Annotated in this window: 95 protein-coding genes and 11 pseudogenes (2 of these 106 cut by a window edge); 57 read left to right on the forward strand and 49 right to left on the reverse strand. The window is 69.0% G+C overall.

Annotated features, from left to right (window positions below; genetic code table 11):
• Both OG413_RS28180 and OG413_RS28185 read right to left on the reverse strand, forming a co-directional pair.
• Positions 1–477, reverse strand: the start of a protein-coding gene (locus OG413_RS28180) for a sensor histidine kinase KdpD (RefSeq protein WP_266810587.1). 630 nt of this gene lie to the left of the window's left edge; only the first 477 of its 1,107 coding nucleotides appear in the window; the start codon lies at positions 475–477; its stop codon lies off the left edge, out of view.
• Positions 474–1,250: a response regulator transcription factor gene (locus OG413_RS28185; RefSeq protein ID WP_266810588.1), complete on the reverse strand. Its 777-nt coding sequence runs from the start codon at positions 1,248–1,250 to the stop codon at positions 474–476. Before OG413_RS28185 ends, OG413_RS28180 begins: the two co-directional genes overlap by 4 nt.
• A 274-nt stretch (positions 1,251–1,524) precedes the next feature.
• Between OG413_RS28185 and OG413_RS28190 the strand changes: the two genes are divergently transcribed.
• From OG413_RS28190 to OG413_RS28200, 3 genes are read left to right on the forward strand one after another with little or no spacing between them, the layout of a single operon-like run.
• Positions 1,525–2,229 (forward strand): glycosyltransferase family 2 protein, encoded by a 705-nt coding sequence (locus OG413_RS28190; RefSeq protein ID WP_266810589.1) that lies wholly within the window; start codon positions 1,525–1,527, stop codon positions 2,227–2,229.
• Complete coding sequence (locus tag OG413_RS28195; protein ID WP_266810590.1) at positions 2,226–2,903, forward strand: DUF2064 domain-containing protein; 678 nt, start codon at positions 2,226–2,228, stop codon at positions 2,901–2,903. The genes OG413_RS28190 and OG413_RS28195 overlap by 4 nt, the downstream gene beginning before the upstream one ends.
• Positions 2,900–3,709, forward strand: a complete 810-nt coding sequence (locus OG413_RS28200) for a bifunctional 2-polyprenyl-6-hydroxyphenol methylase/3-demethylubiquinol 3-O-methyltransferase UbiG (RefSeq protein ID WP_266810591.1) — start codon at positions 2,900–2,902, stop codon at positions 3,707–3,709. Before OG413_RS28195 ends, OG413_RS28200 begins: the two co-directional genes overlap by 4 nt.
• Positions 3,710–4,034: 325 nt before the next feature.
• Here OG413_RS28200 and OG413_RS28205 read toward each other — a convergent pair whose 3' ends face one another.
• Positions 4,035–5,345, reverse strand: coding sequence for a molybdopterin-dependent oxidoreductase (locus tag OG413_RS28205; protein WP_266810592.1), 1,311 nt, complete (start codon positions 5,343–5,345; stop codon positions 4,035–4,037).
• 191 nt (positions 5,346–5,536) lie between these two features.
• Here OG413_RS28205 and OG413_RS28210 point away from each other — a divergent pair, with 191 nt between their 5' ends.
• A complete protein-coding gene (locus tag OG413_RS28210) occupies positions 5,537–6,931 on the forward strand; it encodes a hypothetical protein (protein ID WP_266810593.1) in 1,395 nt (464 codons plus the stop codon).
• 263 nt (positions 6,932–7,194) lie between these two features.
• Here OG413_RS28210 and OG413_RS28215 read toward each other — a convergent pair whose 3' ends face one another.
• Positions 7,195–7,995: an aminoglycoside phosphotransferase gene (locus OG413_RS28215; RefSeq protein WP_266810594.1), complete on the reverse strand. Its 801-nt coding sequence runs from the start codon at positions 7,993–7,995 to the stop codon at positions 7,195–7,197.
• A 368-nt stretch (positions 7,996–8,363) separates the two neighbouring features.
• Between OG413_RS28215 and OG413_RS28220 the strand changes: the two genes are divergently transcribed.
• On the forward strand, positions 8,364–9,419 hold the full coding sequence (locus OG413_RS28220) for an RICIN domain-containing protein (protein WP_266810595.1): 1,056 nt from the start codon (positions 8,364–8,366) through the stop codon (positions 9,417–9,419).
• Between the two features lie 220 nt (positions 9,420–9,639).
• On the forward strand, positions 9,640–9,855 hold the full coding sequence (locus OG413_RS28225) for a hypothetical protein (protein ID WP_266810596.1): 216 nt from the start codon (positions 9,640–9,642) through the stop codon (positions 9,853–9,855).
• A gap of 919 nt (positions 9,856–10,774) precedes the next feature.
• Here OG413_RS28225 and OG413_RS28230 read toward each other — a convergent pair.
• From OG413_RS28230 to OG413_RS28265, 8 genes are all read right to left on the reverse strand, one after another.
• Entirely contained in the window at positions 10,775–11,014 is a 240-nt protein-coding gene (locus tag OG413_RS28230; protein ID WP_266810597.1) for a hypothetical protein, read from the reverse strand.
• A gap of 11 nt (positions 11,015–11,025) precedes the next feature.
• Positions 11,026–12,375, reverse strand: a complete 1,350-nt coding sequence (locus tag OG413_RS28235) for a TRAP transporter large permease subunit (RefSeq protein ID WP_266810598.1) — start codon at positions 12,373–12,375, stop codon at positions 11,026–11,028.
• A 75-nt stretch (positions 12,376–12,450) separates the two neighbouring features.
• Positions 12,451–13,164 (reverse strand): substrate-binding domain-containing protein, encoded by a 714-nt coding sequence (locus OG413_RS28240; protein ID WP_266810599.1) that lies wholly within the window; start codon positions 13,162–13,164, stop codon positions 12,451–12,453.
• A gap of 90 nt (positions 13,165–13,254) precedes the next feature.
• Complete coding sequence (locus tag OG413_RS28245; RefSeq protein ID WP_266810600.1) at positions 13,255–13,893, reverse strand: aldolase; 639 nt, start codon at positions 13,891–13,893, stop codon at positions 13,255–13,257.
• Complete coding sequence (gene otnK, locus OG413_RS28250; RefSeq protein WP_266810602.1) at positions 13,890–15,287, reverse strand: 3-oxo-tetronate kinase; 1,398 nt, start codon at positions 15,285–15,287, stop codon at positions 13,890–13,892. The genes OG413_RS28245 and otnK overlap by 4 nt, the downstream gene beginning before the upstream one ends.
• Complete coding sequence (locus OG413_RS28255; protein WP_266810604.1) at positions 15,284–15,982, reverse strand: aspartate/glutamate racemase family protein; 699 nt, start codon at positions 15,980–15,982, stop codon at positions 15,284–15,286. The genes otnK and OG413_RS28255 overlap by 4 nt, the downstream gene beginning before the upstream one ends.
• Positions 15,979–16,806: a hydroxypyruvate isomerase family protein gene (locus tag OG413_RS28260; RefSeq protein WP_266810606.1), complete on the reverse strand. Its 828-nt coding sequence runs from the start codon at positions 16,804–16,806 to the stop codon at positions 15,979–15,981. The genes OG413_RS28255 and OG413_RS28260 overlap by 4 nt, the downstream gene beginning before the upstream one ends.
• The gene (locus OG413_RS28265) at positions 16,806–17,816 is read right to left on the reverse strand and encodes a phosphoglycerate dehydrogenase (RefSeq protein WP_266810607.1); all 1,011 of its coding nucleotides are present in this window, start codon (positions 17,814–17,816) and stop codon (positions 16,806–16,808) included. Before OG413_RS28265 ends, OG413_RS28260 begins: the two co-directional genes overlap by 1 nt.
• A gap of 140 nt (positions 17,817–17,956) precedes the next feature.
• Between OG413_RS28265 and OG413_RS28270 the strand changes: the two genes are divergently transcribed.
• The gene (locus OG413_RS28270; RefSeq protein ID WP_266810608.1) at positions 17,957–18,640 is read left to right on the forward strand and encodes a GntR family transcriptional regulator; all 684 of its coding nucleotides are present in this window, start codon (positions 17,957–17,959) and stop codon (positions 18,638–18,640) included.
• 183 nt (positions 18,641–18,823) lie between these two features.
• On the opposite strand, the gene OG413_RS28275 is transcribed toward OG413_RS28270, so the two are convergent.
• Both OG413_RS28275 and OG413_RS28280 read right to left on the reverse strand, forming a co-directional pair.
• Positions 18,824–19,000, reverse strand: a complete 177-nt coding sequence (locus tag OG413_RS28275) for a hypothetical protein (protein ID WP_266813320.1) — start codon at positions 18,998–19,000, stop codon at positions 18,824–18,826.
• Positions 19,001–19,646: 646 nt separating this feature from the next.
• The gene (locus OG413_RS28280; protein WP_266810610.1) at positions 19,647–21,047 is read right to left on the reverse strand and encodes an NPCBM/NEW2 domain-containing protein; all 1,401 of its coding nucleotides are present in this window, start codon (positions 21,045–21,047) and stop codon (positions 19,647–19,649) included.
• Positions 21,048–21,308: 261 nt separating this feature from the next.
• On the opposite strand from OG413_RS28280, the gene OG413_RS28285 reads away from it, so the two are divergent.
• Together OG413_RS28285 and OG413_RS28290 are read left to right on the forward strand one after the other, a co-directional pair.
• A complete protein-coding gene (locus OG413_RS28285; RefSeq protein WP_266810611.1) occupies positions 21,309–21,518 on the forward strand; it encodes a hypothetical protein in 210 nt (69 codons plus the stop codon).
• Between the two features lie 925 nt (positions 21,519–22,443).
• A complete protein-coding gene (locus OG413_RS28290; RefSeq protein ID WP_266810613.1) occupies positions 22,444–22,755 on the forward strand; it encodes a hypothetical protein in 312 nt (103 codons plus the stop codon).
• Positions 22,756–23,076: 321 nt separating this feature from the next.
• Here the strand turns inward: OG413_RS28290 and OG413_RS28295 are convergent, their stop codons facing one another.
• Positions 23,077–23,556, reverse strand: a complete 480-nt coding sequence (locus tag OG413_RS28295) for a DUF2000 domain-containing protein (protein ID WP_266810614.1) — start codon at positions 23,554–23,556, stop codon at positions 23,077–23,079.
• Between OG413_RS28295 and OG413_RS28300 the strand changes: the two are divergent.
• A pseudogene (locus tag OG413_RS28300) lies at positions 23,555–24,408 on the forward strand (AraC family transcriptional regulator). The gene OG413_RS28295 and the pseudogene OG413_RS28300 sit on opposite strands and share 2 nt — an antisense overlap.
• Positions 24,409–24,635: 227 nt before the next feature.
• Here OG413_RS28300 and OG413_RS28305 read toward each other — a convergent pair.
• A complete protein-coding gene (locus tag OG413_RS28305; protein WP_266810615.1) occupies positions 24,636–26,729 on the reverse strand; it encodes a glycogen debranching N-terminal domain-containing protein in 2,094 nt (697 codons plus the stop codon).
• Between the two features lie 155 nt (positions 26,730–26,884).
• On the opposite strand from OG413_RS28305, the gene OG413_RS28310 reads away from it, so the two are divergent.
• The 4 genes from OG413_RS28310 to OG413_RS28325 all read left to right on the forward strand — a co-directional run bounded on the left by OG413_RS28310 (position 26,885) and on the right by OG413_RS28325 (position 31,390).
• Positions 26,885–27,931 (forward strand): LacI family DNA-binding transcriptional regulator, encoded by a 1,047-nt coding sequence (locus tag OG413_RS28310; protein WP_266810617.1) that lies wholly within the window; start codon positions 26,885–26,887, stop codon positions 27,929–27,931.
• A gap of 107 nt (positions 27,932–28,038) precedes the next feature.
• On the forward strand, positions 28,039–29,283 hold the full coding sequence (locus OG413_RS28315) for an extracellular solute-binding protein (RefSeq protein WP_266810619.1): 1,245 nt from the start codon (positions 28,039–28,041) through the stop codon (positions 29,281–29,283).
• 80 nt (positions 29,284–29,363) lie between these two features.
• Positions 29,364–30,452 carry a carbohydrate ABC transporter permease gene (locus tag OG413_RS28320; protein WP_266810621.1) on the forward strand — a complete coding sequence of 363 codons (1,089 nt, stop codon included), beginning with the start codon at positions 29,364–29,366 and terminating at the stop codon, positions 30,450–30,452.
• On the forward strand, positions 30,449–31,390 hold the full coding sequence (locus OG413_RS28325; RefSeq protein WP_266810622.1) for a carbohydrate ABC transporter permease: 942 nt from the start codon (positions 30,449–30,451) through the stop codon (positions 31,388–31,390). Before OG413_RS28320 ends, OG413_RS28325 begins: the two co-directional genes overlap by 4 nt.
• A 426-nt stretch (positions 31,391–31,816) precedes the next feature.
• On the opposite strand, the gene OG413_RS28330 is transcribed toward OG413_RS28325, so the two are convergent.
• A complete protein-coding gene (locus OG413_RS28330; protein ID WP_266810624.1) occupies positions 31,817–32,698 on the reverse strand; it encodes a helix-turn-helix transcriptional regulator in 882 nt (293 codons plus the stop codon).
• A 103-nt stretch (positions 32,699–32,801) separates the two neighbouring features.
• On the opposite strand from OG413_RS28330, the gene OG413_RS28335 reads away from it, so the two are divergent.
• A complete protein-coding gene (locus OG413_RS28335) occupies positions 32,802–34,355 on the forward strand; it encodes an MFS transporter (protein ID WP_266810625.1) in 1,554 nt (517 codons plus the stop codon).
• A gap of 110 nt (positions 34,356–34,465) precedes the next feature.
• On the opposite strand, the gene OG413_RS28340 is transcribed toward OG413_RS28335, so the two are convergent.
• Entirely contained in the window at positions 34,466–34,657 is a 192-nt protein-coding gene (locus tag OG413_RS28340) for a hypothetical protein (RefSeq protein WP_266810627.1), read from the reverse strand.
• On the opposite strand from OG413_RS28340, the gene OG413_RS28345 reads away from it, so the two are divergent.
• The 5 genes and pseudogenes from OG413_RS28345 to OG413_RS28360 all read left to right on the forward strand — a co-directional run.
• On the forward strand, positions 34,656–34,907 hold the full coding sequence (locus OG413_RS28345; protein WP_266810628.1) for a hypothetical protein: 252 nt from the start codon (positions 34,656–34,658) through the stop codon (positions 34,905–34,907). The two genes, OG413_RS28340 and OG413_RS28345, sit on opposite strands and share 2 nt — an antisense overlap.
• A gap of 208 nt (positions 34,908–35,115) precedes the next feature.
• Positions 35,116–35,430: a hypothetical protein gene (locus OG413_RS28350; RefSeq protein ID WP_266810629.1), complete on the forward strand. Its 315-nt coding sequence runs from the start codon at positions 35,116–35,118 to the stop codon at positions 35,428–35,430.
• Positions 35,431–35,546: 116 nt separating this feature from the next.
• Positions 35,547–35,927, forward strand: coding sequence for a tail fiber domain-containing protein (locus OG413_RS46950; RefSeq protein ID WP_323137975.1), 381 nt, complete (start codon positions 35,547–35,549; stop codon positions 35,925–35,927).
• A gap of 77 nt (positions 35,928–36,004) precedes the next feature.
• A pseudogene (locus OG413_RS28355) lies at positions 36,005–36,115 on the forward strand (IS630 family transposase); the annotation flags it as partial.
• A gap of 353 nt (positions 36,116–36,468) precedes the next feature.
• Positions 36,469–36,745 (forward strand): annotated as a pseudogene (locus OG413_RS28360) (transposase); the annotation flags it as partial.
• Between the two features lie 64 nt (positions 36,746–36,809).
• Here the strand turns inward: OG413_RS28360 and OG413_RS28365 are convergent.
• Positions 36,810–37,499, reverse strand: coding sequence for a nitroreductase (locus OG413_RS28365; RefSeq protein ID WP_266810631.1), 690 nt, complete (start codon positions 37,497–37,499; stop codon positions 36,810–36,812).
• 106 nt (positions 37,500–37,605) lie between these two features.
• Between OG413_RS28365 and OG413_RS28370 the strand changes: the two genes are divergently transcribed.
• On the forward strand, positions 37,606–38,211 hold the full coding sequence (locus OG413_RS28370; RefSeq protein ID WP_266810632.1) for a TetR/AcrR family transcriptional regulator: 606 nt from the start codon (positions 37,606–37,608) through the stop codon (positions 38,209–38,211).
• A 315-nt stretch (positions 38,212–38,526) separates the two neighbouring features.
• Complete coding sequence (locus OG413_RS28375) at positions 38,527–39,429, forward strand: NADP-dependent oxidoreductase (RefSeq protein WP_266810634.1); 903 nt, start codon at positions 38,527–38,529, stop codon at positions 39,427–39,429.
• A 563-nt stretch (positions 39,430–39,992) separates the two neighbouring features.
• On the opposite strand, the gene OG413_RS28380 is transcribed toward OG413_RS28375, so the two are convergent.
• Both OG413_RS28380 and OG413_RS28385 read right to left on the reverse strand, forming a co-directional pair.
• Positions 39,993–42,782: a molybdopterin-dependent oxidoreductase gene (locus tag OG413_RS28380; RefSeq protein ID WP_266810636.1), complete on the reverse strand. Its 2,790-nt coding sequence runs from the start codon at positions 42,780–42,782 to the stop codon at positions 39,993–39,995.
• Positions 42,779–43,603, reverse strand: a complete 825-nt coding sequence (locus OG413_RS28385) for a xanthine dehydrogenase family protein subunit M (protein WP_266813128.1) — start codon at positions 43,601–43,603, stop codon at positions 42,779–42,781. The genes OG413_RS28380 and OG413_RS28385 overlap by 4 nt, the downstream gene beginning before the upstream one ends.
• A gap of 347 nt (positions 43,604–43,950) precedes the next feature.
• On the opposite strand from OG413_RS28385, the gene OG413_RS28390 reads away from it, so the two are divergent.
• On the forward strand, positions 43,951–45,714 hold the full coding sequence (locus tag OG413_RS28390) for a hypothetical protein (protein WP_266810638.1): 1,764 nt from the start codon (positions 43,951–43,953) through the stop codon (positions 45,712–45,714).
• Between the two features lie 11 nt (positions 45,715–45,725).
• Here the strand turns inward: OG413_RS28390 and OG413_RS28395 are convergent, their stop codons facing one another.
• On the reverse strand, positions 45,726–46,043 hold the full coding sequence (locus OG413_RS28395) for a transposase (protein ID WP_266810640.1): 318 nt from the start codon (positions 46,041–46,043) through the stop codon (positions 45,726–45,728).
• A gap of 107 nt (positions 46,044–46,150) precedes the next feature.
• A complete protein-coding gene (locus OG413_RS28400; protein ID WP_266813130.1) occupies positions 46,151–47,014 on the reverse strand; it encodes an immunity 49 family protein in 864 nt (287 codons plus the stop codon).
• Positions 47,015–47,800: 786 nt separating this feature from the next.
• Here OG413_RS28400 and OG413_RS28405 point away from each other — a divergent pair.
• A complete protein-coding gene (locus OG413_RS28405) occupies positions 47,801–48,175 on the forward strand; it encodes a hypothetical protein (protein ID WP_266810641.1) in 375 nt (124 codons plus the stop codon).
• Between the two features lie 335 nt (positions 48,176–48,510).
• Here OG413_RS28405 and OG413_RS28410 read toward each other — a convergent pair whose 3' ends face one another.
• The 3 genes and pseudogenes from OG413_RS28410 to OG413_RS28420 all read right to left on the reverse strand — a co-directional run bounded on the left by OG413_RS28410 (position 48,511) and on the right by OG413_RS28420 (position 51,827).
• Complete coding sequence (locus OG413_RS28410; protein ID WP_266810643.1) at positions 48,511–49,323, reverse strand: phytanoyl-CoA dioxygenase family protein; 813 nt, start codon at positions 49,321–49,323, stop codon at positions 48,511–48,513.
• A gap of 356 nt (positions 49,324–49,679) precedes the next feature.
• Positions 49,680–50,158 (reverse strand): annotated as a pseudogene (locus tag OG413_RS28415) (hypothetical protein).
• A 511-nt stretch (positions 50,159–50,669) separates the two neighbouring features.
• Entirely contained in the window at positions 50,670–51,827 is a 1,158-nt protein-coding gene (locus OG413_RS28420) for a serine hydrolase (RefSeq protein ID WP_266810645.1), read from the reverse strand.
• A 194-nt stretch (positions 51,828–52,021) separates the two neighbouring features.
• Here OG413_RS28420 and OG413_RS28425 point away from each other — a divergent pair, with 194 nt between their 5' ends.
• Together OG413_RS28425 and OG413_RS28430 are read left to right on the forward strand one after the other, a co-directional pair.
• Positions 52,022–52,684: a TetR/AcrR family transcriptional regulator gene (locus OG413_RS28425; RefSeq protein ID WP_266810647.1), complete on the forward strand. Its 663-nt coding sequence runs from the start codon at positions 52,022–52,024 to the stop codon at positions 52,682–52,684.
• Entirely contained in the window at positions 52,668–52,973 is a 306-nt protein-coding gene (locus OG413_RS28430; protein WP_266810649.1) for a hypothetical protein, read from the forward strand. The genes OG413_RS28425 and OG413_RS28430 overlap by 17 nt, the downstream gene beginning before the upstream one ends.
• 184 nt (positions 52,974–53,157) lie before the next feature.
• On the opposite strand, the gene OG413_RS28435 is transcribed toward OG413_RS28430, so the two are convergent.
• The 3 genes from OG413_RS28435 to ispG form a co-directional block, all read right to left on the reverse strand.
• Positions 53,158–54,255, reverse strand: coding sequence for a hypothetical protein (locus tag OG413_RS28435; protein ID WP_266810651.1), 1,098 nt, complete (start codon positions 54,253–54,255; stop codon positions 53,158–53,160).
• A 280-nt stretch (positions 54,256–54,535) separates the two neighbouring features.
• Positions 54,536–55,618 carry a polyprenyl synthetase family protein gene (locus OG413_RS28440; protein WP_266810653.1) on the reverse strand — a complete coding sequence of 361 codons (1,083 nt, stop codon included), beginning with the start codon at positions 55,616–55,618 and terminating at the stop codon, positions 54,536–54,538.
• The gene (ispG, locus tag OG413_RS28445) at positions 55,615–56,754 is read right to left on the reverse strand and encodes a flavodoxin-dependent (E)-4-hydroxy-3-methylbut-2-enyl-diphosphate synthase (protein WP_266810655.1); all 1,140 of its coding nucleotides are present in this window, start codon (positions 56,752–56,754) and stop codon (positions 55,615–55,617) included. Before ispG ends, OG413_RS28440 begins: the two co-directional genes overlap by 4 nt.
• A gap of 678 nt (positions 56,755–57,432) precedes the next feature.
• Here ispG and OG413_RS28450 point away from each other — a divergent pair.
• The 3 genes from OG413_RS28450 (at position 57,433) to OG413_RS28460 (ending at position 59,715) form a co-directional block, all read left to right on the forward strand.
• Positions 57,433–57,774 carry a hypothetical protein gene (locus tag OG413_RS28450; RefSeq protein ID WP_266810657.1) on the forward strand — a complete coding sequence of 114 codons (342 nt, stop codon included), beginning with the start codon at positions 57,433–57,435 and terminating at the stop codon, positions 57,772–57,774.
• A 67-nt stretch (positions 57,775–57,841) separates the two neighbouring features.
• Complete coding sequence (locus tag OG413_RS28455) at positions 57,842–58,096, forward strand: polyhydroxyalkanoate synthesis regulator DNA-binding domain-containing protein (RefSeq protein WP_266810659.1); 255 nt, start codon at positions 57,842–57,844, stop codon at positions 58,094–58,096.
• A gap of 113 nt (positions 58,097–58,209) precedes the next feature.
• On the forward strand, positions 58,210–59,715 hold the full coding sequence (locus OG413_RS28460) for an AarF/ABC1/UbiB kinase family protein (protein WP_266810660.1): 1,506 nt from the start codon (positions 58,210–58,212) through the stop codon (positions 59,713–59,715).
• Positions 59,716–59,941: 226 nt separating this feature from the next.
• Here OG413_RS28460 and OG413_RS28465 read toward each other — a convergent pair whose 3' ends face one another.
• The gene (locus OG413_RS28465; protein WP_266810662.1) at positions 59,942–60,190 is read right to left on the reverse strand and encodes a hypothetical protein; all 249 of its coding nucleotides are present in this window, start codon (positions 60,188–60,190) and stop codon (positions 59,942–59,944) included.
• Positions 60,191–61,065: 875 nt separating this feature from the next.
• Between OG413_RS28465 and lanKC the strand changes: the two are divergent.
• From lanKC to OG413_RS28485, 4 genes and pseudogenes are all read left to right on the forward strand, one after another.
• Positions 61,066–63,673, forward strand: a pseudogene (gene lanKC, locus OG413_RS28470) (class III lanthionine synthetase LanKC); the annotation flags it as partial.
• Positions 63,674–63,717: 44 nt separating this feature from the next.
• A complete protein-coding gene (locus tag OG413_RS28475; RefSeq protein ID WP_266810664.1) occupies positions 63,718–63,849 on the forward strand; it encodes a SapB/AmfS family lanthipeptide in 132 nt (43 codons plus the stop codon).
• Between the two features lie 300 nt (positions 63,850–64,149).
• Positions 64,150–65,886, forward strand: a complete 1,737-nt coding sequence (locus OG413_RS28480) for an ABC transporter ATP-binding protein (protein ID WP_266813131.1) — start codon at positions 64,150–64,152, stop codon at positions 65,884–65,886.
• Complete coding sequence (locus OG413_RS28485) at positions 65,883–67,763, forward strand: ATP-binding cassette domain-containing protein (RefSeq protein WP_266810666.1); 1,881 nt, start codon at positions 65,883–65,885, stop codon at positions 67,761–67,763. Before OG413_RS28480 ends, OG413_RS28485 begins: the two co-directional genes overlap by 4 nt.
• A gap of 10 nt (positions 67,764–67,773) precedes the next feature.
• Here OG413_RS28485 and OG413_RS28490 read toward each other — a convergent pair whose 3' ends face one another.
• Both OG413_RS28490 and OG413_RS28495 read right to left on the reverse strand, forming a co-directional pair.
• Positions 67,774–68,379 (reverse strand): response regulator transcription factor, encoded by a 606-nt coding sequence (locus OG413_RS28490; RefSeq protein ID WP_266810667.1) that lies wholly within the window; start codon positions 68,377–68,379, stop codon positions 67,774–67,776.
• A gap of 616 nt (positions 68,380–68,995) precedes the next feature.
• The gene (locus tag OG413_RS28495; RefSeq protein ID WP_266810668.1) at positions 68,996–69,199 is read right to left on the reverse strand and encodes a hypothetical protein; all 204 of its coding nucleotides are present in this window, start codon (positions 69,197–69,199) and stop codon (positions 68,996–68,998) included.
• Between the two features lie 273 nt (positions 69,200–69,472).
• On the opposite strand from OG413_RS28495, the gene OG413_RS47150 reads away from it, so the two are divergent.
• From OG413_RS47150 to OG413_RS28505, 3 genes and pseudogenes are all read left to right on the forward strand, one after another.
• Positions 69,473–69,550, forward strand: a complete 78-nt coding sequence (locus OG413_RS47150) for a tryptorubin family RiPP precursor (protein ID WP_353962296.1) — start codon at positions 69,473–69,475, stop codon at positions 69,548–69,550.
• Positions 69,551–69,627: 77 nt separating this feature from the next.
• The gene (locus OG413_RS28500; RefSeq protein ID WP_266810669.1) at positions 69,628–70,674 is read left to right on the forward strand and encodes a cytochrome P450; all 1,047 of its coding nucleotides are present in this window, start codon (positions 69,628–69,630) and stop codon (positions 70,672–70,674) included.
• Between the two features lie 388 nt (positions 70,675–71,062).
• Positions 71,063–71,994: pseudogene (locus OG413_RS28505) on the forward strand (IS5 family transposase).
• Positions 71,995–72,008: 14 nt separating this feature from the next.
• Here OG413_RS28505 and OG413_RS28510 read toward each other — a convergent pair.
• Positions 72,009–72,272, reverse strand: coding sequence for a hypothetical protein (locus OG413_RS28510; RefSeq protein ID WP_266804290.1), 264 nt, complete (start codon positions 72,270–72,272; stop codon positions 72,009–72,011).
• A gap of 40 nt (positions 72,273–72,312) precedes the next feature.
• Complete coding sequence (locus tag OG413_RS28515) at positions 72,313–72,837, reverse strand: SMI1/KNR4 family protein (RefSeq protein ID WP_266810670.1); 525 nt, start codon at positions 72,835–72,837, stop codon at positions 72,313–72,315.
• 384 nt (positions 72,838–73,221) lie between these two features.
• On the opposite strand from OG413_RS28515, the gene OG413_RS28520 reads away from it, so the two are divergent.
• The 3 genes from OG413_RS28520 to OG413_RS28530 all read left to right on the forward strand — a co-directional run bounded on the left by OG413_RS28520 (position 73,222) and on the right by OG413_RS28530 (position 75,722).
• Positions 73,222–74,508, forward strand: coding sequence for a low temperature requirement protein A (locus OG413_RS28520; RefSeq protein WP_266810672.1), 1,287 nt, complete (start codon positions 73,222–73,224; stop codon positions 74,506–74,508).
• Between the two features lie 707 nt (positions 74,509–75,215).
• Complete coding sequence (locus OG413_RS28525; protein WP_266810674.1) at positions 75,216–75,476, forward strand: hypothetical protein; 261 nt, start codon at positions 75,216–75,218, stop codon at positions 75,474–75,476.
• Positions 75,477–75,572: 96 nt separating this feature from the next.
• On the forward strand, positions 75,573–75,722 hold the full coding sequence (locus tag OG413_RS28530; protein WP_266810676.1) for a hypothetical protein: 150 nt from the start codon (positions 75,573–75,575) through the stop codon (positions 75,720–75,722).
• A gap of 526 nt (positions 75,723–76,248) precedes the next feature.
• On the opposite strand, the gene OG413_RS28535 is transcribed toward OG413_RS28530, so the two are convergent.
• Positions 76,249–79,635, reverse strand: coding sequence for a WD40 repeat domain-containing protein (locus OG413_RS28535; RefSeq protein WP_266810678.1), 3,387 nt, complete (start codon positions 79,633–79,635; stop codon positions 76,249–76,251).
• A 1,150-nt stretch (positions 79,636–80,785) separates the two neighbouring features.
• Between OG413_RS28535 and OG413_RS28540 the strand changes: the two genes are divergently transcribed.
• From OG413_RS28540 to OG413_RS28560, 5 genes are all read left to right on the forward strand, one after another.
• On the forward strand, positions 80,786–81,193 hold the full coding sequence (locus OG413_RS28540) for a YciI family protein (protein ID WP_266810679.1): 408 nt from the start codon (positions 80,786–80,788) through the stop codon (positions 81,191–81,193).
• 8 nt (positions 81,194–81,201) lie between these two features.
• Entirely contained in the window at positions 81,202–82,347 is a 1,146-nt protein-coding gene (locus tag OG413_RS28545; protein WP_266813133.1) for an RNA polymerase sigma factor, read from the forward strand.
• Between the two features lie 1,036 nt (positions 82,348–83,383).
• On the forward strand, positions 83,384–86,038 hold the full coding sequence (locus OG413_RS28550) for a DNRLRE domain-containing protein (protein ID WP_266810681.1): 2,655 nt from the start codon (positions 83,384–83,386) through the stop codon (positions 86,036–86,038).
• A 12-nt stretch (positions 86,039–86,050) separates the two neighbouring features.
• Positions 86,051–86,380, forward strand: a complete 330-nt coding sequence (locus OG413_RS28555; RefSeq protein WP_266810683.1) for a hypothetical protein — start codon at positions 86,051–86,053, stop codon at positions 86,378–86,380.
• Positions 86,381–86,686: 306 nt separating this feature from the next.
• Positions 86,687–87,199, forward strand: a complete 513-nt coding sequence (locus OG413_RS28560) for a DUF402 domain-containing protein (protein WP_266810685.1) — start codon at positions 86,687–86,689, stop codon at positions 87,197–87,199.
• Between the two features lie 910 nt (positions 87,200–88,109).
• On the opposite strand, the gene OG413_RS28565 is transcribed toward OG413_RS28560, so the two are convergent.
• Together OG413_RS28565 and OG413_RS28570 are read right to left on the reverse strand one after the other, a co-directional pair.
• On the reverse strand, positions 88,110–88,943 hold the full coding sequence (locus OG413_RS28565) for a M55 family metallopeptidase (RefSeq protein WP_266810687.1): 834 nt from the start codon (positions 88,941–88,943) through the stop codon (positions 88,110–88,112).
• Positions 88,944–89,670: 727 nt separating this feature from the next.
• On the reverse strand, positions 89,671–89,976 hold the full coding sequence (locus OG413_RS28570) for a hypothetical protein (protein WP_266810689.1): 306 nt from the start codon (positions 89,974–89,976) through the stop codon (positions 89,671–89,673).
• Positions 89,977–90,556: 580 nt separating this feature from the next.
• Between OG413_RS28570 and OG413_RS28575 the strand changes: the two are divergent.
• The 3 genes and pseudogenes from OG413_RS28575 to OG413_RS28585 all read left to right on the forward strand — a co-directional run.
• A pseudogene (locus tag OG413_RS28575) lies at positions 90,557–90,649 on the forward strand (IS5/IS1182 family transposase); the annotation flags it as partial.
• Between the two features lie 19 nt (positions 90,650–90,668).
• The gene (locus OG413_RS28580; RefSeq protein ID WP_266813322.1) at positions 90,669–90,995 is read left to right on the forward strand and encodes a hypothetical protein; all 327 of its coding nucleotides are present in this window, start codon (positions 90,669–90,671) and stop codon (positions 90,993–90,995) included.
• Positions 90,996–91,512: 517 nt separating this feature from the next.
• The gene (locus tag OG413_RS28585) at positions 91,513–92,712 is read left to right on the forward strand and encodes a hypothetical protein (RefSeq protein WP_266810690.1); all 1,200 of its coding nucleotides are present in this window, start codon (positions 91,513–91,515) and stop codon (positions 92,710–92,712) included.
• A 62-nt stretch (positions 92,713–92,774) separates the two neighbouring features.
• Here the strand turns inward: OG413_RS28585 and OG413_RS28590 are convergent.
• The 3 genes and pseudogenes from OG413_RS28590 to OG413_RS28600 form a co-directional block, all read right to left on the reverse strand.
• Positions 92,775–92,956, reverse strand: a pseudogene (locus tag OG413_RS28590) (transposase); the annotation flags it as partial.
• 316 nt (positions 92,957–93,272) lie between these two features.
• Entirely contained in the window at positions 93,273–93,896 is a 624-nt protein-coding gene (locus OG413_RS28595; RefSeq protein WP_266810691.1) for a DUF1629 domain-containing protein, read from the reverse strand.
• Between the two features lie 113 nt (positions 93,897–94,009).
• Complete coding sequence (locus OG413_RS28600; RefSeq protein WP_266810693.1) at positions 94,010–94,324, reverse strand: hypothetical protein; 315 nt, start codon at positions 94,322–94,324, stop codon at positions 94,010–94,012.
• Between the two features lie 134 nt (positions 94,325–94,458).
• Between OG413_RS28600 and OG413_RS28605 the strand changes: the two genes are divergently transcribed.
• Positions 94,459–94,920, forward strand: a complete 462-nt coding sequence (locus OG413_RS28605) for a pyridoxamine 5'-phosphate oxidase family protein (protein ID WP_266810695.1) — start codon at positions 94,459–94,461, stop codon at positions 94,918–94,920.
• Between the two features lie 293 nt (positions 94,921–95,213).
• Here OG413_RS28605 and OG413_RS28610 read toward each other — a convergent pair whose 3' ends face one another.
• The 5 genes from OG413_RS28610 to OG413_RS28630 form a co-directional block, all read right to left on the reverse strand.
• Complete coding sequence (locus OG413_RS28610; RefSeq protein ID WP_266810697.1) at positions 95,214–96,326, reverse strand: DUF6183 family protein; 1,113 nt, start codon at positions 96,324–96,326, stop codon at positions 95,214–95,216.
• A 356-nt stretch (positions 96,327–96,682) separates the two neighbouring features.
• Complete coding sequence (locus OG413_RS28615; protein ID WP_266810699.1) at positions 96,683–97,579, reverse strand: aminoglycoside phosphotransferase family protein; 897 nt, start codon at positions 97,577–97,579, stop codon at positions 96,683–96,685.
• Positions 97,580–98,154: 575 nt separating this feature from the next.
• A complete protein-coding gene (locus OG413_RS28620; RefSeq protein ID WP_266810701.1) occupies positions 98,155–98,853 on the reverse strand; it encodes a DUF1326 domain-containing protein in 699 nt (232 codons plus the stop codon).
• A gap of 613 nt (positions 98,854–99,466) precedes the next feature.
• Positions 99,467–99,748 (reverse strand): metal-sensitive transcriptional regulator, encoded by a 282-nt coding sequence (locus OG413_RS28625; protein WP_073719957.1) that lies wholly within the window; start codon positions 99,746–99,748, stop codon positions 99,467–99,469.
• 584 nt (positions 99,749–100,332) lie between these two features.
• The gene (locus OG413_RS28630; protein WP_266810703.1) at positions 100,333–101,277 is read right to left on the reverse strand and encodes a hypothetical protein; all 945 of its coding nucleotides are present in this window, start codon (positions 101,275–101,277) and stop codon (positions 100,333–100,335) included.
• 182 nt (positions 101,278–101,459) lie between these two features.
• On the opposite strand from OG413_RS28630, the gene OG413_RS28635 reads away from it, so the two are divergent.
• From OG413_RS28635 to OG413_RS28655, 5 genes and pseudogenes are all read left to right on the forward strand, one after another.
• Positions 101,460–101,732 (forward strand): heavy-metal-associated domain-containing protein, encoded by a 273-nt coding sequence (locus OG413_RS28635; protein WP_266810705.1) that lies wholly within the window; start codon positions 101,460–101,462, stop codon positions 101,730–101,732.
• 114 nt (positions 101,733–101,846) lie between these two features.
• Positions 101,847–103,047: pseudogene (locus OG413_RS28640) on the forward strand (HAD-IC family P-type ATPase); the annotation flags it as partial.
• 811 nt (positions 103,048–103,858) lie between these two features.
• On the forward strand, positions 103,859–104,689 hold the full coding sequence (locus tag OG413_RS28645) for a hypothetical protein (protein WP_266810707.1): 831 nt from the start codon (positions 103,859–103,861) through the stop codon (positions 104,687–104,689).
• 109 nt (positions 104,690–104,798) lie between these two features.
• Complete coding sequence (locus OG413_RS28650; RefSeq protein ID WP_266810709.1) at positions 104,799–105,329, forward strand: carboxymuconolactone decarboxylase family protein; 531 nt, start codon at positions 104,799–104,801, stop codon at positions 105,327–105,329.
• Between the two features lie 81 nt (positions 105,330–105,410).
• Positions 105,411–106,688 (forward strand): MFS transporter, encoded by a 1,278-nt coding sequence (locus OG413_RS28655; protein ID WP_266810711.1) that lies wholly within the window; start codon positions 105,411–105,413, stop codon positions 106,686–106,688.
• 261 nt (positions 106,689–106,949) lie between these two features.
• Here OG413_RS28655 and OG413_RS28660 read toward each other — a convergent pair whose 3' ends face one another.
• Both OG413_RS28660 and OG413_RS28665 read right to left on the reverse strand, forming a co-directional pair.
• The gene (locus tag OG413_RS28660; protein ID WP_323137928.1) at positions 106,950–108,350 is read right to left on the reverse strand and encodes an MFS transporter; all 1,401 of its coding nucleotides are present in this window, start codon (positions 108,348–108,350) and stop codon (positions 106,950–106,952) included.
• Positions 108,351–109,257: 907 nt separating this feature from the next.
• Positions 109,258–110,237 (reverse strand): annotated as a pseudogene (locus OG413_RS28665) (sensor histidine kinase); the annotation flags it as partial.
• Positions 110,238–110,639: 402 nt separating this feature from the next.
• Between OG413_RS28665 and OG413_RS28670 the strand changes: the two are divergent.
• Positions 110,640–110,723: pseudogene (locus OG413_RS28670) on the forward strand (AAA family ATPase); the annotation flags it as partial.
• Here OG413_RS28670 and OG413_RS28675 read toward each other — a convergent pair.
• Complete coding sequence (locus tag OG413_RS28675; protein WP_266810714.1) at positions 110,711–111,853, reverse strand: serine hydrolase; 1,143 nt, start codon at positions 111,851–111,853, stop codon at positions 110,711–110,713. The pseudogene OG413_RS28670 and the gene OG413_RS28675 overlap by 13 nt on opposite strands.
• Before the next feature lie 207 nt (positions 111,854–112,060).
• Here OG413_RS28675 and OG413_RS28680 point away from each other — a divergent pair, with 207 nt between their 5' ends.
• Entirely contained in the window at positions 112,061–112,198 is a 138-nt protein-coding gene (locus tag OG413_RS28680) for a hypothetical protein (protein WP_266810715.1), read from the forward strand.
• A gap of 381 nt (positions 112,199–112,579) precedes the next feature.
• On the opposite strand, the gene OG413_RS28685 is transcribed toward OG413_RS28680, so the two are convergent.
• Complete coding sequence (locus OG413_RS28685; RefSeq protein WP_266810717.1) at positions 112,580–113,815, reverse strand: alpha/beta hydrolase; 1,236 nt, start codon at positions 113,813–113,815, stop codon at positions 112,580–112,582.
• A gap of 359 nt (positions 113,816–114,174) precedes the next feature.
• On the opposite strand from OG413_RS28685, the gene OG413_RS28690 reads away from it, so the two are divergent.
• Entirely contained in the window at positions 114,175–115,119 is a 945-nt protein-coding gene (locus tag OG413_RS28690) for an ATP-binding cassette domain-containing protein (protein ID WP_266810719.1), read from the forward strand.
• Positions 115,116–115,343: the start of an ABC transporter permease subunit gene (locus tag OG413_RS28695; protein WP_266810721.1), read on the forward strand. 597 nt of this gene lie beyond the right edge of the window; 228 of the gene's 825 nt are visible here — the first part of the coding sequence; it begins with the start codon at positions 115,116–115,118; its stop codon lies off the right edge, out of view. Before OG413_RS28690 ends, OG413_RS28695 begins: the two co-directional genes overlap by 4 nt.

Raw genomic sequence — 115,343 nt, forward strand, 5'->3', positions numbered from 1 at the left:
CGAGATCCAGGCGACGAGCTCGCGCCGCGAGGTCTCCAGGGCGCGCTCCCGCTCTCGTGAACTGTCGAGCTTGGCACTGGTGGAGGCCAGTTCGCGGGTGAGGGCGTCGAGTTCGGCGGTGGCCGGGGCTCCGGGGGCGGCGAAGGTGCCGCCGTCGCCGAAGGAGCGTGCGGCGAGGGTCAGGTCGCGGCTTCTCGCCGCCACCCAGCGGCCGAGCAGCATCGCGGTGACGAGCGAGACGACGGCGGCCATGGCGACGACGGTCGTGACGACCGTCAGGTCGTGCGGTGACAGGAACATCGCCCGGGCGACGGCCAGTGTTCCGGCGAGCATCGCGGTCACTGCCACAGCGGCGACGACGGTCAGCGAGACGACGAGTGAACGATGCCGGGAGAACCGCAGCACGAGTGCGCCGAGCAGTCCGGCCGCGGCAGCGCCCAGGAAGGCGAGGAGCGCGATGAGGAGGATGTCGGTCATGACGGCGTTCCGGAGCGGGAATCGATGGTGGCGGCGTCCGCCGCCGGGCCCGTGGGAAGGTCGAGGCGGTAGCCGACGCCCCAGACCGTGCGGATCAGGTTCGGGCGGGCCGGGTCGGCCTCCACCTTTCCGCGCAGACGGCGGACATGGACGGTCACCGTCGAGAGGTCGCCGAAGTCCCAGCCCCAGACCTCGCGCATCAGCTCCTCCCGGGTGAACACCCGTCCAGGATGGTGCAGGAGAAAGGCGAGCAGGTCGAACTCCCTCAGGGTGAGGGCCAGTACACGGCCCTCCCGCGTCGCGCGTCTGGCCGCGGGGTCGAGGACGAGCCCTGCGCCTTCGAGCGTTGCCGAGCGGCGGGGCAGTGTTGCGTCCGCCTTGGCGCGGCGCAGCACGGAGTTGACGCGCAGGACGAGTTCGCGGGGGCTGAAGGGCTTGGTGACGTAGTCGTCCGCTCCTGTCTCCAGACCGAGGATGCGATCGTCCTCGTCGCCGCGCGCGGTCAGCATGATGACCGGCACCGGTCCGTGCGCCCGCATGCGGCGGCACACCTCAAGTCCGTCCATCCCGGGCAGCATCAGGTCCAGGACGGCCAGGTCAGGTGGGCGCGCGGCGTGCAGTTCGAGCGCGGCCGGGCCGTCCGCTGCTCGTGCTACGTCGTATCCGGCCCTGGTCAGGTATTGGGTGACCACCTCCGCGACAGTGGGGTCGTCGTCCACGACGAGTACGTGGCCGCGTGCGGGGGCACCGGGGTTCGTCCCGGGCTCCGGCATCTCCCTCTCCTGTGCCGGAGGCTTCCCGGACGGCAGGGCACTGAGGCCCGTGCGGTCGCCTCCACGCACCGGGCGGGTCGGCATTTCAGGGTGAGCCGGAGGCGCCCCGTCGGCAGGGCAGGGGTGCGGAGCGTCCGGGGTCGTCTGCATGTCACCCACCTTGGCACCCGCAGCGGCGCACCGCTGGCAGTCCCGCGCCGCAGTCTGGCGGCGTCCATATTTCGTAAGAATACGGAACCCGAAATGTCGGTTTTCGCTCCGTAGGGTGAGCCCCGTGATTTCTTCCTCCGATTTTTCCGACCTCCGTGCCGACATCGTCCTGCCCTGTCTGGACGAAGCCGCCGCACTGCCCGGGGTGCTGGCCTCGGTACCTCGTGGCTGGCGTGCGATTGTCGTGGACAACGGCTCCACCGACGGTTCGGCGGATCTGGCCCGCTCCCTCGGTGCGACCGTGGTGCATGAACCGCGGCGCGGCTTCGGCTCGGCCTGCCAGGCCGGGCTTCTCGCCTCCGAGGCAGAGTTCGTCTGCTTCTGCGACTGTGACGGCTCCCTGGATCCCGGGCTGTTGCCCGGCTTCGTCCGCCGGATCGCCGACGGTGAGAGCGACTTGCTGCTCGGCCGTCGTCGCCCCGAGGAGCGTGGCGCCTGGCCGCTGCACGCGCGGGCGGGAAATGCGGCGTTGGCCCGGATACTGCGCCGCCGCACGGGGCTGCGACTGCATGACCTCGGGCCGATGCGAGCCGCGCGACGAGCCGATCTGCTGGCGCTGGATCTCACCGATCGGCGCAGTGGATACCCACTGCAGATGGTGGTGCGCGCGGCCGACGCGGGCCTGCGAGTCACCGAGACGGACGTCCCCTACCTCGCGCGAACGGGAAAGTCGAAGGTCACCGGCACGTGGCTGGGCACCTGGCACGCGGTACGCGACATGCGGGCCGTGCTGAGTGGGCCGCCGGTCCGGGCGGGGGCCTCGCGATGAAGCCACCCGAGCGCGGCGTTGCCCGCCCGGCCTCGACCGGGACGACGACCCTCTTGGTCATCGCCAAGGAGCCGCTTCCCGGCCGGGTCAAGACTCGGCTCACTCCGTCCTTCTCACCCGGCGAGGCCGCGCGACTGGCCGAGGCGGCGCTCGGCGACACCTTGCGTACCGTTCGCGCGCTGCCCGCCGCGCGGCGCGTGGTCGTCCTGGACGGGGCGCCCGGACCGTGGCTGCCGCCCGGTATCGAGGTGATGGAGCAGGGCACAGGAGGTCTCGACGAACGGCTCGCCGCCGCGTTCGGCGCCTTCTCGGGGCCGACGCTCCTGATCGGCATGGACACCCCACAGATCACTGCGGCCGATCTGGCCCCTGCGCTCTCCCCCCTCGCGTGGGATGGCTGCGACGCCTGGTTCGGCCCTGCGGAGGACGGCGGATTCTGGGCGCTGGGCCTGGCCGAACCGGATCCCGAACTCCTGCGCGGTGTGCCTATGTCCGTGCCCGAGACCGGTGCCGTACAGCGGCGTCGGCTGACCGATGCCGGACTGACGGTTCGTGATCTTCCCCTGCTGCGGGACGTGGACACGGCGGCCGACGCCGCGCACGTCGCCGCTATCGCGCCGCACGGGCTGTTCGCCGCCGCTCTGGCCCGGCTGACTGGGGCGGCGATCCGATGAGCCGCACGATTTCGGAACCCGGGCTGACCGGCCCGGCGCTCAGGGACGCCATCTCGTGGACCACCGACCCGTACGCCAATGCCCTGCGCAAGGAGCGCGGTCCGCTGTTCCTCCGCCGTACGGACGGCTGGCTTCTACCGCTGGACATCGAGCGCTGGTGCGCCGACGCCGACGCCACGGACCTGTCGGCACTGCGCCGCTGCGAGGGCCCCGTCCTGGACATCGGCTGCGGCCCGGGGCGGCTGGTCGCCGCGCTGACGGCCCGCGGCCACCGCGCGCTCGGCATCGACGTCAGCGAGGCGGCGGTCGCCCGCACGCTGCGGCTCGGCGGTTCCGCGCTGCACCGCTCCGTCTTCGAACCGCTCCCGGGCGAAGGACGGTGGGGCACCGTCCTTCTCATCGACGGCAACGTCGGCATCGGCGGCGACCCGCATCATCTCCTCCACCGCACAGCCGCCCTGGTCGCCCCCGGCGGGCTGCTCATCGCCGAGACCGCGCCCCAGGACATCGACGAGCGGTCAGAAGTGCGGCTGGACGATGGGAGGACCGCTCACTCCGGGACGGCATCGGCGCCGCAGTTCTCCTGGGCGCGGCTCGGCACTCCGGCACTGCTCCGATACGCGCAGCCTCTCGGATGGCATCCGGTGGATCAGTGGGAGTCGGACGGCCGCCCGTTCGTGTCCCTGCGACGCAGCCGGGTCATCCTGACCACCAGCCAGAGCCCCGACACCGTGAACAGTGCGGCAGTGACCAGCAGCCAGTTCCCGAGGAACACATCAGGTGACAGTCCGCTCGCCGGCTCGTAATGGTCCGCCTGCCGAGTGATCAGCGGAAACCACACGAGCAGCAGCAGTACGGAGAGGAATCCCGGCACCCGGACAAAGTTGACCAGACCGGAACGCCGGCCGATCGACCGGCAGAGCAGCCGGTCCACCGACGCGTACACCGGAACCAGCACCAGGTCGTGCACGAGGGCCGCTCCGACGAACCACAGGATCACACCGAAGGTGTCTCCTGCCAGAAGCCGCACACCCGCGTAGCCCGCCAGGGCGAAAGAAGCGACCATCAGGAGGAGGTGCAACGGGCCCTCCCCGTACCAACGCCGAATGACGGTGCGCGGGTCCACTCTGCTCACAACTCTCCGAAGGTCAGCCGGGACACCCATTTGGTGTTGAGTACACCGGGGGCGGCCGGGACGATGATGCGTGCCGGGTATCCATGGTCGGGTGACAGGTCCTCGCCGTTGACCTGCATCGCCAGCAGCGAACGCGGGTCGCGCACCTGGTTGTCGCGCAGCGCCGCCCGGCGGAACGGCCCGCTGCGCTGAACCGACTCCACCAGCACCCCGGGCGGATGGTCCGGGTATCCGGCGAGCGCCGCGAGATCGCTCAGCCGTACACCACGCCACCACTGGTCCGAGGTCGACCAGCCCTCGACGCACGCGATCGGCAGCGCCGCGCTGTACTGATCCATGGCCAGCAGTTGTTCCCGGGTGAACCGCAGGTCCCCGTCCGGCCCGCTGACCGTGAGCCACCAGCCCTCCCCGGTTTCGGCGGCGGTCACACCGACCGAGGCGGCGGTCTTGTTGATCTGGAAGCCGTTGGGACCGGAACCGGGCTCGGCACCGCCGTGCGGGGTGAGCACCGCGAGACGCCGCAACGGCCCGTCGAAGCTCCGACCGGCCGAGGTGATCAGCAGGACCAGCGAACCGGCACCCACCATGGCAAGCGCCCCGCGGCGGGACAGCGTGGGCGCGGCCGGTGCGGGGGTCTCCAGCGGGTCACCCTGAACGGTCCCGCTCAGCCCGCCCGATCTCAGGACCCGTACGGCCTGAGGCGCCCGCAGACCCACATGTGCGAGGAACGCGGCGAAGAACACCCACGCCCCGTAGAAATGCAGCGGGTAGAACGACCCGGGGAAGAGGTACTCCAGCTGGATGTTGAGCAACCCGGTGATGAACTCGAACAGCGCCCCGCCCACCAGGAGCAGCAGCGAGAGCCTCTCCAGCGCATGCCCGAGGGACCGAGCGGGCGGCAGCGCGAAGAGCTTCGGCACCACCGACCAGAGCTTCGCCAGCAGGACGGGGACGAGCACGATGCCGAGGGTGACGTGGACACCCTGAGTCAGCCGGTACAGCCAGTGCGGACCGGTCGGCCAGGCGAAGAGGTAGAAGCCGAGCAGTCCTTTGCCCGGCGTCTTGTCATTGACCGGGTTCAGGTCCGGGTTGTAAGCGGCGTACGACAAGAGGCCGGTCACGAAGAGCAGAGTGATCCCGACGAGCAGGACGAGTCCGAGCACGGCGGTGAACCGCACACCACGCACCGGGCTTCGCCAGAACCCCGGTGCCGATGGCAGGCGGTCGAGGATCGTCGTGGCACGTCCGGAGAAGTAGCGGGAAAGGGAAGCGGGAAGGGTCGGACTTTTCCGACGGCTGTCGCCCATGCCCCGACGCTATGCCTGGAGTACTGGAGTGGGAGGGTTGCGACTCCTGACGAAACGGTGACGTCACCCCTCGGGACGCACAAGCCCGGCACCCCGGCCTGTCCCCCTTGCAGGTGGTCTGAAATCTGACGGTTCGATGACGCGCCCGCCGCAACCCCACCACGGCGCCCCGTCGTGCGTACGGTGCCTGCGTGAAGACCGAGGAGCGCACCGAACACATCACCGAACCGATGCCCCCGCACAGCTCCGGGCACCGCCGCGATCTGGCAGCCGTCGGCGCGGGCGTCATACTGGTCGCCGTCGCCGCGCTGGTGGGCTGGGCCATCGAGCGTGCCGACCACACCCTGTACGTGCACTGGCCACCGCTGTTGGCAACCTGGTATCCGCACGTCGGCCCCGGCACGGCGGCCGCGCCCGCCGTGGCCGTGGCTGTGGTCGCCTACGGCCCCGTGCTCGCCGACCGGCTCCGCTGGCGGACGCTGCTCCTCAGCGTGTACGCCGCGTCCCTCGCCTGGATCCTCTCGCTCGCGCTGATCGACGGCTGGGGACGCGGGATCGCCGGACGGCTCACCACCAAGAACGAGTACCTGAGGGTCATCGGCCGCTTCGACGACATCGGCGCCGCTCTGCGCGGCTTCAACGAGCACATCCTGATCGGACCACCGGGCAACTGGCCCGCGCACGTCGCCGGACACCCGCCGGGCGCCACCCTCACCTTCGTGCTGCTGGACCGCATCGGCCTCGGCGGCGGTGCCTGGGCCGGGATCTGGTGCATCGTGATCGGAGCCAGTGCGGCGGTAGCGGCGCTGATCGCTGTCCGCACCCTGGCCGACGAGCGCACAGCCCGCCGCGCCGCACCGTTCCTTGCCCTCGCACCGGTCGCGATCTGGGCCGGCACCTCGGCCGACGGCTACTTCACCGCCGTCGCCGCCTGGTCCATCACTCTGCTGGCCCTGGCCGCGACCCGCACGGTCCGCAACCCCTCAACAGCCGCGCTGAGCGCCGGCCTCCTGTTCGGCCTGGTCTGCTACCTCAGCTACGGCCTGACACTCATCGCCCTGCCGCTTCTCGCCGTCCTCGTACTCGCCCGCACCGTCCGGCCGATCCCCGTCTTCGCGCTGGGGGCCCTGGTGGTGCCGGTCGCCTTCACCCTGGCGGGCTTCAACTGGTGGGACGCCTACCACCTGCTCGTCGAACGCTACTACCAGGGGGCGGGAGGACTCCGGCCGTACTCCTACTGGGTCTGGGCCAACCTCGCCTGCACCGCGATCGCCGTCGGACCGGCCACCCTCGCCGGCCTGCGCCGGGTCGTCGCGGGCGCCCCACCAGCCGTACGAACCCTGCGAACCGGGACAGCGAATGCGCCGCAGAAACTGATCCTGTTCGTATCTGCGGCGCTCCTCGCGCTGCTGATCGCCGACCTGTCCGGGATGAGCAAGGCAGAGACAGAACGGATCTGGCAGCCCTTCATCCTCTGGTTGCTCCCCGCTACCGCACTCCTGCCCGCATGGCGCCGACGTGGCTGGCTGGCCGCCCAGGCAGCCGTGGCCCTAGCGGTCAACCACCTCCTCTGGACCGGATGGTAGGAGCCGTGTCGGCCCGCATGCGGCTCGTCCACACGTGTATGCCGGATCAGTATCAGATCCAGTGCCGTACTCGGTGTGGAACTTCTTGACACCCAAAAATGAGACACGATGCACCCCCCGACCGAGACGCCGGGCAAAGACGCGGCCCCCGCGTAAAGCAGGACATCGCAGTGGGAGGCACGGCCTTGCCGCGACTCCGAGGGTTACTCAGTCAAGTGACCTCTCAAGCGCGGTGTGGAGACCAATCGGCTCTAGTCGCAGAACTACCGCGCCCAGTGGTCGGCCCATTGGCGTGCTCCCCGGGTGACGCCCTCGATGCCGGGAGTGCCCTCGGCATCGAGGGCGGCCCAGCGGTCGGCCTCGGCGCGGCTGAGCGCGGCGACGGCCCTGGGGTTGGCCATATGGAAGGCGGGCACCTCCCGGGCCCGACGGGTGGCCTCGGCAGGGGTGTGGCCGCCGTCGGAGATGAGGCGGATGCCCCACAGTGCCGGGTCGATCCAGGCGGGTCCCCGGGCGGCCCAGGACCAGTCGACGACGTGTGCGCGGCCGTCGTTCATGAGGATGTTGGTGGCGGCGAGGTCGGTGTGCAGCAGAGAGTCGCCATCGAACAGGGGTTTGTCGTCGTCGGCGCAGTAGTAGCCCCAGCGGTCCCAGGCGTTCAGCAGTGCCACGGGCGGGGCGGGGGTGCCGGAGAGTGCGGTGAGCGTGGTGATGACGGCCTCAAGGTCCGCGGAGCCCGGGGCGTAGTCGGCGTGCTCTCCGGTGACGGCGTCGAAGGCCAGCAGCACCCACCCGGCTGTTTCCGTTTGCCAGAGGACGCGCGGACAGAGGTCGGGCAGGTACGAGTTGACCCGGTGTTCGAGGGCGAGTTCGTCGGCCTGCCCGTCGTCGGCCCGTATCCCCTTGACGAACACGGAGCCGGTGGCGGTGGTGAGCACGACGGCCACGGCGGAGTTCCCGCCCCCCACGGTGTCGGCGGCGCTGTATGTGCCGCCCACGTGCCGGGCGACGGTCTGGTGCACCGTGTCGGGCAGCTGGTCCCAGGGGCAGCGGTCGAGAGGCATGCCGGCTCAGGGATGCCGGGGTGGCATCGGCGGGTTCTTGTCAGGTGTGGTGGGCCCGGGCGGCCGGCCGGGGGGTGTGGGAGTGGTCGGTCCCGACGGCGGCCTCTTCTCGGCTGTGATCACGGCGCTCAGGGTAGTGGCGCAGTCGGTGACCGCACCAGAAGGCGCATTTCGCCCCGGCCGCGTCCGCGCCCTGACGGGCGTGGCCCCCGGCTGGGGAGCCCGCGTCGGCGAACAGCAGCCAGAGCGGCTCAGTTCAGGCCCTCGTGGACCACATTCCGCGCCTGAAGGCAGCGTTCGCTTCCGCGTGGGGGCGCTCTCCTTCCTCCTACCACTCAGTCCTGAGGCGATCGTCTCCCTGTCTGCGCGTGATCGCCGCCCTGGTGACCTTCTGTATCGCCCTGGGCATCGCGGCGTCCCCGCCCCAGACGGCCGAGGCCCAGGCCGAAACGGCCGGGGCCCGCGCCGCGGGGAACTGCGGATCCCCGCTCCAGTGCCTGGACTTCACCTCCCTCAGCAATGGCCGCGTGCTCGACGTGCAGAACGGCTCACTCGCCGACGGGGCTGTCATCGTCACCAACACAGCACCCGGGCATCACCAGTCCTGGCGTCTGAACGTCGATTCGTCCGACTCCTCCTTCAGCATCGTGAACAACACGACAGGCAAGTGCATCGACATCGGCTGGCCCGCCCTGCGCCAGCAGACCTGCAAGGGCCAGGAGAGCCAGCAGTGGTACTTCCAGCCGCTGCGGGGAGCCTCCAACGCGTTCATGATCCGCAACGAGGACAACAACGCGTGTCTCGACCTCATCGCCGATGCCCAGTACGACGACGCCTGGACGGGACAGTCCAGCTGCCACGGCCGGACCAACCAGCAGTGGTCCACCGTGCCCGAAGCACGGAAACTGGCGGTGGAGTACGCCGCCAAACAGTGCCAGAAGGACACGTCCACCTGCTCCTGGGCGGCGCGGAGTGAAACCCCTGCAGCTCCTCTGCCGACGGTCTGCGCGTCGTCGGTCTGGCTCAACAACACCAGCGGACCCATCACCCATACCTTCGCGGTGACCAAGACCGCCGGCTGGCAGAACACCGTCTCGACCAAGATGTCGGCCGGCTTCACCACCGGCGACCTCCCCAACCTGGCGTTGAAGGTCAGCGCGACGCTCGAAAACCAGTTGTCCCATGTCTGGAGCGGCTCGGAGAGCGTCAACAATCAGGTCGCGGTGCCCGTCCCCGCCGCACAGTACGGCTGGGTGACCCTGTCCGTGCTGGCCACGACGGTGACCGGCACCTGGACGTTCGACGCGCGCGGACTGCCCTGGACCGCCGATGACACCGTCACCGTCCCCCTCGACGACTCCCCCGCCGGCGGTGCGACCTACTACATCGCGAACACCGACCCGGTCTTCACCTCCTGCGCCTGAGCCCGCCCGTCCTTGTGCCGCCCTCACGATCGACGGGGCGACACAAGGGCGGCCCGGCGCGAAGCGGTCCACCGATCCCGGCATCCGGGCGGAGCCGTGACCGACACCACGCCCGCCCCGCGACTCTCACAGGAAATGAGCGCACGATCCGCGCAATCCGAGCCCGGAGGACTACCGGAGCTACTGCACCTGCACCCTCACCGCGGTCGGCCGCGACATCGTGGGCAACCTGGTCGGCCTGCCCAACGCCCACCGCATCATCGACGACCAGGGCAACGGACTCGTCGGCGCGAAGGTCCACCGGGACAGCTCACCCGCCGGAACGGCCTTCGCCGCGGCGCCGGTCGCCGACTCCCGTCCCGACCTGGTGACGCTCGCCATCGGCGAGGTGACCACCCACGGAGGCGTCGGCACCGGCTCCCATCCGACCACCTGAAAGCCCGCCCTCAAACCGGTCGCCCCGCACGGCACCAGACCCGTGTCGTTAGCAGCCTGGCATGCGTGGCGCCGCCCCGGACGGCACACCGCAGGCGCCGCATCCCCTTTGCCCACGCCCACTTCGAAACCCGGACCACCGGATCGGTCACGCGAACGAAGTCACACTGCCCTTGCGTGGCGGCGAGAACGGCGAACTGCGCACTACGGAAACGCAGTTGTGAGGTCGGGAAGAGATGTCCGGACGGCCTCAGACCGGCTGAGCCGGCCCCACTGCACCGCGCCGGAGGCGCCCTCGACGGCACTGTCCACAGACCACACGTCGCACTGTCCCACTGACGTTCCCGCACATGGAGCCGAACATGAACGATGACTCAGAGACCGCCAGCCGCCCGGGGCTGCGGACCTGGGCAGTGGCGGCGCCGCCGCTGCCACCGCCACTCACGGCCGGCCGGGCCCGAGCAGCACGCCGGACATTCCGTCAGCACGGGTGTCTCCTCAGGGCCGTGCGGCACTCTCCCGCCCGTCACTCCTTGCGACCCGGGCGAAGCGGCGGTGGCTGTTCTGCCTCGTCATCGTGCTCTGTTTCGGGTTGGCCGGCCTCGGATGGCGGGTCTGGCCGCGCCACTCAACGACCCTCGTCCTGCAGGTGGCCACCGGAACGGTGCAGGCTGACCTGCTCTCGCTCCGGACGAGGTCAGCCGACTGGACGGGACCGCGTTGGTCTCCGGTCCGAGGGCAGTGAGCCACCCGACGCGATCACCGTCGATCCGTCGAGCTGCGCGGTGGCGACAGGGCAGGCGACCAAGGCGGTCCACGGGAAGGGGTGGGCGGCGTTCCTGTCGGTCACCTACCAGGACGCCGCAGGCTTGTCGGCCCGCCCCGCCCTTCCGGTCGGACAGCGGGCACACCGTGCCGCATCACTCCTCCCACTCCCCCGCCTTCGCCTTCCCCTCCGCCGTGTAGAGCAGCAGGAAGGCGAAGATGCCCGCCAGACCGGCCAGGACACAGACGACCTCGGCGACGTCGGTGCCGAAGCTCGTCATCAACCCGGCGGAGCCGACGGCGATGGCCACCGTCTGGCCCAGGACCACCGTGATTCCGCCGATCAGGAAAAGCACGACGAGAACACGGGAGGCGTTCAGGCAGATCGTGTACATCTTCGTACTCCTCATCCGGGAATCCATATCGCGCCCAGCACCATCAGTACGCCCATGACGTAGGAGGGCACGAGGTAGTAGAGCGTCACCGGGACGAAGATCCGCACCGGATTGATGGAGGCGATGCCCGCGGCCACGTACAACGGTGCGGCGCCCGGTGGCGAGCAGCCCTCGGACGAGGCCCACACGATGATGGCGGCGAAGGCGATGTACGGCGGAATATCGGCCGCCGTCAGTGCGGCGAAGGCGACGGGCCCGACGGCCGCGAGCGTGGAGGTCGTGTTGAGGGGGCCCGCGACGATCACCACGATCAGTCCGACGACAAGCGCCGCGACGATCTGCGGCACGCCCTCCAGGCGCTCCAGATAGGGGGCAAGCTGTTCGCCGATCCCCAGGGTGCTCAGCACATTGGAGGCGGCGAAGGCCGAGATCATCGTGACGCCGATCAGCCCGAGTTTGGGGCTGATCTCCGACAGCAGGGTCCGCCATTCCCCGCTGCCGCGCGGCAGCGAGCTCCGCTCGACCACCAGCCCCGCGAGCAGCATCACCACCGGCAGCCAGACCAGCAGCGGCACGGCGTCGGAGACGTCCAATCCCCCCAGCCGGTCGCCGATGAGATCGCTGGTCGGCGACGCCGTCAGCACGATCGGCACCGCGATGGCGGCCAGGACGATCAGCGAGGTCCAGCCGGCCGCGAAGGACCGACGCAGCGGATGGACGTCCTCCGGCGCCATCGCGCCCACGCCCCGCCGTTTGACGATGACGTAGGCGATGGCCAGCCGCAGCGCGACCATCCAGGCGCCCACAACGAAGATCGTGCCGACCACGTCCTCCGCCTTGAGGACCGGCAGTACGGTCGGCGCCGCCAGCAGGATGAAGAAGGCACCGCTGAACGGGAAGGTGGCACCGACGCCCGCGTTTCCGGCGAGGATCAATGCCGCGGTCTCACCGCTTGCCCTGGAGCGCTTCATCCAGGGAATGGTGATGGACCCGATGGTGGCCACGATCGCCGCGCCGTTGTGCGCGACGGCGCCGAAGAGACCGGCCGAGACCGTCGCGGCGTAGGCGGAGCCGCCCTCGCGGCGACCGAGCATCGAGCTGAGGATGTCGATCATCCGTTGCACGAGCCCCGTTCTCGTCAGCAGTTCGCTGACGACGACGAAGGCCAGGGCGGCGAAGGTGATTTCCGACTTCAGCCCCTCCAGGAGGCTCTCCCAGGCGACGCGCGGCGCGTCCGTGCCGGCGAACGCGGCGCTGACCAGGAAGCCGATGGCCATGGCTTCGCCGATATTGCGCTTGACCCCTACGTTCCACACGATGATGGTCCCGATGAAGGCGACCAGCGCGAGTATCGCGTTCACCGGCATCGCCCCCCTCGGGCGCGCCCCCGTTGTGCGGGACAGGGGAGGGAGGGTATGCCTTCAGCCGCGTACGGCTCAGTCCAGTGGCAGCACTTCCAGTCCGGCTTTCCGGTACGCATCCCCCGCCTCCTTCCCGGTGAGGAAGGCGTGCAGCGCCCGGGCCCCGGCCCGTTCGGTGGCCGCGGTGCCCAGCGCCGCCGAGAGTTCGGTGAAGTGCTGGGCCCCGTCCGGGAGTGGCCCCACCACCCGGGCCTCAGGTACGAAAAGCAGTTCACTCATCTGCTGTACGGCCAGATCGGCCCTGCCGTCGACGACGGCCAGCGCGGTGAAGCCCTTCTCCACGACGGTGGCCCGGGCGTTCACCTCGTCCGCTATGCCGAGCCGCTCCAGCAGCGCGGCGAAGTGGACCCCGCTGGCCCCGGTGCGGGAGTAAGCGACCGAACGGGCCGAGCGAAGCGCGTCGACCAGTGCGTCGACCGTGTCGATGGCGGGCGGCTCGGCGCCGGGCGGCACGGCCAGGCCGACCCCGACCCGGGCGATGCTCCGCACCGATGGCCGGTCGATCACCCCCGCCTCGCACAATGCCGGGAACGCGCCGGTCACTCCGACCATGACCTCCGGCCGGGCGCCTTCCTCGATCCTCCGCAACAGCACGTTCGTCGGGTCGTAGACGGTGTCGACGGCGGTTCCGGTCTTCTCGGTGAACGTCGTGAGAATGACGTCGTCGAGGGCTTTTTTCACCGCCAGAGCGCTGAAGAGCGACACCGTGTGCGGTATTTCCGCGGACATCTTTGTCCTTTCACCAGGGTGGGGGAACGGAGGCTCCGGGGAGAACGTCCCGCGGTGTCCGTTCGGGTTCCCCAGGGTTTCGGAGGGGGGTCAGTGGGAGGCGGGGCGCAGCGCACCGCGCTGGGCCTCCGTCAGCGGACGGATGCGCGCGCCGCGCAGCAGCAGGAAGAGCTTCGCCGTCTCCTCGATCTCCTCGGCCATCTCCAGCGCCCGGTCCAGGTCGGCCGCGGCGGCGACCGGTCCGTGGTTGCTCAGGAGGAGCGCGGCGTGCTCTCGGGCCGACGCTTCGACGGCGGCGGCCATCCGGCTGTCGCCGGGGGCGAAGTACGGCAGCATCGGGAGGGTTCCGACGCGCATCGCGTAGTAGGCGGTCAGCGGCGGCAGAATGTCCTCTCGATCGATGCGGGCCAGGCACGAGACGGCCGCCGCGTGCGTGGAGTGGGTGTGCACCACGGCGCCGGCGCCCGGCCTGGCGCGGAGCATCGCGGCGTGCAGGAACGCCTCCTTGGAGGGCTTGGGACCGGAGACATGGGCTCCGTCGGCGTCGATGACCGACAGTTCCTCGGCACGCACGGTGGCCAGACGCGACCCCGTGGGCGTCACCAGGATGTGCTCACCCGCGCGCACCGAGACATTGCCCGTGCTCCCGTGCGTCAGCGAACGGGCGGCGATGGCCCGCGCGATGGTGATGAGGCGGCCCCGCTCGGCGTCATCGCCTCGCCCGCTCATGTGGAATCCGCCCGCTCGGCGAGGGACGCGGAGGCTTCGAGGAGCAGGCCGGGGCCGCCGAAGTTGCCGGACTTGAGCAGCAGCGCCGGGGAGCCGCCGCCCAGGGGATGGATCCATGGCACCCCTCGCGCGGCCTCCGCGCCGACGTGTGCGCCGGTGACCCCGAGCGCGGCGACGACGGCGCCCGAGGTCTCGCCCCCGGCGGCGACCAGTCGGCCCACCCCGCGCTCGGCCAGCCCGGCGGCGACGAGCCCTGTCGCCTTCTCCAGCACGGCGGCCGAACGCTCCACGCCCAGTACCCGCTGCACCTCACGCAGCTTCTCGGGGGCAGCCGAGGAGTACAGGACGGGTGCGCCACCACCTGCGGGGAGTGTGTCGTACCAGGCGAGAGCGGCATCGGCGAGCGCCATGGGATCCGGTGCCGCCACCGCATCCAGGTAGTACCCGGGCCTGCCCGCGTCAGTGAGCGCCGCGAGCTGTTCCAGGGTGCGGCGGGAGCAGCTCCCGCTCAGTACGGCGGCGGGCCCGCCCAGTGCCTTCCGGGTGTCCGCGGCAGTCTGCTCGTCACCGGCCTCGTCCCACCCGGCGCCCGGCGTGTGACCGGCGCGCTCCTCCGCATACGCGTGGGCCAGGCCAGCGGCCAGTCCGGCAGCGCCCGCGACGAGCGGGAAGCCGAGGGCGGCCCGGCCGAGCGTGCGCAGATCGCTCTCGTCGATGCCGTCGGCCAGCACATAGCGAGCGCCACGCGCTCCGGCACCCGCCAGCGCGACGCGCACCGCCTCCCCTCCCTCCCGCACTGTTCGGAGCCCGATGAGGGCCACCTGCTCACGGGTCTGCGCCCGCAGCAGCCTGGGCAGATACGAGTCCGTCATGGGGGTCACCGGGTGGTCGCGCATGTGCGACTCGCCGAGCAGGACGTCGTCCACGAAGAGATGGCCCTGGTACTGGGTCCGCAGATGCTCCGGCGAACTCGGTGTCAGCGGCACGGTATCGGCGCCCGTCGCCTCGGCCAGCCCGTCCAGGACCGGGCCGATGTTGCCGCGCGGGGTCGAGTCGAAGGTCGAGCAGAACTTGAAGTAGATCTGCCCCGCGCCCTGTTCGCGCAGCCACTCCAGCGCGCCCAGCGACGAAGCGACCGCGTCGGCCGCGAGCACCATGCGGCTCTTCAAGGCGACGACCAGTGCCTCGTGCTCGGGCAGCCGAGCCGAGCCGGACCCGTCCGTCCCCGCACCCGTACGGTCCGGCACGCCGAAGAACAACAGGGTCCGCAGTCCGGCGCGGCGCAGCGCCGCAGCGACGTCCGTCGCGCCGGTGAAGTCGTCGGCGATGACCCCGAGCGGGGCGGTACGGCGGGTCCGATCCGCTGGGTGGTGACTGTGCAGATGCTGGGTCACAGAGTTCTCCCGGTGAGGGCGGAGCGCAGGGCGGCTGCCGCGGCCCGCGGACCGGAGACGACGGGCACGTTCAGCGTGGTGGAGAGCGGCGCGGCGGCGGATGCCAGCGAGTACTGGGCGAGCAGTACAGCGTCGGCTTCGGCGATGTGCGGCAGGCAGGCGTCCCGCAGCGCGTCGGAGAGCGCGGAGAGATCGCCCTCGCGGGCCGCGTCGAAGGCGTCGGGCGCGACCACGCCGACGGGTTCCGTCGCCGAGCCGGCCGCTGCGGCGGCGGCCGAGAAGCGAGTTACCGAGTCCCGCATCGCGGCCTCGAAGGAGGCGAGCACCAGCACCCGGCCGTTCCCCGAGGAGAGCGTGAGCGCACGCTCGAAAGCCGCGGTATCGGGCGCCAGCAGCGGGACCGGTGTCTCGACCGCTTCGGTGACCGAGCCGTACAGCGAGCAGGTCAGCAGCACCCCGTCGGCCCCGCCGGCCAGGGCGTAGCCGATCAGCCGGCCCATCCGGTCCACGAGGGCGGGCGGCAGCGGGCCGTCCTCCGGCGCGTCGGCCAGCAGCCGGTCGTCCAGCAGGTTCCAGGGCTCGGCCGACGGGAACTCCTCGGCCAGTCCGGCGACCGCTGGGGCGATGGCGGTGGGAGTGCCACTGATCAGTGCGATCCTCGGAGTGCGGACGCGGTCCGCCGTTCCCCCGCTCATCGGGCCCCCTCCGCCGGGGGCACCGCTGTTCCGGCGTGCTCGGCGAGCCAGGAGAGACCGTTCACCGTGCCGTTCGCGGGGCGGTATTCGCAGCCGATCCAGCCCGGGTACGAGGCGTCCAGCAGCGTGCCGAAGACCCGCGGCCAGGCGATCTCGCCGCTGCCCGGCTCCGTTCGTTCCGGCGGGTCGGCGATTTGGATGTGCCGGACCCGGGGCAGTTGCTCGCGCAGCGTCGAGACGAGGCTGCCCTCCTGGACCTGTACGTGGTAGAGGTCCAGGAGCAGTCCGATCCCGTTCCCGCCGAGCGCTTCCACGGCCGCGGCGGCCCGCGCCTGGGTGTCCAGCAGGAAGCCGGGCGCATCACGACCGTTCTGTGCCTCCAGGACCAGGCAGACCCCCGTGCCCCGTGCCCGCTCGACGGCCCAGGCCAGGTTGGTGACGAACGTGGCGAAGGCGCGGTCGTGGCTGACGCCGGACGGCCGTACACCGCCCAGCACGTGCAGGAACTCGCTGCCCAGCTCGACCGCGTAGTCAAGGCCGCGCTCCAGGTCGGTGCGGAACCGGTCGGTGCGGCCGGGCAGACAGGCCACGCCCGCCCGCTCCGGTGAACCGGGCTCGCCCATTGGCGCGTTGATCAGTACCTGGTGCAGTCCCGCGTCGTCGAGGCGCCGGCGCAGGCGTGCGGCCGGGTACGGGTAGGGGTCGGCGTACTCGACGGCGGTGAAGCCGGAGGCTGCCGCGGCGTCGAACCGTTCCTCGAAGGGGACTTCCGTGAACAGCCACTTGAGGTTGGCGTCGAAGCGCAGTCCGTTCGGCGCCCGCATCAGCGTGCTCCGGCAACGGCGCTCGCGCAGCCTGGATTGACCACGTGATCCGGGGTGCGGCCGGCGAGCAGTTCGATCACCTGGCGGGCGGCCATGGCACCGGACCTGGCACGGGCCTCGACCGTGGCGGCGCCGATGTGCGCGGTCACCATGACGCTGTCGAGCGCGCGCAGCCTGCTGTCGGCGGGCAGTGGTTCGTCCTCGACGACGTCCAGCGCGGCGCCCGCCAGCCGGCCGGCCTCGACCGCGTCGGCGAGCGCGTCCTCGTCCACGACTCCGCCCCGGGCGGTGTTGATCAGATACGCGTCGGGCTTCATCCGGCGCAGTGCGACGGCGTCGATCAGATGCCGGGTGGTCTCGTCCAGGGAGATGTGCAGGGTGAGGAAGTCAGCCGCCGCCAGTACGTCATCGAGAGGCCGCGCTTCGACGCCGGTCTCCTTCAGGAAATCCTCGTCCAGCCAGGGGTCGTGGGCGACGACCCGCATGCCGAGAGCGAGTGCCGCGCGGGCGACGGTCTTGCCGATGGAGCCGAGGCCGACGACGCCGAGCGTTGTGCCGTGCAGTTCCCGACCGCTCTCCTGCGTCCAGCCGCCACCGCGCACGGCGGTGAGGTTCTGCGGGATGCGCCGGGCGCAGTTCAGCATCAGGGCCAGGACGTGCTCGGCGACGGATATGCGGTTGGTTCCCGGGGTGATGGTGACCGCGACTCCCCGCCGGGTCGCCGCCACGACGTCGATGTTGTCGTAGCCGACGCCGCAGCGGCTGAGGATCCTCAGTCCGGGGGCCGCTTCGATGACCTCGGCCGAGAAGGGGTCGGTGCCGGCGACGACGCCCACCGCATCCGCGACGCACTCCGCCAGCGTGGTCCCGGCGGCCTCCCGGTCGGCGCGCCGGGCGAAGACCGTCTCCAGGCCGGCATCCCGGAGGATTCGGTCGACCGCGCCACCGGGTTCCAGATACGGCGTCGTCACGAGTACACGGAGCGCACGTTCCGTGGGGGGCTGTGTCATAAGGGTCCTCTGCGTTCTGCGGCGGCACGGCCAGTAGGTTCGGACTATAGTATAGGATTCGATAAAAGACTATAGCGTTGATGTGCGGGTGATCGAGAAGGAGAGGGCCGCGCTACCATCGAGCGACAAAGGAGACTCGCATGGCTAGGCGACCGTCCGATCGGCAACCTTTGGCCGATCAGATGTACGAAGTGCTGCTCGGGCAGTTCATGGACGGACTGTGGTCACCGGGTCGGCCGCTCAACATCGGCGCGCTCTCCCGCGAGCTGAACGTCAGCCAGACCCCTCTGCGTGAGGCACTCGCCCGGCTTGAACACACCGGCCTGGTACGCCGCGAGGCACTCAAGGGCTACCGTGTGGCCCCGCTCTTCAGCGAAACCGAGCTGATCAAGCTGATGGACGCGCGGCTGGTGCTGGAACCGACCCTCACGTACGAGGCGGGCCGCCGGACCACACCCGAGTTCCTCCAGGACGTCGCCGACAGCATCGAGGAGTTGCGGCGCTGCGCGACAGGCACCGGCGGCTCTACATCGGTACGCGCCTATCTGTCGGCCGATGAACGCTTTCACTTCCTGATCGCCAAGCAGTCGGCCAATCCCTTCCTGGAGTCGGCGTACCGCTCGCTCAGCGGCCATGTGCAGCGCTTCCGGCTCTTCACCGAACTCGGCTCCTCGGACGCGGAGTCGCCCGCGCGCGATCACGCGGCCGTCTACGACGCACTGGCCGCGGGCGATGCCGAGGTTGCCGCCGACCGGATGCGGGAGCACATCGAGAACGCGAAGGTGCGTGCGTTGAAGGACCGTCAGGCCGTGGCGAGCGACTGACGTCGGCCTTCCCGCGCCGGGCGTCGGCATTCGCGCAACGCCCCATCGCTCGGCGAGGTACCGCGCGACCGCGTCGACGCCACGCGCCGTGTCAACGGCCTCGTAGTGCTGGTTCTTCGGTACTTTCCGTGAAGTGGAAGCGTTCTTGAGGTAGCCCCTTTGTGCCGGGGGGGCGCCGCCGCGTCAACTGCGCGGATCCGAGTAGGCATCAATCCCGGCGAAGCCCATCGCGGCGATCCTCTTGTGGACTACGTCCGCGCGGATACGGCCCTGCGAGCGGACCACCAGTTCTGCGTGGTGGTCGCACCCGGCCAGCTCGGCCGCGGCACGGTAACTGCCCTGCGCGGTAAGCGACCGCATGCGGGAAGCTTCTCCCGGAGACCGCCGTCAGAACCGGCGGAGCGCCGGGCCACCACTTCGGCGAAGGTCCCTGCGGTGGGCCTGGTTCAGTGGCAATCGGTCCGGGTTCAGTGTCAGAGGACACCGCCGAACGGTCCGGTGCCGGCCGCACCAGCACGTCCCCGGTGCAACGCCGACCAGATGACGAGTTGCACTGCGGCTGCTGACGGCCCCAGTACTGGCCTGTAGAGGCAGAACCCCCGCCCAGGAATCGGGCGTTGCAGCCCTCGGGGCGCGGCCCGGGTCGACATCCTGCATCTGGTCCTCATCGCTGTACGTCGTCCCGGTGCCGGACAGCGCCGGACGGAGACGTACACGGCGGCCCCGGCCGGGCGGGGGGTCCCTGCGAGAAGCACCGTTTCCATGACAGTGAGGAACCCGGCGGTGCACCGCGCCATGACAACAGAACCGAACCGGACACCACTTCCGTGTCAGCAGCGATCGCACCCGCCCACCACCCGAACAGCACAAGCATGCGTGACTGATGGCCCATCACTGCCAACACCCCACTGACACCGAACCGCTGCATCGCAGCCGGCTTCTTAGTCCCCCGTACGCCGCAGGCCCGTCCACGTGAACGGGCCTGCGGTGGTGAAGGCGGGTGTCTCTACTTGGTGATGACTGGGTCGAGCCACGCGCCGATGCCGCCCCCATTGCAGCTGTTGATGGTCAGGGTGACGCGGTACGCCCCGTCGAGTTTCACGGTCACCTTCTCGGCGGTCTCTCCCACTCCCATGGTGCGCTGGAATTGCGTACGGCTGTCCACTCGGATGGTGAAATCGGCACTGGCTGAGGTGGGGCTGTCGTCGGAGACGCCGACACGAGTGACCAGTGACTTGTCGGTGCGGTCCAGCTGCCATGTCGCGGTGGTCTCGCAGCCCGGGGAGGCGAGGGCATGCAGGGCGATGGGGTACTCGCGCAGGTTCACCCGCATGGGCCCGGTGAGGTAGCCGTCGTCCTCGAATGCCATCAGGTCCTTGACGAGCGACCCAGTACCGGAGCTCGGAGGTGGGGACGGGGACGATGGCGCACCGGTGGTACTCGGCGCCGCCGTGTTCGGTGTCTCGCTGGGAGGTGCCGGGGTGGTGGGGCTGGGTGTGGGGGGTGTCGGTGAGGCGGACGTCGGCGGGGCGGCCCGGTCGGTCGTGTCGTGTGTGCCGGCCGCCCAGAGGCCGACCGCGACACCCCCGCCGGCCAGCAGCACGGCGGCCACCGCACCGCCGATCAGCACAACAGCGCGCCGGCGGCCGGACTTCTTCGGGGCCGCCCCCGGGGAAAGCGTGGGCGGACCGGGCGGCATGGGAGGCGTGGTCGTGCGGTGCAGACCGGCATCGCTCCCGGATGACGCCGGGACCAGGTCGCCAGGCCCGTCGGCTTCTTCGAGTACGGCCAGGCGCGCACGACAGCCGTCCAGTTCGGCGATCAGGTCTCCGCGGCGGTGAACGAGCTCGTCGCGGCGTTCCGCCAGAAGCCGGCTCTCCTCTTCAAGTTGGTGCCTCCTGTCGTCACCGCCCGGGGCCAGCCGCCCCGAGCGGCGCGTCTCTTCCTCCTGGTCCGTGCGGAGCCGGTTCTCCCGCGCACGGACCTCGGCCAGCTCCTCCCCGAGCCGGCGCAGCGCCTCCTCGCCGTCCAGGAGGCGCAGCAGGAGAGAGTTCTGGTCGCTGCCCCGGACATCGGCGCCGATGTCCACCAGGACCTGCCGATAGGCGGTGAAGAGCTCGGTCCTGCGCTGCGGCCCGGCGGGGTCATCGGTACGGCGGGTGACTTCGGTGAGCAGGTCATGGAGGAAATCCCAGGGAGGCAGGCTCTTGCCCGGGAGGTACTTGAAACGGATCACGGAGTCCTTGTAAGCGGGATAGCGCTGAGCGAACTCACGCGAGCTCAGACCCGCCAGGTCGAGCAGCGTCCGGAGCCTGCTGCCGAACTCGGCCTTCAGCCGGTCCCTCCTCTCCTGCGCCTCCCGACGCGCGAGAACACCGTCCCCGTTGCCATCCTGGCCATGCGCCACTGATGCTCCCCCTTCACGGGATGCGGAACCGGACAGCCACTGGTGCGCATCCCCACCACCGTGGTGCCCTCGGCCACCACGATCCAGACCAAAAAGACGCCCCACCGGCGCAGTCGCCCACCAGCGGAAAACCCCGCCACTTTAGAGCCAACCGCCACACGTAGCAGGGAAGTTGACCAACTCGTGCTGCTGTCCAGCATGTCCTGGCAAAAAAAACGCACCGCTGACCGGGAACCCGGCGCCCACCGATGGAGGCTCAACGTGACCGATTACCTCTTCACCGTCCTGGCCCTGCTCACCCTGACCGGGATCTACCCGGGCGGAGTCCCCGGTGATGACGCCGGGGGCCCGGCCGGCACCGGGTACCGCATCGACCGCGGCTACCTCGGCCCCGAACTCGCCCCCGCTCTGACCGGATACACCGTCTGCGACACCGATGATCTACGGAGCCTCTCAGACCGTCTCCCCTGACTGCCACCTTCAACCGCGCGAAGAGGAGAGAACCGTGCCGCACCGCTCCCTCACGATGCACCAGCCGCACAACGACAGCCCCGTGCCCACCGATGCCCTGAGCCCGGATGTCCTCCACCCAGAGGTGTGCGCGGAGCAACGTCGTACCTGACGGGCGCACCGCACAAGCCGAAGCCGGTCCTCCTCAGCACGGAAGGCGACGTCTCTCCGACGACATCACCGGACTGCCGGAAGCGGGATACGCGGCTATCACCTGCCGCCTGGTCCATCGGTGCCGTCCTGAACAGCCTGGCCGATCCGAAGCTGATCGAGACCGTAGGGCAGGAGCAGGGCTGTTTCGGCCACACCCGCATCGCGCCAACTCCGCGCGGCGCACGGGTGGATGCATCCCGCACGCTCGTTCGGGCCCTGTGTCATGGGGTTCGGAGTCCGACCGAAACACATGTGTTCGAGTTCTTGAGGAGGTCGTTAAGCCTCATGACCCAGACGCGAGCGACAGCATAGGGGCCACTGTGACCTCGGCCGGCACGCCCGAACATCTGGATACGAGTACATCGGCAGGAAAAGCCTCGACGGAGGAGGCCGCGAGCACGGCGCAGAGCGAGGAGTTTCTGTACCGGGACGAGTCCCGGCTCCAGGCCGACACGCAGTCGACGACCGGCGCAATGGCACGGCGCCTGCCCGCGTTGGTGGTCCGGTCCCTGAAGTTGGCCTGGCGGGTGGACCGGGCGGCGACGGCCGGGCTGCTGGTCCGTCAGGCCGACACAGGGGTGGTGGCCGCACTCGGGCTGCTCGCGGTGACCAGGTCCATCACCCCACTGGTCTCCCCCGGCGACATCACCGACCGGCTGCGGGACGCGGCTCCGCAGCTCGCGGTCATCGCTGCGGCCGCCGGTGCACGCGCGCTGCTCGGGCTCGTGGTGACGTGGCTGACCGGCCGGTTGCGGCCGGTGCCGGCCCGGGCGGCGGAGCTGACGGTGATCGAAGCCGCGAGCTCGGCGCCGAGCTCGCGGCGAGCAACCAGCCCGGCTACAACAACACCTACGACATCGCCGTCCGCGGCACCCAGGTCACCCCCGACCTCGTTGCCGAGTCCCAGGACGTGCTGGCCGCCACCGCCGCCCTCGCCACGGGAGCGACCGCCCCGGCCGTCCTGTATCCGGCGCTTCTCCCTCTGCTGCTCCTGGCGTGCCTGTCGCAGGCCACCGCGTACGCACGGGCCGCGCGCGTCCTGTAATGCCTCACAGCAGCAGTCGGACAGGAACGGGCAAAGGACGGTGCCGTGCAGGGCCCGGTGGTCGCCGGACAGCGCGCAGCAGCGGGCGGCGAGGCCCCATGCTTGAGTTCTTCGCCGATTGCGCCGCACAGTGGCGCCAGGGCGTCGGCGGCTTCGGTGCCGGAATGGTAGGCCGGGGCGACTTCGAGCTCTGGCCGCGAGAGCGTCGCACGGTGATCCTCATGCCGGCCGTGCCGTCTCGTGGAGGGCTGTTCATCCCTTCTCGGAAGGCGCTCAGCCGCCCGAGTACCGATGATCGGAATCGGCGGGATGTGAAGTCGCTCAGGGGTGCATTCGCGCGCCCTTGAAGACCTTGTCCACCGCGTTGCGCGGCCCGTAGACGGCCATCCCCACAAGTTCGAGCCCGCCCTTTGCCACAGCCCGTACGGCCGCCCGGTTGTCCCGGTCATTGCCCGTGCTGAACAGGTCTGCCGTGAACACGGCCCTCGGCAGCGAGCGGGACAGCGCACGACCGTGCGCGACGGTCAGTGTTTCCCTCGTCCCCTCGAAGACCAGCACGGGCTGGCGGAACATCGGCAGATACGCGGTGTCGTCGGCGTCCGCGTACGGCTCGCCGATCACCTCGGGTGACGTCGTGCCGAGCCCGCTGACCAGAAAGGCGGTCACGTTCAGCCGCTGCCAGGACTCAAGGTCGTCGCGCAACAGGACGGCGATCTTGGTGTCGAAGCGGACGGGCACGTTCTCACAGTCTGCACCAGTCTCGACCCCGGCCCCGGCGCTGGTCTCATCCTCGGTTCTCATGCTTCGAGACTCCCGGATGCGCGCCTTCTTCGTCTTGTACGTTCTTTGCGTGACGCCCCGGCAGGAGATCTCCGCGTGGCGCCCGCCGGTCGCGGGTGTCGTTGAGGTCTTCCACGCCCATTTCACCGAGCACGTGTACCCATGCACGTCCACGATGCCTGGACTTTGCTGATCGTCGACGACGGCGCGGTCCGCTACGACCTGGACCGCTACGAGCGTGGTACCCCGAGCGACACCGTGAGCCTGCTCCCGCCGCAGGTCCCGCACAACGGCTCACCTGCCACCCCTCACGGCTTTCGCAAGCGTGTGCTCTACCTCGACATGACACAGCTCGACGAGCGCTTCATCGGACCGGCGGTGGACGGCCCGGACCTCACCGATCCCGTCCTGCGCAGACGCGTCGGACAGCTGCACACAGCCCTCGGGAACTGGGGTGACCGGTTCGAGGCGGAGAGCCGTCTGGCCCTCATCAGCGAGCGGCTGCGTGAGCACCTGCGCCCCGGGCCGGCCTTCGGCAGTGCGGGGCCCGACCGCGGCATCGCCCAGAGCCTGCGTGACCTCCTCGACGAGCGGCTGCGTGAAGGCATCGCCCTGAAAGAGGCCGCGCGCCTGGTCCACGCCCACCCCGCGCATCTCGTACGTGCCTTCAGCGGCGCCTTCGGGATCGCCCCGCACCAGTACATGACGTCCCGCCGCGTCGACCTGGCCCGCCGCCTACTGCTCGACGGACAGCCGCCGGGCGAGGTGGCGACCGCCGTCGGCTTCTACGACCAGTCCCACCTCGCCCGGCACTTCAAGCGGGTCGTGGGCATCAGCCCGGGCCAGTACGCCCGTACCGGAGCCGTCAGCTGAGCATGCCGCGCACGGGCCTCGTCCAGGCCCGCGCACGGCGTCATCGGCGCATCCAGGACGCATACAGGTCAGGGTCGAAGAAGTTCCCGACGTCGTCCCACAGCAGATCCGGCATCCCGCCAGCCCGTCCGAGCGTAGCCCGATTTCCTTGACGAGCCCCGCGGAGGAACCCCAAGACGGGTGAGTCCGTCTCGCCGGGGCCCCATCCTCACACCGCGCCCATGACCTCAACGGGGCGTCACGGACTCCCTCTTCACCTCCAGGCCCGCCGGCGCCTCGATGTGCGCCGTGCCGTCGGCGGCCACGGTGATGTCCAGACGCCCGCCCGCGACATCGAGACCCTCCACCTTCAGCGGCCGGTACGCCTCGGCGAACGTGGGCGCGACGGTCAGGGTGCCGCCGGGGACGTCGGCCGAGAGCCCCAGCGCGGACTGGAGGACCGCGACGGACGAGGCGGCCGCCCATGCCTGCGGCCGACAGGACGCCGGATAGGGAGAGGGCACCGAGTCGGTCGCCGAGCCATGGCCGGCGAACAGCTCGGGCAGCCGGGCGTCGAAGCCCGCGGAGGCGGTCAGCAGCCCTGCGGCGAGCCCCGCCGCGGCGTCCGGGAACCCGGCCCTGGTCAGCCCCTGCACCGCGATCGCGGTGTCGTGCGGCCAGATGGAACCGATGTGGTAGCCATACGGGTTGTAGCCCACGGAGTCGCTGCTCAGGGTGCGCAGCCCATGGCCCGAGTCGAGGTCGGGCGCGCTGAGCCGGGCGGCCAGCAGTGCGCTCTCCTCGTGGTTGAGCAGGCCCGTGCCCAGCAGATGACCGAAGCCCGAAGTGACCGAGTCCACCGGCCGCTTGTCCCGGTCGAGGGCGACGGCGGGGTAGGCGCCGCGCTCGTCCTCCACCCAGAAGTGGCTGCGGAACCGGTCGGAGAGCCGCTCGGCCCACTCCTCCCACTCATCGGCACCGGGCCGGCCGAAGGCGCGCAGCAGCGCGGCGCCGCCGCGGGCCGCCTCGTACGCGTACGCCTGGACCTCGCACAGCGCGATCGGAGAGGTGGCGAGACGTCCGTCGCGGTGCCGGATGGAGTCGCCGGAGTCCTTCCAGCCCTGGTTGGCCAGACCACGTCCGGTGTGGTCGATGTACTTCAGAAAGCCGTCGCCGTCGGCGTCGCCATGGTCGCGTATCCACGCGAGGGCGGACTCGGCGTGCGGCAGCAGCTGTTCGACCTGTTCGGGGGCGAGCCCCCAGCGCCAGGAGTCGTGCAGCAGCGTGATCCACAGCGGGGTGGCGTCGACCGTACCGTAGTAGGACGGCGGCAGCGAGAAGTTGTCGTGGAAGTCCTGGGTCCCGCGGCGCACTTCGTGCAGAATCTTGCCGGGCTGCTCCTCGGTGTCCTGGTCGGACTTCACGCCCTGGCGGCGCGCCAGCGTACGCAGCGTACCGGCGGCGAGTTCGGTGCCCAGCGGCAGCAGCATCCGGGCCGCCCACAGGGAGTCGCGGCCGAAGAGCGTGAGGAACCAGGGGGCACCGGCGGCCAGGAACTGATCGGCGGGCGCTTCGGAGTCGGTCAGCCGCAGCCTGTCGAGGTCGGCGGCCGACTGGCCGATCCAGTGGTCGAACCGCCGGTCGGCACTGCGCAGCACCGGCGTGCGCCACGGCACGCTGTCCGCCGCGGGGGCGGGGAACTGGTCGCCGTCCTCGTGCGCGGCGTCGCAGTGCAGTACGGCGGTCCAGACCGCTCCGGGCGCCAGCTCGATGTCGTACTCCAGCCGCCCGGATGCCGGGTCGATGGCGGTGGGCCCCGGGGTGGAGGTGAGGCGTACGGCGAACGCCTCCTTGGACCAGCCGAGTCCGTCCGGCGTGGCGGTCGCGGCGACCGGGCTCTGCGCGTGCCCGGACTTGACGCGCTCCATCGCGGCGAGGTCGGTGGCGGCGGTGACGATCAGCCGGACGGAGACGTTCCGTCGTCCCGCGTTGGAGACCTCAAGGGTCTCCTCCAGCCGGCCGGGGGTGACGCGCCGCCTGCGGTGGAGGGTGACGGCCGGGTCCGGGGTCTCCTCGCCGAGGCCTCGCAGCACTCCGCGGAAGGACGCCCGGTCCGCACCGTCAAGGGCTCCGCGTACCGGCGCGATCGCGATCCCGTCGGCCTCGACGGTCAGCCTGGCCAGCGCTCTGCTGTCGCCGTGGTAGAAGCCTTCGGCGCCGCCGTCGATCTGTCCGTCCGCGTGGGATATCGCGAAGCTCGGCGCGTACAGCGTCACACAGGCGTCGTGCAGGAACGGCTGGAGGCCCTCGGCCGAGGGGACCGCGGCTGCGACGGAGTTCATAGTGTCGTGGGTCTTGACAGTAGTGGACAACAGAGCAGAACCTCTCAGTCATTGGAGCGTTCCAAGAACCCTAACGACGACTTCAGCTCGTTGACAATGGCATTGGAACGCTCCAATCAACTCGTCGATTCGTACAAACCGTTCCGGAGACCGTCATGCCCCGCTCCCCCAACACCCCCTCGCCCAAGGCCGGTCCAGTGACCCTGGCCATGGTCGCGCGGCGCGCCGGAGTCTCTCCACAGACGGTGTCGAATGCCCTCAACTCGCCCGAACTGCTCCGCTCCGAGACGCTGGAGCGGGTCCGGCGCACCATCGACGAGATGGGGTACCGCCCGCACCGGGCGGCTCAGACGCTGCGTACGCGCTCCAGCAAGCTCATCGGCTACGGCATACGTCCCACGCCGGGGAACTCGGCGCCGGTCATGGACCGCTTCCTGCACGCGCTGTCCCAAGCGGCCGACGAGGCCGGCTACCGGATCCTGCTGTTCGCCTCGCCGCCCGGCAATGCCAGCCTGAACGGGCACGAGGAGCTGATCGGTCTGCACAGCGTCGACGGGTTCGTGCTCAGCGGCACCGACCGCGGCGACCCCCGTCAGGCCTGGCTGACCAAACGCGGCATACCGTTCGTGGGCTTCGGCCGGATGTGGTCGGGCCGGCAGATAGGCGACTGGGCGGATGTCGACGGCGCGTCGGGCACGGACACCGCGGTCGAGCATCTGGTGGCACTGGGGCATCGCAGAATCGCGTTCCTCGGCTGGCCGCGCGGCTCCGGTGTCGGCGACGACCGGGCCGAGGGCTGGCAGCGCGCCATGCACCGGCACGGTCTGCCGGTACGCGGCCGACGCGCGCAGAGCCTCGACGACACCTCCTCGGCGCAGGCCGCCGTGGCACCGCTGCTCGACGCGGGGGCGACGGCCGTGATCGCAGCCAGCGACATGCTCGCGATGGGCTGCTACCAGGCGCTGCGCGAGCGGAAGGCCGCGCCGGGCAAGGATGTCGCCGTCATCGGCTTCGACGACTCCCCCACCGCGGCCCTGCTCTCCCCCGGTCTGTCCACCGTCGCCCAGCCGCTGGAGGCGGTCGGCCGCGAGTGCGTACGTCTGCTGCTCGCCCGGATGTCGGAGCCCGGTGCCCCGCCCGAGCGTGTCCTGCTCGAACCGTCCCTGGTCGTCCGCGACAGCACACCCGCCCCGGGAAGCTGACCGCGCCCACCAGCGCCCGGGGTGAGGAACCCTCCCCGGGGCACCGACTCCCAGCACCCCCTTCCCGGGCTACTGAGCCGCACGTTTCATCTCTACTGGAGGAATTCATGGTCACCCGCACGGCCGCCGCCGCACTCGTCGCCTGCGCGGCGCTCCTGGCCGCCACCGGCTGCTCGTCAGACTTCGACAGTGGCAAGGACAAAGAACAGGACAAGGCCGAGAAGCAGAAGCTGACCGTCCTGATCGCCACCTCGGGTGACGCCGAGACCCGGGCGGTGAAGGCCGCCGCCGCCTCATACGCGAAGAAGTCCGGCAACACGGTGACCGTCGAGGTCGCCAAGGACATGAACCAGCAGCTGGCGCAGTCCTTCGCCGGGCACAAGCCGCCGGACGTCTTCTACGTCAACTCCGACCAGTTCGCGAACTACTCCAAGGGCGGCTCGCTCTACGCGTACGGCGACCAGATACCCGACGCCTCGGACTTCTCCGAGCAGCTGCTCTCGTCCTTCTCGTACGACGGGAAGCGGATGTGCCTGCCCAAGGACACCTCCACCCTCGGTCTCGCCATCAACTCCGACCTGTGGAAGAAGGCCGGGCTGACGGAGAAGGACTACCCGAAGAGCTGGAAGGAGCTCCGGAGCGTCGCGGACAAGCTCACCGCCAATGGCGTCACCGGCCTGGTGACCAGCGACGAGTACCAGCGCCTCGGTGTCTTCATGAAGCAGGCGGGCGGCTGGCTCACCGACGCGGACCAGAAGAAGATGACCGCCGACACCCCGGAGAACGCCGAGGGTCTCGCCTTCGTCCAGTCGATGCTGAAGTCGGGCTCGATGAAGTTCGCCAAGCAGGTGGACACCAGCTGGGGCGGTGAGGCGCTCGGCAAGGGCAAGGCCGCGATGACCATCGAGGGCAACTGGATCGACGGCGGCATGAAGCTCGACTACCCGGATGTGAAGTACGCCGTCGCCCCGCTGCCGGCGGGTCCGAAGGGCGAGGGCACACTCGCCTTCAGCACCTGCTGGGGCGTCGCCGCCGACAGCACCCACCGGGCCGCGAGCGTCGACCTCGTCAAGCACCTGACCTCCGCCGACCAGCAGCTGGCCTTCGCCGACGCGTTCGGTGTCATGCCGTCGCGGACGAGCGCCCTCAAGACGTACGCCGAGCGGACTCCGCAGGCCAAGGCGTGGGTGGACGGCAGCGCCTACGCGCAGGGCCCGGTCACGATCGCCGGCTTCGACAAGGTCCTGAGCCAGTTCAACACCGACCTCCAGTCGCTGCGTACGGCCGACCCGAAGAAGATCCTCGCCGACCTCCAGCGCAACGGCGAACAGGCGATCGCGAAGGGCAACTGAGCACCATGCCCCTCCGTACTGTGCGCGCGCGCCGCGCACACCGATCGACCGGCACGCCGGACGAACCTGACGCGCCCGGCGTGACCGGTACGACCGCGACGGCCCGCGCCCGCGCCCCGCGCGCGGGCCGTCGCGGGGACCAGCGCCGGGAAGGCGCCTGGGGATGGCTGTTCGTCAGCCCCATGGTGCTGATCCTCGGACTCTTCCTGGTGCTGCCCATCCTCATGGCGCTGTGGGTGAGCCTGCTGCACTGGGACGGGCAGTCCAACCCGTTCAGCGGCGACGCCGACTTCGTGGGCCTGGACAACTACCGGACGCTGTTCACACAGGACGGTCTCGACCGCACCCTCTTCGCGACCGCCCTGCGCAACAACGCCTACTACGTCCTGCTGACCGTGCCCCTGCAGACCGGACTGGCGCTGGGCCTGGCCCTGATCGTCAACCAGAAGTTGCTGCGGGCAAGGGGGGCGCTGCGTACGACCTTCTTCTTCCCGTCGGTCACCAGCTCCATCGCCGTCTCCACGGTCTTCCTCTTCCTCTTCCAGGGCAGCGGTGCCGTCAACTCCCTCCTGTCGTGGATCGGGGTGAAGGGACCGAACTGGTTCGCGGACCCGCGCGGGGTGCTCTCCCTGATCCTGGGCGGCCTCGGGATCATCGATCCCGAACGGCCCGCCGGGATGCTGGCGGACCACTCCTTCATGGGGCTCTCGTGGTTCGAGTGGCTGTCCGGCCCCTCGATCGCGATGTGCACGATCATCCTGCTGGCCGTGTGGACGACGTCAGGCACCTTCATGCTGATCTTCCTCGCGGCGCTCCAGGACATCCCCCGGGAGCTGGAGGAGTCAGCCGCGCTGGAAGGGGTCAACCGCCGTCAGCTGCTGCGGTACGTGACGCTTCCCGCGCTGCGTCCCGTGCTGTTCCTGGTGCTCACGCTGGGGCTGATCTCCACCTGGCAGGTCTTCGACCAGGTGTATGTGATGGGCCAGGGCGCCCCGGGCAATACGACGCTCACCCCCGCGTTCCTGTCGTACTCCGCGGGCTTCGACAACTCGGACTTCGGCCAGGGCGCGGCGATCGCGTTCGTGCTGCTCGCCCTGATCCTCTGTCTGACCGCGTTCCAGCGCTGGGCCCTGCGGGAGCGCGGCGCACGTGAAGGGAGCAGGCGATGAGCGCCGGTGGTACGGCCGTACGCGACCGGGTCGAGCGGGCCCGGCTCCGGCGCGCCGCGCGCGATCCCGCACGTCCGCCGGTGCTGGGACGGTTCTCCTTCCCGCTGCGGGTGGTGGGGTACTCCCTGGTGGTGGGGATGGCGCTGCTCTATCTGCTGCCGTTCCTCCTCCAGTTGGTGACCGGCTTCAAGACTGACCCCGACGCGGCGGCGAATCCGCTCTCGCTGCTGCCGACCACTCCGACGACGGCGGCCTACGAGCGGCTGTTCGGGCTGAGCAAGTCGGCGGACGGTGTGCCTTTCCTGCGCTGGCTCTCCAACTCGGCGCTGGTCGCGGTGATCGTGACCGCGGGCCGGGTGCTGTTCGACTCGATGGCCGGGTACGCGCTGGCGCGGCTGCGCTTCCGGGGCCGCTCGGTGGTTTTCGGCTTCGTGCTCGCGGTGATGGCGGTTCCCGGGGTGGCCCTGCTCATCCCGAAGTTCCTGGTGCTCAACACCTTCGGGATCTTCGACACGTACACCGGCATGATCCTGCCGCTGCTGGTGGACGCGGCGGGCATCTTCATCATGAAGCAGTTCTTCGAGTCGGTGCCGCGTGAGGTCGAGGAGGCCGCGCGGGTCGACGGGGCAGGGGTGTTCCGGATCTTCTGGTCGGTGGTCCTGCCGATGGCCAGACCCGCGCTGATCACGCTGACGATCCTGTCGTTCCAGGGATCGTGGAACGAGTTCACGCACTTCCTGGTCGCCACCCAGTCCGGTCAGTACGAGACGCTCACCACGGGTCTGGCCCGCTTCGTCTCGGGCGGTCTCGGCGGCGGCACGCAATATCCGCTGAAACTGGCGGCGGCGCTGCTCTCCACCCTGCCGGTGGCCGCGCTGTTCTTCTTCTTCCAGCGCTACTTCGTCAACGGCGCCAACTCGGGCGCGGTCAAGGAGTAGAGGAAGGACGGCCGGAGTCCGGCCCCCGACACTGCCCCGTCGCCGGGTACGGCGACGGGGCAGTCACATACTCCGCCAAAGGATGAAACACACAGAACCGCCGAAGACGGCCCATCATTCGGCGGCGCCCGCGTCGCGAATGTGTCGTGGCAGAGAGAGCACCTGCGGTGGTGCGGGCGCTATGGGGCACCTCGGAGATCGAGAGGACGGCGACGATGGCGTCCGTCGCGCGGTCACGGACGCGGATACGGGGCTGCCACCGCTTGCCTCTCGGTGCGCTGGCTGCCGCGCGAGGAGCAGAACGCGACGACCGGGCTCCCACACTCGCAGGAACACATCGTGTCATCAGCGCGTCGGCGCGCTCGTCCCGTACGGACCGGCCCCCTCCCCTTCGCGGCCGTCGTACGGGAGCGACCACACGTGGATTCAGCGCTGCCCGGCCCGCGCGGTCGTCCCCGGCTCGCAGGCCCGGCCGCTTTGCTGGTTCAGGACGTGCAACGCGTCCGCGGAGGTCGAGTCGTTGGGGGTGTAGATCTCGACCCGATGGTCGGGGCTGTCGGGCTGGAGCCACACCTGGTAGTCCACGTCCACTGCGCCGACAGTGGGGTGCCGCAGGTGCATGGCCCCGACGGTGCAGTCGGCAACGTCACCGGTGGCCCACATCCTGGCGAAGTCGTCGCTACGCATGGCGAGTTCGCCGATGAGTGCCGCAAGCCGGGCGTCGGTGGGATACCGGCCCGCGGTGAGTCGCAGGTAGGCGACGTGGACGCGGGCGAGCTCGGCCCAGTTGCGGTACATGTCGCGGGTGTGGGGATCGAGGAAGAACAACCGTGGGATCGACGGACGCCGCTCCGGATCCTGTGGCGCCTCGTAGGGGAGGTGCTCGGCGACGAGTGCCTGTCCGGTGCGGTTCCATGCAAGTACGTCTCCACGCCTGCCGAGAACAACTGCGGGTGTGGCCTCACCGAGTGACTCCAGGAGTGTGAGGACGCGCGGGTGAGCCTCCTCGTGGGGCGGTTCGCATGGACCGGGTTTCACGGACTGCCTGGCGAGATTGTGCAGGTGGACGGTCTCTACCTGGTCGAGCCGGAGTACCCGGGCGAGCGCGTCGAGCACCTGCTCGGAAGCGGTCTCGGCCTGCCCCTGCTCCAGGCGCGTGTAGTACCCAGCACTCACTCCGGCGAGCTGGGCGAGTTCTTCACGCCTGAGACCGGGGACTCGACGGGAGCTGCCGTAGGTACGCAGATCGATCTCAGCCGGAGTGACCCGGTCACGGCGGCTCTTCAGGAACGTTCCGAGGCTCTCCATGAACCCGATCCTAGGATGTCGGCCGGAGCCATGGGTGTACCTGCTGGGTGCACCCACGGCGCGGGGATGGTTGTCGACCGCACTGTGCCGGACCGTCGACAACATGACTCAACAACACGCACACACCGCGTCCCGCCTGCGACCATGGCTCGGGCTCGCGGTGATCCTCGGCCCGGTACTCCTCGTCTCCATGGACGGATCGATCCTGTTCCTGGCGATGCCGCAAATCAGCCGAGCCCTCTCACCGACCGCCGACCAAGCGTTGTGGATCCTGGACATCTACGGCTTCGCCGTCGGCTCCCTGCTGGTCGTCTTCGGCAGCATCGGTGACCGCCACGGCCGGCTGAAGCTCCTGATGATCGGCGCGACCGTGTTCGGACTCGGTTCCGCCGGGGCGGCGTTCGCGCCGAACCCGGAACTCCTCATCGCCTGCCGGGCACTCACAGGGGTGGCCGGCGCGACCCTGCTGCCCTCGGCGCTGGCCGTGCTGAGCGAACTGTTCCCCGACGCCCGGCGCCGGGCGCAGGCCATCGGAATCTTCGCCGCCGCCTTCGCCGCCGGGTTCGCCATCGGCCCGATCGTCGGCGGCACCCTGTTGGGGCAGTTCTGGTGGGGCTCGGTCTTCCTCGTCAGCCTCCCCGTCATCGTCGTGTTTCTGCTGTTCGCGCCGGTCCTTCTCCGCGAGGTCCGGGCGACCGGGGCAGGCCGCATCGACCCGCTCAGCGTCGCGACCTCCGCCGGAGGCCTGCTGCTCACGATCTACGGAATCAAGCACCTGACCGCGGACGGGATGTCGGCCCTGCCGATCGCGACGACGCTCCTCGGCGTCACAGTGCTGACGTTCTTCACTCTGCGCCAACGGCACCTGGAACACCCGCTGATCGACTTCTCCCTCTTCCGTGACCGCGTCTTCACGATCGCGATCATCACAGGCCTGCTGCCCCTGGCCGCGTGGTCGGCGACGGCATACCTGGCGGGCATCTACCTCCAGTCCGTACTGAACCTGAGCGTCCTGCACGCGGCACTCCTGGCGCTCCCCGGCGCGGCGGTCCTCACTATCGCCTGCATCGTCACGCCGACCGTCGTCGACCGCATCGGCACAAAGGCCGCGCTCATCATCTGCCACTTCTCCATCGCCGCCGGCCTGTTGCTGCTGCTTCCCACCACGATCACAGGCGGGATCGGCTGGTACGTCGCTTCGACTGCGATCGCCGGCCTGGGGTACGGCATCTCCTTCAGCGTCGTCGCAGACACCGCCGTCGGGGCGGTCCCCGCGGAGCGAGCGGGGTCGGCCGGCGCGATCGCCGAGACCAGCAACGAGATCGGCAACGCCCTCGGCATCGCGATCCTCGGCTCGCTCGCCGCGCTGCTCTTCCGTCTCCAGGGCCCAGACCTTGCCCCCACCCTCGATGAGACCCTCCAACTCCCCTCCCTCGTACCGGCAGCGGCCCAGAACGCGAAGACCGCCTTCGTCACCGGCCTGCACGTCGTCGTGGTGGTGACCAGCCTGTTGCACGCCGCACTCGGAACCGTTGCCCTGCACTGGCTCCCCAGATCGGCATCCGACGAGCCGGGCTCCGACACAACGAGAACCGGACCATTGGCTATGTCGGCGAGCAATGGTTCTGGGTCACATTCCGTGAAACACACACGTTGAACAACTACCGACACTGCCGGAGCGACCGGGCTGGTGTCCTCGGTTGTCGCGGGCTCGCCGGGAGCGTTCGTTCTGGGCATGGTTGACCTGGAAGCGGGCGGTGTCGTCGCTCACGCCTTGACCTTGAACGCAATGTCCGGCCTGCGCGGCAGCTCGTGGCCGCCACGGCTCAGCACGACGTCTTCACGGAGCTCTGGGGTGGAGTGGGTGTGCCACCGGCTGTGGCCGGTCGTTGAACCGGCGGACGGGCACTCCACCAAGAGGCCCCAGGCATCGACCGGAGCAGAGAAGAGTGTCTTCATGCGACGTGTTTCCGTCGGTCTGGCCGTTCTCGGCGTAGGCCTGACCTCGCTCGTGGGTACGGCCGTCCCGGCCGCGGCCGTCGAGGCCAACGGTTCCGTGACGACGCAGGGGTGCTTCGACAGCGGTGGCACCGTCACGTACGGGACGACGAAGGGGCGGCGGTGCTACGGCGGGACGTACAGCGGCTACTCCGTGATGAATGAGGCGAACGCCAACGGTCCGGGCGATCCGCCGGATCCGATCGGCTGACGCTGTTCTTCGGCCGCACACCCACACCGCCTGAAGCTCAACTGCCGGGAGAGCAGGCCATCATGATCCACACGACCGGAAGGGCCGCCGCCGTAGGGTGGTCTCCCACCGGGAACACCAGCCGGAGTTCTTCACGGCGTGTCCTGCCGGGCGTTGGGCCGTTAGGAGGACGGGGCGTGATCGGCGTCCTCCGGCGAAAGGATGCTTGATGCCCACGAAGCGCGTTGGCCGCCGTCTGGTGGTGCTGTCGGCCACGGCCGCCGCATGCACCGGCGCCATGAGCGCCCCGGCCGCGGCGAGCGAGAACATTCTCGCAGCCGGCAATGGCGCATACGGCAACACGATGCTCAACACACACAAGGAAGTCACGGCAGTCGGCCAGACAGCTCACGGCAGCGGGCTGGCCGGCAGTCTCGTCCAGCTGCCGGTGAACCGCCCCGAGAACGGCGGCGGCGGTGGCAGTCTCCTCTTCTCCGAACGTGAGTTGAAGACCGCAGTCACCGCGGTGGTCTGGGAGCGGTGAGCGGCTTGCGGCTGAGGGGGCTCCTGGCCAGGATCTGGACACCGGTCGTGGTCAGGGAGCGCCGTCGGCAGGGTGTCTCCGCGGCAGGGCTGGCCTCCGGGGCGGTATCGGGGGCGGTGTACGGCAGCGAGCCGGTCAACGGCTACCAGGTACTCGAACAAGTGGTGCAGCTGCCGGTCAGCACATGGAGGTATCACTGGGATCCGCCCCACGTGAGGCACCTGGGCCCCATGGCACAGGACTGGTGGAAGGCCTTCAAAGTGGGTGAGAACGACAGGACGATCTGCTGCACCGACACCAACGGAGTGGCCCTCGTCGCAATCCAGGCCCTGCACCGGGAACTCACCGAACTCCGGAACGAAGTCACAGCCCTACGGGCCCAGACTCCCCAGCACACCACCCCAGCACCCCCAACGGCCCCGGCACCGCCAGCACCTGATCAGCCTCCACGTCCCCCGAACACCCCGCACCGGACACGCGGTCGAAGCGACGGCTGAGCAACTGACGGCGATCGACGAGAGCCGGGAGGGCCGCCGCCAAGGCATCGGCTCACTGCACCGCAGGCACCGCGCGCACGAGCTCGTCCTGGCTGAACCTGGTGGAACGATGGTTCGCCGAGCTCACACAGGAGAAACTCAAGCGCGGCATCCACCGTTCCGTCCAAGCACTCGAACGCGACATCCGGGCGGGGGACTTGGAATGGAACGACCACCCACTGTCGGCGAATCTCTGACTCAGGTCACTAGGCAGTTCGTTTGGATCAGTCGGTCGTTGGTCCGGGTGTGCCGCTGACAGATGTGCAGCGGGCGCGGATCGAGCCGTTGCTCCCGGACCGGACGCCTAAGCCGGGGTGGCCAGTGGCGCGATCATCGGGAGGTGATCGACGCGATCGTCTTCAAGTTCCAGATGGGAACGCAGTGGGTCCACCTCGCTGCCGACGACCGCTGTCGGCCTCTCGGTTCGTTCTCACCGCTGGACAGGCCGGTGACACGCCCACCTTCACCGACATCATGGCCCGCCCTGCGTGTTCCCCGACGGCGCGGACGGCCACGCACCAGGCCCGACGTAGTCCTCGCGGATAAGGCGGACTCCTCCCGCGCGATCCGCGACTACCTGCGAAGACGCGGCATACGGGCGGTGATCCCGGTACCGGGATCGGCATGGCCATCGGCTGCGACGGGGCAGCCGGGGTGGCAGGCCACCAGCATTCGACCGCGAGACATACAAGCAGCGCAACACCGTCGAGCGGTGCATCAACCGCCTCGAACAGCGGCGAGGCGTCGCCACCCGCTATGGGAAGACCACGACCATATGACTGGCCGGACTTCACATCGCGGGCATCTTCCTCTGGACCGCACCGTGATTCAAATGGAAGCCCTCTAGTCGTGGAAGGCCGTAGTCGACTCGACTGGAGCCCGCTCGGTCCTCACTCGATTCACCGGTGCGGCCTCGTCGGCATAGCCGAACGAGATGCCGACGAGCAGCTTCCCTCCGGTGACGCCGAGTTCAGTGCGGACAGTGTCCGCGTAGAAGCTCAACAGCCCCTGCGGGCAGCTGTCCACGCCGTACGCGGTCATCGCCAGGAGCAGTGTCTGCATGTAGGCGCCGACATCCGCGGCCAGCCGCGCCTCTCCGTCACCGTGGACGAAGAGGAACGCCACGTGTGGCGCGCCGTAGAAGCGCAGGCTCTCCAAGTCGTAGGCCGCACGTGCCGCGTGATCGTCAGGGCCGATGCCCAGCGCCCCGTACAGTTCGGCGCCGAACGCCGCCCGGCGTGCCTGGTGCACCTGCGCGTACATCCCCTCGGAATACGGGAAGTCCACCGACATGTGGCTCCCGGCGTGAGCCGTCCGCAAAGCATCGGTCAGGCGCTGACCTGCCGCCCCGCTCACCACCTCCAACTGCCACGGCTGGGCGTTGGAGTTGGACGGCGCGGTGCCGGCCAGCGAGAAGATCCTGCGCATCGTGTCCTCGGGTACGGCTTCCGGACGGAACGCGCGGGTCGCGTGGCGGCCGCGTATCAGCTTCTCCGCGCAGCCGCTCAGCTCCGTGGGGACGGACTTGCTCATGTGACTCCTTGGCGACCGAGAGTTCATGTAAACGGAATCGTTTACATGCAGGCGTCACCTTAGCGCGGCCTCCCGGATGAAGTAAACGAGTGCGTATACTTAATTCATGGATACGACCGTGAGCACGACGGCCACGACATCCCAGCGGCGGGGGCGTGGAGGGCGGGAGCGCATTCTGGCTGCCGCCGGCCTGCTGTTCGCGACCCAGGGCATCAACGCGACCGGCATGGAACAGATCGCGGAGAAAGCGCCGGTGTCCAAGCGGACGCTCTACGCGCACTTTCGCACCAAGAACGATCTCGTCATCGCCCACTTGCAGGGCCTCGTACTGTCGGGGGCCACACTGGAAGGCGTACTGACCCGCGAGGACATCCCGCCACGTGACCGGATCCGCAAACTGTTCGACCAGTCGGCGCCGGACGCGGCTCCGGTGCGCGGGTGTCCGTTCATCGATGCCGCAGCGGAGTTCCCCGACCCAAAGAGCACGGTGCACTCCTACGCCCGGGAGCAGAAGCTGCGCATGGTGGAACTGATCGTCGCCCTGGTGACGGAGCTGGGCTGCCGCGACCCCCTCTCACTTGCCCAGCAATTGGCCACCCTCGCGGACGGGGCGGCCAGCCGCGCCATGGTGCTGGACGAAGCGGACTACGGCCGACACGCCTGGGCGGCGGCGGAAGTCCTCCTCGATCAAGCTCTACCGCGAACGAGCTGACGAGGAGGAAGCCGGCGCAGGCTTGCTCACAGGGCCCGGGGTGCGCAGGTGATCCAAACGAAACTGCCCAGGCCTGCCGCCGGCTATCGAGACACAGAACATCCGCACGATCGATCTGGCTGCGGCGATCCATTCGAATGACCTATGCCATGTCAACCGTCGGGCGGTCAACGGGACAGTGGGCTGTCCGCTCCGGGTACGCCGGACAGCCTCCCTCCCGAGCTGCGGTGACCCCGTACGGTTTCCGCAGCGAACAGCGTGCACCGCCGGACGCGCATCAGGCGCGACACCCCGGGGTCGAGAGCGGAGAGAATGATGAAAGCAGCTCGTTTCCACCAGTTCGGGGGCCCGGAGGTCCTTGAGATCGTGGATCTCCCCGATCCGCATCCGGGTCCCGGCCAGGTCCGGATCGCGGTGCGCGCGGCCGGCGTCAATCCGAGCGACTGGAAGAAGCGCAGGGGCCTGATGGATGAGCAGCTCCCTCAGACCTTGGGCCACGAGGCGGCGGGCGTCGTCGACGAGCTCGGCGAGGGCACCCAGGACGTGGCCGTCGGCGATCGCGTGTTCGGCTTCTCCGTCGAGGGGGCGGCCCAGGCCGAACTGGCCGTGCTGTCCTACTATGCGCCGATCCCACCGTCGCTTGACTTCCCCGGCGCCGCCGCGCTGCCGGCCGCCGTCGAGACGGCCACGCGCGCGCTCGACCAGCTCGGCGTCGGGAGCGGCAGCACTCTGCTCATCAATGGCGCCTCCGGAAGCGTCGGCAGCGCCGCGGTTCAGCTCGCCGTGGTACGCGGCGCGCGCGTGATCGGCACCGGCGGCCCGGCAAACCACGAGTACCTTCGCTCACTGGGGGCCGAGCCCGTCGCCTACGGTGAGGGCCTCGTCGAGCGGGTCCGCGCGCTTGCTCCCGACGGCGTCGACCTGGCGCTCGACATCGCCGGGAGCGGCGTACTGCCCGAGCTGATCGAACTCGCGGACGGCCCGGAGCACGTCGTCACGGTCGCCGACTTCACTGGCGCGCAAGAGTACGGAGTGACGTTCAGCCGTGGGGACGCCGGCCGTGCGGTCCACGCACTCGCCGAGATCGGCGAGCTGATCGAGGCCGGACGTTTCTCGCTCCCGGTCGCGCGGACCTTCCCGCTCACCGAGATCGCGGAGGCGCACCGCGCCGGCGAGGACGGTCACGTGCGCGGGAAGCTCGTGCTGCTGGTCGGCTGATGCGACCGCGATGGCCGTGCGTGAGCCGGCTCGCCGGTCATAAGTCCTGTGTCTGAACCTCCGATAGACGTTCGCCCAGGTCGGGAATCGAACACGGGGGCCTCAGAGGTCGTCGGCAAACACGCCCTGAAGTAGTAGCGGTCCAGCGGCTATCGACGGGCGGATCGAGAAGACCTCGGTCCGGCAGGGCCCGGCAAGCGTCCAGGGAATCACGGAGCGTCGATGTCCTGACGGATATCCGCAGAAGCCTGACCGCGGACGCCCCCGAGGCTGCGGCAACTGTCCGTGCTCGCGGAGTCGTGCGGTCAGCGGACAGTCGCGTATCAGCCTGCCTCCGGCCGCGTTCGCCCAGTCTGCGAACTGCACGGCATCCGCCGGAGGGTGGGCGGGGTCGGCTCAAGTCATGACAACGGCCTGGCCGAGAGTCTCTGGCAGGGGCTGAAGCGAGAAAGCGAGGGTTCGCGACAGAGTCAGGCTCAGACGCACGCTTGAAAAGGTAGGGCGAGCCAAGGCGAGACCAAACCGGACACGAAGATCGAACCAAGTGTCACAGACCTATCCAGTTACGACGAGACTTCCCGGGTATGTGCCCGCTGGTCGATGGCCAACCAGACGTAGTCGCGGCTGAGAGGCAGTTCGGTGAACCGGATACCGGTGGCGTCGCGCAGGGCATTGGCGAAGGCGGGAGCCACCGGGATGAAGGGGCTCTCGCTCATCGACTTGGCGCCGCGCGGGCCGATCGCGTCATTGGTCTCCATGAAGTGGACCTCGGTGCGCGGCACGTCGGCATACTGCGGTAGGCGATAGCTTCGCAAGGCCGCTGTGGTCACCTCACCGCGCTCGTCGAGACGTACGACCTCGAAGAGCGTGGCCCCCAGTGCCTGAGCGATCCCGCCCTCGATCTGCCCCCGGCACTGAAGGGGGTTCATCACCTTGCCGGCATCAGCGGCATGGACACTGCGCAGAATCCTCATCTCGCCGGTGTCCGGATCAACGGCGATGCGGAACCACTGAGCGTTGAACGCTACCGAGCGTGGGCTGCCGGTCCAGTGGCCTTGTGCTTTCACCTCGTCCTGGGCACCGGCGGCGTGGGCCGCCTCATAGAGCTGTTCCAGTGTGACGGTCAGGCCGGCACAGTCGAATCCCTCCGCCCCGAGCGTGCACCGGTGGCGGGCCACTCCCGTGTGCTGGGCCACGAAACTCGTCAGGCGTTCAGCAAGGGCGTCCGCGGCGAGCAGGACCGCCTTGCCGGCCACGACCGTGCCGGTTGAACCGAACGCGCCGGTGTCGTGGCGGACAAGATCGGTGTCGGACTGGCGGAGGGCGATCCGGTCCACGGTGGTACTGAGGGCGTCGGCGGCGATCTGCTGGTGGACGGTGCTGGTGCCGTTGCCGAATTCCGCCGTGCCCACGGCGATGTCGTACGTCCCGTCGGCGCGAAGGCCGACGGTCGCGTCGGCGTAGTGGCCGCCGGGCGGACCGGTGGCGCTCATCGCCATGGCGCCGCCCTGGCCGGTCAGCCATCCTTCCGGTGCGTCCTTGGCGCTGCGGTCCTCGGCGATGGTCTTGTGGAGGACCGCCAGGCACTGGTCGAGTCCGTAGGAGGCGATGCGCAGGTCCTCCTGCTCGCCGGCAGGGGTGATCATGCGGTCGCCGGGGCCGATGATATTCCTCTCGCGGAAGGCGAGCGGGTCGATGCCGAGTCGGCGCGCCAGTTCATCCATGGCGGACTCGACGGCAAAGGTGACCTGGCTCAGACCGTACCCGCGGAAGGCTCCCGCTGGTACGACGTTGGTGTAGACCGAGTACGCGTCGACCTTCTTGTGCGGGGCGCGGTACACAGCGAAGGATTCGTCAACGCTGTGGAACATGACGGCTGGGCCATGGTTGCCGTAAGCACCGGTGTTCGAGACCACGCGCATCTGGATCGCGGTGAGCGTGCCGTCGGAGCGCGCACCCAGTTTGATGTCGATCGTGAATGGGTGACTGGTGGTGGCACCGTAGAACTGCTCGGCACGGGTGTACTCAAGCTTGACCGGACGGTGCAGTTTTAGTGAAGCCAAGACCACGATGTCCTCGGTCAGCATTTCCTGCTTGCCACCGAAGCTGCCGCCGACGTGTCCTGCCACCACCCGGACCCCGTCTTCGGGCAGCCCGTACAGGGAGCACAGGGCCTGCCGGGTCAGGAACGGGGTCTGGGTGGACGAGCGGACCGTCAGACGTTCCCCGGTGCCGTCATTCTTCGGCTCGAAGTACGCGACGCAGCCGTGGGTCTCCAGGCTGGCGTGCTGGACGCGCTGCGTGCGGAAGGTCTCTTCGTACACGACATCCGCCTCGGCGAAGCCGTCCTCGACCCGGCCGATCTCGCCGTGCACCTCACCGGCCACGTTGTTCCCGACGCGCGCGATCCGCGCCTCGGGGCCCTTGCCCGCGTGAATGGCGGGCGCGCCCGGGGCCATCGCCTCCTCGGGGTCGATGACGTAGGGAAGTTCCTCGTAGGTCACCACCAACCGGCGACAGCCCTCCTCGGCGGCGCACTCGCTGTCGGCGATGACGGCGGCGACGCGCTGGCCGACAAAGCGGACCGTGCCGTCGAGGACGCGGGTGTCATGGGGGTTCTGGGTGGGTGGCTCCTGCAGGGCGCTGGAGTAGAGCGTGTCGGGGACGTCCTCGTGGGTGAGCACGGCGTGGACCCCGGGCACCCGCAGGGCATCAGAGGTGCCGATGGAGACGATCCGCGCGTGCGGGTGCGGGGAGCGCAGCAGCTTCAAGTGGAGGAGCCCGGGTACGTCCACGTCGAAGGTGTAGCGGGCGGTCCCCGTAACGACCTGCGGGCCCGCAGAAGCACGCGGACTCCTGCCAACTGCCTCGCCCGCGGCGGGCCGTTCGGTGCGACGTACGCCCCGCACGGCGTCCTCGATGGCGCGATAGCCCGTGCAGCGGCAGATGTTGCCCTTGAACGCACGCGCCAGGTCTTCCAGCTTGCCGTCGTCGTGCGCGGTGCCCTGCTCAGCTTCCAGGGCGGCCGTGGTCATCAGGAACCCGGCAGTACAGAAGCCGCACTGGAAGCCTTGGGCGTCGAGGAACTTCTTCTGCACCGGGTGCAGTTCACCCTCCGGCGACGCGAGACCCTCGACCGTCGTCACGTGTCGGCCTTCGGCGCGCGCCGCCAGGTACAGGCAGCTGTGCACCGGCTCGCCGTCCACGTGGACCGTACAGGCCCCGCAATCACCGGCGTCGCAGCCCTTCTTCACCCCGAACCAACCGAGTTCGCGTAGATACGTACGCAGACACTGGCCGGGACGGGGCTCAGAGTCGACGGGCTGCTCGTTGACGTGGAGGCTGAAGCTCACGGCGCACCGTCCTCGGTGAGTTCCTGAAGAATCTGCTCGGCGAGACGAAAGACCATGTGCCGTCGCCATTCGGGAAGCCCGTGGATGTCGTCGAACCAGTCAGGCTCTCCCACGGTCGTCGCGATCGCCCTGCGCAGCTCGGCTGGGCCGGGGGGCAGCGCGAACCGAAAACGGAATGGCCGTCGGGTCGCGGCCGTGATGGTGAAGAACAGTGCGCCGTTCCAAGGGTCGAGCGTTCCGATGACCAGTGCGCCGGATCGTCCGAGACCGTGCAGGGAGACCTGCCGGAAGGCAGTACGACACCTCAGCGAGTGAGCGGGAAGCGTCACTGAGCGCAACAGCTCGCCCTCGCTGAGATCCCTGCGGCCGGCCCCGGTGACAAAGTCCGCGGACTTCACCCGCCGGACCGAACCGTCCTGGCCCTGGAGCAGGCACATGCCGTCGAGTGCCGCAGTGAGCGAGATCATCGGGCCTGCGGGCAGAGCGGTGCACAGATTTCCGCCGACGGTCGCCATGTTCCAGATCTTGAACGAGGCCAGGAAGGCCCGGCAGCACTGCTCGAACAAAGGGGCGGCCTCCGCGTCGAGCGTTCGCCCGAAGCGGTACAGCTGAGCGATCGTACAGGTGGCCGCGATCTCCACCGAGCCGTCGGGCAACACCTGGATCGGCTCCCAGCCCATCCGGCTCAGATCCACCAGGCGCCGCAGCTGCGGCTGAGGTGTCGAGAGGAGGTCTGTTCCGCCGCCGAGCCAGGCGTCACCCGAGCGCCAGAGCTCATGACGGCGTGCGTCACACACGTCGAGAACCGTGTTCAGATCCATGAGCTGTCCGCCGCCCTCATGTCGATGCGTGACGAAGAGGGAAAGGACCTTCGCCACGGTGGTGATCTGTTTGCTGCTGCGGCACGGGGCAGCTGCCACACCTTGAGTGCTGACCACGGCCGGTTCGCCGAGTCGTTTGCCCTTGGCGTGCTGTGGCACCGGAGGCCACGCAGGTCCGACGGCTGCCCGACACGCCTTGTCCGACCGGCATGTGAGCTTGCCGATGCGCGGGTTTCGATGATCGCGTGCCGCTGACGGGTAGGACGTGGAAGCGCGAGAGTTCACCGTCCTCAGCCTTGCCGTTATCCCGATCCCGCGCCCAGTATTGCCGGGATTCCTCAAATTCCATGCACCGCCCCCATGCCGTCAAAAATGCCTCCATAGTGGCACCTAGCATAGGGCTCACATCAGCCCACCATTGTCATACGAGAATCCTGCATGCGCTTTGTAACGACCGGCTGCCGCCGCACGCGACGAGTGGAATTGAAAGCCGAGCGGATCGAGAATTCAAAATTATGACCACCCGAAATGAATACCATCGCACTTCGTGGTCCACGGACGGCCTCGGTCCCTTCGCGGCGACGACCGTCGAAGTCGCTGCCACGCCCGAGGACGGCCCCCGCCTGCTGCGTCGCGCTGCCCGACGGCTGTGCGACGCAGCAGGCCCACAAGCCACCCTGGTCCAGGTCGGTGGTGAACTCACCGCGCGGCTCGAACCGGGCCTGAACGCCATGATGTTCGTATCCACCGAGATGCGGAGCGACTCCGCCGCCTCGCCCCTGTTGCGCCTCACCCTGCGACTATCCGGCCGATCAGGGGCACCGCCGACGGCTTCCCTCGACCGTTGGTCGGAAATCTGGCACCGTCAGCCCTTCTCCGTACCGGAAGTGGCGCGGATTGCCGGTGAGCAGCCGCTGATGAACTCCGCCGTTGAGCGGCTGCGTGACAACCAGCCCCTCGCGGGGGTCGCGGTGCTGCTCGCTGGGCACTTTCTGACCGACCTGATCCATCTCGTGGGCTGCCTGGCCGAGTTGGGGGCACCGCTGGAGGCCATGACGGTCCTGCGCAAGGACTACGCCTACCAATGGCGCCACCGTGTGCACGGCCACCTCGAAGAGCAAGGGGTGCGTGTCGCCGACTGCACCGATCCCCGAGCAGTCAGGAAACACACGGCTTACGCCCGCCGGGAGGGTTTGCGCTGCCTCGCGCTGGATGACGGCGGCTACATCACACCGCCGCTGCTGGACCAGATCCGCGACGGGTCGCTGACACCGGATGAGGCGGCGAACTGGGTGGGAGCCGTGGAGCAGACCATGGCCGGGATCTACCAGCTCCGCGGCCGTGAAGCAGAACTGCCCTACCCGGTATTCTCAGTGGCCCAGTCTCGGCTCAAGAGCCGCATCGAGTCATATTGGATCGCACAAAAGGCGGTGTCCACCGCGCTGGAACTGCTGCCCGTCCTGAAGATCGAAGGGCAGCCCGCACTGGTGATCGGCTATGGCAATGTGGGGGCCCAGATTGCCGTGCTCCTGACGCAGCGCCGAATGCGGGTCGCCGTCCACGACTCCGACATCCTCCGCCTCATCGACGCTCATGAGAGTGGTTACGTCACCGCACAGGACCTAGGCACCCTGCCCGCCCGTCATGAGCCCCTCCTCGTCCTGGGGGCTACCGGACATACCAGCATGTCGACCCAAGAGTTCAAAGCCCTCAGAGGTCCGGTATACCTGGCAAGCGTCAGCAGCCGCGACACCGAATTCGACCTTCCCGCACTCGAATCCCTCGCTGCCCACGGCCCCACTAAGCACCCGATGAGCGGCACCTCGTCCCGCACCCATTCGCTCACCGGAGGCGTGGATGTCACCGTGCTGGCAGACGGCCGTCCCGTCAACTTCCACGAGACGGACAGCATCAGCAACCTTCACTCCGACCTCGTCTACGCGGGCATGCTGACGGGCGCCTGCACCATCGCCACCCGACCCGCCCAACCCGGGCTGGATCCTGCCTGGGCCGACACAGTGCTGGAGGAGTCCGGACTCCTCCGGGACTATTACGCGCGCTACGGCCCCACACCCGGCCCACCGGCAACTGACGTTTCCCCGTGCTCCTGAACACGTTGTTGTTACGCGGTGAGGGTTTGATCTTGCCGGTGGCGCGGGCGAGTCTCATGGGGCGTGAGGTAGCCCCCGTGGATGTCCTCGCGCAGGAAGCGTCTGTTGCAGAAGGTCTCGACGAAATCGAAGATGCCGCCGCGGGCGTTGGCCCGGTCTGGCCAGCAACGGGTGCCGATCTCTTCTTTCTTCACCCCGCCCCGCAGGGACTCCGAACTGACCCCGCGTTCCCGGGCAACCTCGGTCACCGTCCGGCCCGACGACTCCACGCGCTCGATCGCGTCTTGCTTGTACTCATCCGAGTACCACTTCGTGTACTCGCTTCCCACCTGGCACTATTTCTTCTGGAACCTCAGATCCCAGTCTCCAGGTGTCCTGGATCCGGGGAGGGGAGAGCTCCACCCAGATCGACGAACTCATGCGGGACAAGAGCCGCCTACTTGGCGTGCCAGTGGCCCAAGTTGTTCACGCCGACGCCTGCGGCTCGTTGCAGCGCGTCCGGGGAGCCGAGCAGGCCGGGCGGGAGATAGCCGGAGCGGACGCCCAGCTCCCATCCGTGCACCTGAACGGCGAGGGCGGCCAGGGCAAGAGCCCCGAGGGGCAGCAGCGTTCTGGGTACGGGATCGGGCCCCGTGCTCTCCCGGTGCTCGACGAGCCGGGCCACGAGAGCCTGCTCGAAGGCCGGCTGGTCGTCGTCGAGAAGTATGCGAAGGAGGTGCTGGTCCGGTGTCAGGGCCCCGGCTGTGTCCAGTTTCCGGGTCGCTTCGATGCGCTCGTCGGGGCCCGGTTTGCGGAGGGTGACGGTGGGCCAGTCCCTGGGCAGGCCCCCGCGTGCCTCGGCCAGGTAGACGCACAGTGCGTCCATCGCCGCGAGGTCCGCCGGCTCTGATGGCGTGTTCCGCTTGGAGTACGGCACCCCGTCGTGGATCGCGGGAGCGTAGTCGCTCCGCAGCAACAGACCGATCACCCGCTGCCACTCCCACATCATGCCGCTGACCAGGCACACCTCGAACGTGTCGATCCAGGTCCTGGCGGTGGGCGCCGTATCGACGACGCCTTCGAAATCAATCGTCTCGCTGGTGAGCTTCTTGTCGATGAGCGGGAATTCGATTTCCTGGTCACCTCCGGGGAAACAGCCGACGCTCAGCGCCCCCAGCGTGCATTCCGCCGCGGTCCGCAGCACCTCGCTGAAGTCTTCATCTAGCGGGCGATCCTCCGTAGTGCGAGCGGCGACGTGGTCGAGGAGCTCGTCACGTAGCTCCAGCATCTTCTCCGGGGCCGGATCGTTGTAGCGCATCATGTGCCACCGCCCGTGAGCTCGTGTGCCGATCCCCGCGACTGCTTCGGTGATGAGCCATCCGCTGGCCTCGTCGCGCGCCACTTCCTGCACGACTGCAGTCCTCTCATGATCCTTTGGCTGGAGGCGGCACGCTATCAGCGGCCTCGGACACTGCCAGTACGCGATCTGCCACGCCTTCTCGGCGAAGAGGCGCAGCTGCGGCACACAGCCGTCGGGGACTCGAAGTCGTACTCGTCCGTCGATGACCAGGAAGTCAGGTGGACCGAGGCAACGAAGTACGACAAGGCGCGCACGTGGGCACAGTCCCGCTGGCACACCTCGAACTACCGTCTGGACAAGGTGAAAGTCGCACCAGACGACGCCCTGACCAGCAAGACCTGCACTGGGAAGACAAGAAGAAGGCCGACGACGCACTCGCAATATGGGAACGCCACGGCAATATAGGTGCGACGGATAAATTTATCTCAACAAGCATTACCTGGATGGCCATGGAGACTGCGCCTCCGACTACTAGAGAAAGGCAGCAGTCGCACACAAGTTCAGTCACGCGCTCGGCCTTTGCCGCAAAGGCCAGGAAAAGAGATCACTGGGTATGACCGCAACGCCTACCATAAACTCTGGGGATAAGATGCGAATCAGTCGGGGAATCGTTGTGATGGCATCGGCCACCGCCGTCATGTCCGCGGCGGGTACGGCGCGTACCTCAGCCTGGCAGGCACTGAAGGCCCTGTCCGGGCCAGCCAGTCGGAGTCACTTCTCATCCCCGGCCTGTCCGGGGACGAGTACGTGGCACACGCCGCTCAACTCCTCTTCCACTGCACGGTCATCAGCAAGACCGGCCAGCAGCGCACCGATGACAACGGCGACGTGGAACAGCAATGGCTCGTCGAGGTCGAACGGTCATTCAAAGGCGACGCCGGCGGAAGAGTCGAAGTCAACACGAACGCCTTCCTGGAATCCGGCAAGGAGCTCCCGGACCCAGGAGTTCCGGCAATGAGGGTGGGCGGCCAGTACGTCTTCGCGGGCATATGGGACGACGCGGACGACCGGCTTGAGGTACACGGCGGCACGGCGGGCATCCATGCCTCAACAGCGCTGGGCATACGCCGCGTGGCCCGCGCCGGCCCGGCCCCGCGCCCGGCATCCGATTCCGACATCTGACCTCGCCGCGAAATCCGAGCCCGCATCGCACGTTCCCCCACTCGCTTCAGGACGACGGCCTCCCGTCGGGACAAGGACCGGGGCTTCCGCGCCGCCCGAAGTGGATCACCGTGCGTGGGCTGGGGACACGGACCCATCGCCCTTCAGCCTGGGCGGGTCGGCGTCAGACGTCGGCAGCTGGATACCGACCGGGGTGTCATGGTCGGGACACGGCAGCCGCGGCGGATTCGGCGTTCATATGCAAGGCACCACGCCCACTGGCACCTGGTACTCAAGCCGTTGACCAGGACATACACCGAAGTCCGGCTGGAGCACCAGGACCGGATGAAGCCTGCCTACCCGGCGCTGCGGTGGGTGCCGTCTCCGTCCGGACCGGGGGTGTCCTGTCCCAGACCGCGACGGATCGCGATCTCCACGGGTGAGTACGCGCCGTCGGCCCTCTCCAGTTCGTACGGCGTGGCCGGCATCAGCGGCGGCTGGGCCATGAAGCGCGGCCGCACCCCATGGTGCGGTTGCGCCGCGTGCACCAGGAACGGATGGCACAGGAAGACGTCGCCCGGGGACCCGGTGGCGAGGGCGAGTGGCCGGTGGTCGGACGCCGCCACCAGATCGGGCGCAAGGGTCAACCCGCTCGCCCCGTCCTCCCCGTACTTCTCCAGCACCTTCGGTACGTCGAGGTGTGAGCCGACCCGGATCCGGGTCGGGGCGTCCTCCTCACCGACCTCGCTGAACAGGAACAGCATCAGCAGCGCCCGGCCCCGGGAGCGCAGATTTGTGAAGTACCAGCTCTCGCCCTCCGGCAGATAGCTCCCCTCGATGTGCCAGCCCGCGTCGCCCGGCTCCTCCTCGTGCGGGAAGCGCAGCGGGAACGTGCCCAGCGAGTAGCGCGGCTCCCAGCGTCCCTCGCCGACGAGCAGGTCGTACGCGCGCTGCAGGTAAGGGGAGTTGGGTGCGGCGGCGAACGGTCCCTGCGCCATGCCGGCCACCCAGCGCACGGGCTGCGTCCACGTCGCTGGATCGTCCGGGTCACAGCCTGTCTCTCGCCACAGCAGCCGCGCGCAGTCCGCGGCCACGCGCGGCGCGACGGCACCCTCCAACTTCACGAAGCCGTCGCGGAGGAATCGGGATACCAAGGTCGTGTCGTCCATGCCCCCATCGTGCGGCGACACCGGTCCGGGTCACCCGACATTCTCCGCACCGCTTTTGTCGGGTGTTCACCGAACCCCTTCCTGCCCCCTCTGAGACCGGATGCAACCGCCCTGCGGTCACAGGACCACATTGCCGACGACGGACGAACACTCAGCGTCCTCGTCTTCGCCGTGGCCACCGAGAACGCCGCCACCATCCGCGAACTCGGCCGCCTCGATCACTACTCGACCGACGGCATTGGCTTTTTCGACCACTTGCGGGATCAGGCACAAACTCCGTGAGGACGATCAACGGGGTTCGGTCTTGGTGACGCAACGTCATCTGGAACCGTGGTCAAAGTGAAAAGAGGGCAGGGTTATCGGAGCTTTCCTTGTTCGTCGATGAACATGGTGGGCGTGGACAGGAACACGCCGACGTTCACCGGGCCGTAGGCGATGTTGAAGGTGTCCAGCCACTACGACCAGCCGCGGATCCCCAGAGCACTGCTGAAGCGGTAGTTGAGCTGCCGGCGCACCCACTGGCCGGGGGCGAGCCGCACTGCCGGGGGCCGTCGCGGCCTGGGCGGCAGGGCAAACATGGGCTGGACTCGGGGAAAGACCCGCAGTCGACCGTCGGCTTCCCGGAGCTGGACATCGACTTTGCCGCGGTCTTCCTGGGTGCTGAAGGGATCGAAGCCGTCACGCTCATGCATGCGGATCGCGTGTGCGGTGGTGGCGGTCTCAGCAGGCGGGAGAGCGAAGCCGATCGGCGCCGCGTTCCTGCGCGAGGCCGCCTGCCCTCCCCGGGACACTCCTTCGTCCAGGACGTCCGTATCCACTGAACGGTGATCTCCATGGCGTACTCCCGCCGGGTCGTCGAGGGACTCAATCTATGTCCCCTCAAGATCACCGGACCTGTCCGGCGGCTACTGGCTCTGCCGGTGGGCGGGTGGCGGTGAGGAGGGCGCGCTCGCGGAGAGTCGGGAGTTCGGCGCGGCCGGACATCTGGCGCTCGATCATCTTGATGTGGTTGCCCCGGCCTTCCACCGGACCGGAGTTCAGCAGGTGATCAGGACGCGGACGACCGCGTTCCAGTCCTTCTCCAGGCCGGTGGTGAACGTGTGGATTCCGGGCCGACGTCAGCCCTGGTCGGCCTTGAGGCGTGGCAGCGGGCGGTGGCGTGACGTCCGCTGTCGACCTGAGTCTCGGCCGCCAGTGGCACGCCCAGCAGCCGCACACCGTCGGCGTTGGGCAGGGCCGACTGCTGCTGCGGGTGGTGACGTTCTCGCCAAGCCCGCCGGGCACCGCGTGGAAACCCGCTCCGCCATCCCCTCACACACGGCACAGCACGCGCGTTCCATCGCGGGTCAGTGGCCGTGCCGGGCGACCGCGCGCAGGAATGCGATGGTCTCCTCCTCGCCGCTGGTGGCTTCGCCCGGGGACGTCCCGTACCGGCGGTTGGCGGAGAGCTTCACGATGGTGGTCCGGCTGACCGGATCGACGTAGATGAACTGGTTGTAGACGCCGACCGCGTTGAACTCTCCACGGTCTCCCGCCAAGATCCACCACTGGTAGCCGTAGCCGACATCGACTTGCTGGCTGCCGACAAGAGGGCGGCCGGGTCGAAGATGCGGTGCGGTCGCGGTGACCGAGTGGCGCACCCACTGCGCAGGCACGATCTGCCGGCCCTGCCACATACCCTCGTTGCGGTACAGCTCTCCGAGCCTGGCGAAGTCGCGGGTGGTCAGGTTGAGCCCTCCGAAGGCGAGTTCCCTCCCGGCAGGGTCCAGTAGCCAGTAGCCCGCCGACGTCATGCCGAGCGGCTCGCACAGCTTCTCGTGCATGTAGTCGGCGACCGTGCGGTTGGTGGACCAGGCCACCAGGGCGCCGAGTATCTGCGTCTCACCGGAGTTGTAGCGGCAGACGGTGCCGGGCCCGCTCTCGCACACCATGTGGGCGACGAAGTCGTCGAGCGTGCCGCCGATGCCCGAGGTCGCGGCGGTGAGCTGGAAGATGTCGGAGGCCGGGTCGTTGTAGTCCTCGTTCCACCGGGCGCCGGAGGACATCTGGAGCACGTCCCTGATGGACACACCGTCGTACGCGGAACCGGCCCGCACCGGCACGTAGGAGCTGATGGGCTCGTCGATGCTCGCGATGTGCCCTTCGGCGACCGCTATACCGACGAGCGCGGAGACGAAGCTCTTGGAGACCGACATGGACAGCCACCGCACGTCCGGGCCACCGGTCAGGAAGTAACTCTCGCGCCTGATGGCCCCGTCGACGAGCACGAGCAGCGCCGACGTGTCGGTGCCGGCCAGGAACTCGTCGGTCGGCCGTGAGGTGCCGTCGAAATCGTAGGTCTCCGGCAGGGGGGTCGTCTCACCGCGTGGCCAGACGTGAGGGTGTGTGGAGGGGGCCATCTCGCGGGTGTCGAGGAGGTCCTTCATCCGGCAGAAGTGCTCGTGCTGCGGCGCGCCGGTGAAGAGGCCGAGGTCGGCCAAGGTCATGCGCTTCTGAACAGTCATTGTCGTCCTTCGGGTGGAGCGAGGGATTCGGAAGGAGGAAGAGGAGTGGGCGGGGCCGACAGCACTGCTGGGGTGGGCTCGCCCTGGGGCCGGAGGGCCGGCTGCGATACCCAGAAATTAGCAGTACCATTCGGTTAGGACAACCGAGTGGTACTGTTACTTTTCCAATGACTACAGAGCAGGGGAAGGCAGCGATGAGTACGCCCCACGTAGACGGGCGCACCCTCCGGTTCCAGCACCGGCGGCCGGAGTTGCTGGCCGCGGCGACCGAGTACGTCCTTGAACACGGCGTCAGCGGCCTGTCCCTGCGTCCCGTGGCGCAGGCGCTCGGCGTCACCCACGCGACACTGCTACGACACTTCTCCTCGAAGGACGCACTGCTCCTGGCCGTCGCGGAGAAGGTCCGCACGGATCTGGCCGCATGGCTGATGTCGGACGTGGAACTCCGTGAGGCGCACTCGACGGCCGAACTCGTCAGGGCGGTATGGCGCCGGCTGTGCGAACCGCAGGAGCAGCGGCAGTTCCTCCTTCTCTTCGAATTCGTCGGCCATCACGGGGAGAAGTCCGGGGAGGACGAGGAACTCTCCCGGGCGATCGTCCACAACTGGATTGAGATCATCGCCAACAGGCTTGCTGCGGACGGCTGGCCGCCCGAGGACGCCTCCGCCTTGTCCACCCTTGTCCTCGCGCAGGTCCGGGGCCTGCAGCTCGATCTCCTCGTCTCCGGAGACCGCGCACGAGCGGACCGCGCCATCGACTTCGCCGTACGCCTCCTGGACCGCTCCACCCGGGTCGGCAGTACGGCAACGCCCTCACCAAGACCGGCATCGAATGGACGGCATGAGCTCCCCGGATGAGGGACACGAGGCGCGGCTCGCGGCACCTGAGGTCGATGTCGAGCCCGACGGGCGCCTGACCGTTCCCGCGGAACACGTCACCGCGCTCCTGCGGTCCATCGCCCGCTCCTGGCAGGCCGGCGCCCACGACGGCACTCCCGTACTGGCCACGGAAAACGGACCGGGAATCAGCCTCGAACCCGTGACCGTCCGCTCCCTCGCCGACGTCCTCGACAACATCGCCAACCAACTCGACGTCCAATACATCCACATCACCACCCACACCTCACGCACCTCACTCGCCGAATAGCAACACCCACAGAACAACCAACTGGCGCGCGTCGCAGCCGACCGACGACGAGGCGGACGTATGGTCCGGCACACGGCTGAGTCCACACACGAGTGGGGATACCCGACAGCCCGCTGTGGACCACCGCACCCTGTCCCCGCCCTGCGGTGTAGCGCAGGGCGGGGACAGGGTTTCCCGGGGCCTGTCACGTGCGCAGTTGCTGCCACCACCACGCGATCGAGGGGCAGGGCAGGGGTTCGGTGCTGGGGTCGCTGGGGCGGTCGGTGAGTGTCAGCGGGATGGGGGCGGGGTTCGGCGGGGGCAGCTGGGTGCGCGGGGTCACGGCGGTGTAGCGGGGGGAATTCGAGCCCCAGTCGAGGTTGGAGCGGATGGCGTAGGCGAGATCCCCGACGTAGGCCCTCCCTGGGGCGCTCAGCTTGGGCTGTTCCTGCTCGCGCAGGCTCAGGAACAGTGTCGTCAGGCGGTCTCGCAGGGCCACGGCCTGCTGGACGGCCTGCTCGGGCGGGCAGTTGTTCAGTTGGGCGAGCAGCATCACGATATTGAGCTTGGTTCCGTCGATGAACAGTTCGCGGTTGTAGGAGAGCAGGTCATTGTCGAGGGCCATCAACAGGAAGGACGATTCCTGGAGTGCGCGCATGGCGGGAGAGTGGAATTCGGCGCCGGGGATCTCCTCGCCGGTGGTGATTTCCGACCAGCACATGCTGGCGGCGCCGCCGGCGTTCAGCATCCGCTGGTGGAGAAACTCGTCCAGGCCGGCGAGGGCGGGGCTGGCCATGCCCCACAGGATGGCGTGGAACCATTTGCGGTGGGCCTCGACGAACCGGTAGTGCTGGGTCGGGGTGGCGACGGCTTGCACCGAGGCCATGAGTGACTGCAGCGCGGCGACCGGGCCGGTCTGATCTGCCGAGGGTTCGGTGGCCGGGGACTCCATGACGCGGAGCAGGTGGCTGGTGAGGACGATCGTCGAAGCGAGCTTGTCGGGGGTGGTGGCGGTTTCCATGCGGACGTCGTCGACGTAGAAGATCCAGTGCAGCCATCGGGCGGTGAGTGCGACGCGGTCGGTGATGCCTTCGGGATAGATGCGGGTCATCGCTTCTGCGTAGTTTCGTGCGATGACCCAGGCCCGGTCGATGTCACTGGTGTAGAGGCGGTAGCGGTCGAGCCAGACCTGGGCGTCGCGGTCGATGGTGGCGTGCTCGGGGTGGATGGCCGCGTCGATGGGGCAGTACAGCGGCGGCAGATGAAGCAGTCGCGGGGCGGTCGTGTCCGGAATCATGTGCATGGCACTCTCCGTCGTGGTGTGGAGTGATGAGGGTGGCGTTCCTGCGGGCCCGTATGACGCCCCGGTATGGGGTTGCCGGTGGTGAGACTCAGGACAGGCCGCCGGGGTCGGCGCAGCACCTTCGACGGCGGCCGCAGCAGTCCGGCCCGCCCGATGCGACGGTCGGGTGGTACGGGCGTGCGCGAGGGCCGGCCGGGTGCGAGGTCGCCGAGTGGGATCTCGGGTTCAGCCCGAGCGGGTGGGCGATGTTCCGGGCTGTCGTGTCCTGATGGCCCCTTTGTCAGGATGCGCGGGTGGCTGTGGAGGCGGCGAGGCGGCTCAGTGCTGTGGTGGCCGGGGTCCGCAGGGCGCTTTCCTCCAGGGCCCGTTGGGCGATGTGGACCCGGTCGGTGATCATCCGTTCGACGGCTGCCGGTGCCCCGGTGGCGGTCAGTACCGCTCGCAGCGTGTCGGCCGCGGCCTGGTCGAGGGCGGGATCACCGAGCAGGCTGTTCAGGGTCTGCTGCTGGGCGGGCGTCGCCGTGCCGAGGGCCGTGGCGGTCAGAACGGTGTGCTTGCCCTCGCGCAGATCCTCCAGGTTGGACTTGCCGGTCCGGGCAGGGTCGCCGAAGACGCCGAGGAGGTCGTCGCGGAGCTGGAACGCCTCACCGAGCGGGATCGCGTACAAGGACAGGGACTGTAATCGGGCGGGGTCGGCGCCGGCCAGGGTGGCGCCCAGTTGCAGGGGACGCTCGACGGTGTACTTCGCTGTCTTGTAGCGGATGATGCGCCAGGCCGTGTCCGCGTCGGCCGTCGGGATCCCTGTCGCGGTCAGGTCCAGGTACTGGCCGGTCAGGGTCTCGGTGCGGAGCGCGTTCAGCAGCTTCCGTGTCCGGTCCAGCCGGGTGGCGGGGACGTCGTGGGTGCGGAGGAGTTCATAGGACCAGCCGAGGGCGAGGTCTCCCAGCAGGATGGCGGTGTTCACTCCCAGGGCGTCGGCGTCCGGGCGGTTTTGGTGGTGGGCTGCCAGGGCGCGGTGGGCGGTGGGCCGGCCTCGGCGGGTGTCGGAGTTGTCCATGATGTCGTCGTGGACGAGGGCGAAGGCGTGGAACAGTTCCAGGGAGGCCGCTGTCCGCCAGACGACGGGGGGCGGTGGCTGGTCGGTGATCGCCGCCCAGCCGGTGACGCACAGGAGGGGGCGGATACGTTTGCCGCCGGCGGCGAGCATGGTTCGGAGCGTTCCGGTGAACAGGGCGAGTTCCGGCAGCAGGTCGGGGGCTGCTTGTTCCTGTTCGTCGAGGAAGGCGTACAGCACGGCGTCGACGGCCGCACGGATGCCGTCCGGGTCCAGGGGGGCGGAGGGTGGCGCGGTCAGGGCGGTCACGGGGTGCCGTCCGGGGTGCCGGCGGGGTCGGTGATGTGCAGGGCTTCTTCGAGGAGTGCCTCGACTATCTGCGATTCGGGCACCGTTCTGATGACTCGGCCGTGGATGAATATCTGGCCTTTGCCATTACCGCAGGAGACACCGATGTCGGCTTCGCGGGCCTCGCCGGGGCCGTTGACGACGCAGCCCATGACCGCGACGCGCAGGGGGTGGGGGAATCCGTCGAAGGCGGCCTGGACCTTGGCGGTGAGCCGGTAGACGTCGACCTGGGCCCGGCCGCAGGAGGGGCAGGAGACGATTTCCAGCTGTCGGGGGCGCAGGCCGAGGGCCTGCAGGATCTGGATGCCGGCGGTGACCTCCTCCACGGGCGGCGCGGTCAGGGAGACGCGGATGGTGTCGCCGATGCCCTTGTTCAGCAGGATCGCGAAGGCGGTGGCGGATTTGATGGTGCCCTGCGGCGGCGGCCCGGCCTCCGTCACTCCCAGATGGAGGGGGTAGTCGCACTGGGCCGCGAGCAGCTGGTAGGCGGCGATCGTCGTCAAGGGGTCGTGGTGCTTCACACTGATCTTGATGTCGGTGAAGCCGTGCTCCTCGAACAGCGTGCACTCCCACAGCGCCGACTGTGCCAGGGCTTCCGGGGTGGCCGCTCCGTGCTTCGTCAGCAACCGTTGGTCGAGGGATCCGGCATTGACGCCGATCCGGATCGGAATCGCCGCGGCCGAGGCGGACGCGGCGATCTCGCGAACCTTGTCGTCGAACTTCCTGATGTTGCCGGGGTTCACGCGCACCGCCGCGCAGCCGGCGTCGATCGCCTGGAAGACGTACTTGGGCTGGAAATGGATGTCGGCGATGACGGGGAGCTTCGACTTCGCGACGATCCGCGGCAGGGCGTCGGCGTCGTCCTGGGAGGGCACGGCCACACGGACGATGTCGCATCCGGCGGCGGTGAGTTCGGCGATCTGCCGCAGAGTGGCGTCGACATCGGCGGTGGGAGTGGTGGTCATGGACTGGACGGTGACCGGTGCGCCATCGCCGACGAGGACATCACCGACCCGCACCTGACGGGTCCGGCGGCGGCGCGGGGGGTCGGGTGCGGCCTGGGGAACGGTGAGCTGGGGCAGGTCGACGGCGGTCATGCCGTACTCCCGTCGGAGAAGCGGTCGGGTCGGGCGGGGTTCGTCGGCCCGGGCACGCAGGACCGCGCAGGCGATCCGTGAGGCGGACAGCTCGGACCGGGGCGGATCGAGAGCACGCGACGTGGCGGAACCGTCCGCTGCCGCCGGCAACGGCCAGGCAGCGGGGAGGAGAGCACGACAGTGGCCACACGACACCAGACTCCCTCTCGGCAACGATCCTGCGGTCAGCCGTTCCAGCCCCGGCACATTCGTCCATCTCGTCGCAGGATCGCTCAGCCCCACTCCCCCGGGAAGAGAGTGAGAAGCCGCCTTTGACGCAAGCACTTGCCTGACGCATACGCCCCGGCGCGCGGATCCCGCCCCGCTCACCCGCCGTGAATCGTCCGTCCGCCCGCGCAAGGCTCCATAACCGCCCCCGGATCGCTGCCCACAACCCGGCCCGGGGGCCGCCCACGGCCTGGTGAGGTCCCATGGACCCAGGTGATCCGGGACGTCGGCTACGCGTCGCGCACGGAGCCTGTTCCGGCGGACGATCGTGTACGACACCGGGCGTGCTCCCGCACGCCCCGTCCGCGGGGTTGCCACGGCCCCCGGACTGGCGTGCACTCGAAGAGGCCGACGAACACCCTTTTCAGAGTCGCCGTGTACGGCGGATCCGAGCAGAAGGAGCAGCCTCCCATGAGCAAGTCCTGGCCGCGTCACGGCATCATCAAATTCGCCGGCACCGTCATGGACGGCGCCAGGGACGGCGCCTACGGCCTCCTCGACTGCTTCGCGCGAGTGGACGGAAAGGCCAGGGAGACGGTCGTCGCCCTCTTGGGGGAAGAAGAGGCCAAGGACACCGCCGTCACCCGTGAGAGCGCCCGGCACGCGCAGGCCCAAGCCGAGGAGCTTGCCCGGGTGTACGCGGAGCTGGTCGCGCTGCACAAGAAGATCGACCGCCTGGCCGGGACCCCGCAGCCCGCACAGAAGCCGTCGGCTGATCCGGCCGACAGCCGGTCCCCGGTGGCACATGGATGACCGCATCGGCCGAGACGGGCGGGGCACGGACGTAGAACACTTCCTCGTCCGAACGGACGGCGGACGGTTGTTCGACACACTCACGCGGCGGCCGGTCACCCTGGAAGGGCTGGCAGGCGATGTGCGGTGCGGGCGTCGTTTCCGGGTCAGGGAAAGCGAGAGCGGAGTCGAGTGCACCTTCCAGGTCCTCGCCGAGGTGCTCCTCACCGCTTTCGCCCCGGCCGTGCCCGGGGCGGCTCGGGCAGCCGACCGGTCGTCGGGCACGGTGCAACCTCCGTTCGACGTGGTCGGCAACGGCTCCTCTCCCGGGTGGAACGTGTAGCCGCGAGACGGCGGACGGGCGTCCCGCGCGCCGCCGGGGCCGGTTGCTGCGAACCGTCCGCGACGAACGGTGGTTCCCTGGTGCCGGCGTGCGTGGCTGTCTTGGGAGGCTGTGTGTCAACTCGCGCCCGGTATGTAGCCGGTGTGCTGGGCCGTCTGCTCGTGGAGGAAGCGCGCCGGTCCAGACGCGGAGGCGGTGCGGATACCGGCGAGAAGGCGCGGGAACACGCCCGGACGGTGCGTGAGGCGTTGCAGTCATTGGGGCCGTTCTACATCAAGGCCGGGCAGATGCTCTCCACCCGCCCCGATTTCGTGCCCCCGGCGATGATTGAGGAGTTCGGCCGCCTCCACGACCAGGTCACTCCGGCGCCGTTCGAGGTGTTCGAGCCGGTCCTGGCCCAGGACTTCGGGGCCCGGTGGCCGCGGCTGTTCCGCGAGATCGATACCGATACGCCGCTGGGGGCGGCGTCGCTGGCCCAGGTCTACCGCGCCGTACTGGCCGACGGCACACCGGCCGCGGTGAAGATCCAGCGCCCCGGCGTCGAGCAGGTCATGGCCCAGGACATGGCCGTCCTGCGCCGGACCGCCCGTCTGATCGCCAGGGCCGCGCCCCGGTTCACCGCCGTGATCGACCTGCCGGCCATGCTCGGGGTGCTCTTCGACGCCATGGAGGGCGAGTGCGACTTCCGCAAGGAGGCCGCCCACATGCGCACAGCCGGCCGCCTGACCGAAGACTTCAAGCACCTGACCGTCCCCCTCGTCCTGCTGGATCCCACCCGGCGGGTCCTGGTGCAGGCTCTCGCCCCCGGCACATCGGTCCACGCCGCCGACCCCCGGGAGTTCACGGCCGACGAGCGCACCGGTATCGGACGCGACCTGATGGCGTTCATGTTCCGGGGGTTCTTCCTCGACCGTTACTTCCACGCCGATCCCCACCCGGGGAACATCTTCGTCGCCCCCGGGCACCCGGCCCATCTGATCGACTGGGGCATGGTCGGCCGCGTGGAGGCCAACGTCAGCAGAAGCCTCGTCCTGGCCCTGCTCAACGTGGCCGCCAACGACGGCACCGGCCTGGCGAAAACCTGGACCGAGATGGGGCACCCCACGCCCTGGGCCGACCTGGCGGGATTCCGCACCGACATGGCCGCCCTTGTCCCGAAGGTCACCTCCGCCTCACTGGAGGAACTCAACTTCGGCGTCACCCTCACCGCCGTCCTCACCCACGCCACCCGGCGCGGTATCCAGTCCAGCCCCGTCATCGCCCTCCTCGGAAAATCCTTCGCCAACCTCGAAGGATCCGTCCGCTACCTGTGCCCCGAACTGTCCATCACGGACGTCTTCGAGGAGAACCTGCGCACCATCATGTTCGGCCTCGCCCAGGAGACCCTCTCCGAACAGCAAGCCGCCCGTATCGCGCTCGAACTCATGATCGCCGCTCCCGGAAGCCTTCAGCAGGGACGCGAGATCCTCCGCAACCTCGCGGACCGCTCCCCCACCACCCCGCCGACTGCGGCAAACGGAGCCGTAGCCGGCCGCGGTCGGCCCTCGACCCACACGCACCACACACGCGCGGCCCTCATCCTGGCCGCCGCCATCATCTGGAGCAGCCGCAGAAGGTAACCGCGAATCGTCGCCGGATACCTCACAACAGCGCTTCCCCACCGCCCGTCCGGTACAGAACTCCGCAGATCAACAGGGGTGTGACCCGGCTTCCCGCAACCGCACCCACCCCGGCGCCGCCGTCGCTCTGCGGCCCGCCCCGCCCGGAGGCGCACGCCTCAGCGGTTCGGACGGTCGAGTCGCCGGGCGGCCTGGAGGGGATCGGGGCGGGCGGCGCACCGTCTGCTCATCGTGTCGGCGCCCGGGGGTGCAGGTGTTGGTGCGCGGCGCGTTCCTGATCCCTGGCGCGGTGCAAGTGCCACAGGGTCACCGCGGGAAGCAGACCGCCGAGCCGGGCAGCCGCCCTCAGGTCCTCCACCGCCGCGGCCAGAAGGGTCCTGGCGGCGTTCCCGGACTCGCCGGTCCGAGCGGGAACATCGGCGGCAGCCGCTTCGAGGAGATCGGCCAGCTCGGCGATACCCGGATCCTCCGGCACCTGTCTGCCCCATCCCGCGGCCGCGTCAGCGAGCTGAGCAATACGACGGCCACGCCTGGCCGCCAAGCGTAATGAAACATCCCCGTTGATCACAGAGACATCGTCCCCCACCATCCGAACACGAGAACACAAAACCGCCGGCAGGCAGCGGCCCGATCGAGAGTGGGCCATTGGACCTCAGCGGTCGGTCCCTCCCGCCCAGGGCTTGGGCGGTGCCCGAGTACCGCCCATGCACCCCGGCCGAGGACGTGCCGTCCGGCGGGAACCCGGTGCCGTCCACCACCCGCCTGCGGCCGCACCACCGCCACCGCCCGGCGGGCCAACCTCGTGCGAACCGTGTCCACCGGCCACGCCACGACGCGATCCCATCCATCCCTATATCGACAGGAAACCACCAGAACGACCACTTACCCAGAGATGTAACAAAGCCCTATGAGGCCCTGTCCGGCCAATCCTGCAAGCCGTGCTCGCACAACGCGGCTGCAGCACGCTTGGCTGCGCGGCTCCTCATCACGCGAAACCGCCTCCGAGCTGCGGAAAGCTCCCGTCGGGAAGCTCCGTCGGACGGGACGCTCCGCGCTCCATTACCGGACGGACGCGCGCGACTCCCGATGCGCACCGCGGACTGACGCCGGGACCGATGCGGCCCGAGGAGCGAGGCCGCCCCCCAGGACGCGGACCTGCGCCGGGACCAGGCCGTTCGCACGGCGCCGCAGACCTGCGCGCGGCGTCCGCAGTAGCGCGTGCACCGAAGTACAGTGCGCTTCGCATATCTCGTACGCACGTGTGAGTCATGACAATGGTGACTATTGGCGCCTACTGTCGTTGTGACAACTTCTCTCTCGCCAGGAAAGAACTGAGCGAGGGGAACGTGCGTGAATCCGGAGTACGCCGCGTACTGCCAGGCGGACCGCCACTTCTACGACGCACCGCACCGCTCGGTCTCCCGGCCGGAAGAGGACCGCACGTTCTATGTACCGGTCCGTGGCGACGCTCCCGAGGGGTGGAGCCGCTCGCGGCGCGGGGACTGGCTCTCCTACGCCCCCTCGGACATCCGGCTGCCCGCACAGGGCTGGAAGATCCATGTGTCCGCCGCCATGGACAACGCCGAATCGGTGCTGCGCAGGGTCGTCGAGCACTGTCTGGCGCGGCGGCTGCCTTTCAAGTGCGTACCGACGCCCAGGCTGTTGCACCTGCGCAACGCCAAGTACGCCGACCGGGCGGGCAGCGGCAAGTTCATCACCGTGTATCCGCCCACGCCGGAACGGTTTCCGGAGGTGTGCGCCGCGCTGACGGAACTCCTGGCCGGGGAGCACGGCCCGTACATCCTCAGTGATCTGCGGTGCGGAGACGGACCCGTGCACACGCGGTACGGGGCGTTCGCCGCCCGATTCTGCCCCGGACCCGACGGGCGGCCGGTCCCCGCCGTCGCGGACCCGCAGGGCCGTCTCGTCCCCGACGAACGGGGGCCGTCCTTCCGCGTCCCCGGCTGGGTGACACCGCCCGACTTCCTGCACCCCTACCTCGAAGCACGGGCTTCGGTCGGTCTCACGGGGCTGCCGTACACCGTGGAGAAGGCCCTCCATTTCTCCAACGGCGGCGGCGTCTACCTCGGTCGGGACACCCGCAGCGGTGAGCAGGTCGTTCTCAAGGAGGCCCGCCCGTACGCCGGGCTGGCGGCCGACGGAGCCGACGCCGTCACCCGGCTCATACGCGAACGGACCGCGCTGGAACAACTGGCGGGCCTGGACTGCGTACCGGCTGTCCGGGACGTGTTCGAGGTCGGCGACCACCACTTCCTGGTGCTCCAGTACGTTCCCGGCTCCCCGCTCAACACGGTCTTCGCCCACCGCTTCCCGCTGTCCCGGCGGAATCCCACAGGCGAGCAGCTCGCAGAGCACGTCGCGTGGGCGGAACGGGTGTACGACCAGGTGGAGCGTGCCGTCGAGGCGGTGCACGCACGTGGCATCGTCATCAGCGACCTGCACATGAGCAACGTCATGGTCGACGAGGAGACTTCCCGCATCGTGCTCCTGGACTTCGAGGCCGCGTCCCGGACCGAGGAACGGGCCCGCCAGATCGTCGCCAACCCGGCCTTCGTCGCCCCCACCGACCGGCGCGGCACCGACATCGACCGCTACGCGCTGGCATGCCTGCGGCTCGCACTCCACCTGCCGCTCACCACGCTCTTCGCCCTCGACCGCACCAAGGCCGTCGGCCTCGCCCGGAACGCGGCCCGCGTCTTCCCTGTCAGCGAGCAACTGCTGCGCCCTGCGGTGGAGGAGATCCTGCGCACCACGGGCGATCCGGCGGGGCCCGCGGAACCGGACCGGCGCCCGCCCGCGCCCGGGGACTGGCCGCGCAGCCGCGACTCGATGGCCCGCGCCATCGCGGCCTCCTGCACACCGGAGCGCGAGGACCGGTGTTTCCCCGGCGACATCGCGCAGTTCGCCACGGCGGCGGGCGGCCAGTCGTTCGGCTACGGGGCCGCCGGAGTGCTCTACGCGCTGCACGAGACGGGCGCCCGGCAGTGCGAGCCCGCCGTCGACTGGCTGCTGCGCCGGGTCAAGGACCCGGCCTCCGGCACCCCGCTCGGCTTCTACGACGGACTCACCGGCATCGCCTGGACCCTGAACCGGATCGGCCATCCGGCGGAAGCCGCCGACCTGGTCCGGGTCGTTCTCGAACAGCCCCTGGAGGGACTGCCGGCCGGCCTGCACAGCGGTTACGCCGGTATCGCGCTCGCCCTCGGCGACATGGCCCGTACCGCCGCCGTCGACGGCCCGGCCCTCGCCGCCGCGGCGGACCGCTGCACCGCCCTTGCCGTCCGCGCGCTCGTGGAGGACCCCCCGTCACCCCGCACCGGCCTCATGCACGGCGCGACCGGCATCGCCCTGCTGCTCATCCACCGGTACGGGACGACCGGCGACACCGCCCTGCTCGACCTGGCCGCCGCCGCGCTGCGTCGTGATCTCGAACGGTGCCGGGCGGGCGACGGCGGCGGACTGCTCGTCGTGGAGGGGAAACGGCTGATGCCGTACCTCGCCTCGGGCAGCATCGGCATCGCGGCCGTCATCGACGCCTACCTCGCCCACCGCCCCGACCCCGCACTGGAGACCGCGGGCCGCGACCTGCTCCCGGCCGCGCTGTCCACCTTCTACATCCAGCCCGGACTCCTGCGCGGATCGGCCGGACTGCTCGCCCACCTGGCGGCCACGCCACTCCTGGAAGCTCCGGACCGTGCGCGGGCGATCCGCCTTCACACCGACCTGCTGGAAAGCCACGCCATGTCGTACGAGGGTGAACTCGCCTTTCCCGGCGAGCAGTTGATGCGCCTGTCGATGGACCTGGCCACCGGAACCGCCGGGTGCCTGCTCGCTCTGGGCGGCGCACTCGGGCAACCGGCCACGCTTCCCTTCCTGCCGCTCGCGCGGCACACCTCGCCGCGTTAGCGGCCCCAAGGACCGGCCCCATCAGGGGTCGTCGCAGTACACGCCGACACAACAGTCCCGAGAAAGGACATCATCATGGCACTTCTCGACCTTCAGGCGATGGAGACCCCGGCCGACGAGGCCTTCGGCGAGCTCGCCACGGGCAGCCAGGTCTCACTGCTGATCTGCGAGCACAGCTCGCTCAGCGTGACCCTCTGCACCCCGTAGTGCCAGGCCGTCCGGTCCGCCGGTGATCCCACCGGCGGACCGGGCGGCTGCGGGTGCCGGGCGGTCCAGGCCCCACGACGCGGAGCCCGCGCCGCCGGAACCTGCGACAGACGGGCCCGATGACGCTGAGCCCGAAGCCGACGTCGTACCGCCCGAAGCCGGAAAGGGACCCACGTGCGGCCGAACCCACCCGCCGAGGCGGTTCTTGCCCCCGTCCCCGACCGGCCCCGAACCGCTCCCCGGGAACAGGCCGCTCATCCGCCGCCGCCCCCCGGAGCCCGCCCCACCGAACTCGCCCGGCTGCGCCCGGCCGCTCTCGTGTGCCTGCTCCTGTGCTCCACCGGCGGGGCGCTCGCCGCCCTCGCCCTCCCCGCCGCGCTCGGCCACACCGTGGACCGGCTCATCGTCGGCGGCCCCGTGCCCTGGTCCGGACTGCTGCTGTGCGGAGTGCTGACCCTCGCCGAGACCGTGTGCGATGCGGGTGCCGCGGTGGTCGGGGCGAGCACCACGGCCCGGCTGACCGCGGCGCTGCGCACCCGGACCGTGGCCCGCGTGCTGGCCGCCGAACCCCGCCGGGCGCTGGATGTGCCCACTGGGGACCTCACGGCCCGGATCACCACCCAGGCAGCCGACGCCGCTGCCGCGCCCGCTACCGCGGCCGGGTCCGTCGCGGGCGCCCTGCTCCCGGTCGGCGCGGTCGTCGGACTCCTGCTCATCGACCCGTGGACGGCTGCCGCCCTGCTTCTCGGCGCCCCCCTGCTCATCGCGCTGCTGCGCACCTTCACCCGTAGCACCGCCGACGCGAACGCCGACTATCAGCGCGCGCAGGCGCTCATCGCCGACCGTCTCACCGAGGCGCTCGACGGCGCCGAAACCATCCGCGCGGCCCGCACCGGGGCACGAGAGTACCGGCGCGTCCTCGAACCACTCGGGGCACTCGCGGACCACGGACGCCGCACCTGGACCGTGTACGGGAAGGCGTCCGGCCAGAGCGCCCTGCTACTGCCCCTGCTCATGCTGCTGGTACTGGCGGTCGGCGGGCTGCGGCTCGACGCGGGCGCGATCGGCGTCGGCGACCTGGTCGCCGCCGCCCGCTACGCGGGTTTGGTCGTCGGTATCGGTTCGCTGACGGGTGCGCTCAGCTCTCTCGCGCGCAGCCGGGCGGCCGCCGACCGCCTCGATCCTCTACTGGCCCTGCCGCCGGTGCCGCACCGCTCACTGAGGCCGGTGGACGGCGCCCCGGGAAGGCTGGAACTGCGCGACGTGGGTGTCGGACACGAGGGGCGGCAGCTGCTGAGAGGGGTCGGCCTCGTCGTCCCCGGCGGCACCTCCCTGGCCGTCGTCGGCCGCTCGGGCTCGGGGAAGTCGGTGCTCGCCGCGGTGGCGGGACGGTTGATGGACCCGGACACCGGCACCGTACTGCTGGACGGCGTCCCCATGGACGGCATGGAGCCGGACCGCCTGCGCCGTGAGGTCACCTACGCCTTCGCCCGGCCCGCCCTGCCCGGCCGCACCGTCGGGGAGACGATCGCCTTCGGGGCCCGTACCGCCTCGCACGAGGAGGTACGCTCCGCCGCGCGCGAGGCCCGCGCCGACGACTTCGTGGCGCTGCTCCCGCAGGGGTACGGCACCCCCCTCACGGATGCCCCGCTGTCCGGCGGGGAACGCCAACGCCTGGGCCTGGCCCGCGCCTTCGCGCATCCGGGCCGTCTCATGATCCTGGACGACGCGCTGTCCAGCCTCGACACCGTGACCGAGCATCATGTGCAACGCGCGCTCGCCGGGCGGGCCGGCAGCAGTACCCGTGTCGTCGTCGCCCACCGGCTCTCCTCGGCCGCGCGGGCGGACCGGGTCGCGTGGCTGGAGGACGGCCGGATCCGGGCGACGGGCCCGCACCATGTGCTCTGGGCCGACCCGGACTACCGGGCCTTGTTCCGTACTGATCCGCCCGGCTCCTCCGGACTGCCGGAACCGGAGGAGCCGTCGTCCCCCGCCGCCGCCCGGTCCGGCCCTGCGAACAGGGCGGCGGACCGATGACGGCGTCCCGGCCGGCCCGTGCCGCGCGGCGGGCGGGCCACGGGGCCCTGACCAGAGTGGCGGGCGACGCGCGGCCCTTCCTGAAGGCCCGCACCGGCGTCCTGCTCAGGCTGTCCGGCTGGTCCCTGCTGGAGTTCGTCCAGACCTTCCTCAGCGGGTTCGGTGTCGCCAAGGCGCTCGACCAGGGATTCCTGGCCGGACACCCCTCGACGGGGCTGCTCTGGCTGGGCGTCGCGGCCGCGGCCACACTGCCGGCCCAGTTCGCCACCCGCCAGGTGTTCGGACGCCTCGCGGATCTGGTGGAGCCCCTGCGCGACGGCCTCGTGCGGCGCGCGGTGTCCCGGGCCCTGTCCGGCGCGCTCGCGCAGCCTCTCGGCGTCACCACCGGTTCGCTCTCCCAGGTCACCCACCAGAGCGAGATCGCCCGGGACGGCTGGGCCGGACTCGTCCTGACCCTGCGGTCGTTCGTGTTCACGGCGGCGGGGGCCGTTCTCGGCCTGCTTGCGCTGGAGCCCGGACTCCTGCTCCTCGTACTGCCCCCGGTGCTGCTGGGTGGCGCCCTGTTCGCCGCGACCCTGCGTCCGATGGCCGCACGCCAGCGTGACTACCTCGCCGCGGACGAGGCGTACGCCGCGCACACGGGGGAACTGTCCGCCGCGCTGCGTGACATCGCCGCTGCGGGAGGGGGCGAGCGGATGGTGGCGGAGTCCCGGACCCTGGCCGGGGCGCAGGCCCGCGCGGCCGTTTCACTGGCCCGCTGGTCCGCGGTCCGGGTGCTGGCGCTCGCCCTGTGCGGCCGATTCCCGCCGCTCCTGCTGCTGCTCGGCTCCCCCTGGCTGCTGCGCGACGGGCTCACGCCCGGCGCGCTGGTCGGCGCGCTGACCTATCTCACCCAGGCCCTGGCACCGGCGGTCCAGGCGCTCATGACGATGCTCGCCACCGTCGGCGGCCGGCTCGTCGTGGTGCTGGACCGGTTCACGGACGCGCCCCCGCCGCCGGAACCGGACCGCGAGGCCGCACGCCCGGCACCGGTGAACTCCTCGGCTCAGCGCCGCCAACCTGCGGACCACGCCCGCGCGGACACCCCGGACGCCCCGGGTCCCGCCCGTCCGGACGCCCGGGGTCCCAACTGCCCGGACCGGTACGGGCGCCCGCGTCCCCCGGTCGCCGAGCTGCGCGAGGTCACCTTCGCCTACGGTCCCGCCGCCCAACCTGTCCTGGACCGGCTCTCGTTGCGCGTCGGCCGGGGAGAGCACCTGGCGGTGATCGGGCCGAGCGGCAGCGGCAAGTCGACGCTCGCCGCCGTACTCGCCGGCGTGGAGCGCCCCACCCGCGGCGCGGTCCGGTGGCACGGCCGACCGGTGCACCGGGGCGACGCATCCTCCGTACGCGTCCTGCTGCCCCAGCGGGCATACGTGTTCACCGGATCACTGCGGGAGAACCTCTGCTACCTCCGCCCCGACGCGCGCGAGTGCGAGATCGCGGCCATGATCGACGCGCTGGGCCTGGATCCGCTGCTCTCCCGGCTCGGTTCCCTCGACGCAGCGGTAGCACCCGCCCTGCTGTCCCAGGGTGAACGCCAGCTGATCGCCCTGGGCCGGGCCTATCTGACCGACGCCCCCCTCCTCATCCTGGACGAAGCCACCAGCCGGCTCGACCCGTCCGCCGAGACCCGGGCCGAACTCGCTTTCGCCGCCCGGCCCGGCGCGCTCGTGGTCGTCGCCCACCGTCTCAGCTCCGCCCGCCGAGCCGGTCGGATCCTGGTGATGGACGGTGCCCGCACCCAGTGCGGGACCCCCGCCGACCTGCTGCGTGATTCGGCTCTGTACCGGGACCTCAACGGGCTATGGGCACCGGAACAACCGGAGAGACCGTGACATGCGTGGCTCAGATCCAGCCGGCCGATTTCGCGAGCCTGATGGCATCCTGCCGATTGCGCGCCCCCGACTTCCGGATGGCGGCGGCCAGGTAGTTGCGTACCGTCCCCGCTGTCAGATTCAGCCGGGCCGCTATGCCGGCCACGCTTTCGCCGCTCTCGGCCAGCGCGAGCACGCTCACCTCGCGCGGCGATAACGGCATGTCGGCCACCTGCAGCAGCCCGAATGCCAGCGACTCGTCGATATGGCGCCCACCGTCCGCGAGTTTGTGCATCACCTCGGCCAGATCGTTTACGGGGCGGTACTTGTCGATGTAGCCACGAGCGCCCGCCTCGTAGGCCCGCCGCAGCCCGCGCGGACGGTCGCTGCAGGTCAGCACCGCCAGCGGACAGGGCCGGCCGTCCGGCCCTGTCAGTGGCTCCACCTCCTGAAGCACATCCATGGCGTCCGGACAGTCGAGATCCGTCAGGAATACATCCGGACATCTCCCGGTCAGCGCCGCGCGTATCGCGCCCCGCTCAGCGGTCCGTACGTCGATTCCCTCGGCCGCGCCGAGCAGGGAGGCCAGCGAAGCGCGCCACAGCGGCACTGCGTGAACCAGCAGAACGTTTGTCATCAAGCTGCCCTCAGCATTTCTCTTCGACCCGCGCATCGCAGAGTGCGATAGCGCAGGTGCACCGGGTGACGAGTCTCCAGTGGAACGCATGGGCATTCGCGTACGCCGAGGAATTGGCGGAATTCCGCGTCGGCCCGGACGCGGAAGGGGGCGTGCGGTGGTACGCCGGGAGCGCACATGGTCAAGGCTCCGTGAGCCGAGCAACCCTGGAAGCGCCCGCGCACTCTTCCGTTTGGTCCGCACTCCCCCGGTCGGTTCACGTATCCTCGGTCGGTTCACGTACCCCCGGACACACCCCGGCGGTGGTCTGCGCCTCAAGCGCGTCCCGCGCGTACCCGCCGTCCACGAACCCACCTGGGCCGCGGCAACGGCGCGCCGCCTGGACCCGCCGGCCGAGGGCGCGGGGATCGCCGTGAACGTCCGCAGCAGCGTCCGCCACTACGAACGGCTCCGCAACACAGCGAAGCCCACTTGAACCGGGTCCCTCATTACGCTCATGCCCAGGCGTCCGCCCCGCAGGCAGACCAGCTGGACGCGGAAGGCTCCGAAGAGCTCGTAACAGGATCTTGGCGAGACGTCCCGGTTACCGAGGTTGGATTCGCGTTGTCGTGACCGTTCAGGCCGGTCGGACGGCCAGACCGTTCTCGGTGTGACAGCCGTCCATGAGATCGCTGCGGTACTGGATGCGACGCAGGCCCCGCCGGACGCGCGGGATGAGGTGCCCTGCGGTGGCGACGCTGGAGAGCCGGCCTCGCCGGAGCAGGTACCGGACGCCCTCGACGGGGTTGCCCCACAGGAGGCGCCCATGCCATACGCACATGACCAAACCACCCCATTCGATGCCATCCACTCCCCTCCGGTGTCCACATTGGGCACCAATGGATAAATTAGGATCGATTTGCCGAGATGTGAATATGTATGAATTCGAAACGTGAATGGGTCAATTCAGGAAGTGACGTGAGTCACTTGACACGTTCATCGAACAGGTCTTTACTTCCCACGGCAGTTGAAATGGATGCCGGGAATTCTGCCCGGTCTCCACATCTTCTGTCGTCGAATAAGCACCCCGTTCACCACTCAAATGGAGGTTCTCATGAAGCTCGTTCGCCTCGTCAATAAATTCCGCCCGGAAAAGAGCCTCAAGGCATACGCCTGGTACGGCTGGATTTAATAAGGTAGTTTCCCTGCCGGGCTCGCGTTGATCAGGAATTCTGGTCGGCGCGAGCTGCCTACCCACGGAGTTCACCCATGCCTATGCACCCCGTTGGCGGGAGCGGTCGGGTCATCGAGTTCGCGCCGAGAATCGACGAGCTGTTGAGTCGTTATCGCGATGCGTCGCTGTTCCGTCTGGAGCCCGACACGATCGGTATATCCGGCGCCGATCTGATGGACAGCTTGCTCCGAAGCAGGCCGGCCAACGCAGAGGAGAGGCCGACCTTCAAGCCCGTTCATGGGCGGCTCGTCGGCCGCGCCGATGCATCCACCTTTATGCAAGCCGTGGGCTCGGACGTGCGAAACGCGCTGCAACGTCCCCTCGATGACACGGTCGACCTGACCGGCCGGTGGCCGCATGTGGCGCATGTTTACCTGCGGGATCTCGTTTTCGGAAACGAACGTCTGCGATTCCGGGTTCTGGTCGACCGCCGACTGGAGTTGACACCGAAACTGACCTGGTCGGCCGTCGCCTCCGGTGCCGCTTTGTTGGGCAGGCCCGGGCAGGACGTGCCGCTGTCAAAACTTGCCGCTCTCGTTCTCGATTCCAAGAGCTACAGTGACCGGCGCTATGCCATGTACCTGTACCGGCGAGTGGCGGCACCGGTGTGCTTCACCGTATCCGCGCTTGTCACCAACGCCCTGTGGCTCGGGTCTCCGTTCAGCGACGACGTATCGAATCGGAACATCATCCTTGAGGCGCTCCGGCTGCTCCCCCCTTCGTGGAACATATTGCGAATGGCTTCTCCGGAGTTCTCGGACGTGGACGCACGGATCGGCCCGAAAGACGATGTCCTGTTGCTTCCCCTGCTGAGCCATCGGGACCCCAAGCTCTGGGACGAGCCCGACGTGTTTCGCCCCGATCGCTGGGACGAGCTGGACGGGGACACCCATCCCGGCTATCTCCCCTTCGGCCACGTAAGCGAACGATGCTGGGGCCGGCATATGGTCCTGCCCCTGGCCGAACGGCTCCTGGACATTGTGCGCCGGGACGGCCTCGTGGTGAGTCCGGACCAAACCAGGGGGAAGGTCGAACTCGACGGATTGCTCGAAGTTTCCGAAGTGCAGATGACTCGACCGTGACGGCCCTGGAACCTGGCGGCGTACCCGCGGTGTCTCCGCGCAGGTAATCGCGCTCAGGTACTGAGGTTGAACTCGTGGAATCGTAGGGGCTGGCAGCTGGTCATCCCTGCGGTATCGCCAGGGTATGCGGTACCGCAGGGAGGCGGGCTGACGGCCGAACGGCATCGGCTACGCGAGGAGTTACGTCTTCGAACGGCGGAACGGTTCGCGCGAGATGAGGCGAGCTGACGTACCGCTCGAAGGAGTCGACCTGGTTGAAGCTGGTGGACAACCAGAGCAGGTAGTCGTACATCAGCGTCGAGCGCGTGTCGGCGTGCAGGGCGAAGAACGGCTAGGACTTGTCCGGCCGATCATGTGACTACTCCCTGCCCAGGTCGTTGATGTGGTCATGGGGCGGGGTGATCTGAGTGATGCAGAGTGGGAACGGCTGCGGCCGTTCCTGCCTGTCAGTAATAGGCGTTGTGGCAGGTGGAGGGATCATCGGCAGGTGATCGACGGGATTCTGCACCGGGTTCGGACCGGTGTTCACTGGCGTGATCTGCCCGAACGGTTCGGGCCGTGGAAGACCGTCTACGAACGCCACCGTCTGTGGTCGGCCGACGGGACGTGGGAGCGTCTGCTCCAGCAGGTCCAGGCCGCGGCGGATGCGGCGGGTGAGATCGACTGGGACGTCTCGGTCGACTCCACCATCGTGCGGGCGCATCAGCACGCGGCGGGCGCCCGGACAGACCCACCGCCGGCTCCCGCCTCAAAGGGGGACGCGTCAGAAGAACACCAGCACGAGAGACCGTGGCAGAGCCTCGTCGCCCGCCTGGTGGAGGTGGTGCTGGAGGTGAGGGCCTGGGCCGCTCGCGCGGCGGGTTCACGACCAAGGTCCACCTGAGCGCGGACGGCCGGTGCCGCCCTCTGTCTCTGATCGTCACACCAGGTCAGCGGGCAGACTGCACGCAGTTCGAGCCGGTACTGGAGAAGATCCGCGTTCCCAAAGTCGGGCCGGGCAGGCCCCGGAAGAAGCCCGACAGCGTCGCTGCGGACAAGGCTTACAGCAATGGGCCGTGCCGCGACTACCTGAGGCACCGCGGCATCCGGCACACGATCCCGGAGAAGACCGACAGCCAGGCCGCCCGCCTGCGCAAGGGATCACGCGGCGGGCGGCCACCCGAGTTCGACGAAGACCGCTACAAGAAGCGCAACACCGTCGAACGGGCGATCAACCGACTGAAACAGCACCGGGCGGTGGCCACTCGCTACGACAAACGCCGCTACGTCTACCTCGGCACCGCAACCGTGGCAGCCATCGTCGTCTGGCTCCGAACCTGACGGCAAAACACACCTCAGTGGTCGCCCTCCGCCGGCCGCTGATGCCCACACGGGACCAGGTCGCCGTTCTTGTCGAAGACTTCGGCGTCGCTGCCCGAATTCACCCACACCGTGATGCCTTGATCATGCACAACCACGTTGAACGGCGAGTGCTCCGGGTCCGTCTCGGTCACGACGGTGAACTCTTCGCCCGGCCCCATCCAGTGATCAGTTCCCCACGGCTCAACCCACAGGCAGACCACGCTGCTGGTTTCGTTGCTCACGCTCGTCTTGGCCACGCTCGCACCCTAACCAGCAACATGATCGCCCGGACAAGTCCTAGACGGACCCGTCGACCAGGCCCATGACGAACGCCTCGAAGTTCTCTGTGACCAAGGTGATCGCGAAGTCGTCCTCCTGGTCGACATGCACCACCGTCGGCTCGCCGTGCCTGCCGCACCCGCGGTAGTCAAGGGCGAGCATGTCGTGGCCGGCCGAGGGTGTGTCGGCGAAGTAGACACCGATGTCGGGGTACTCCCACATGTCGATCCAGAACAGGCTGCCGTACTCGCCGCCGAGCGACTGCGGTCGCATCCGCCCGACGCCCCGGATGCCGGTGATCTCGATGTGGTCGTCGGCCCAGGAGGTCGGCTCGGTCATGGGAAAGCGGACCCGGGCAGGAATGCCGCCGTTGTGCGCGGTCATCAGCGCGATGTAGGAGCCGGGCAGACGGTATCCGCCAAGCTCCTCCTCCAACGACGCGATCAAATCCCGAGAGGGCGGGGCCTCCTCCACGTACTCCCTCAGCGCGTACGCCGAATCGTCCCAGAACCCGGCGACATCAAAGCCCTCGAAGTACCCCACTGCGCCCTCCCGCACCTACTCGTCCGGCGATTCTACGTTCCGCGTCCAGACACGATCGCGGCCGCCGCGGGTTCACCGGTGCATCGGCATTGCTCCGGGCTCGTGGTGCGCAGGTGGATCCAGTTCTCGACGGGAGAGTCGCAGAACGCCGACAGTTCGTCCTCGTCGTCGACGAACTTCTTTGACGCCTTACGAGCAGTCCGGCAACGGTCGTGTGCGGGCCGCCTTCGATGTCGCGAATACTTCGAGACCAAGTCTGTCGTCGTCGTATGCGCCTGACCACGCATCACCCCGGGCACCCCGCCGCCGCGATGCGCGACTCGCCCGGTCCTGCCCGAGCGGGGATCACCGCACAGCAAGGGATCACGGAACATAATGCTGCCCATGAGCGACTCCGCAGACCACGGTGACACCGGTAGAGGCAAGCCGTCGCACCGCCTGGTGCGCATGACGGGCCGTGACCCGGAGGAACACGGACGGACCTCCACCCCGTTGGAGCTCCTGTTCGACCTCACCTTCGTGGTCGCGGTCGGTACAGCGGCCGACCACTTCGCCGAGATGGTGGCCGAGGGGCATCCTGGGCAGGCGGTCACCGCGTTCGTACTGGCGATGTTCGCGATCAGCGTCGCCTGGATCAGCTTCAGCTGGTTCGCCTCCGCCTTCGGCACCGACGACTGGCTCTACCGCATCCTGACGATGGTGCAGATGACCGGCGTCGTCGTGTTCTCGCTCGGCCTGCCCGCGATGTTCCACTCCGTCGACGAGGGCGGACACCTCGAACTGCGGGTCATGGTGATCGGATACGTCGTGATGCGCATCGCCATGCTGCTCCAATGGTGGCGCGCCGCCCGCGACTCCCCCGCCTTCCACGACGTCGGCATGGCCAACATCCGCTGGACCGCCATCATCCAACTCGCCTGGATCGCGGTCGCTTTCACCCACCTCCCGCTGGCCGCCGTGTTTACCGCCTTCGTCATCCTCGGAGCGCTGGAACTGGCTCTGCCGCTGCTCACCCAGGGCAGCGCGGACGGCACCCCCTGGCACCCCCACCACGTCGCGGAGCGCTACGGCCTGTTCGCGATCATCGTTCTCGGTGAGGGTGTCGTCGGCACCGTCGCCTCCTCGGGCAGCCTCCTGGGAGGCACGGACGGAATGCACTGGAGCGGGAACGGGATCGCCGTCGTCATCGCCGGCGTCGGACTGACCTTCGGCATGTGGTGGGTGTACTTCGCCACCCCCTTCGGTGACATTCTCGTGCACCGCCGCAGCCGCGGTTACCTCTTCGGCTACGGGCACATCCCCCTGTTCATCGCGATCGCCGGCGCCGGCGCCGGGCTGCACGTGGCCGGGCTCCACTTGGAACACCACTCCGAGCTCAGTGGAGTCGCCGTGGTCCTGTCCCTGGCCATCCCGGTAGGCCTGTATCTGCTGATGGTTTATCTGCTGCACACCCTGTTGCTGTCCGCGGCAGACCCATTCCACCTGCTCCTGATCTCCCTCACGCTTGCCGTACTGCTGGTGGCCGTCCTGCTTTCCGCAGCCGGCATCGCGATCGCGGTGTGCCTGCTCATCGTCATGCTCGCACCCTTCGTCACCGTGATCGGCTACGAAACAATCGGCCACCGTCACCAGCGGCAAATGCTGGAAGCACTCGGCATGCAGGACCACTGACCAACTCAACGCCACGCACCCAGCTCAACGCCACGAGCGAAGCGAGGCCCGCGTGTGCAGACGCTCGCTTTCGACTTCCATCACGTGACGTTTTGAACCTTCCCGACGACGGTGAGTGCTACGACGAGCGAGGAACGGAAGACGCCACAGTCCGTTCCCCAGTCGCAGCAATCACAGGCATCGCAGGTATCGCAGCCGACCAGCCAATCCGCGATGACATCGAGGCGCCTACCGAGGGGCTCCCCTGCGCGTTTTCCTTGCGCCCATGTGCGCCTGGCAGGAGACGCACCAGTCCCTGGTCAAGGTGGCACACGCTGCGCCGACGGCACGTCGGGGTGGGCAGCATCATGATCAGCCAGCTCCTCGGCCAATCCGCCACAGCGCATGAAACCGTGGCAGTGGCAATGGCAAATACGCCAGCTGCCGTCCGGTCTCGGCCGTGAACGCGGGCGTGGCCGAGCAGCGGGGGCGATGCTTCTTCCCCGTGCTCTCCATGAGGGACATCCTCCCCGGGGACGAACCCCTGCTCTCGTATGTCCGTCAAAGCGGATCAAGCCCACTGCCGGGCACCTGGATTGTTGCGCGCGCCCAACCCCCCTGCGCAACAATCCCCCGCCCTTGAAGACTTGACGCATCCCCAGGCAACACAGGGGACGGACCGGGCCACAGCCGGCCTGGCCGCATCCACCAACGGAGGGATCACGAGCATGAACGTACCCAAACGCGCCACCGTCGCCCTGTCGGCTGCGGCGCTCGGCGCCGGCCTCGCTCTTGGAGCACCCGCCACCGCGGCTCCCGCGCCGGCCAACGCCGTCACCAGCACGGCCCTGACCGCACCGGCCACCGACGCGGTATCCGGACCGGCCGCGGAGGCGGTCGGCGGCACGTCGGTCACACTCAAGGCCCAAGCCAGCACGAGGCTGTGGACGCAGCGAGGTTATGGATTCGCCGACGTCCACAAGACCTAGAAATCCCAGAAGGGCTACCCCGGCCAGTACTACGGCAAGCTGCGGGGAAAGGTCCACCACTACCGCGCCCCCGCCAACCGTCGGGTCGTCGTGCAGGTGAGCATCGACGGAAGGAAGTTCCTGCTCGGCGCGACGTACGGCACCAAGTCCTTCAACAAGAAGTACCGCAACACGCGGAAAGCCCTGATGCGGCTGTGCCTGCACCGCCCCGGCGGCGGCGTCTCCTACTGCGGCGGCTGGTGGTGACATCCAGCGCTCGGCTCGGGGTGCGGCACCGGGATACCCGGCCGGTGCCGCACCCCACCGGCTACGCTCCGGCGGTAACCCGCGGTCAGAGGAGGAAACCCATGCGATTCAAGAATTCGGTCATCGTTGCGCTTGCGGCGACAGTCGCTGTATTCGTGTCTGCGGCGACTCCGACGGCGGTGGCATCTGTTCGACCGACCGACGGCGCCGAGCCGACGGCACAAGTTCGCGGTACGTGTTCCGCCGGGGGTGCCCTGTGCGGAAACGTCAGCAATCACGACAACCGGTACAACCTTTTGATCACCGACAACTGGGGAAGAGGGGCAACCGGTCGACCTGGCACGTTCTCAAGCCCGGTCAGAACGGTCATGGCGTAGGCGTGAAGGACACCGACGGGTATTGGGTCGGTCCCGGCTGCAAGGTCAAGCGTTCACTGGGCCTGAGGACAGTGGGACCGGGTTGGCACAAGGTGCGGGACATTCAGAGCATTCAGATCGTCGACATCCGCTGCTGAATCGCACACTCGTCACCCCGTATCGCACGTCCTGTGATAGGGAATGCCAGTGATCAGCTGTTTCCATTCCTTCCGGCTGAGATCTCGGGAAAGGGACGTGCATAGTTGCGTCACAGTGAGCCGTGGATCGGTGTTCCACAGCCTGACGGTCCGGTCGTCTCCCGCGGTGGCGAGAGTCCTGCCGTCGGGGCTGAAGGCAACCACCCTCACTTGGGCGGTGTGGCCGGTGAGGGTGGCCAGTTGCCTGCGGTGCACAACATCCCACAGCATGACTGAAGTGTCCGCGTTGGCGGTGGCCAAGGTGTGGCCGTCCGGGCTGAACGCCACCGCGAACGCGGGGCCGGTGTCACTGGCAAGAGTCGCCAGGCGCTTGTGTCCGGCGACGTCCCAGAGGATCACCGTCTGATCGATGCCGGCAGTAGCAAGTGTCTTGCCATCGGGGCTGAAGGCAACCGCACTCACCTGCCCGGTGTGACCCGTGAGCGTGGCCGTGCGGGTCCGCCGGGCCACGCTCCACAAGGTCACTCTTCCGTCGTAACTGGCGGCGGCCAGCGTGCGGCCGTCCGGGCTGAACGCCACGGATCTGACGGGTCCGTGACCGACAGCCAGGTTGCTGCGGCGGGTGCCCGTGACGTCCCACAGTGCGGCCGTCCCGTCCTGGCCGGCAGTGGCCAGTAGGCGTCCGTCCGGGCGGAAGACGACCTTGTTCACCCGGTCCATGTGACCGGACAAAGGAATGTGGGTGGGAGCCCACAGGGTGACCGCTCCGCTCTCCCCGGCCGAGGCAAGGAGGGAGCCGTTCCGGCTGTAGGCGAGGGTGTAGACGTTGGTGCCCTGTCCGAGGAGGGTGGTTCGGCGAGTGTGATTCCGGATGTCCCACAGGATGACCGTATGGTCTTGTCCGCTGGTGGCCACGGTACTGCCGTCGGGGCTGAAAGCCACCGCCCTGACCTCTGCGCTGTGTCCCCTCAAGGTGGCCACCTGGGTGTGGCGCCGGACGTCCCACAGCCTGACGGTGTAGTCCTGGCTTGCCGTGGCCAGGGTGTGGCTGTCCGGGCTGAATCCGACGGCGTCCACCGACCGGGTATGGCCCCGCAGCACGGCGAGTTGTTCGCCGGTGGCCGCGTCCCACAGCCTCACGGTGCGATCCGTGCTCGCCGTGGCCAGCAGCCTTCCGTCCGGACTGAAGTCCACGGCCCACACCGTGTTGCCGTGGCCGGTGAGGGTCAGCCGTTGCCGACCGCTTTCGGTGTCCCACAGGATGACGGTGCCGTCGTCGCTCGCCCCGGCCAGGGTCCGGCCGTCCGGACTGAACGCGACGCTCTTGACTGATCCCCGGTGTCCGGTAAGGGTCGCTACCCTGGTACGGGAAGCGACATTCCACAGCACGACCTTCCGGTCATCGCCACCGGTGGCCATCCAGCGCCCGTCCGGGCTGAAGTCCACCGCCCGCAGCCACGTGGCGTGGCCGGTCAGCGTGGCCAGCCGGGTGCGGCGCCGGGCGTCCCACAGCACGGCCTTCCCATCCCGGCCGACGCTGGCGAGCGTACCGTCGCGGCTGAACGCCACTTCGGAGACGGCATCGGCGTGGCTGGTCAGCTCGGCCTGGTAGGAGCGGCGCGCGGACATGCTCAGCAGGGCGCCACGTGCCTCGAGCGTCGGCTCGGTTCGGAACGCCTCGATGCTGAGCAGCATGGCGGTTCCCGGCCGGGAGTCGGCCAAGTTCAGTGCCTGGGACGCCAGTTGCTGAGAAGTGGCGATCTGACGGGATTCCAGTGCTTTGTGGCGCTGCCGTACGGCGACCACGCTGACGCCCGTGACCACGATCAGCAGTACCGCCAAGCAGGCGGCGAGGCACGCCAGCCGACGTCCTCGCCGCACGGCCACAGCCCGTTCGTCGTCCTCCAGGGCAATGCTCGCATCGAGGAACACGTGCTCGAAGGCGGTGAGTTCGGAGCGGATACGATGGTGCGCCGCCCAGTCACGCACCGCGGCCAGCCGTGCGCCCCGGTACAGCGCACCCTCGTCACGATCCAGTTCCTCCCAAGTACGCGCGGCCTCTGTCAGTCGCCGTTGCAGACGCAGCCGCTCCCGGTCTTCCGCCACCCAGTCACGCAGCCGCGGCCAGGCCGTGATCAGGGCTTCGTGGGCGAGCTCGACGACCTCTTCGTCCAGGGTGATGAGGCGGGCCCGAGCCAGACAGTCCAGGACGGTGGCCGTCTCGGCTTGGTCGGCGGTCCAGGTGAGCTCGGCGCGGCGAGTGGAGCGGCGGGTGTCCAGCGTCCCGTCCCCCGGTGAGATCAACCGGAGCAGGATGCGGCGCGCGAGGTCGGTCTGAGCGTCCGTGAGCCGGGCGCAGGCGTCCTCCGCGGTACGGGCCACGGCCCCGCGCAACCCGCCGACCGAGTCGTAGACGGCCTTGGTCAAGGTCTGTCCCCTGCGCTGTCGCCAGGCCTCCAGCAGCGCGTGGGACAGCAGCGGCAGTCCGCCCGGCTCGCCGGATGCCTCGGATACGAGGCGAGCGGTCAGGGAGCGCTCGACGACCACGCCCGCCGCCATGGCCGGTTTGATGATCACGTCGCGCAGTTCGGCCGTGCTCATCGGGCCGACGAGCACGGTGGCGTCCCGGCAGGCGTCGGCGAGCGCGGGATGCTCGGCGCATTGTCCGAAGAAGTCGGCCCGCACCGCGATGACGACCCGTAATCGACTCCCGGCGCGGCGCGCGTCCAGGAGCCGGTCGAGGAACTCCGCGCGCTCTTTTTGGGCGCGGCAGAGGGTGAAGACCTCCTCGAACTGGTCGACGACGACTACCGTGTCACCCTCACCGCCCATCGGCGCGAGGGTCGCGGTATGGGTGCGGGCGGGGCGTTCGCCCGGGGCGAGGATCCGGATCCCGACGGGCCGGTACGGTTCCTCGGCGCTCCGCAGCCGAGGGATCAGGCCTGCCCTCAGCAGCGACGACTTCCCGCTTCCGGAGGCCCCGACGACCACAACCACGCGGTGGGTGCGGACCAGGCCGACGAGATCGTCCACGAGCCTGTCCCGGCCGAAGAACCGTTCGTGATCCCCCGGTTCGAAGCGGGCCAGCCCCTTGTAGGGCGGCTCGGTGTCGTCGTCCTCGGCTGCCTGGCGAGCCGTTTCCTCCGACGCCTTTCGCCAGCGCCGCTCCCACTCGCGGCGGTCCGCACCGCATGCGGCCACATACGCCAGTGTGACTTCCAGCGAAGGCAGTTGATCCCCGGCTGCGGCCCTCGACAGCGTCGAGATCGTGTACGGCGTCCGCTGGGCCATCACCCGGTAGGTCAGCCCCTGCACACCGGTTCGCAGCTTGCGCAGTTCGGACGCGAACCCTTGCACCGGCCCCGCAGCCGGATCCAGCGGCGCTTCATGACGTCCCATGCTGCTCCCTCGGGTGCGATCACGCCGAGGAGCAACCTACGCATCGGGCGAATCGAGAGCAATGGGGCCGTCGGCCGAATCTGCGGGTCGCGCGTTGCGCCCGCCGCGCCCCAGCAACCGGTGAACGGGTCCGAAGCACGGCGCTGCTGTTCCTCCTGGGCGATCTGCCGTACGACGAGGCCCCTTGAATTCGCCGAGTGAGGGGGCTTCATAGCGGTGGCAGGCGGGCAACAGTCCCCAGACCTGCTGCTGTCATACGGGCTCCCGGTCCCGCCCACGGCATTTGGCCACCTCTGAGATTCACGCACCTATTTATGGTGCGGTCTTACCCATGGCCCCAAGACGCCGCTCGGACCCGACAGTGGGCGTTCGCGTCGTGCGTCTCCTTATCAAGCCCGAACTGGCTGTCGATTCGGGCTCGATTGTTCCGACGGGCTGCCTCGGTCACTGCGGGCCGCCACACTGTGGGGTATGCCTTGCCGGTACCGGGTCGGGGGATGCGACACGATCGAGCTGGAGCGGGCGTCCGACTCGAAGCGGCGCGCTCCGGTCGATACGTACATCAGTCGCCACACGGACCAGACGGACGGTTTGCCGAGGGACGCCGACTGGCGCTGTTGATCGCCACATACGACTACCAGGACACCCGCAGTCCGGGCAGCTCGTCAGATCGGCGTCCGACTCGATGTCCAGCACCACCAGCCCCCTGTCCACCGCCAACGTGGGGATCGCGGGTGACTTTGAGGACGTGCATGCCCTCCACGCTGAACAACTCATCGGTCCGAGCTCACCACGACGCGCCTGAACGACACGTACAGTGACGCACCCGAAGCCTTCTCCTCATGCAGTTGCCGGTCGCAGCTGATCTTGGAAAGCCTCGCTCCGTCCCGCCCTCGCGCCACGACGCGGACCCGCACACCGCGAAGCAGCTCACCCGGGCTCATCCACGAGAGCCAAAAAACACGGACGTCGATGTCGAGAACCCGTGGCCGGCTCCGTCCCCGTAGTGAACGCGGCCAGAATGGGCCGCACCAGTACCGAGGAGAACCACGATGGCCAAGTACCTGCTGCTCAAGCACTACCGCGGTGCCCCTGCTCCGGTCAGTGAACGCGGCCAGAATGGGCCGCACCAGTACCGAGGAGAACCACGATGGCCAAGTACCTGCTGCTCAAGCACTACCGCGGTGCCCCTGCTCCGGTCAACGACGTGCCGATGGACCGGTGGACGCCGGAGGAGATCTCGGCGCATGTGCGGTACATGAACGACTTCGCGGCCCGGCTGGAGAGGACGGGCGAGTTCGTCGACGGTCAGGCACTCGCCCCCGAGGGAGCGTGGGTCCGCTACGACGGTGAGGGGCGCCCGCCGGTCACCGACGGACCGTTCGCGGAGACCAAGGACCTCATCGCCGGCTGGATGATCATCGACGTCGACAGCTACGAGCGCGCCGTCGAGCTGGCCGGGGAGCTGTCGGCCGCTCCTGGAGCGGGCGGGAGGCCGATCCACGAGTGGCTTGAGGTGCGCCCGTTCCTGGCCGCGCCGCCCACCATCACGGAGTGACCACACGGATGAACGAGGCCCTGCTCAGGAGCCTCACGCCGAGCGTGCTCGGGATCCTCGTACGCCGCGGAGCCGACTTCGCGGCGGCCGAGGACGCTGTGCAGGACGCTCTGGTCGAGGCGCTTCGGGTCTGGGCTGCCGACCCGCCGCGGGACGCCAAGGGCTGGCTGGTCACCGTGGCCTGGCGCAAGTTCCTCGACGCGACGCGGGCCGACGCCGCCCGCCGCCGACGTGAGGACCACGTCGAGGAGGAGCCGGCGCCCGGGTCGGCGCCCGCGGTGGACGACACGCTCCAGCTCTACTTCCTGTGCGCCCACCCGTCGCTGACTCCGGCATCGGCGGTCGCGCTCACGCTGCGCGCCGTCGGCGGGCTGACCACCCGCCAGATCGCCGAGGCCTACCTGGTGCCCGAGGCGACCATGGCGCAGCGCATCAGCCGGGCCAAGCGCACCGTCTCCGGCGTGCGTCTCGACCGGCCCGGCGACGTCGCCACCGTGCTGCGCGTCCTCTACTTGGTCTTCAACGAGGGCTACTCCGGCGACGTCGACCTCGCCGCCGAGGCCATCCGGCTCACCCGGCAGCTCGCGGCCGCGATCGACCACCCCGAGGTGGCGGGGCTGCTCGCTCTCATGCTGCTCCACCACGCCCGGCGTGGCGCCCGGACCGCGTCCGACGGCAGCCTGGTGCCGCTCGGCGAGCAGGACCGCGGCCGGTGGGACACCGCGTTGATCGCCGAGGGCGTCGGGATCCTGCAGGCGGCCCTCGCCCGCGACCGGCTGGGCGAGTTCCAGGCCCAGGCCGCCATCGCGGCACTCCACGCCGACGCGCCCACCGCCGAGGAGACCGACTGGGTGCAGATCGTCGAGTGGTACGACGAGCTCGCGCGCCTGACCGACAGCCCGGTCGTCCGGCTCAACCGCGCGGTGGCCGTCGGGGAGGCCGACGGACCGCGTGCCGGCCTGGCGGCGCTCGCCGCGCTGGAGACCTCACTGCCCCGCTACGCCGCTGTGGCGGCGTACCTCCACGAGCGCGACGGCGACCTGGCGACGGCGGCACGGCTGTACGCCGAGGCGGCCCACAAAGCACCCAACCTCGCCGAGCGCGACCACCTGACGCGCCAGGCCGCCCGGCTCAACGCCCGCCGGTGTCGCTGACGGGTCGGGCTCGGACTCTCCCGCGGCACTTGGCGCGGCCGCCGCAGGCGGGCTGTGCGGGAGTCCACGTGAACCCGTCTCTCGTACCTCGCAACGTACCGCCGCTCGTGAAGGCCGACGAAGCCCGATGCCCGCCCATCGGGCCGTACACGTACGAAACGGGCGAACTCGCGACGACCGGCCGTCTGGCGCAGTTCAACGAGGTGAGGCTCGGTGAGTATGCGCACGGGCCCGTGGTCCGGGTGGCCCGCCGGCTCTCCCATGCATCGAGGTCGAGCGAGGCACCGTCCTCACGATTCGATCATCGGGAAGCCGGACAAGAAGAACCCGAAGCCACCCCAACGGACGGTCACTTGAACGGCTACGGGGCGGCCTCGACGACTCATCCGAATGAGACATCTCAAGGTGTCCGGAGAACCGTCGAGCTTTGGTTCGTACCACCAGCCATTGCCCGTCGGCAGCACCGGCACTCTTCGAAGACCGCCGACAAACGCTGTTCCTATGGTGGCCCGTGAAGGTTCGAGAGGACTCTCTCCTGCACCGACGGGCAGGAGATCACGGCGAATGATCGCATGTGAACACTTCATGGCCGAAGTTGGAGCAGAGAGCATGTGGCCAGTCGTCGCCATGAACGGTCCGCATATCGTCTTTTTCGCCGTCAGGCCCTCACGGCGCACCGCCGCGAGCGGTAGCGGGCCTCCGGTTGGCGGTTGACGCCGGTCCTCCAGCAGGCCCCGCGCTCCGGACACTCCACCGTTCCGGTCTCGTATCGGACGGTCACCAGGCGCCTCCCTGAGGCATGTACGACTCGGCCACGTGTGCCAACTTTCGGTCTTTGCTGAGTAGTTGCTCTGACTCCGGGACGGCGCCAGCCAATGGTCACAAAGTGCCAGTTCAGGCTTGGACATGGGGTGTAAATATATGCTTATATCGCTGGCGTTAAGAAGCTTTGCTATCCGCAACGATCTGTGCGGCCGGCGAGCTCAGCAAGGGGAGTGCATAAGTGAAGACGACTTGGCGCGCGGGGAGCGTTGCCTTGATCACGGCCGGTGCGGTTCTGCTGTCCACGCCGTATCTGGCCGTTGCGGACGGCCGCAGCGAGAGCGGGGAGTCCGAGGAGGAGAAGGCGGTCACGGAGCTGCTGGACGCTGCCGCGGAGCTCGCGAGGAACCCGATCCGCGAGGCGGAGACCGCCGAAGCGGCTTTGATGGCTGCGAAGATGCAGGACCGCCGGGTCGAGGTCCTACAGATGCGTACGGAGACCGACACGGTCTACGCCAACGCGGATGGCACCCTGACCCGTACCTCCGCGGCCGGACCGGTCCGCATGGTCAAGGACGGCCGCTGGGTGGACGTCGATCTCGACTTCAAGCGCACCGACGACGGGGACGTCGTGGCCGCCGCACACCCGGAGGGTCTGCGGCTGGCCGGTGCGGGGGGTACCAAGGCACGCTCCTTGAAGGCCGCCGCGGCGGCCCCGCAGGACACCGCCCGCGACCTGGTCGTGCTCGGAAAGGGCGACCAGAGGATCGCGATGCAGTGGAAGGGCGGCTTGCCCGCCCCGCAGCTGACCGAGAACACGGCCACCTACCCCGAGGCCGTGCCGGGGGGCGACCTTGTCGTCGAAGCCACGCGCACCGGCTTCGAGCAGTACCTCAAGCTGCGCAAGGCCCCGCAGGACGGCGCTCCCTTGGTGCTGCCGCTCGTCCTCCCGGAGGGCATGCGGGCCAATGCCGCGGCCGACGGGGGCATCGACTTCCGTGACGCGTCCGGCGAGACCGTCGCGACGATGCCCGCGCCCACCATGTGGGACAGCCAGGTCGACCCGCGCTCGCTGGAGCACACCAACCGCAAGAAGGTCGCCATGGAGGTGACCCAGTCCGGCAACACCGCGGAGCTGAGCCTGCGGCCCGACGCCGGGTGGCTGCGTGACGAGCACACCCAGTACCCGGTCACCATCGACCCCTCGACCGATGCCCTCGACGTCCTGTTCGACACCTTCGTGCAGGGCGGCGACACCACTGACCAGTCGGTGAACACCGATCTGAAGGTCGGGTGGCCCGGTGACTACGAGGGAAGCACCAAGCGCGTCGCGCGCTCCTTCCTCACCTTCCGCACCTCCAACTTCGCCGACGCGCTCGTGTCGAAGGCGTCACTGAAGATGTGGAACTACCACTCCTGGTCGTGCGAGAAGCGCGACTGGGAGGTGTGGGCCGCGGGCACCGCGGACAAGAACACCCGCTGGACCAAGCAGCCCTCGCGCCTTGAGAAGATCGCCACGTCCTCGGACACCAAGTCCGCGGCGTGCAAGACCGAGGGCTGGGCCACGGCCGACATCACCAGGCTCGCCCAGACCTGGTCCTCGGCCAAGGCCGAGACCGGCAGCATCGCGCTGAACGCCGCCAACGAGTCCGACACGTACGGCTGGAAGCGCTTCTACTCCGCCGATGCCGCCGACCAGACCAAGGTGCCCACCCTGGAGGTGACCTACAACTACCGGCCCCGCAACGGTGCCAACCTGCAGGCCGGCGCGCCCTTCATCTCCAACGGCGGCATCTTCAAGGTCAACACCACCACCCCGATCCTGCGGTTCTCCACCGAGGACACCAACGGCGACGACGAGATCATCGGCACGTACGAGATCACCGACACCGCCACCGGCAAGGTCGTGGCCACCGTCAACGCACCTGCGGCGGCATCGAACGCCACCTCACAGCTCAAGGTGCCCGCGGGCAAGCTCACCTCCGGCAAGACCTACAGCTTCCGCACCACCACCTTCGACGGCGAGCACTACGCCAACGGCTGGTCCGACCCCGTGCGCTTCACCGTCGACACCGCCTGGAAGCCGACCGCCGCCGAGAACACGCTGGGCCTGGCCAACACCTACTCCGACGCGGCCGACATCACCGCGGCCACCTCCTCCGACTCCACCTACGCCTCCATCGCCGTGACCGAGGACAACGTCGTCTCCGTCCCCTGGGACGGCAAGAACAAGTCCATCGACATCAAGAACGGCATCATGCCCAACCAGCTCTCCATCCCGGAGGCCGGTTCCCAGGGCACCCAGGTCGGCGGCAACGTCGTCTATACCTCCACCGGCCCCGTCGACACCGTGGTGCAGCCCACTGCGGACGGTGGCTCGCGCACGCTGAACATCCTCAAGAACAGCACGGCGCCCAAGGCCTACGAGACCAATTTCCAGATTCCGGCCGGCATGTACGCCGTCACGCACGACGACGGCTCCGTCTCCCTGTACTCCACAGGCGACGATAGCGCCGACAAGGCCCCCGCGAAGGAGGCAGCCGCCTTCTTCGACGCGCCCTGGGCCAAGGACGCCCAAGGCATGGACGTGCCCACCAGTTACAAGGTCGTCGGCAACAAGATCGTCCAGAGCGTGGAGTTCTCCTCCGCCAGCGCCTTCCCCATCGTGATCGACCCCGGATTCTGGTCGACCACCTGGAAGATCACCAAGTGCGCGGCGGCCATCGCCGGCGTCGTCTTCAGCCTGACTCCGATGGGCTCCTCGACGCGCATATGGACGGCCGTCCGGCTGGTGAAGCGGATCGGCGTCAAGAAGACGGCGAACCTCATCCGCACCTACGCCAAGCACCGCAAGATGACCTCCGCGCACCGCAAGGCCGTCACAGCGCTTCTCGGCATCACCGCGATCAAGAACGCCTGCAAGTTCTAGGAGTCGTGCACCATGTTCGCTCTCATAGCGCTGCTGGCGCAGCTCACGGTGATCTTCATCCACCGAGCGAAGAACAGACCTCGCTCCCGGCCCGACTCGTACACGCTCCACACCGGCCTGTGCCTGCTCGGCATCGCGGCCGGCTGGATAGCCATCGGCCGCCCGGAGATCACCTGGAACGACGGCCCTCTCGTCCTCATCAGCGGCCTGCTGATCACCGTCGAAGCGGCCGACGCGGCAGAGAAGCTGGGCGCGCCCCGGTGGGCGGACAAGGCGGTGTGCCTCCTGTGCGGGGCCGCGGCCGCGACGTGGATGTCGTCCGGCTGGATCCCCTGGGCCTAGCTACGGCAGGGGGCCGGCGCCACCACCGTGCCCGCATGTACAGCTCGCGGGCGAGCCTCCGGGAACACGCCGCGTAATGGGGGCCTGTGATGTCAGACAACTGGCACCGCGGGCCCCCTTTTGCGTCAGTTGGTCAGTTGGCATCTCTCCAGGTCTCGCACGCACGGGCAACGGTCACATACGGACCGCCGGCCGGCCGCAGCTGGGGCAGGTGCCGCTCAAGGAGCAGACCATGTGGTTCAGGTGGGCTGGTGCTGTGACCGAGAAGGTTCACCAAGTCTGCCTGGCCGCCAGTAGCCTCCCGCCATGGGAGAAGCCGAGGTCCGGGTCGTGGTCCGTAAGTTCGATGGCAGCCCGCACTGGCACCACTCGATGGTGTGGTTGGGCGAGGATGAGTTCGGGGTCTGGCTCGGTGCGCCGATCGGGACGATCTGCGGCAGGGGCGGGGAGGGCGAGGTCTTCACAATCGAAGAGCGACGAGTCATGCTCTTTCCCCGCGGCGCGTGGTGGACGGCCCGGTTCCAGGCAGCTCCAGCTCGCCTGGACGTCTACTGCGACGTCACTACTCCTCCCGATTGGCCGCATAAGGGGGAAGTGACCACGGTCGACCTGGATCTGGATGTCTGCCGGGTACGGCAGGACGGATCTGTCTTCGTGGACGACGAGGATGAGTTCGCCAGTCATCAGAGGCAGTACGGCTATCCACGAGACGTCATCACGCGCGCGGAGAATGCCGCCGAGTGGCTGTCAGCCGCGCTGCGGGACGGTGCAGAACCCTTCGGAAGCCGCTACCGCGCATGGCTGGACCAGGTCAGTTGAGCTTGGCTCCGGGTGTTGGTCGAGCTGCGGTCGTGGGGGATGTCCGACCCAGCGGATGCCCTTCTCGCAAACGCTGAATGATCCCCCGTCTTCGCACATCCGAAAGCGACGGAGTGCGGGCAGCTCGGGGTCAGATCTGCGTTTCCTGGAGTCGGGAGATCTGCTTGGCGATCATGCGGCAGGGAACGACAGGCACGTGGTGGCCGGCAACTGACAGTTTGGTGAAGCTCGCCACGGAGTTCCCCACACGGACCACGGTGTACTCGGTCACGTGCCCACCGAGCTCGACGGTAGCCGTGACCTCGAATCGCACGGATTCGTCTCCGAGTCGGGGGGCGGAACCGATGGTGACCGTGCCCTTATAGGGCCTGGCCAGGCCCTATTGCTCGTAGTACAGGCAGGCGCGCAGACCTTCGCGCACCGAGACGAGCGGTTCCCGTCCCCCGGATCCCTCGTATGAAGCGAGCACGGAGCCCCCACCGTACAGGTCGCCCTGCCAGTTGAACCTCTGAGTGCCCGCAGCCGGCGGCTTCCGGTAGTCAGCCGGCCGGCCGGTAGCACCGACCAGCCGACGAGGCGCCGTCCGTACCGCCGGATGATGCGTTCAAGGACGGGCTCGGTGTATTGACCCGAACTGTGCTCGACCACATAGCTGCCGGACAGGACACCTACGCCTGGAAGTCACCTCACCTGGCTCCAGGTTCATCCGATTCGGCGCACATCTCTCACTCACCGTGGCCGTTCCACAGAACCTGAGCCAGAACCCGTTCTCGCCATTCTCGTGAACATACCCAAGAGCCACAGAGCGCCCCCGCTGCAATCGCGATCCGCGTTCCAAGTGATCTCGGCCGCCCGGCTCGCGACCCCGCTCAGAACCACGCTCGGCGCTGCTGAAGAGCAGTGCCCAAGCTCAGCAATAGGGCCCTTGATTGGTGAGCGCGGTCGCCACGCGGGTCCAAACGCTGAACAGCCGGTAGAGGTCGGGCAGAGTGCCGTCGGCTTCGATCGTGCGGCTGTCGACCGAGGTGACACCGGTGATCCCCAGCAATGCGGAGGCGACCGAGGTCGACTGCCAGCGGACGGCAAGCGTGGACGTACGGTGGGCCGTTGCGGCAGCGTCGGCAGCCCGGCCGGTCAGGCTGTGGGCTGCCGCCTGCTCGATGGCTTGGCGCGCCTCGCCGATCGGGCGTAGCTCGGCGGCGAAGCGATCGCGCGCGTACTTCACGGCGACACTCGTCACTGAGGAATCCCAGTCGGTCATCTCGGCGCAGGCGGCGTCGTCGCCGGACAGCATCACGACCGGAACTCCCAGCGCGGTGGCGGTGGCGTGAGTCAGTCCGATCTCGCCGACTGGCCGTCCGTCCAGCCACATGTCCTCGATCTCGTGCCCCATGAAGCTGTGGCTCATCACCCCATGGGCGCCAGCACGGGCGTGGAAGCCGATGCAGATCACCGCATCGTAGGAATCGTCGAGGCCTTCCAGCATGCCCATAACCTTGGGCCGACCGCGGATCAGGCGGACGGCAGGATGCAGGGTCTCCGGGAGCAGGTTGCGCATCGGGCCGTGTGCATCGTTGACCGTGACCTCGGTGGCTCCCGCTGTCATGGCACCACGGACGGCCGCGTTGACATCCTCCGTCATCATCACGCGGCCGTTTTCGTAGTCCCTGCCGCCAGGCTGGACATCCTCGGCGTCCACGAGTCCCGTGACGCCCTCCATGTCGGCGCTGATGTAGATCCGCATGCTGCACACTCCCCAAGAGATGATCATCTGAAGGACGCAGGAAGCCTAACCGTCGTTGCCTGCCCGCGCTTCGAACTGCGCCCCACTCGGGGGCAGAAGCGTCACGGGAGACGATCATGATGAACGCGGGGAGGCCCGCGCATCGTGCGGAGCCGAGGCCGGCGGTGGGAAGGCGAAGGGAGTCTTCCTTGGCAACGTGGTGCCAAGGAAGACTCCCTTCGCCGTATGGCGGCGATGGTGCGGACGGAGGTTCGGCTCGTCCGGCACGACCGGACTCTGCCCGGCTTCCGCTCCTTCGCAGCCCGCAGCCACGCCCTCTGCGGACCGCGCCGAATCGGCAGTTCCGCTTGTGGGTGGACCGGGCGCTGCCCGGCTCAAGACAGGTTTGCCACCGGCACAGGGTTGCCACCAAGCCCGGAGCACGCTGGAAGGAAGTCTCTCCGGATTCCTGTCACGTCTCCATACGCCCATCCGTCAGTGCCGCGAAGAGCCAACCAGGCTGACGCGAAGAAGCACAGCCATACAGCCATGACGAACCCTCCATCTCCCGGATGCCCGACCCAGCCGAGTTCGTGCCCGAGATGAGCGACATCAGCACCCCGCTTCCGGGCCACGGGCAACCGCTCGGTGCCGAGCACCACGATGAGCCTCGTCCACCTGCGCGCCGGACAGTTCGTCAACGGGATCTCGCGGCGAACTTCGACGAAGCCTTCCCCGGTTCCCGAGATCAAGCCCTCGCGTTCGTTGATCCCGATGACGTCGGCATGACCCCAAAGCCCGGCCGGGCCGGAACCAGCCGCATGGTGTAGAGCCCGTCGGAGAGGCAGGCATCTCCGGTCTCCCCCGCCGAGGAGCTCCGGATGGCCTCGCCCAGCGAACCGAGAACAGACAGAGATGAGTGGGTCCAGTGAGCCACGGGGAGATCCGCCTCCCCCAGGGTGAGCCAGATCTCGCCCTGGACCTGCGGCGGTGTTCCCGGGCGCACCTCCAGATCGGCCAAGGACATCTTCACCTGCCCGAGCTGTCCACCCATGCCACTCACTCCAAAAGCTGATCGGGTAGATCGACTTGATGGGGCCACCGCCCCGAGTGAACTGGAGCTGGACCCTCTTGCCCCCACCATGGCCACCGCCCGGCCCATCCCGGTGTCATGCGGGTCAGGAGGGGTGGCCAGCGATCCGTTTACTCTTGAGCGCCGCCGCCGAGAGCCCGTTCGGCAGGTCGGTCAGCATGTCCCGCAGAGGCTTCACATGGGTCTGGCGGGCGCAGCCAGCCGCGTAGAACTATTCGGCTCAGCTCAGGCTCCGCGTCGCTCACCCAGCCGGAGGACACGAGGGCCTGGTGGGGTGAACCGGCGTACGACGCCGAGGTGTTCGGGCGCCGGGGCGGGCCCAACGTGGCGAGAGGAGCTTCCTTCGTGCATGTCGACGCTTAGGCGTGACTGAGCGCCGCAGTCGGCCCGTCCGGCGAAGTACGTACTCAAGTCTCCCTGGCATGCATTTCGGCCCTCTCTGGGACCCCGCCAACGAGGACGCCGCGTGGCACGCCGCCGGAGCAAGGAAGAGGGGGACCTGCAGAAGAAGCCGCCCGGCGGCATCGCCACCGAGCCCGATGACCACGGGCTCGGATGCTCGCGCGGCGGCCTCACCGCCAAGCTGCACCTGGCCGGCGGACAGGGGCAGAATCCCCTGTCCGTCGTGACCACCGTCAGGCTATGTTCCCAGCATGGACCCGCTCACGTTCGACTACGAGAACCTGCACCTGCGGGTGGACCGGGGGGTGTTCGAACTGTTCAATCTGGACAGCCCCGAGAGTACGTTCCGGGTTCCATTGCACTGGCTCGGGATGTTGGTGCATTACAAGAAACCGGACAAGCCCGGCGAGTTGTTCTTCGGTGTCGTGCGCGATCCGAATGCCGCGCTCTACGGTACCGACCGGCTCGCTCTCAGGTACCGCTACTCGCCTGCGGTCCGGGTGCCGCCAGGGGACGAGCCCTTGTTCCGCGCGTACTTCACCCAAGTGGCCGCGCTCGCCGACCGGCGGGTCGCCTGACGTGGAATCAAAGGTCTTCGAGCATGGCCGCTTCAATCTACGGGTCGGTCACGGGGTCTTCGAGTTGCTCCGGCCAGACGGTTTCATCGGGCCGTACCGGGCCCCGCTGAGCCGAGTGAAGGTGCGTACCGAGGCACGCAGGAGTGGCTTGACCCGGCTGCGCTTCGACTGCGCCGAGCAGTTCAACGAGCCGATCTACGGGAGCACGGCGAGATCCAGGCCGCTGGTCGTCACCGTCGATATCCCGACCGCCGACGAGCCGCTCCACCGTGCGTACTCCACCGAGCTCCCCCACCTGTCCGACCGCCTCATAGCCCTGCCCTGTGACAGGAAGGCTGGTGCTGCACCCTCCCCACCGGATGATCGGCCGCTCTCTGGCGCATCCCGCCCGGGAACTGGTTTTCGTTCCTCCGGAAGGGTGGCGCCGGGGCGAGGTCGACGGAACCATGGGGCAGCGTGCGGTATCCCCAGGGCACGACACGTGCCGCGGGGCAGGGGGCGAGCTTGAGGTGGGGCCATGCGTAGCTATGCCGGCGTATTGGTCGGCAAACTACTTTTCGCCACGGTCTGCTGCTTTCCGGTCCCCCTTGTCCTCGTCGTGGGATGTGTCGCCTGGGACGAGGGTGAGAACTGGGCCTGGATCGCGCTCATCGTCGGCCTGGTCGGCTCGGTCTTGATCCCTGTCATAGCCCTCAAAGACGCGCGGAGGCAATTCCCCCGGATCACGCGCAGGGACCGGGTGAAGCACGAGAACGTCTCCTACGGGGACGACACCTTCGTGATGTGGGCACCACGGTCCGAACACGGCTCGGCGCAGGCGCGGATGGTGCGGGCGGATGTCCTGGAGGCGTCGCTCGTGCGATACAACCCCGACAACGAGGCGACCTTCACGACCTACTCCGGCGACCTCACCCCCAATGAGTTCACGCCGCTGATCAGGCTGAAGCTGCGAGTGCATGACGCCAAAGAGGCCGGTGGGGCCGATGGGGCCGCCGGGTTCGAGATCACGGACACGTGGCGGGTACCCTCCCTGTGTCTGTCCGCCGTCACGGCGGGCCGCCTGATCGGCCTCGTCGACCCGGCGCTGTCGGCACGCCGCCCGATCCGAAGGTCCCCGGAAAGGTCACCCCCTCTTTGGCCCCGCAGCGCCCTCATGTCGGGTACGAGAACCAGCCGGATGATCGATCTTGAGGGCCGGTGGACCGATGCCACCCGGCGCCCGGGTTGGCTGCTGCAACAGATGCGGATCGCGCGGGAAGCCGGAGGTGTCGAGATGGTCGGCGACACGATCGACCTCCGGGGCCACGGCCCGGTCCTCGACACGGTGCTGCGCATCCGTCCCGAGGACGGGACACCTCCGTTCGACGCCGCCCGGCGGCTGACGGTGCCGATGGACTACCTCTCGGTCCTGCACCGCACCAGGGAGGTCGTCCTCTACGCCAACCCGAACGGCAGGTCGTACGTCATCGACTGGGCGCGTACCAACCTCCTCGCCGGCACCACCGCCGCCAAGGCCATCGCCCCCGACGGCCAGGAACTCGCCGTGACGGGACGTCCTGACGTGATCTGGGCCCTGATGAACCTGCTGGCATCCCACGGCCTCTCGAACCCGACCCCTGTCCTGGACCTCCGCAAGCGCAGGATGAGCGCGGTGGCGGGGACGTTGATGGACGTGGTGCGGGGCAGTGGGACGGAGGCGAACGCGGCCCGGCGCTAAGGGCTCGAATGTACGGGTCACAGCCACTCGTGTACGCACCCACTGCGGCCGGGTGCGCTGCCTGCCCGGTCCCGGGGCAGATGCAACTGCCAGCCCAGTGGGCAGAACGCAGTGTGCCGGTGGTGGCGTGGACACTGACCGCGACCTGGCAGTTCGCCCGCTTCCCGAGCGCTCCGCAGTAATGGCGGGCCACCCCCGCCGACGCCCGGCCGCACTTGGGAAACGACACGTCGTCGATCCCCCACCCCCGGCGCGATCCCCACACCTGCGGAGTGATCGCCCTCGGACAGCCGGCAGGCGATCCGCCAACTCACCCCGGAGCCGCACCGCATCCCCCAGCTTCACACCCTGGCGACGCCGGCCACCAGGCATCACCACCCAAGGTACGAGTACTGGGCAACCCACCGGAGTAGACACCGGAATGAGGATTCGTGCGGGCAACTAAGGGTCGGCTCTCGAAGTCCTTCGGGGGTTGACTCCGGGCTGGTTGTGGGTGTGCCCGCTGTCAGTTGTCGAGGGCGACGAGATGGAGGATCGTCACACGGAAGCGGAGCGTCCGGTCACGCGCTGTGGATAGCCCCGATCTCAGGCAGCTCCACGAACTCGACCCCCCTCGGTCTGAACCGCTTCGCACCTTCGGTGAATCTCTCCGAGCAGAAGGCAACACCCAGGAGCGGAATACAGTCAAGGAAGAACAGGTCGCGCTCCGGTGTTTTCCTGAATCGGAGCTCCCAGACCTTCTTGATCTGCCCGTCGCGGCGGTAGTCGATTTTCGACCTCTCGAGGTCGACCACGTCCTCGACCTTCAGCAGCTCGGCCCGGGGGAACTTTACGAAGAAGTAGTCCTTCACCGAGATCCGTTTGCCCTTGGTGGACACCGCATGCAACCTCGCGGCCTGCCAGCTGCCAGTGTCGGTGGACTGCATCAGGGACAGGAAGTCGCCGCTGACAACCTGCCCGTCGAACGACGTATGGAAGTCGAAGTCGTATGCCCGGTCCTTCGCGATCAGCCACAGCTCGGGCGGAAGGTCGGCCAGCGGGGCGTGGCCCATGGCGTAGTGCCAGGTGTACTGCATCGACCTGTCGTAGCCCTTGTCCGAGAACGCCTCGTGGATCATTCCGTTGAGGAAGACGGGGCAGCGGGCCTCTTTTTTATATGCCAACGCGAAGTACAAAGCGTCCATCACCGTTCGCCGGACTGACGCGGAGTCGGCCTCCGCCTCCGCCAGCTTAGTAGTCGGCTCCGGCAGTCCTTCGCGGGTTGCCTCCGAAGCCGCTGCTCTGTGTGTCGCTGGGGTCAAAGTCCGGGTCCGGCGAGGTGAAGCTGGCAGGCGCAGTCGAGGGTGTCTTCGGGGCCGCCGGCGAAGGCGCCGGCGGGTAGCAGGGAGTCCTCGTAGCGGTCGCTGCCGGCGTAGTAGAGGGCGAAGCCCCATCGGCTGGCGGTGCCGCCGTAGCGCAGGCGCATCAGCTTGACCCGCTCGCCGTCTGCCGGTTCGCCCTCTGCGCAGGCGTCACGACATCGCCCGTGGACAGCGACCGGTCTGCTGTCGCGGCTGCCAGGGTTATAGACCTTTGAGACGGGCCCGACCTCGGGCCGGGAATCAAGGCTCACCGCAGCGTGATCAAATGGCCAACTACGATGCTCGGACTGGTCAACCGAAGTGCGGGCTGAGGGGTTCATCGGCCGCTGGGAGTAGGTCCCTCGCCTCATCCGTGCTTCACGTCTGCTGGCTAGGGTCTGTACTCATGCAGACCACGGAGATAGTTCATCGCCAGACGCCGGAACGTAGGCGCGACGCACTGGAACGGCTCGGCGCGGAGCGGGATGTCTGGGTGTCGACAGCTCACCCTGATAACGGGCCGCACCAGGTGCCGCTGTGGTTCCTGTGGGATGGGCGAGCGGTATGGATGTGCACCAGTGCGACTTCCGTGACCGCGCGGAACGTCACCGCGGAGCCGCGCGTGCGACTGGCACTGCCGGACACCTTCGATGTGGTGCTGCTCCAGGGTGAAGCGGAGCTGTTTCCCGTCCAGGAGGTGCCCGGTGACGCGGCGGAGGCGTTCGCCGACAAGTTCGGGTGGGACCCGCGCGCGGAGGAGGGCGCCTTCCTGTATGTGCGCGTGGTGCCGAAGACTGTGCGTGCTTGGCGCGACGAACCGGAACTACGCGGCAGGCTCATCATGCGGGACGGTACGTGGCTGGCATAGCGGACGATCCAACTTCTCCGCCCCGATCACCGGAACGCTGAGGGAGCGCCATGGTGGTCAAACTTGGCCAGTTGGGCGTGAGGAGTTCCGCTTGGTTGCTCTGATCCCACCAGGCATCGATGAAGCCAGCCCTGTCGCGGGATCGACGAGTTGGTCGCGATGGCGGCCGATTCCCCCCGGCGGGGCGGGAGAGAATGCGTCAAGCCCAGGCCATGGGTCTGAGAGAAGAAAGGCTCTGTACGAACGGGAGGCGCGCGCGACCGCACTCACAACCAAGTGGTCCGGCGGTATCTCTAGTCGGCGTCCATCGCCGCCAGCACGGCGAGTCGGCGGCAGTCGGGCGAGAGGGCGGCTATGCCGTAGTCGGAGCCGATGTCGTTGTGGAACCATTCCGTATCGGCCTCGAAGTGGAACCACGTGCTCTGCTGGGCCTGGCGCTCCACCTCCTCCGCGCTCGCGCCCGCTGGAGCGCCGCTGAGCCCTGCGATCGAACGCCATGCCCACAGTCGGCCGTAGGCAGCATGCACGCCCGAGTTGCCCATGCCGCCCATCGAGGCGGTGGCGAAGAGCAGACGCCAGATTTCGTCCACCGGGCGGATGGCGATCTGAAAGCGGTTCGTGGGGCCGAGCCCGTCGACACACGGCATTGGCAGAGTCGGCAGCAACTCGGGTACCTGCTCGGGTGCTATGGCCTCGTCCGGTATGAAGACCCAGGCATCGCAGTCCCCCCAGTCGCCCGCCTGCACGGCGGCAACGATGTTCTCGTGGATGGCTGTGGTGGCGATGTCACGAAGGGCCGACCGCTCGGACGTACGGGGCGTCGGGGGGTCCATCCGGCCTGCGGCGGGCAGCCCGCCCGGTACCCCACTGGCAGAGCCGTTTATCGAGCGGCTGGGGAAGTCGACGTTGGCCTCGATGTCGCGGCGACGCACCGGGAGCCAGGCCAGCGGGTGCCAGCCAGGTCGCACCTGCGGCCAGGAGCGCAGCGGCGGGAAGACGTCGATGTCCACGCCACGGAGCACCAACTCGTTGAAGAGGCAGGCACGCAGATCGTCCAGCCGGTCCCACTCGCGATGGTCGAAGACCGTCGCGGCCAGGTCGGCGGCCTGGTGATGCTCCGCGAGGAGTGAGGCGACGAAGCGCGGCAGAACGCCGTAGCCGGACGGGCGTTTCTCGTCAAGGAATTGGAGCAGCTCTACCAGGCTGTCGCGGCCGGGGGTGAGGGCGAGCACCCGCACGACGTGGGCGAGTTGGTGCTCGTATTCCCGCAGCCGCTCGGCAGTGGACGCGTATCGGTCGGCCAGCCGCGACCCCAGCTCGCGTACGTACCGGGCGTCACCTTGAGCCGCGCGCCGCTCGGCCTGGGACCGTACGAGGCCGCCGAGATCGTCCTTGGCGTCTTCCATGATCCGTCACCCTATGGCCCGCTGGGACGCACCGACAGGACGGGGTGGTGGCGCTGCACACACGTGCCGCACTTCTGCCGCGCCCCTCCCCTACCCCTAGCTCTCCCCCGACGACGGCTGCCGTTCTGCCGTGCTGCCGTCTTCGCCAGCGCCGTCGCGCGGAAGCCAACTGCGGTCCGCCTGGATTGAATGAGACGGGGACTGGCTTCGAGGAGAGCAGACACGGGAGCCCTGGGCTCACCGCGGACTCCGATTCGCTTGCGGCCTCAGGTGACCTCGGTGACCTCGCTGTCCTTCGGCAACGAACCTTGACCGGAGCCACGGAGAGTTGGGCAACGTGGAAGTCTGGCATCCGCCTAGGTTGATGCCAGAACACGGTCGAGCGCCGCCCGGCCCGCAGGTCCCCATGTCGGCTTTCCGCCGGGCAGGCCCTGATCCCCGGCGTGGCCAATAAGGATGAGGACAAGGCTCTTCAGGGCAGCCAACCCTCGTGCGCGCCGGATCATCGACGCGTCCGCGTGCGCGTACGCGTCGAAGAACCGTGCGGCCGCCCCTGTGGGAAGGAGCACCCACGCAGCCGCGAGATCGACCGCCGGATCGCCTGCGCACATGTCACCGAAGTCGATCACGCCCGAGAGCGTCCCGTCCGCGACGACGACATTCGCCGGGTGAAGGTCGCCGTGCAGCCATACCGGCGGGCCGTCCCAATCGGGAGCCGCAAGGGCCTCGTCCCAGACGTCCTGGACATTCCGGAGGCCGCCGACAATGCCCCCGGAGGCGACTTCCTCAAGCATTTTACCGAAGCCGTCCGTGAGCGTTTTGAGGGGAACGCCGCGATCCGGACTGACCGGCGCCTCGGCGGGCGCCTTCACATGGAGCGCCTTGAGGAAGCCCGCCAAAGTGTCGGCCGCGCGGTCGTGGCTGATGGGGGCGCGGTCGGCCGGTTCGCCGGGAACCCATGTCGCGATGGTCCATGGCCGCGGGAAGCGCGCGGAGGGTTCACCGATCCGCATCGGGGTCGGGACCGGCAGTGGAAGGCGCGGGGCCAGGGCGGGCAGCCATCGGTGCTCATTGCGCAGGAGGGACGGTGCGCGCTCCGTGCGGGGCATGCGCACGGCCAACTCGTCGCCAAGACGCCACAGTTGGTTGTCCCAACCGCCGACCACCTCACGCAGGTCCAACTCTGCAAGGTCCGGATGCTGCTCTCGCACCAGAGAGCGCACCAAGTTCTCATCGATCTCGAAGCTGTCCATGATCCCACTCAACCATTGATGGCACGGGCGGCGGGGCCTGCTCAGCTGAAACAGCATCCGGCATCCGGCATCCGGCATCCGGCATCCGGCATCCGGCCAACCAGGACCGCATCAGCCGGAATTCCCGGCATCTCCACGCCTCAACGGGTGTACGACACATAGCATGACGATCCGGACCCCGGACCGAAGCCGGACCCGCACCTACGTCGAGCTCGTCGGCCGCGCCCTGGGCGGCCGGCTCGTGGACGCTACGAGCCGGCCGCCCGGGGAGCGGGCCGCCAGGGCCGTACTGATCAGGAACGACGGCCGTACGGGCCCTGCGGCCGCACCGACTACGAGCCGCGCGCAGGCGACCCGAGCCTGTGGGGCTGGGGCGGCGACGCGCCCCGGCCCCCCGCCTCCTCCGGCAGGCGCGGGCCGACGGGGTGACGGCTCTCCCGCCGCTCCGCGCGTCACCGCCCCGGCCTCGCCCCGGGGGACAAGAGGATGAGCGCTGCGCCGGGGGTTCCGGTCCCGGTCGCGCCGGTCAGCCGCCGAACGAGGCGCCTGACCGTCTTCCTGCCTCTGCCCCGCGGTCAGGGGCGCCAGTCGAAGGGGAAGTGCTTGCTGGAACCACCGCGGTATTCATGGGAGAAGTCGAACCCCTCCGCGCGATCGCTCTCGACGACGCCCCAGGTGGCGATCTGACCGGGGCCGACCTCGGCGCCCGGAGCATTGATCAGCTGGACGCGACGGGAGGGGTCGGCAGTGGGCCCGGTGAGCGCGGTCGCGCCGACGGAGACCTTGTCGGCGACACTGGCCCGCCAGTACGAGAGATCCTCGGCGGCGTCGAAGTGGACCGGCGCGTGCCGCACCTCGCGCAGTTCGCTGATGAGCGAGCCGAACTGGCCCGGCCAGCCGCCGACATGACCGGCGAAGATCTGCTCCAGCGCGTCACGCTGAGCCTGGTCACCCTTGGCGTCGATGTAGAGCATCACCTTCATCGTGGCGTCCGGGTCACCGACCCACATGTTCCCGGCGAACTCGCCCAGCGCCACGACACCCAGGCCGTCCAGGCGCACGTCCCCGAAGTGCCCCTCGTGAACCTGCCAGACGAGCGTGAAGAGGCAGTCCCCGTGGGTCGGCGTCTGGGCGAACGTACAGGGGCAGGGCAGTGCGCAGCTGCACACGTCGAACCACTCTCCCCGTAAGTGCCAGTCGGGCAGCGTGCTGTCACTCGTGCCCGCTCGGACGACGGCGGGGACGCTTTGCGATGCGGCGGAAGTGGTACACATGGTGACCTCCCAGATCACTTATACCCCTAGGGGGTATCTCGTGGACAAGAGAAAGATAGGGCTCAACAAGCCCCCACGTCAACTACCCCCTAGGGGTACCCAGTCGACAGGGTTGCCTGGGTGTTCGTAGCCGCCGGGGCGCTTCGTCGCTCCAGTGGGCAAACAGCAGGCGGTGCGCCTTTATCGGCGTTGCGCGACTGCGGCGACGCCGACGACGTGCAGACCGAAGGTCGGCGCCTCGGCTCGCTCCATTCACTGCGGCAATTCCCCGGCCGGGCAGGCGAATCACCATGCGGCCGACACCCGTCGTTCGCAGGCGCCCGTCCTCGCCGAACTCGGAAAGCTCCGCCCCCACCCAGGCCCTTCGGTTGGTCGCGGCCTGCGCCACAGCCCCTGTCTCCGCGCTCGACGCGGGACTCACTCGGGTCTTCCCAGGCCACCAGCCCACTGATGTGTCGGCCGGGTGGCTTTCAGCATCGCCACCCTTGTCCGGCCGCACACGAAGCCCGGACAAGGAACGGACGTCACCCTTCATGACGCGAGTCCGAAGTACGGCCTGGTACGCGATTGCGGTCACAGCCGGCCCGGACTGGCCGTCACCAGCCGTACGGCGTCACGAACGCACGAGTCGGGCGATGGCGTCGCCGGCTTCCTTGAGTTTCATGTTCCCGTCTTCGCCGCCTTCCGCGACGGCGGCGCGGACGCAGGTGTCCATGTGTTCGTCGAGCATCTGCAGGGCGAAGGACTGCAGGGCGCGCGTGGTGGCCGCGACCTGGGTGAGGACATCGACGCAGTAGGTGTCTTCTTCGACCATTCTCTGCAGGCCCCTCACCTGCCCTTCGATGCGCCGCAGTCGTTTGAGCTCATTCTGTTTGTGAGTGCTGTAGCCAGCCACCGTTTCCTCCTGTGCTGCTGTTGACGTGCGCAGCGCATCTGCCCTCCGTCGGCAGACCGCGACAGGGCCGCGATGGCAGGAGACCAGGTGCGGTTCCGCGCGGACGAGTGAACCAGGGTCCGCCTCTCGGATCTCCTGACGTGGCTGCGGTGTTGAGGCCGGGCGTGCCGTCGCGGAACCTGATCCGGGATTTCGGAAACCGGCGGACCCGCTGGAGGAAGTCATCAGATCGGCGAATGCCTGGGACGCTTGCGAAGCGGATTCACCACACCAGGATCCGCCTCGCTACCGACGGACGGTGCAGGCTCCTCGCCCGCGTCCTGCCCCTCGGACAGTACGGTGGCAGCCCCAGTTCGAACGCGGCTGGAGCAGATGTCCGTGCCCCGCACCGGAGCCGGACTCCCCCACACCCGGCCCGCCCATGTCCTGGCGGACAAGGGCGGACAATACCTGCGCCGCTCGGAAGAACCGCCGCTGCCCACGACGGCCCGGAGTCCGGCTCACCGTCCCAGGACGCCTCGACCGGCGGAAGCACCGGCAGAACCGAGGATCCTGGGCCGACCGCCCACCTCGGGTGGTAACGGTCAGTGCTGGTGGGCGCCGCCCTCCTCGGTGTCTGCCGTCTCCGGCGTGGCGGACTTCCCGGTCTGGACAGTGAAGGCCGCGGTGCGGACGGTGCCGTTGTGCTTGAAGTCCAGGAAGAGGCGGTAGCTGCCCGCACTGGGCACGGTGGTGCTGAAGGAGATGCCGGGGCCGGGCTTGGTGGTGCCGTCGCCGGGTTCGCCGTTGGGGTGGACGTGGAGGTAGGCGAGGTCGCCCGAGCGCAGGGCGACCAGATGGCCGTAGGCGCCGAGGTAGGGCTGCAGGTCGGTCACCGGGCGGCCGTTGCGGCTGACGCCGAGAGTGACGCCGGACGTCTTGCCCGGGGTCAGGTCGCCGTTGAGAGTGACGGTGTAGCCGTCGACGGTGGAGCTGGCGGCCGGTGCGGGCAAAGAGACGGCCTTGTAGGAGCCGGAGGCCGCGAGGTCGGCGCCAAGAGTGAGGTTGGTCGCGTTGCCGACGGCCGGAGTGAAATCGGCGAAGACGCGATAGGAGCCGGCGGTGGGCAGGGTGACGGGGGTGCTCCAGGTGCCGTCGGAGGCCCGGGTGGGATGAAGGTGCCGGTAGGTGACCAGGTCACGTGAGGCGAGGATGAGATGCAGTTCCTTGTCGTGCTCGCGCTGGAACGAGGTGACCTGCCGCCCCTGTTGGTCGCGGACGGCGAAGCGGAGCTCGCTCTCTTCTCCTGCGGCGACGCGGGGGGTCTTCAGGTCGAGGGTGTATCCCGCCTCGGAGACCTGCAGGCCTGCGGGCGTCGCGTCCCCCTGGCTGCTTTTACGCTCCGGGGCTGACGGCTTGTCGTGCGCCGCGTGGGCCGCCGGCTGTGGATCCTGCTTGATGGGGTCAGCTGCTGTACCGACGCCATAGGCGGCACCGAAGGTCGCCGCGACTGCGGCGGCAAAAGCGGTGATCTTTACGCCCGTGTTCATGAGGGCCCTTTCTCTGCGGTGTCGCACCTTCCGCGACGAGCACTCTCGATTATATACCCCTAGGGGGTATTGACAAGAACGCTGGAGGCATTTGGCAAATATACCGGTAGGGGGTATACATGGGGATCGTTAGCGGTACCCCCCATGGGTACTAGTAGGCTCGCATCCTTCAGGAGGAACCCATGTCCTGCTGCACCCCCGACGGCAGCTGCTCCACCGTCACGGTCGAGGTCATCGAGGGCGCCACCACCGTCTACAACGTCTCCGGAATGACGTGCGGGCACTGCAAGGCCACGCTCACCAAGGAGATCGGCGCCCTGGACGGCGTCCTGCTGGTGGACGTCGACGTCGACGCCGGCCGGGTCTCCGTGCCCACCTCCGGCGCGCCCGACGACGTACTGCTGGCAAAGGTTGTCGACGACGCCGGCTACGAGCTGACCGGCCGGGCGGCCTGACGACTCCGCCCACCGGCCGGGCCCGCCCTCGGGCCCGGCTCCTCTCCCCCCCTGCACACGCCCAGGCCGAGGAGCAGTGATGGCTACCACGGTCCCCGACACAGCCGAGGTCGAAAGATCGCCACCGACAGTACGGTCGTCGACGGCACCTCAGCGGTCGACGCATCGATGCTCACCGGCGAGTCCGTACCCTTCCAGGTCGCTGTCGGCGACGCCGTCACCGGGGCGACCGTGAACGTCGGCGGACGCCTGGTGGTGGAGGCCACGAGAGTGTGCGCCGACACGCAGCTCGCCCGCGTGGCCAAGCTGGTCGAAGACGCGCAGAACGGCACGGCGGCGGCCCAGCGGCTCGCCGACAGGATCTCCGCCGTGTTCGTCCCCGTCGTCATAGCTCTGGCCCTGGGCACCCTGGGGTTCCGGCTGGGCGACGGTGCCGGTCTGACGGCCACGTTCACCGCCGCCGTCGCGGTCCTGATCATCGCCAGCCCCTGTGCCCTGGGCCTGGCCACGCCGACCGCGTTGATGGTCGGCACCGGCCGCGGCGCCCAGCTCGGCATCCTGATCAAGGGCCCCGAGGTGCTGGAGTCCACGCGCAAGGTCGACACCGTCGTCCTGGACAAGACCGGCACTGTCACCACCGGACGGATGACCCTGCTGGCCGTTCACATCGCGGAAGGTACGCGAGAGGAGGACGTCCTGCGCCTGGCGGGCGCCCTGGAGCACACCTCCGAGCACCCGATCGCCCAGACGGTGGCCGCGGGTGCTGCCGAGCGGGTAGGTACGCTTCCCGCGCCGGAGTACTTCGTCAACGTGCCCGGCCTCGGCGTTCAGGGTGTGGTCGAGGGCCAAGCGGTCCTGGTGGGCCGCACCAAACTCCTCGCCGAGTGGGCCATGGATCTGCCGGCCGGCCTGGCGCGGGCCAAGGCGGACGCCGAGACCGCGGGCCGTACCGCGATCGCGGTCGCCTGGGACGGCGAGGCCAGGGCGGTCCTCGATGTCGCCGAGGCGGTGGCCGCGGAAGTCGGCATCGACGAGGTGATCGCCGAGGTCATGCCGGAAGACAAGGTCAACGTCGCCAAGCAGCTTCAGGGCAAGGGCCGTTCGGTCGCCATGGTCGGCGACGGTGTCAACGACGCCGCCGCACTCGCCCATGCCGACCTCGGCCTTGCCATGGGCACCGGCACCGACGCCGCCATCGAGGCCGGCGACCTCAGCCTGGTCCGGGGCGACCTGCGCGCCGCCGCCGACGCCATCCGCCTCGCCCGCAAGACGCTGGGCACCATCAAAGTCCAACCTGTTCTGGGCCTGCGCCTACGCGGCTTCAAGGCAGCCGCCGGAAACCGGAAAACCGCCCGCGCCACATACGCGAACGAGGGGCGGGCCCGGCCGGGCCCGCCCCTCGTTCGCGTAACGGCTCCCCGGAGGGCAGCCGGTCGGACGCACAAGGAGTCCGTATGCACGACGTCATCCACCATGGCAGCGACGGCTGCCGCCCGGCGGCGGGCGGATCTTCGATCACGCCGCCCGGCCGCCGTGGGCATCGCGACCGTCGGGGCGAAGCCGAGCCGTTTACTCCTGTTCGGCTCGAACCGGCCGTGACGTGGACCCGGAACGCCGCGGTCAGCGGGCCGCCGATGCCCGCTACCACCAGTAAATCCGCCAGTGACCCACGAGGAGGTTCGTCATGGCCACATCGTCATGGACCAGCACGGTACGCCAGGTAGCCGCCCATCCCGTTGTCAGGATGGCAGCCGCCGCGGCACTACAGGCTCTGGCGTCCCATCTCACACAGCAGGACAGGCCTGGCCGCCCGTCCTGCACGGACGCGTGCACCCGCGTGTCGGCCGGTCACTTCGAGGTGCCTGCTGCCCGTCGGCAGACGCACTGACACGTTCACGCCGCGCACCGCGGCACCGCCACCGGCCCAGCCCAGCCCAGCGGCCTCGGATCCGTGTGCCACGCGGTGCGGCGCCACACCTGGCGCAGGGCCCCATGACGACACGCTACCCGTCGAGAAACCCCTTACGGGAATACCCCCTGGGGGTATGTCGTTGTGGCGGGTGTACCGAATACGGACAACGCCAGAAGACGCATCACACAGCACGCATCACACAGGTGGAGACACGATGAAGAACAATTCCGGCCACGACATGACCAGCCACGGCGGCCACGGCGGAGCCCGTCCCGGCGGGCTGTCGGTCTCCGAGAGCGGGTACACCCTCGACCTCGACTCGACGATCCTTTCCACCGGGGTGCAGACGGTCACCTTCCGGGTGACCGGTCCCGACGGGGCGCCGGTGACCGAGTTCACGCCCGAGCACGAGAAGCAACTGCACTTCATCGCCGTCCGGCGCGACACGACCGGGTTCCAGCACGTGCACCCGGTGATGGACGAGAAGGGCACCTGGAGCATCGAACTGACCCTGAAGCCGGGAGACTGGAGGTTCTTCGCCGACATCCACCCGGCCGGCCACGACGCGACCATGACGCTGGGAATCGATGCCTCGGTCGCCGGGCAGTACGACCCGCAACCGCTTTCCGAGGACACCCGCATCGCTCACGTAGACGAGTACACCGTCACCCTTGACGGCGAACTCGCGCCCGGTGCGGCGAGCGACCTGACGCTCACCGTCAGCCGGAACGGGCGGCCTGTCACCGACCTGCGGCCCTACCTGGGCGCGTACGGGCACTTGGTGGCACTGCGGGTCGGCGACCTGGGCTACCTCCACGTCCACCCGGATGGCGAGCCCGGTGACGGCACCACCGAGCCGGGGCCCGAGATCACCTTCATGGCCGCCGCGCCGTCGGGCGGCACCTACCGCCTCTACCTGGACTTCCAGCACGACGACGTCGTCCGGACCGCCGAGTTCACGGTGCGGACCACCGCCACCACCCCCCACTCGGACGCGGCACCCGAGCACACGGGCCACCACCCCGGCAACCACGCACACCACTGACCGCAGAAACGTCACTGGCCAGTCGCCGCCATGCGGCGCGGCGGCGGGGCGCTCGCCGAGTCGAGCGCCCCGCCGCCCCCTGTACATCCTCCAGGTCGGAAGGACCGTCATGCCCCGCCTGACCCGACTCACGCCCGATACAGCGGTCGGCGCTTCGAGCGACCTCCTCGCCGAGCTGGTCTCACGCCACGGCCAGATCGGTGACATGGTCTCCACGATGGCGCACTCGCCCGCCGTTCTGGGCGGCTATCTGCAGCTCAGCCGGGCCATGGGACGAGCCAAGCTCAACCGCAGGATCAGCGAACGGATCTCGATCGCCATCCAGGTCCAGCAGGGCTGTGGGCTCTGTCTCGACGCGCATGTCAGCGCTGCCCGCGCGATGGGAGTGGACGAGGAAGAGATCGAGCGTGCCCGCGCGGGCACCTCGGCCGATCCCGCGATCGCGGCGATCATCACCCTCGCCCTCCAGGTCTACCGCGAGCCGACGTCGATCACCGACGAGCAGGTCATCGCGTTGCGCGAGCACGGCTACAGCGAACGCGCGATAGCCGACGTCGTCGGCGTCGTCGCACTCAACATCCTCACCGGCGCCTTCAACCTGCTCGCCGGCCTCACACCGGAGAGCGGCACCGATGCGTAGAGACATCCCCGCCTCCCTCTGCGGGGCACGGCCTCCGACCCGAGGCCGTGCCCCGCCGCATGGACCTGAAAGGAACACGCCATGCGTCTGTTCGCCATCCGCGACTACCGCCGCCTGTTCAGCGCGCAGATCATCGCCCTGTTCGGTACCGGGCTGACAACCGTGGCCCTCGGACTGCTCGCCTACGATCTCGCCGGCCCGCGCGCCGGGATGGTCCTCGGCACCGCCCTCACCATCAAGATGGTCATGTACGTGGTCATAGCTCCTCTCACCGCCGCGTACGTCGACCGCTTCTCCAGAAGAATCCTCCTGGTCCTCCTCGATGTGGTGCGCGCCGCAGTGGTCCTGGCCCTGCCGTTCGTCACCGAGGTCTGGCAGATCTATGTCCTGATCGGCCTGCTCCAAGCCGCGTCCGCGGCGTTCACCCCGACGTTCCAGGCCGTCATCCCCGACATCGTCACCGATGAGTCCGACTACACGCGTGCTCTGTCCGCCTCCCAGGTCGCCTCCACCATGGAGAGCCTGCTCAGCCCCGTACTGACAGCGGTCGCCCTGGCATTCATCAGCTTCAACTGGCTGTTCCTGGGCACCTCCGCCGGATTCCTCCTCTCCGGCCTGCTCGTCCTGTCGACGCGCATCCCCGACGCCCGTCCCAGTAGTGGCCACACCCGGGCATGGGACAAGGCGGCAGCGGGAATCAGGACATTCCTCAGGACTCCGCGGCTGCGCGGCGTCATGGCGCTCAATCTCGTGGTCGCGGCGGCAGGATCGATCGTCGTCGTCAACACCGTCAATTACGTCCGTGACGAACTCGGTGGCTCGCAGTCGGACGTCTCATGGATGCTCGCCGCCTCCGGCGGCGGAACCCTCCTGGCCGCCCTCGTGCTGCCCCGCGTACTCGACCGGATCAGCGCCCGCACCGTCATGGTGAGCGGCGCCGGAGTCCTCGTCGGCGGCACGATCGCCGCGGTGGCTCTCATCGCGGCCGGCCTGACCACATGGACCGGTACGGCGATCGTCTGGACCGTGATCGGCATCGGCATGGCGCTGATCATCACACCGACGGGCAACGTCGTGCGCGCCTCCGTCGCACCGAACGCGATCCCCGGGGCCTTCGCAGCCCAGTTCTCCCTGTCGCACCTGGCCTGGCTGATCACCTACCCCATCGCGGGATGGCTCGGCACGAACGCCGGTTTCACTCTCGCCTGGTCCGTCCTCGCGTCCCTCGCCGGGGCGGGCGCCATCGGCGCCCTCCTCCTGTGGCCACGCCACGACGGACGACGAGCCGTGACCGGACCCGCGAAGCCCGTCCGTCCCGCGCACCGGACGGACAGGTCCACCCTGTCGAAGGCCGCGTAAAACGCTCTGACGGATTGCGTCCCACACACAGGCTCCTGGCCAGACATAAGAGAAGGCCATGGCCTTCTCTTACGGGACCGAACAGAACGCCAGGGAAGCCGTGTTGGGTGAGCCGGTACCGGAAGCCGGACAGCACGTTCACCATCGCGAGCCGGGCCGGGAGTGGTCCCGTTCGCCCGTCGTGCGGGTACCGGGCGGCGAAACCCCGCGGTCTTCGACAGAGTCGACCCAGTCGCGGCGAGCACCTCGGGGAGAGATGTCTCATGGCTGCCGTGCGGCGGTCGAAGGCTCCCTGACGGGCTCTTCGGAGCGCAGGCGGAGCCGGGCGATCGTGGCCACGACGCTGAGGACGGCGATGGCGACGCCGAGAACCGCCATGGCGCCTTGCACCGTCAGGACGGGGACGAGAAGTCCGGCGACGATGGTAGGCACTCCGAGCGCGAGGTAGGAGATGCTGTAGATCACGCCCATGACGGCCGCCCGCTCGGCGGGAACGGTGTGCGGCATGAGTGTGCGCAGGGCCCCCATGAACGATGTCCCGAAGCCGGAACCGACGATGACCACGGTCGCGAGATACGCGGAGAACGAGTGGGCGGCGAGGGCGGCCAGACTCAGCACCGTACCAATGGCCAGCGCGGACGTTCCGTAGACGGTGATGACACGCGAGGAGCGGCGGGCGACGAGCTGGGAGGCGAGGATGCCGGAGACGGCCAGCGTGAGGATGACGGTGCCCGCCTGCGTGTGCGTGACGGCGCCGAACTCGCTCTTGACGAGCCCGGCACCCAGCGCGAGGAACAGTCCGTTGGTCGCCGAGCCCGCGACGATGGCGGGCGCGGCCACGAGGAGCACGCCGCGCAGACGAGGCGAGGCACGGAACCGCGGGCGCACCGGTGCGGCGGAGGCGGGCTTCTTCCCCGAGCTCTCCGGAACGAGCCACACGAGCACTGCGGTCAGGAGGGACAGGCCCGTAAGCGTTCCGAACACCGCCCCCATCGGGTTCGCCGTGGCGTCGAGGAGGAGCGCCGCCGTCATGGCACCGGCCCCGAGGCCCATCATGGGGGCGATGGTGTTCCACAGCGCGGCACGTCCCGGCCGGTGCGGAGGTTCGAAGTCGACCGCGACCGCCGAGAGAGCGGGTATGAGCAGGCCGGCGGCGACACCTTGGAGTGAGCGGGCGACCAGCAGCAGGGCGAGGCTTCCGGAGCGCCGGAAGAGGACCAGGCTCGCCGCGAGCAGCAGAGCGCCGACGGTGACCACCGGACGCCGCCCCCTGGTGTCCGACAGCGGCCCCATGAACAGCAGTGTCGCGAGCATGGTGAAGGCGTAGACCGCGAACACGGCGGTCGTCGCGACCGGGGGCAAGCTCAGCTGTTCAGCGAGCTGGGGGTAGAAGAGGGACGGTGCGCTGGCAGAGGCCATCGTCAGGATGATCCCGCCGATGGCGAGGCCGAACCCCCGACGATCTGCGGTGCGGGCATGTGTGCGCATGGAGGGCGTTTCTCCCAAGGGATTGGCCGGGCGCGGGGCCGGGCCACTGGATGGGTTCGGATCGGTTGCGGCCTGCGCCGGACGAGCGGTGGCGACGGTGCGCACCGCTGCTTCCGCCGACGGCGGGGCATGGCTGACCACCGGCAGACGCCGCCGGAGGATCGAAGGGATCATCGACGGCTACCGCACCGGTATCGCCCTGGCACGGCTTGACCGAACTCACCGGTGGCGTGTCCGGTCAGGCGGTGCGGCGTGGCCTCTTCTCGTGGTCAGCCACGCGATGACCGATTCCCGATCACAGCCCAGCATACCCCCCTGGGGTATCATCTGCGATACGGGGCGCCCTGACGTGACGGGCAGAGCCGCCCTGTACGCCCCTTGCTGAGACATCCCCCACGACGTTTCCCTCGTAGCGTGGAGTCCGTGACTGCCGGGTCGGCGAACTTCATGGTGGCGGGACAGACAGCGGAGCAGGGCAGGTACGGGACCAGGCCGTACAGCGTGTACTGGATGGTAGGGGTCGCACAGGGGTGACGGCCTGCCCCGGGTGTTGCGCAGCGCCGCGAAGTAGGTGTTGTCGTCGTTCCAGTTGTTGCGCTGCCGGAAGAAGTCCTGGCAGCACGCGGGTAGCCGGGGGCTCCCCGACCGCACGCGGCCCGTCCACGCTCAGGCCGGAGGAGACATCCCACTCCCGGCGGTCCAGAACTTCCTCGGACTACGCGGTGCCGTTGGTCTGCCGCTCCAGCGGACCCTGACGTCCGATGCCGTCCGGGTCACCGCCTCACAGAGCGCCCGGAGATGGTCCACCCCAGCGGCAGCTGCTCGCCTCCATGGAGAGTGAGGTCCACCTGTTCCAGGCCGCCTCGCAGGCGTACTCGTTGATCCGGCGACCGAGCTGGGCGGCTGAGCAGCGATCTCCAAAGACATACGCGTCGGCTGCGACCGCCACGACTGGTCTGCGTGCCGATAGACATAGCGGTAGTCGCAGTCGAAGTTGCAGCGCGAGGCGACCTTGCGGATGAAGGATCTGAACGGCTGCGCAGGGGCCAAGGCATCGGTGCTGTGGCCTGTCTGGGCGATGTCAGCTGGGAAATGTGAGGCGGAAGGTGGTGTGTCCGGGGCTGCTGACGACGGTGACGGTTCCCCCGTGGGCGGTAATGACGGCCTGGACGATGGAGAGGCCCAGACCGGTGCTCCCTGTGCTGCGGGAGCGGGCGTGGTCGGCGCGGACGAAGCGGCCGAACACTTCGGGTTGGAGGTCTTCGGGGATGCCGGGTCCGTTGTCGCTCACCTCCAAGGCCACACCGGTCTGATCGGCGGCGAGGGTGATGGTCACGTTGGTGCCGGACGGGGTGTGGGTACGGGCGTTGGCGAGGAGGTTGCCGATGGCCTGCTGGAGTCGGCGGGTGTCGCCGGTGACGGTGATCGGCTCCTCGGGGAGTTCGAGGAACCAACGGTGACCGGGGGCGGCGGCACGTGCGTCGTCCGTCGTGTTCGGGATCAGCAGGGTCAGGTCGACCGGCTGGTGTTCGAGGGGGCGTCCGGCGTCCAGTCGGGCGAGCAGAAGCAGGTCGTCGACGAGGCGTGTCATGCGCTGTGATTCGCCCCCGATGCGTTCCAGGGCGTGGCGGACCGCGCCGGGCATGGGACCGCGGTCGCGCAGGGCGAGTTCGGCGTGCCCCCGGATGTTGGCAACGGGGGTGCGTAGTTCGTGGCTGGCATCGGCGGCGAAGTGGCGGAGTCGTTCCTCACTGGCCTGGCGACGGATGAGAGGGCGTCCTCGACGTGGCCGAGCATATGATTGAGGGCGGCGCCGACCTGACCGACCTCGGTGTGCGGATCTGTGTCCGGGAGCGGTCCGGGCATGGCGATCTCGCCGCTGGCGAGCGGTAGTCCGGCGACCTCCGCCGCCCTGGCGGTCACTCGTTGGAGAGGGCACAGCGAGATCCGTACCCACACGGCCCCAGCGGTGCCGGTGACCAGGAGGGCTGCTCCGAACAGCACGGCTTCGACCACTTCGAGGCGGTGAACCGTCTCCTCCACCGGGTGCAGGGGCAGGCCGGGGGCGGGTGTCCGTGAACGACCAGCCACAAACCCCCTCCCCGAGCCCCGGCTGCCCCAACTTCGCCGAGCGGACCCGTGCCGGGGGCCGGCGCGTCTACTGCGGCGACCGGTGCGGCACCCGTTGCCGCCGCTACGTCAGACTGCTGTCGGCCGCCGGACAACGAGTTCGCCGCGGCCCTTCCCGCACCGGCCCGGACCACCCGTCAGACCCGTCGTCCCGCTCCCGGGCCGCCCCGGGCCCGGCACCCGGAAGGCGGCACCGGAGACAGTGACGGTGCCGCCCAGGACACGGACCGACGGTCACCCCTCGCCAGCGCCCTCTCCCATCTGCACCGCCGGAGCAGCGAAACCCATAGAGCCGTGGGCGACGAAGTCCGGGGCCGACCCGTCCCGCACCTCCTCGCCGAGCTGCTGATGGCCGAGTGCGACGACCGGGCCCGGCGCCCCTCGGAGAGGCGGATCAAGGCAGGTCAGTTCCCGCAGTACTCCGCCTCGACCACGCTGTCCATGTCACCCGTCCAGTCTCCGTTGAAGTTCACGGAGAGGGTGTGGCGGCCGTCGGCCGTTGTCGTGGCCGAGGACGAGGAGCCGTGGATTCCGCCGTCGTGGCCCCAGACGTGGACACCGCAGGAGAGGGTGCGGTCCATCAGTCCGAGTCCGTAGGACGCGTTCGGAAATCCGTCCACCTTCACCGTCGTCTTCATCTCCTTGAGCTGCTTCGGCGGCAGCAGTTCCCCCCTCAGGAGAGCCGAGGTGAAGCGGTTCAGGTCGGCGGAACTGGAGATCATCTCCCCGGCGGACGAGGCGATCGACGGGTTCAGGTACGTTACGTCGTACGTACGGCCCTCCGTCGTCTCCGCCAGCTTCGAGTACGCCCTGCTGCTCGGGGACGGGACCGTCGGGCTCGTGCCCGGCACCGAGGTCGCCTTCAGGCGCAGGGGCTTGATGATGCGCCGGCCGATCTCCTCGCCGAAAGCGTGCCCGGTCGCCTTCTCGATCACCATCCCGGCGATCACGTAGTTGGTGTTGGAGTAGCTCCACGACGTTCCCGGCGCGAAGACCGGCTCGTAGGCCATCGCGATCGCCACCAGCTGGCCCGGCGTATGGGTGTCGTAGCGGTGCCGGAAGAAGCCGTCGGCCAGGAAGTACGTGCGGCTGAACGTCGGGTCCGCCAGGTATTCGTAGATGCCGCTGGTGTGGTTGAGAAGCTGGCGGAGGGTGATGCGCCGGCCGTCGTGGCCGTGGCCCCGGACCAGGTCCGGCAGCCATGTGTCCACCGTGTCGTCGAGCGACAGGCGTCCCTCCGCCTCCAGCTGGAGCATGACGGTGGCGACGAACGTCTTGGTGATGCTGCCGACCCGGTAGCGGTCGTCGGCCGAACGTGGGCTGCCGGTACGGAGGTTGCCCACGCCGGCCGACGTCGACCAGGTGTCGTGTCCGTCCCGTGCGGTCGCCGTGACGCCGGGGACGCCGGCCGTCACCGCCGCCCGGACGGCGGTTCTCGTCGCGGAGTGGTCGTCCGCGTGGCTGTCCGCCGCCGCGAGCGACGGTGCCGCCAGGGTCGCTGTCAGAGCGGCGGCCATGGCGGCCACCAGTGTCGTGCGTACAAGCATGTCTTCCCCCAAGTGGGCCGGTGATCAGCTCGATCGGGAAACAGGACGCACATCGATGCGCGACAGTTGCTTCTCTTGGGGTGGTTGAGAGGTTTTCAGCCTCGTTTCCGCGACGGGCCTCGATGCGTCGGAATCCTGGCTCCCGACGGCCGCTCGCGGGAAAGTGAACGGCTGCGGATTCGAGGCGTACTCGGCCACCCAGAGGCCGTGCCCCAGCATCGAGACGAACACCACCGGAACCACGACGGCCTGCACGCCGCACTCGCCATCCTCGCGCTCTCCGCCTCGTCGCACTGTTCTTCACCCACCGGATCCGACGCCCCGACCCGGCCGGCCAAGCCGTAACGGCGGGCAAGCGGGCAACGAGCCGGACCTCCCCGGTGTCCCCGTCCGACCAGGCCGCGGCAACCAGCCCGAAGCCGACGTACCGCGCGATGAACAGCCCCAGGCCGGACAGCCGACGGATCAACGCGAGCAGGCGTGGGCGCCGATCGGGTGTCAGCCCGTCGGCTGCGGCGCCGAGCCGGGTGCTCTGGACCGTCTCAAGGACGCGGCCCCCGCACCGTCAGGATCCGTTGGCCCTGCGGCACCATGTCACGGAGGACAGAAGCATGTTCTGGCGGTGCGCAACCCAGCCACTTCTTCGTTCGGCCCGCGGCCGTGCACGGCACCGTGGCCGTAGCTGCGGGCACGGTGCCGTGGCCGTGACGTCGCTCCGAAATCCGCTTACGGGTTGTTGAAGACGACTTCCGGTTCGGTCGGCGTCGGGCCGTCCAGCAACGGCTGGGGGGTGTGCTTCAGCTGCGCGCCGAAGAAGGCCCCGACGTACGCACGGCTGATGTCCAGCGAGCGGCTGCCGGGGAGGACCAGCGGTGACTGCGTGCCGGACAGGCCGAGTTCATCCAGAAAGAGGGGGATGTCGGTGAAGCTGTAGTGCGTCGCCCCGGCGACGGTGAGCCAGCGCTTCCAGCCATCCAGCCGGTCCCACGCCTGGTCCCAGCTCGTGTCCGTACCGCCGGGACGGTGCGTTCCGTCGTCCGTGCCGAGCATCATGAACGGCCTGCCGCCGAGTCCGTCGGCGGGCACGGCGGCGTGGAAGGCGCCGTCGATGTTGACGCCCGCCCAGATACGGCGGTCGCCCGCCATGGCTGCCGCCGCGCTCGCGCCGCCGACCGAGTGACCGGCCATGCCGATCCGGTTCAGGTCGATCAGTCCGGCGTGACGCCAGGCCGGACGCGGCCCGGTGAGCCGGTCCAGGAGGAAGGAGACGTCCTTGCCCCGGCCGGCGGTGAGAGCCTCCATGTCCTGCTCGCTCCGGGCATTCGCGCACGCGACGCAGGTCAGCATCCGGCCACCGGGGAAGGCGGTGCCGACGGACTCGTACGCGTGGTCCACTGCGGCGACCACGTATCCGCGGCTGGCGAGTTCCTCGGCGAGGCCGGTGAGGGTGAAGCGCGAGACACCGAACCCCGGGGAGAGCACCACCAGGGGATACCGGCCTCGGGCGGGCCGAGCGCCGACGCGGCCGCTGGTGGTCGTGGCGCTCAAGGTCTCGGCGGGGAAGACGTCTTCCAGCCCGTAGCTCTTCAGGAACAGCCGGGCCTCCCGCACCGTGGCGTACGGCTTCGGCGTACCGGTGCCGGGGAAAGCGGGATAGAACATGCCGACCATCAGCTCGCGAGCCGTATCCGGCACCCACGGGTCCCGGCGGGCATGGTCGACGAGGTGGAGGGCGTCGCGGCCGACCGCGTACGGGCCGGTGGGGCGCGACAGCGATGTGCGGATGTCCGTGTCACTTCGGACGGAAGGGGCGACGGACGCGGCGATGGAAGAGGTGGCGGAAGGGATGACGGACGCGTGCGTCGGGGTCGGAGCCGCGGCGGCGGGCCGCGCCACGGCGGTCGGCAGCGCGAGGGTCAGCGTGAGCAGGGCAACGGTCGGGGTTGCGGAGAATCTGGGCATGTCCCGGACACTAGATGCCGTGGCCGGTCCAGCGAGTCAACCGCCGGTCGCGTCCTGGCGCCCCGCCCGTACACCCCCGTCCCGGCCCTGGTGAACCGCGTTTCCCCAGGCCGTTTCCCCAGGTCGGACCTCTGTGCCCGCCCTCCCGCCGTCCCTTGGTGACGACCGGCGCGCACCGGTGACGGGTCCGGCGGAGGCGCTCGGTGCGCCGACGTCTACACCCGCGGGTGGAGAGGTATCCACCCGGGGATGCGGATCTTCGGCGGTCGGTTTCAACCCGTGGGTTCATGTGCCGCGCCGGGCCGGAAAACTAGCGTGGTGGTCAGTTGACGCCACTGCGAGCCCGACAAGGACATCCGATGATCGAAGCCCACGGGCTCACCAAACGCTATGGGGACAAGACCGCCGTCATGGATCTCAGCTTTGTCGTCCGGCCCGGTGTTGTCACCGGATTCCTCGGGCCGAACGGCGCCGGGAAGTCCACCACGATGCGGATGATCCTGGGACTGGACGCCCCGACGGCCGGCCGGGTCGTGGTCAACGGAAAGCACTACGCCGCGCACCGAGCACCGCTGCATGAGGTCGGTGCGATGCTGGAGGCCCGTTCGATCCATACCGGCCGATCCGCCTTCAATCATCTGCTGTCGCTGGCTGTCACCACGGGCATCCCCCGCGGCCGGGTGGACGAGGTGATCGACATCGTCGGTCTGCGGAAGGTGGCCGGGAAGCGGGCCGGCGGCTTCTCACTGGGCATGGGCCAGCGGCTCGGTATCGCCGCCGCTCTGCTCGGTGACCCGGCCACCGTCGTCCTGGACGAGCCGGTGAACGGGCTCGATCCCGAAGGCGTGCTGTGGATCCGCAGTCTGCTCAAGGATCTGGCCGCCGAAGGGCGCACGGTGCTGGTCTCCTCGCATCTGATGAGCGAGATGGCGGTGACCGCCGAGCACCTCATCGTGATCGGGCGCGGTCGGCTGATCGCCGACACCTCGGTCGGGGAGTTCACGCGGCGCGCCGCCCGTAATTCGGTGCTCGTACGCAGCGACGAGGCGGAGCGGCTGTGTGCGGCGCTGACCGGGCCGGATATCACCGTGACGTCGGCCGACCGGGGCGTGTTGGAAGTCACCGGCCTGAGCAGCGACCGGATCGGCCGGATCGCCGCCGACCACCAGATCGCGCTCGCTGAGCTGACGCCTCGCCAGGCATCGCTGGAGGAGGCGTTCATGGAGCTGACGCGGGATGCCGTCGAGTACCAGACCCCGGACCGGCTTCCGGCCGGTTCCGGCACCGAAGGACGTGCGGCGTGACCACCGATACGATGCCTCAGTTCTCCGCCGCCGCCGGGCGCGGCCACCTCACCCGGACGCGGGTGCTGCACTCTGAGTGGGTCAAACTCCGGACGCTGCGCTCGACGTTCTTCACGCTGCTCGCCGCCGCCGTGGTGATGACCGGGATGGGCCCGCTGTTCTCGGCCGTCACCGCCTCCCACTGGTCGGATATGGGCGCGGCCGAGCGGGCGTCCGTCAACCCG

The organism is Streptomyces sp. NBC_01433, from assembly GCF_026340105.1.
In the GTDB taxonomy this organism is placed as follows: Bacteria; Actinomycetota; Actinomycetes; order Streptomycetales; family Streptomycetaceae; genus Streptomyces.

Bases quoted from the DNA above. Each gene is read 5' to 3' on its own strand.
- OG413_RS28185 (WP_266810588.1), bottom strand. From the start codon at position 1,250: ATGCCGGAGCCCGGGACGAACCCCGGTGCCCCCGCACGCGGCCACGTA.
- OG413_RS28195 (WP_266810590.1), top strand. From the start codon at position 2,226: ATGAAGCCACCCGAGCGCGGCGTTGCCCGCCCGGCCTCGACCGGGACG.
- OG413_RS28200 (WP_266810591.1), top strand. From the start codon at position 2,900: ATGAGCCGCACGATTTCGGAACCCGGGCTGACCGGCCCGGCGCTCAGG.
- OG413_RS28205 (WP_266810592.1), bottom strand. From the start codon at position 5,345: ATGGGCGACAGCCGTCGGAAAAGTCCGACCCTTCCCGCTTCCCTTTCC.
- OG413_RS28215 (WP_266810594.1), bottom strand. From the start codon at position 7,995: ATGCCTCTCGACCGCTGCCCCTGGGACCAGCTGCCCGACACGGTGCAC.
- OG413_RS28230 (WP_266810597.1), bottom strand. From the start codon at position 11,014: ATGTACACGATCTGCCTGAACGCCTCCCGTGTTCTCGTCGTGCTTTTC.
- OG413_RS28240 (WP_266810599.1), bottom strand. From the start codon at position 13,164: ATGTCCGCGGAAATACCGCACACGGTGTCGCTCTTCAGCGCTCTGGCG.
- OG413_RS28245 (WP_266810600.1), bottom strand. From the start codon at position 13,893: ATGAGCGGGCGAGGCGATGACGCCGAGCGGGGCCGCCTCATCACCATC.
- OG413_RS28255 (WP_266810604.1), bottom strand. From the start codon at position 15,982: ATGAGCGGGGGAACGGCGGACCGCGTCCGCACTCCGAGGATCGCACTG.
- OG413_RS28260 (WP_266810606.1), bottom strand. From the start codon at position 16,806: ATGCGGGCGCCGAACGGACTGCGCTTCGACGCCAACCTCAAGTGGCTG.
- OG413_RS28265 (WP_266810607.1), bottom strand. From the start codon at position 17,816: ATGACACAGCCCCCCACGGAACGTGCGCTCCGTGTACTCGTGACGACG.
- OG413_RS28270 (WP_266810608.1), top strand. From the start codon at position 17,957: ATGGCTAGGCGACCGTCCGATCGGCAACCTTTGGCCGATCAGATGTAC.
- OG413_RS28275 (WP_266813320.1), bottom strand. From the start codon at position 19,000: ATGCGGTCGCTTACCGCGCAGGGCAGTTACCGTGCCGCGGCCGAGCTG.
- OG413_RS28295 (WP_266810614.1), bottom strand. From the start codon at position 23,556: ATGAGAACCGAGGATGAGACCAGCGCCGGGGCCGGGGTCGAGACTGGT.
- OG413_RS28305 (WP_266810615.1), bottom strand. From the start codon at position 26,729: ATGAACTCCGTCGCAGCCGCGGTCCCCTCGGCCGAGGGCCTCCAGCCG.
- OG413_RS28310 (WP_266810617.1), top strand. From the start codon at position 26,885: ATGCCCCGCTCCCCCAACACCCCCTCGCCCAAGGCCGGTCCAGTGACC.
- OG413_RS28315 (WP_266810619.1), top strand. From the start codon at position 28,039: ATGGTCACCCGCACGGCCGCCGCCGCACTCGTCGCCTGCGCGGCGCTC.
- OG413_RS28325 (WP_266810622.1), top strand. From the start codon at position 30,449: ATGAGCGCCGGTGGTACGGCCGTACGCGACCGGGTCGAGCGGGCCCGG.
- OG413_RS28330 (WP_266810624.1), bottom strand. From the start codon at position 32,698: ATGGAGAGCCTCGGAACGTTCCTGAAGAGCCGCCGTGACCGGGTCACT.
- OG413_RS28335 (WP_266810625.1), top strand. From the start codon at position 32,802: ATGACTCAACAACACGCACACACCGCGTCCCGCCTGCGACCATGGCTC.
- OG413_RS28345 (WP_266810628.1), top strand. From the start codon at position 34,656: ATGCGACGTGTTTCCGTCGGTCTGGCCGTTCTCGGCGTAGGCCTGACC.
- OG413_RS28340 (WP_266810627.1), bottom strand. From the start codon at position 34,657: ATGAAGACACTCTTCTCTGCTCCGGTCGATGCCTGGGGCCTCTTGGTG.
- OG413_RS28350 (WP_266810629.1), top strand. From the start codon at position 35,116: ATGCCCACGAAGCGCGTTGGCCGCCGTCTGGTGGTGCTGTCGGCCACG.
- OG413_RS28365 (WP_266810631.1), bottom strand. From the start codon at position 37,499: ATGAGCAAGTCCGTCCCCACGGAGCTGAGCGGCTGCGCGGAGAAGCTG.
- OG413_RS28370 (WP_266810632.1), top strand. From the start codon at position 37,606: ATGGATACGACCGTGAGCACGACGGCCACGACATCCCAGCGGCGGGGG.
- OG413_RS28375 (WP_266810634.1), top strand. From the start codon at position 38,527: ATGAAAGCAGCTCGTTTCCACCAGTTCGGGGGCCCGGAGGTCCTTGAG.
- OG413_RS28385 (WP_266813128.1), bottom strand. From the start codon at position 43,603: ATGGATCTGAACACGGTTCTCGACGTGTGTGACGCACGCCGTCATGAG.
- OG413_RS28390 (WP_266810638.1), top strand. From the start codon at position 43,951: ATGCACCGCCCCCATGCCGTCAAAAATGCCTCCATAGTGGCACCTAGC.
- OG413_RS28400 (WP_266813130.1), bottom strand. From the start codon at position 47,014: ATGATGCGCTACAACGATCCGGCCCCGGAGAAGATGCTGGAGCTACGT.
- OG413_RS28410 (WP_266810643.1), bottom strand. From the start codon at position 49,323: ATGGACGACACGACCTTGGTATCCCGATTCCTCCGCGACGGCTTCGTG.
- OG413_RS28420 (WP_266810645.1), bottom strand. From the start codon at position 51,827: ATGACTGTTCAGAAGCGCATGACCTTGGCCGACCTCGGCCTCTTCACC.
- OG413_RS28425 (WP_266810647.1), top strand. From the start codon at position 52,022: ATGAGTACGCCCCACGTAGACGGGCGCACCCTCCGGTTCCAGCACCGG.
- OG413_RS28430 (WP_266810649.1), top strand. From the start codon at position 52,668: ATGAGCTCCCCGGATGAGGGACACGAGGCGCGGCTCGCGGCACCTGAG.
- OG413_RS28435 (WP_266810651.1), bottom strand. From the start codon at position 54,255: ATGCACATGATTCCGGACACGACCGCCCCGCGACTGCTTCATCTGCCG.
- ispG (WP_266810655.1), bottom strand. From the start codon at position 56,754: ATGACCGCCGTCGACCTGCCCCAGCTCACCGTTCCCCAGGCCGCACCC.
- OG413_RS28450 (WP_266810657.1), top strand. From the start codon at position 57,433: ATGAGCAAGTCCTGGCCGCGTCACGGCATCATCAAATTCGCCGGCACC.
- OG413_RS28475 (WP_266810664.1), top strand. From the start codon at position 63,718: ATGGCACTTCTCGACCTTCAGGCGATGGAGACCCCGGCCGACGAGGCC.
- OG413_RS28485 (WP_266810666.1), top strand. From the start codon at position 65,883: ATGACGGCGTCCCGGCCGGCCCGTGCCGCGCGGCGGGCGGGCCACGGG.
- OG413_RS28490 (WP_266810667.1), bottom strand. From the start codon at position 68,379: ATGACAAACGTTCTGCTGGTTCACGCAGTGCCGCTGTGGCGCGCTTCG.
- OG413_RS28495 (WP_266810668.1), bottom strand. From the start codon at position 69,199: ATGTGCGTATGGCATGGGCGCCTCCTGTGGGGCAACCCCGTCGAGGGC.
- OG413_RS47150 (WP_353962296.1), top strand. From the start codon at position 69,473: ATGAAGCTCGTTCGCCTCGTCAATAAATTCCGCCCGGAAAAGAGCCTC.
- OG413_RS28500 (WP_266810669.1), top strand. From the start codon at position 69,628: ATGCCTATGCACCCCGTTGGCGGGAGCGGTCGGGTCATCGAGTTCGCG.
- OG413_RS28520 (WP_266810672.1), top strand. From the start codon at position 73,222: ATGAGCGACTCCGCAGACCACGGTGACACCGGTAGAGGCAAGCCGTCG.
- OG413_RS28525 (WP_266810674.1), top strand. From the start codon at position 75,216: ATGAACGTACCCAAACGCGCCACCGTCGCCCTGTCGGCTGCGGCGCTC.
- OG413_RS28535 (WP_266810678.1), bottom strand. From the start codon at position 79,635: ATGGGACGTCATGAAGCGCCGCTGGATCCGGCTGCGGGGCCGGTGCAA.
- OG413_RS28540 (WP_266810679.1), top strand. From the start codon at position 80,786: ATGGCCAAGTACCTGCTGCTCAAGCACTACCGCGGTGCCCCTGCTCCG.
- OG413_RS28545 (WP_266813133.1), top strand. From the start codon at position 81,202: ATGAACGAGGCCCTGCTCAGGAGCCTCACGCCGAGCGTGCTCGGGATC.
- OG413_RS28555 (WP_266810683.1), top strand. From the start codon at position 86,051: ATGTTCGCTCTCATAGCGCTGCTGGCGCAGCTCACGGTGATCTTCATC.
- OG413_RS28560 (WP_266810685.1), top strand. From the start codon at position 86,687: ATGGGAGAAGCCGAGGTCCGGGTCGTGGTCCGTAAGTTCGATGGCAGC.
- OG413_RS28565 (WP_266810687.1), bottom strand. From the start codon at position 88,943: ATGCGGATCTACATCAGCGCCGACATGGAGGGCGTCACGGGACTCGTG.
- OG413_RS28570 (WP_266810689.1), bottom strand. From the start codon at position 89,976: ATGGGTGGACAGCTCGGGCAGGTGAAGATGTCCTTGGCCGATCTGGAG.
- OG413_RS28580 (WP_266813322.1), top strand. From the start codon at position 90,669: ATGGACCCGCTCACGTTCGACTACGAGAACCTGCACCTGCGGGTGGAC.
- OG413_RS28585 (WP_266810690.1), top strand. From the start codon at position 91,513: ATGCGTAGCTATGCCGGCGTATTGGTCGGCAAACTACTTTTCGCCACG.
- OG413_RS28595 (WP_266810691.1), bottom strand. From the start codon at position 93,896: ATGGACGCTTTGTACTTCGCGTTGGCATATAAAAAAGAGGCCCGCTGC.
- OG413_RS28605 (WP_266810695.1), top strand. From the start codon at position 94,459: ATGCAGACCACGGAGATAGTTCATCGCCAGACGCCGGAACGTAGGCGC.
- OG413_RS28610 (WP_266810697.1), bottom strand. From the start codon at position 96,326: ATGGAAGACGCCAAGGACGATCTCGGCGGCCTCGTACGGTCCCAGGCC.
- OG413_RS28615 (WP_266810699.1), bottom strand. From the start codon at position 97,579: ATGGACAGCTTCGAGATCGATGAGAACTTGGTGCGCTCTCTGGTGCGA.
- OG413_RS28620 (WP_266810701.1), bottom strand. From the start codon at position 98,853: ATGTGTACCACTTCCGCCGCATCGCAAAGCGTCCCCGCCGTCGTCCGA.
- OG413_RS28630 (WP_266810703.1), bottom strand. From the start codon at position 101,277: ATGAACACGGGCGTAAAGATCACCGCTTTTGCCGCCGCAGTCGCGGCG.
- OG413_RS28635 (WP_266810705.1), top strand. From the start codon at position 101,460: ATGTCCTGCTGCACCCCCGACGGCAGCTGCTCCACCGTCACGGTCGAG.
- OG413_RS28645 (WP_266810707.1), top strand. From the start codon at position 103,859: ATGAAGAACAATTCCGGCCACGACATGACCAGCCACGGCGGCCACGGC.
- OG413_RS28650 (WP_266810709.1), top strand. From the start codon at position 104,799: ATGCCCCGCCTGACCCGACTCACGCCCGATACAGCGGTCGGCGCTTCG.
- OG413_RS28655 (WP_266810711.1), top strand. From the start codon at position 105,411: ATGCGTCTGTTCGCCATCCGCGACTACCGCCGCCTGTTCAGCGCGCAG.
- OG413_RS28660 (WP_323137928.1), bottom strand. From the start codon at position 108,350: ATGATCCCTTCGATCCTCCGGCGGCGTCTGCCGGTGGTCAGCCATGCC.
- OG413_RS28675 (WP_266810714.1), bottom strand. From the start codon at position 111,853: ATGCTTGTACGCACGACACTGGTGGCCGCCATGGCCGCCGCTCTGACA.
- OG413_RS28685 (WP_266810717.1), bottom strand. From the start codon at position 113,815: ATGCCCAGATTCTCCGCAACCCCGACCGTTGCCCTGCTCACGCTGACC.
- OG413_RS28690 (WP_266810719.1), top strand. From the start codon at position 114,175: ATGATCGAAGCCCACGGGCTCACCAAACGCTATGGGGACAAGACCGCC.